113 protein-coding genes, 1 pseudogene and 1 riboswitch (1 of these 115 cut by a window edge) are annotated in these 108,073 nt (G+C 71.2%); of the genes and pseudogenes, 48 read left to right on the forward strand and 66 right to left on the reverse strand.

Annotation, left to right across the window (positions count from 1 at the left end; genetic code table 11):
• Positions 1-212: 212 nt before the first annotated feature.
• The 3 genes from AB0C75_RS17235 (at position 213) to AB0C75_RS17245 (ending at position 2,526) form a co-directional block, all read left to right on the forward strand.
• Positions 213-1,238, forward strand: a complete 1,026-nt coding sequence (locus AB0C75_RS17235) for a 6-phosphofructokinase (RefSeq protein WP_362891536.1) — start codon at positions 213-215, stop codon at positions 1,236-1,238.
• 111 nt (positions 1,239-1,349) lie between these two features.
• Positions 1,350-2,300 (forward strand): cytochrome c oxidase assembly protein, encoded by a 951-nt coding sequence (locus tag AB0C75_RS17240; protein ID WP_362891538.1) that lies wholly within the window; start codon positions 1,350-1,352, stop codon positions 2,298-2,300.
• A gap of 67 nt (positions 2,301-2,367) precedes the next feature.
• Entirely contained in the window at positions 2,368-2,526 is a 159-nt protein-coding gene (locus AB0C75_RS17245; RefSeq protein ID WP_362891540.1) for a hypothetical protein, read from the forward strand.
• 26 nt (positions 2,527-2,552) lie between these two features.
• Here AB0C75_RS17245 and AB0C75_RS17250 read toward each other — a convergent pair whose 3' ends face one another.
• The 4 genes and pseudogenes from AB0C75_RS17250 to AB0C75_RS17265 form a co-directional block, all read right to left on the reverse strand.
• Complete coding sequence (locus tag AB0C75_RS17250; protein WP_362891541.1) at positions 2,553-3,953, reverse strand: amidase family protein; 1,401 nt, start codon at positions 3,951-3,953, stop codon at positions 2,553-2,555.
• Positions 3,950-5,176 (reverse strand): NADH:flavin oxidoreductase, encoded by a 1,227-nt coding sequence (locus tag AB0C75_RS17255; protein ID WP_362891542.1) that lies wholly within the window; start codon positions 5,174-5,176, stop codon positions 3,950-3,952. The genes AB0C75_RS17250 and AB0C75_RS17255 overlap by 4 nt, the downstream gene beginning before the upstream one ends.
• Positions 5,173-5,313: pseudogene (locus AB0C75_RS17260) on the reverse strand (oligopeptide/dipeptide ABC transporter ATP-binding protein); the annotation flags it as partial. The pseudogene AB0C75_RS17260 and the gene AB0C75_RS17255, both read right to left, overlap by 4 nt.
• A gap of 24 nt (positions 5,314-5,337) precedes the next feature.
• On the reverse strand, positions 5,338-5,583 hold the full coding sequence (locus AB0C75_RS17265) for a hypothetical protein (protein ID WP_362891543.1): 246 nt from the start codon (positions 5,581-5,583) through the stop codon (positions 5,338-5,340).
• Positions 5,584-5,889: 306 nt separating this feature from the next.
• Here AB0C75_RS17265 and AB0C75_RS17270 point away from each other — a divergent pair, with 306 nt between their 5' ends.
• A complete protein-coding gene (locus AB0C75_RS17270) occupies positions 5,890-7,527 on the forward strand; it encodes a class I adenylate-forming enzyme family protein (RefSeq protein WP_362891545.1) in 1,638 nt (545 codons plus the stop codon).
• A gap of 115 nt (positions 7,528-7,642) precedes the next feature.
• Here AB0C75_RS17270 and AB0C75_RS17275 read toward each other — a convergent pair whose 3' ends face one another.
• The gene (locus AB0C75_RS17275) at positions 7,643-8,419 is read right to left on the reverse strand and encodes an SDR family oxidoreductase (RefSeq protein WP_362891547.1); all 777 of its coding nucleotides are present in this window, start codon (positions 8,417-8,419) and stop codon (positions 7,643-7,645) included.
• A 223-nt stretch (positions 8,420-8,642) separates the two neighbouring features.
• Between AB0C75_RS17275 and AB0C75_RS17280 the strand changes: the two genes are divergently transcribed.
• On the forward strand, positions 8,643-9,521 hold the full coding sequence (locus AB0C75_RS17280; protein ID WP_362891549.1) for an LLM class F420-dependent oxidoreductase: 879 nt from the start codon (positions 8,643-8,645) through the stop codon (positions 9,519-9,521).
• Complete coding sequence (locus AB0C75_RS17285) at positions 9,518-10,030, forward strand: nuclear transport factor 2 family protein (RefSeq protein WP_362891551.1); 513 nt, start codon at positions 9,518-9,520, stop codon at positions 10,028-10,030. Before AB0C75_RS17280 ends, AB0C75_RS17285 begins: the two co-directional genes overlap by 4 nt.
• A gap of 62 nt (positions 10,031-10,092) precedes the next feature.
• Here the strand turns inward: AB0C75_RS17285 and AB0C75_RS17290 are convergent, their stop codons facing one another.
• Positions 10,093-11,013, reverse strand: a complete 921-nt coding sequence (locus AB0C75_RS17290; RefSeq protein WP_362891553.1) for an SDR family oxidoreductase — start codon at positions 11,011-11,013, stop codon at positions 10,093-10,095.
• 180 nt (positions 11,014-11,193) lie between these two features.
• Here AB0C75_RS17290 and AB0C75_RS17295 point away from each other — a divergent pair, with 180 nt between their 5' ends.
• Genes AB0C75_RS17295 through AB0C75_RS17310 form a run of 4 tightly spaced genes read left to right on the forward strand, consistent with a single transcriptional unit; the run spans position 11,194 to position 14,649 of the window.
• A complete protein-coding gene (locus AB0C75_RS17295) occupies positions 11,194-11,946 on the forward strand; it encodes an enoyl-CoA hydratase family protein (protein ID WP_362891555.1) in 753 nt (250 codons plus the stop codon).
• Between the two features lie 14 nt (positions 11,947-11,960).
• Entirely contained in the window at positions 11,961-12,812 is an 852-nt protein-coding gene (locus tag AB0C75_RS17300) for a CoA-transferase (protein ID WP_362891892.1), read from the forward strand.
• Complete coding sequence (locus AB0C75_RS17305; protein ID WP_362891557.1) at positions 12,809-13,585, forward strand: CoA-transferase; 777 nt, start codon at positions 12,809-12,811, stop codon at positions 13,583-13,585. Before AB0C75_RS17300 ends, AB0C75_RS17305 begins: the two co-directional genes overlap by 4 nt.
• A complete protein-coding gene (locus AB0C75_RS17310) occupies positions 13,582-14,649 on the forward strand; it encodes a nitronate monooxygenase (protein ID WP_362891559.1) in 1,068 nt (355 codons plus the stop codon). The genes AB0C75_RS17305 and AB0C75_RS17310 overlap by 4 nt, the downstream gene beginning before the upstream one ends.
• Before the next feature lie 58 nt (positions 14,650-14,707).
• On the opposite strand, the gene AB0C75_RS17315 is transcribed toward AB0C75_RS17310, so the two are convergent.
• Complete coding sequence (locus AB0C75_RS17315) at positions 14,708-15,709, reverse strand: MerR family transcriptional regulator (RefSeq protein ID WP_362891561.1); 1,002 nt, start codon at positions 15,707-15,709, stop codon at positions 14,708-14,710.
• 9 nt (positions 15,710-15,718) lie between these two features.
• Complete coding sequence (locus AB0C75_RS17320; protein ID WP_362891563.1) at positions 15,719-16,387, reverse strand: HEAT repeat domain-containing protein; 669 nt, start codon at positions 16,385-16,387, stop codon at positions 15,719-15,721.
• A 228-nt stretch (positions 16,388-16,615) separates the two neighbouring features.
• Between AB0C75_RS17320 and AB0C75_RS17325 the strand changes: the two genes are divergently transcribed.
• The gene (locus AB0C75_RS17325; RefSeq protein ID WP_362891565.1) at positions 16,616-17,383 is read left to right on the forward strand and encodes an ATP nucleotide 3'-pyrophosphokinase; all 768 of its coding nucleotides are present in this window, start codon (positions 16,616-16,618) and stop codon (positions 17,381-17,383) included.
• A gap of 211 nt (positions 17,384-17,594) precedes the next feature.
• Here AB0C75_RS17325 and AB0C75_RS17330 read toward each other — a convergent pair whose 3' ends face one another.
• Positions 17,595-17,984, reverse strand: coding sequence for a hypothetical protein (locus tag AB0C75_RS17330; protein ID WP_362891567.1), 390 nt, complete (start codon positions 17,982-17,984; stop codon positions 17,595-17,597).
• 94 nt (positions 17,985-18,078) lie between these two features.
• Here AB0C75_RS17330 and AB0C75_RS17335 point away from each other — a divergent pair, with 94 nt between their 5' ends.
• Together AB0C75_RS17335 and AB0C75_RS17340 are read left to right on the forward strand one after the other, a co-directional pair.
• Positions 18,079-19,173 (forward strand): serine/threonine-protein kinase, encoded by a 1,095-nt coding sequence (locus tag AB0C75_RS17335; protein ID WP_362891894.1) that lies wholly within the window; start codon positions 18,079-18,081, stop codon positions 19,171-19,173.
• Between the two features lie 80 nt (positions 19,174-19,253).
• Complete coding sequence (locus AB0C75_RS17340; protein ID WP_362891569.1) at positions 19,254-19,769, forward strand: N-acetyltransferase; 516 nt, start codon at positions 19,254-19,256, stop codon at positions 19,767-19,769.
• A gap of 11 nt (positions 19,770-19,780) precedes the next feature.
• On the opposite strand, the gene AB0C75_RS17345 is transcribed toward AB0C75_RS17340, so the two are convergent.
• Together AB0C75_RS17345 and AB0C75_RS17350 are read right to left on the reverse strand one after the other, a co-directional pair.
• Positions 19,781-21,232 (reverse strand): amidase, encoded by a 1,452-nt coding sequence (locus AB0C75_RS17345; RefSeq protein WP_362891571.1) that lies wholly within the window; start codon positions 21,230-21,232, stop codon positions 19,781-19,783.
• A 67-nt stretch (positions 21,233-21,299) separates the two neighbouring features.
• Positions 21,300-21,884 carry a helix-turn-helix domain-containing protein gene (locus AB0C75_RS17350; protein ID WP_362891573.1) on the reverse strand — a complete coding sequence of 195 codons (585 nt, stop codon included), beginning with the start codon at positions 21,882-21,884 and terminating at the stop codon, positions 21,300-21,302.
• 83 nt (positions 21,885-21,967) lie between these two features.
• On the opposite strand from AB0C75_RS17350, the gene AB0C75_RS17355 reads away from it, so the two are divergent.
• Positions 21,968-22,897, forward strand: a complete 930-nt coding sequence (locus AB0C75_RS17355) for an NADP-dependent oxidoreductase (RefSeq protein WP_362891575.1) — start codon at positions 21,968-21,970, stop codon at positions 22,895-22,897.
• On the opposite strand, the gene AB0C75_RS17360 is transcribed toward AB0C75_RS17355, so the two are convergent.
• Positions 22,887-23,276: an ATP-binding protein gene (locus AB0C75_RS17360; protein ID WP_362891577.1), complete on the reverse strand. Its 390-nt coding sequence runs from the start codon at positions 23,274-23,276 to the stop codon at positions 22,887-22,889. The genes AB0C75_RS17355 and AB0C75_RS17360 overlap by 11 nt on opposite strands.
• Before the next feature lie 209 nt (positions 23,277-23,485).
• Here AB0C75_RS17360 and AB0C75_RS17365 point away from each other — a divergent pair, with 209 nt between their 5' ends.
• Entirely contained in the window at positions 23,486-24,337 is an 852-nt protein-coding gene (locus AB0C75_RS17365; protein WP_362891579.1) for a helix-turn-helix transcriptional regulator, read from the forward strand.
• Positions 24,334-24,540: a DUF397 domain-containing protein gene (locus AB0C75_RS17370; RefSeq protein ID WP_362891581.1), complete on the forward strand. Its 207-nt coding sequence runs from the start codon at positions 24,334-24,336 to the stop codon at positions 24,538-24,540. Before AB0C75_RS17365 ends, AB0C75_RS17370 begins: the two co-directional genes overlap by 4 nt.
• 27 nt (positions 24,541-24,567) lie before the next feature.
• On the opposite strand, the gene AB0C75_RS17375 is transcribed toward AB0C75_RS17370, so the two are convergent.
• Positions 24,568-25,209, reverse strand: a complete 642-nt coding sequence (locus AB0C75_RS17375; protein ID WP_362891583.1) for a histone-like nucleoid-structuring protein Lsr2 — start codon at positions 25,207-25,209, stop codon at positions 24,568-24,570.
• Positions 25,210-25,439: 230 nt separating this feature from the next.
• Here AB0C75_RS17375 and AB0C75_RS17380 point away from each other — a divergent pair, with 230 nt between their 5' ends.
• On the forward strand, positions 25,440-27,758 hold the full coding sequence (locus AB0C75_RS17380; RefSeq protein WP_362891585.1) for a sialidase family protein: 2,319 nt from the start codon (positions 25,440-25,442) through the stop codon (positions 27,756-27,758).
• 71 nt (positions 27,759-27,829) lie between these two features.
• Here the strand turns inward: AB0C75_RS17380 and AB0C75_RS17385 are convergent, their stop codons facing one another.
• The 6 genes from AB0C75_RS17385 to AB0C75_RS17410 all read right to left on the reverse strand — a co-directional run bounded on the left by AB0C75_RS17385 (position 27,830) and on the right by AB0C75_RS17410 (position 33,346).
• Positions 27,830-28,747, reverse strand: a complete 918-nt coding sequence (locus tag AB0C75_RS17385) for a DUF4862 family protein (protein ID WP_362891587.1) — start codon at positions 28,745-28,747, stop codon at positions 27,830-27,832.
• Positions 28,744-29,514: a GntR family transcriptional regulator gene (locus AB0C75_RS17390; protein ID WP_362891589.1), complete on the reverse strand. Its 771-nt coding sequence runs from the start codon at positions 29,512-29,514 to the stop codon at positions 28,744-28,746. Before AB0C75_RS17390 ends, AB0C75_RS17385 begins: the two co-directional genes overlap by 4 nt.
• Positions 29,515-29,593: 79 nt before the next feature.
• The gene (locus AB0C75_RS17395) at positions 29,594-30,751 is read right to left on the reverse strand and encodes an acetyl-CoA C-acetyltransferase (RefSeq protein WP_362891591.1); all 1,158 of its coding nucleotides are present in this window, start codon (positions 30,749-30,751) and stop codon (positions 29,594-29,596) included.
• Between the two features lie 36 nt (positions 30,752-30,787).
• Positions 30,788-31,381: a TetR/AcrR family transcriptional regulator gene (locus AB0C75_RS17400; RefSeq protein WP_362891593.1), complete on the reverse strand. Its 594-nt coding sequence runs from the start codon at positions 31,379-31,381 to the stop codon at positions 30,788-30,790.
• Between the two features lie 4 nt (positions 31,382-31,385).
• Positions 31,386-32,171, reverse strand: coding sequence for an SDR family oxidoreductase (locus AB0C75_RS17405; RefSeq protein ID WP_362891595.1), 786 nt, complete (start codon positions 32,169-32,171; stop codon positions 31,386-31,388).
• Positions 32,168-33,346, reverse strand: a complete 1,179-nt coding sequence (locus AB0C75_RS17410) for an acyl-CoA dehydrogenase family protein (RefSeq protein WP_362891597.1) — start codon at positions 33,344-33,346, stop codon at positions 32,168-32,170. Before AB0C75_RS17410 ends, AB0C75_RS17405 begins: the two co-directional genes overlap by 4 nt.
• Positions 33,347-33,392: 46 nt before the next feature.
• On the opposite strand from AB0C75_RS17410, the gene AB0C75_RS17415 reads away from it, so the two are divergent.
• From AB0C75_RS17415 to AB0C75_RS17450, 8 genes are all read left to right on the forward strand, one after another.
• Positions 33,393-34,241 carry an enoyl-CoA hydratase gene (locus AB0C75_RS17415; protein WP_362891599.1) on the forward strand — a complete coding sequence of 283 codons (849 nt, stop codon included), beginning with the start codon at positions 33,393-33,395 and terminating at the stop codon, positions 34,239-34,241.
• Complete coding sequence (locus AB0C75_RS17420; protein ID WP_362891601.1) at positions 34,241-35,416, forward strand: acyl-CoA dehydrogenase family protein; 1,176 nt, start codon at positions 34,241-34,243, stop codon at positions 35,414-35,416. The genes AB0C75_RS17415 and AB0C75_RS17420 overlap by 1 nt, the downstream gene beginning before the upstream one ends.
• A complete protein-coding gene (locus AB0C75_RS17425) occupies positions 35,416-36,402 on the forward strand; it encodes an acyl-CoA dehydrogenase family protein (RefSeq protein ID WP_362891603.1) in 987 nt (328 codons plus the stop codon). The genes AB0C75_RS17420 and AB0C75_RS17425 overlap by 1 nt, the downstream gene beginning before the upstream one ends.
• A gap of 38 nt (positions 36,403-36,440) precedes the next feature.
• Positions 36,441-37,514 carry an acyl-CoA dehydrogenase family protein gene (locus AB0C75_RS17430; RefSeq protein WP_362891605.1) on the forward strand — a complete coding sequence of 358 codons (1,074 nt, stop codon included), beginning with the start codon at positions 36,441-36,443 and terminating at the stop codon, positions 37,512-37,514.
• Between the two features lie 34 nt (positions 37,515-37,548).
• Entirely contained in the window at positions 37,549-38,337 is a 789-nt protein-coding gene (locus AB0C75_RS17435; RefSeq protein WP_362891607.1) for an SDR family oxidoreductase, read from the forward strand.
• Positions 38,338-38,412: 75 nt separating this feature from the next.
• Positions 38,413-39,294 carry an LLM class F420-dependent oxidoreductase gene (locus AB0C75_RS17440; RefSeq protein WP_362891609.1) on the forward strand — a complete coding sequence of 294 codons (882 nt, stop codon included), beginning with the start codon at positions 38,413-38,415 and terminating at the stop codon, positions 39,292-39,294.
• A complete protein-coding gene (locus tag AB0C75_RS17445) occupies positions 39,291-39,770 on the forward strand; it encodes a nuclear transport factor 2 family protein (protein WP_362891611.1) in 480 nt (159 codons plus the stop codon). The genes AB0C75_RS17440 and AB0C75_RS17445 overlap by 4 nt, the downstream gene beginning before the upstream one ends.
• Positions 39,767-40,591, forward strand: coding sequence for an SDR family NAD(P)-dependent oxidoreductase (locus AB0C75_RS17450; RefSeq protein ID WP_362891613.1), 825 nt, complete (start codon positions 39,767-39,769; stop codon positions 40,589-40,591). Before AB0C75_RS17445 ends, AB0C75_RS17450 begins: the two co-directional genes overlap by 4 nt.
• A gap of 134 nt (positions 40,592-40,725) precedes the next feature.
• On the opposite strand, the gene AB0C75_RS17455 is transcribed toward AB0C75_RS17450, so the two are convergent.
• The 5 genes from AB0C75_RS17455 to AB0C75_RS17475 form a co-directional block, all read right to left on the reverse strand.
• Positions 40,726-42,156, reverse strand: a complete 1,431-nt coding sequence (locus tag AB0C75_RS17455; RefSeq protein WP_362891896.1) for an MFS transporter — start codon at positions 42,154-42,156, stop codon at positions 40,726-40,728.
• 186 nt (positions 42,157-42,342) lie between these two features.
• Positions 42,343-43,509, reverse strand: a complete 1,167-nt coding sequence (gene hsaA / locus AB0C75_RS17460) for a 3-hydroxy-9,10-secoandrosta-1,3,5(10)-triene-9,17-dione monooxygenase oxygenase subunit (protein ID WP_362891615.1) — start codon at positions 43,507-43,509, stop codon at positions 42,343-42,345.
• A 29-nt stretch (positions 43,510-43,538) separates the two neighbouring features.
• Positions 43,539-45,122, reverse strand: a complete 1,584-nt coding sequence (locus AB0C75_RS17465; RefSeq protein WP_362891617.1) for a FadD3 family acyl-CoA ligase — start codon at positions 45,120-45,122, stop codon at positions 43,539-43,541.
• 55 nt (positions 45,123-45,177) lie between these two features.
• Complete coding sequence (locus tag AB0C75_RS17470; RefSeq protein ID WP_362891619.1) at positions 45,178-45,972, reverse strand: SDR family NAD(P)-dependent oxidoreductase; 795 nt, start codon at positions 45,970-45,972, stop codon at positions 45,178-45,180.
• Positions 45,973-46,077: 105 nt separating this feature from the next.
• On the reverse strand, positions 46,078-47,640 hold the full coding sequence (locus AB0C75_RS17475) for an FAD-dependent oxidoreductase (protein WP_362891620.1): 1,563 nt from the start codon (positions 47,638-47,640) through the stop codon (positions 46,078-46,080).
• 186 nt (positions 47,641-47,826) lie between these two features.
• Between AB0C75_RS17475 and AB0C75_RS17480 the strand changes: the two genes are divergently transcribed.
• Positions 47,827-48,438, forward strand: coding sequence for a TetR family transcriptional regulator (locus AB0C75_RS17480; RefSeq protein WP_362891622.1), 612 nt, complete (start codon positions 47,827-47,829; stop codon positions 48,436-48,438).
• Positions 48,439-48,483: 45 nt separating this feature from the next.
• Here the strand turns inward: AB0C75_RS17480 and AB0C75_RS17485 are convergent, their stop codons facing one another.
• The 15 genes from AB0C75_RS17485 to AB0C75_RS17555 form a co-directional block, all read right to left on the reverse strand.
• A complete protein-coding gene (locus tag AB0C75_RS17485; RefSeq protein ID WP_362891624.1) occupies positions 48,484-49,425 on the reverse strand; it encodes a 3-oxoacyl-ACP reductase in 942 nt (313 codons plus the stop codon).
• A gap of 95 nt (positions 49,426-49,520) precedes the next feature.
• Positions 49,521-50,336 carry a 2-keto-4-pentenoate hydratase gene (locus tag AB0C75_RS17490; protein WP_362891626.1) on the reverse strand — a complete coding sequence of 272 codons (816 nt, stop codon included), beginning with the start codon at positions 50,334-50,336 and terminating at the stop codon, positions 49,521-49,523.
• Positions 50,329-51,174 (reverse strand): MaoC/PaaZ C-terminal domain-containing protein, encoded by an 846-nt coding sequence (locus AB0C75_RS17495; RefSeq protein ID WP_362891628.1) that lies wholly within the window; start codon positions 51,172-51,174, stop codon positions 50,329-50,331. Before AB0C75_RS17495 ends, AB0C75_RS17490 begins: the two co-directional genes overlap by 8 nt.
• A complete protein-coding gene (locus tag AB0C75_RS17500) occupies positions 51,171-52,352 on the reverse strand; it encodes a lipid-transfer protein (protein ID WP_362891630.1) in 1,182 nt (393 codons plus the stop codon). The genes AB0C75_RS17495 and AB0C75_RS17500 overlap by 4 nt, the downstream gene beginning before the upstream one ends.
• Entirely contained in the window at positions 52,349-52,795 is a 447-nt protein-coding gene (locus AB0C75_RS17505; protein ID WP_362891632.1) for a MaoC family dehydratase, read from the reverse strand. Before AB0C75_RS17505 ends, AB0C75_RS17500 begins: the two co-directional genes overlap by 4 nt.
• Positions 52,792-53,910 carry an acyl-CoA dehydrogenase family protein gene (locus AB0C75_RS17510; protein ID WP_362891634.1) on the reverse strand — a complete coding sequence of 373 codons (1,119 nt, stop codon included), beginning with the start codon at positions 53,908-53,910 and terminating at the stop codon, positions 52,792-52,794. Before AB0C75_RS17510 ends, AB0C75_RS17505 begins: the two co-directional genes overlap by 4 nt.
• Positions 53,910-54,872: a bifunctional MaoC family dehydratase N-terminal/OB-fold nucleic acid binding domain-containing protein gene (locus AB0C75_RS17515; RefSeq protein WP_362891636.1), complete on the reverse strand. Its 963-nt coding sequence runs from the start codon at positions 54,870-54,872 to the stop codon at positions 53,910-53,912. Before AB0C75_RS17515 ends, AB0C75_RS17510 begins: the two co-directional genes overlap by 1 nt.
• Positions 54,869-56,035, reverse strand: a complete 1,167-nt coding sequence (locus AB0C75_RS17520; protein ID WP_362891638.1) for an acyl-CoA dehydrogenase family protein — start codon at positions 56,033-56,035, stop codon at positions 54,869-54,871. The genes AB0C75_RS17515 and AB0C75_RS17520 overlap by 4 nt, the downstream gene beginning before the upstream one ends.
• A 58-nt stretch (positions 56,036-56,093) precedes the next feature.
• Positions 56,094-57,749, reverse strand: coding sequence for an AMP-binding protein (locus AB0C75_RS17525; RefSeq protein ID WP_362891639.1), 1,656 nt, complete (start codon positions 57,747-57,749; stop codon positions 56,094-56,096).
• A gap of 300 nt (positions 57,750-58,049) precedes the next feature.
• Complete coding sequence (locus AB0C75_RS17530) at positions 58,050-58,811, reverse strand: SDR family oxidoreductase (RefSeq protein ID WP_362891641.1); 762 nt, start codon at positions 58,809-58,811, stop codon at positions 58,050-58,052.
• A 13-nt stretch (positions 58,812-58,824) separates the two neighbouring features.
• The gene (locus AB0C75_RS17535; RefSeq protein WP_362891643.1) at positions 58,825-59,469 is read right to left on the reverse strand and encodes a PaaI family thioesterase; all 645 of its coding nucleotides are present in this window, start codon (positions 59,467-59,469) and stop codon (positions 58,825-58,827) included.
• A complete protein-coding gene (locus tag AB0C75_RS17540) occupies positions 59,466-60,356 on the reverse strand; it encodes a MaoC/PaaZ C-terminal domain-containing protein (RefSeq protein ID WP_362891645.1) in 891 nt (296 codons plus the stop codon). Before AB0C75_RS17540 ends, AB0C75_RS17535 begins: the two co-directional genes overlap by 4 nt.
• Before the next feature lies 1 nt (position 60,357).
• Complete coding sequence (locus AB0C75_RS17545; protein ID WP_362891647.1) at positions 60,358-62,553, reverse strand: acyl-CoA dehydrogenase; 2,196 nt, start codon at positions 62,551-62,553, stop codon at positions 60,358-60,360.
• A gap of 10 nt (positions 62,554-62,563) precedes the next feature.
• A complete protein-coding gene (locus tag AB0C75_RS17550) occupies positions 62,564-63,724 on the reverse strand; it encodes a steroid 3-ketoacyl-CoA thiolase (protein WP_362891649.1) in 1,161 nt (386 codons plus the stop codon).
• Between the two features lie 132 nt (positions 63,725-63,856).
• Positions 63,857-64,606, reverse strand: coding sequence for an SDR family oxidoreductase (locus AB0C75_RS17555; protein ID WP_362891651.1), 750 nt, complete (start codon positions 64,604-64,606; stop codon positions 63,857-63,859).
• Positions 64,607-64,823: 217 nt separating this feature from the next.
• On the opposite strand from AB0C75_RS17555, the gene AB0C75_RS17560 reads away from it, so the two are divergent.
• Together AB0C75_RS17560 and AB0C75_RS17565 are read left to right on the forward strand one after the other, a co-directional pair.
• Positions 64,824-65,984, forward strand: a complete 1,161-nt coding sequence (locus AB0C75_RS17560) for a Rieske 2Fe-2S domain-containing protein (RefSeq protein ID WP_362891653.1) — start codon at positions 64,824-64,826, stop codon at positions 65,982-65,984.
• A complete protein-coding gene (locus AB0C75_RS17565; protein ID WP_362891655.1) occupies positions 65,984-66,250 on the forward strand; it encodes a ferredoxin in 267 nt (88 codons plus the stop codon). Before AB0C75_RS17560 ends, AB0C75_RS17565 begins: the two co-directional genes overlap by 1 nt.
• A 75-nt stretch (positions 66,251-66,325) precedes the next feature.
• Here the strand turns inward: AB0C75_RS17565 and AB0C75_RS17570 are convergent, their stop codons facing one another.
• From AB0C75_RS17570 to AB0C75_RS17605, 8 genes are all read right to left on the reverse strand, one after another.
• A complete protein-coding gene (locus AB0C75_RS17570) occupies positions 66,326-67,789 on the reverse strand; it encodes an FAD-dependent oxidoreductase (protein ID WP_362891657.1) in 1,464 nt (487 codons plus the stop codon).
• A 14-nt stretch (positions 67,790-67,803) separates the two neighbouring features.
• A complete protein-coding gene (locus AB0C75_RS17575) occupies positions 67,804-68,733 on the reverse strand; it encodes a VOC family protein (protein ID WP_362891659.1) in 930 nt (309 codons plus the stop codon).
• Between the two features lie 87 nt (positions 68,734-68,820).
• Entirely contained in the window at positions 68,821-70,005 is a 1,185-nt protein-coding gene (locus AB0C75_RS17580) for an acyl-CoA dehydrogenase family protein (RefSeq protein ID WP_362891661.1), read from the reverse strand.
• A gap of 8 nt (positions 70,006-70,013) precedes the next feature.
• Complete coding sequence (dmpG, locus tag AB0C75_RS17585; RefSeq protein WP_362891663.1) at positions 70,014-71,069, reverse strand: 4-hydroxy-2-oxovalerate aldolase; 1,056 nt, start codon at positions 71,067-71,069, stop codon at positions 70,014-70,016.
• Positions 71,070-71,097: 28 nt separating this feature from the next.
• Positions 71,098-72,006, reverse strand: a complete 909-nt coding sequence (locus AB0C75_RS17590) for an acetaldehyde dehydrogenase (acetylating) (protein ID WP_362891665.1) — start codon at positions 72,004-72,006, stop codon at positions 71,098-71,100.
• Positions 72,007-72,066: 60 nt separating this feature from the next.
• Positions 72,067-73,098, reverse strand: coding sequence for a ferredoxin--NADP reductase (locus AB0C75_RS17595; protein ID WP_362891667.1), 1,032 nt, complete (start codon positions 73,096-73,098; stop codon positions 72,067-72,069).
• Positions 73,095-74,789: an FAD-binding protein gene (locus AB0C75_RS17600; RefSeq protein WP_362891669.1), complete on the reverse strand. Its 1,695-nt coding sequence runs from the start codon at positions 74,787-74,789 to the stop codon at positions 73,095-73,097. Before AB0C75_RS17600 ends, AB0C75_RS17595 begins: the two co-directional genes overlap by 4 nt.
• Complete coding sequence (locus AB0C75_RS17605) at positions 74,786-75,652, reverse strand: alpha/beta fold hydrolase (protein ID WP_362891671.1); 867 nt, start codon at positions 75,650-75,652, stop codon at positions 74,786-74,788. The genes AB0C75_RS17600 and AB0C75_RS17605 overlap by 4 nt, the downstream gene beginning before the upstream one ends.
• A gap of 325 nt (positions 75,653-75,977) precedes the next feature.
• Here AB0C75_RS17605 and AB0C75_RS17610 point away from each other — a divergent pair, with 325 nt between their 5' ends.
• On the forward strand, positions 75,978-76,541 hold the full coding sequence (locus tag AB0C75_RS17610) for a flavin reductase family protein (protein ID WP_362891673.1): 564 nt from the start codon (positions 75,978-75,980) through the stop codon (positions 76,539-76,541).
• A 36-nt stretch (positions 76,542-76,577) separates the two neighbouring features.
• On the opposite strand, the gene AB0C75_RS17615 is transcribed toward AB0C75_RS17610, so the two are convergent.
• The gene (locus AB0C75_RS17615) at positions 76,578-77,408 is read right to left on the reverse strand and encodes an IclR family transcriptional regulator (RefSeq protein WP_362891898.1); all 831 of its coding nucleotides are present in this window, start codon (positions 77,406-77,408) and stop codon (positions 76,578-76,580) included.
• Between the two features lie 312 nt (positions 77,409-77,720).
• Here AB0C75_RS17615 and AB0C75_RS17620 point away from each other — a divergent pair, with 312 nt between their 5' ends.
• Positions 77,721-78,431: a lysophospholipid acyltransferase family protein gene (locus AB0C75_RS17620; RefSeq protein WP_362891675.1), complete on the forward strand. Its 711-nt coding sequence runs from the start codon at positions 77,721-77,723 to the stop codon at positions 78,429-78,431.
• A gap of 64 nt (positions 78,432-78,495) precedes the next feature.
• Positions 78,496-79,545, forward strand: coding sequence for an NAD(P)-dependent oxidoreductase (locus AB0C75_RS17625; RefSeq protein ID WP_362891677.1), 1,050 nt, complete (start codon positions 78,496-78,498; stop codon positions 79,543-79,545).
• A 99-nt stretch (positions 79,546-79,644) separates the two neighbouring features.
• On the opposite strand, the gene AB0C75_RS17630 is transcribed toward AB0C75_RS17625, so the two are convergent.
• The 8 genes from AB0C75_RS17630 to AB0C75_RS17665 form a co-directional block, all read right to left on the reverse strand.
• Positions 79,645-81,222: an alpha/beta hydrolase gene (locus tag AB0C75_RS17630; protein WP_362891679.1), complete on the reverse strand. Its 1,578-nt coding sequence runs from the start codon at positions 81,220-81,222 to the stop codon at positions 79,645-79,647.
• A gap of 151 nt (positions 81,223-81,373) precedes the next feature.
• Positions 81,374-82,162 (reverse strand): urease accessory protein UreD, encoded by a 789-nt coding sequence (locus tag AB0C75_RS17635; protein ID WP_362891681.1) that lies wholly within the window; start codon positions 82,160-82,162, stop codon positions 81,374-81,376.
• A complete protein-coding gene (gene ureG, locus AB0C75_RS17640; protein WP_362891683.1) occupies positions 82,159-82,836 on the reverse strand; it encodes an urease accessory protein UreG in 678 nt (225 codons plus the stop codon). Before ureG ends, AB0C75_RS17635 begins: the two co-directional genes overlap by 4 nt.
• 40 nt (positions 82,837-82,876) lie before the next feature.
• Positions 82,877-83,542, reverse strand: coding sequence for an urease accessory UreF family protein (locus tag AB0C75_RS17645; protein ID WP_362891685.1), 666 nt, complete (start codon positions 83,540-83,542; stop codon positions 82,877-82,879).
• An 18-nt stretch (positions 83,543-83,560) separates the two neighbouring features.
• Positions 83,561-85,282, reverse strand: coding sequence for an urease subunit alpha (locus AB0C75_RS17650; protein ID WP_362891687.1), 1,722 nt, complete (start codon positions 85,280-85,282; stop codon positions 83,561-83,563).
• A complete protein-coding gene (locus AB0C75_RS17655) occupies positions 85,275-85,586 on the reverse strand; it encodes an urease subunit beta (RefSeq protein WP_362891689.1) in 312 nt (103 codons plus the stop codon). The genes AB0C75_RS17650 and AB0C75_RS17655 overlap by 8 nt, the downstream gene beginning before the upstream one ends.
• A 15-nt stretch (positions 85,587-85,601) precedes the next feature.
• A complete protein-coding gene (locus AB0C75_RS17660) occupies positions 85,602-85,904 on the reverse strand; it encodes an urease subunit gamma (protein ID WP_362891691.1) in 303 nt (100 codons plus the stop codon).
• 137 nt (positions 85,905-86,041) lie between these two features.
• Complete coding sequence (locus AB0C75_RS17665; RefSeq protein WP_362891693.1) at positions 86,042-86,662, reverse strand: TetR/AcrR family transcriptional regulator; 621 nt, start codon at positions 86,660-86,662, stop codon at positions 86,042-86,044.
• Between the two features lie 110 nt (positions 86,663-86,772).
• On the opposite strand from AB0C75_RS17665, the gene AB0C75_RS17670 reads away from it, so the two are divergent.
• A complete protein-coding gene (locus tag AB0C75_RS17670; RefSeq protein ID WP_362891695.1) occupies positions 86,773-87,768 on the forward strand; it encodes an ABC transporter permease in 996 nt (331 codons plus the stop codon).
• Positions 87,769-87,892: 124 nt separating this feature from the next.
• Here AB0C75_RS17670 and AB0C75_RS17675 read toward each other — a convergent pair whose 3' ends face one another.
• Positions 87,893-88,222 (reverse strand): type II toxin-antitoxin system Phd/YefM family antitoxin, encoded by a 330-nt coding sequence (locus AB0C75_RS17675; protein ID WP_362891697.1) that lies wholly within the window; start codon positions 88,220-88,222, stop codon positions 87,893-87,895.
• A gap of 78 nt (positions 88,223-88,300) precedes the next feature.
• Here AB0C75_RS17675 and AB0C75_RS17680 point away from each other — a divergent pair, with 78 nt between their 5' ends.
• The 3 genes from AB0C75_RS17680 (at position 88,301) to AB0C75_RS17690 (ending at position 90,263) form a co-directional block, all read left to right on the forward strand.
• Positions 88,301-88,936 carry an ATP-dependent Clp protease proteolytic subunit gene (locus tag AB0C75_RS17680; RefSeq protein ID WP_362891699.1) on the forward strand — a complete coding sequence of 212 codons (636 nt, stop codon included), beginning with the start codon at positions 88,301-88,303 and terminating at the stop codon, positions 88,934-88,936.
• 7 nt (positions 88,937-88,943) lie between these two features.
• On the forward strand, positions 88,944-89,252 hold the full coding sequence (locus tag AB0C75_RS17685; RefSeq protein ID WP_362891701.1) for a hypothetical protein: 309 nt from the start codon (positions 88,944-88,946) through the stop codon (positions 89,250-89,252).
• A 364-nt stretch (positions 89,253-89,616) separates the two neighbouring features.
• Positions 89,617-89,789: riboswitch (cyclic di-AMP (ydaO/yuaA leader) on the forward strand.
• A 3-nt stretch (positions 89,790-89,792) separates the two neighbouring features.
• Positions 89,793-90,263, forward strand: coding sequence for a C40 family peptidase (locus AB0C75_RS17690; protein WP_362891703.1), 471 nt, complete (start codon positions 89,793-89,795; stop codon positions 90,261-90,263).
• Positions 90,264-90,281: 18 nt separating this feature from the next.
• On the opposite strand, the gene AB0C75_RS17695 is transcribed toward AB0C75_RS17690, so the two are convergent.
• Positions 90,282-90,932 carry a LysE family translocator gene (locus AB0C75_RS17695; protein WP_362891705.1) on the reverse strand — a complete coding sequence of 217 codons (651 nt, stop codon included), beginning with the start codon at positions 90,930-90,932 and terminating at the stop codon, positions 90,282-90,284.
• 72 nt (positions 90,933-91,004) lie between these two features.
• On the opposite strand from AB0C75_RS17695, the gene AB0C75_RS17700 reads away from it, so the two are divergent.
• Positions 91,005-91,919 carry a LysR family transcriptional regulator gene (locus tag AB0C75_RS17700; protein WP_362891707.1) on the forward strand — a complete coding sequence of 305 codons (915 nt, stop codon included), beginning with the start codon at positions 91,005-91,007 and terminating at the stop codon, positions 91,917-91,919.
• Between the two features lie 14 nt (positions 91,920-91,933).
• Here AB0C75_RS17700 and AB0C75_RS17705 read toward each other — a convergent pair whose 3' ends face one another.
• The gene (locus AB0C75_RS17705) at positions 91,934-92,365 is read right to left on the reverse strand and encodes an ATP-binding protein (protein ID WP_362891709.1); all 432 of its coding nucleotides are present in this window, start codon (positions 92,363-92,365) and stop codon (positions 91,934-91,936) included.
• Positions 92,366-92,595: 230 nt separating this feature from the next.
• Between AB0C75_RS17705 and AB0C75_RS17710 the strand changes: the two genes are divergently transcribed.
• Both AB0C75_RS17710 and AB0C75_RS17715 read left to right on the forward strand, forming a co-directional pair.
• Positions 92,596-93,453: a helix-turn-helix transcriptional regulator gene (locus tag AB0C75_RS17710; protein ID WP_362891711.1), complete on the forward strand. Its 858-nt coding sequence runs from the start codon at positions 92,596-92,598 to the stop codon at positions 93,451-93,453.
• A 31-nt stretch (positions 93,454-93,484) separates the two neighbouring features.
• Positions 93,485-93,691 carry a DUF397 domain-containing protein gene (locus AB0C75_RS17715; RefSeq protein WP_362891712.1) on the forward strand — a complete coding sequence of 69 codons (207 nt, stop codon included), beginning with the start codon at positions 93,485-93,487 and terminating at the stop codon, positions 93,689-93,691.
• On the opposite strand, the gene AB0C75_RS17720 is transcribed toward AB0C75_RS17715, so the two are convergent.
• Positions 93,684-94,832 (reverse strand): 8-amino-7-oxononanoate synthase, encoded by a 1,149-nt coding sequence (locus tag AB0C75_RS17720; protein ID WP_362891713.1) that lies wholly within the window; start codon positions 94,830-94,832, stop codon positions 93,684-93,686. The two genes, AB0C75_RS17715 and AB0C75_RS17720, sit on opposite strands and share 8 nt — an antisense overlap.
• Before the next feature lie 144 nt (positions 94,833-94,976).
• On the opposite strand from AB0C75_RS17720, the gene bioB reads away from it, so the two are divergent.
• The 3 genes from bioB to bioD are packed head-to-tail and all read left to right on the forward strand — an operon-like array spanning position 94,977 to position 98,143.
• Positions 94,977-96,155, forward strand: a complete 1,179-nt coding sequence (bioB, locus tag AB0C75_RS17725) for a biotin synthase BioB (RefSeq protein ID WP_362891715.1) — start codon at positions 94,977-94,979, stop codon at positions 96,153-96,155.
• Positions 96,148-97,452, forward strand: coding sequence for an adenosylmethionine--8-amino-7-oxononanoate transaminase (locus AB0C75_RS17730; protein ID WP_362891717.1), 1,305 nt, complete (start codon positions 96,148-96,150; stop codon positions 97,450-97,452). The genes bioB and AB0C75_RS17730 overlap by 8 nt, the downstream gene beginning before the upstream one ends.
• Position 97,453: 1 nt before the next feature.
• Complete coding sequence (bioD, locus tag AB0C75_RS17735) at positions 97,454-98,143, forward strand: dethiobiotin synthase (protein ID WP_362891719.1); 690 nt, start codon at positions 97,454-97,456, stop codon at positions 98,141-98,143.
• An 81-nt stretch (positions 98,144-98,224) separates the two neighbouring features.
• Here the strand turns inward: bioD and AB0C75_RS17740 are convergent, their stop codons facing one another.
• Both AB0C75_RS17740 and AB0C75_RS17745 read right to left on the reverse strand, forming a co-directional pair.
• On the reverse strand, positions 98,225-98,596 hold the full coding sequence (locus tag AB0C75_RS17740) for a fic family toxin-antitoxin system, toxin component (protein WP_362891721.1): 372 nt from the start codon (positions 98,594-98,596) through the stop codon (positions 98,225-98,227).
• The gene (locus AB0C75_RS17745; RefSeq protein ID WP_014157595.1) at positions 98,593-98,820 is read right to left on the reverse strand and encodes a hypothetical protein; all 228 of its coding nucleotides are present in this window, start codon (positions 98,818-98,820) and stop codon (positions 98,593-98,595) included. The genes AB0C75_RS17740 and AB0C75_RS17745 overlap by 4 nt, the downstream gene beginning before the upstream one ends.
• A gap of 112 nt (positions 98,821-98,932) precedes the next feature.
• Here AB0C75_RS17745 and AB0C75_RS17750 point away from each other — a divergent pair, with 112 nt between their 5' ends.
• The 4 genes from AB0C75_RS17750 (at position 98,933) to AB0C75_RS17765 (ending at position 102,819) form a co-directional block, all read left to right on the forward strand.
• Entirely contained in the window at positions 98,933-99,352 is a 420-nt protein-coding gene (locus AB0C75_RS17750; protein WP_362891723.1) for a GNAT family N-acetyltransferase, read from the forward strand.
• A 207-nt stretch (positions 99,353-99,559) separates the two neighbouring features.
• On the forward strand, positions 99,560-100,897 hold the full coding sequence (locus AB0C75_RS17755) for a hemolysin family protein (RefSeq protein ID WP_362891725.1): 1,338 nt from the start codon (positions 99,560-99,562) through the stop codon (positions 100,895-100,897).
• A complete protein-coding gene (locus tag AB0C75_RS17760) occupies positions 100,894-101,913 on the forward strand; it encodes a hemolysin family protein (protein WP_362891727.1) in 1,020 nt (339 codons plus the stop codon). The genes AB0C75_RS17755 and AB0C75_RS17760 overlap by 4 nt, the downstream gene beginning before the upstream one ends.
• 69 nt (positions 101,914-101,982) lie before the next feature.
• A complete protein-coding gene (locus tag AB0C75_RS17765; RefSeq protein WP_362891729.1) occupies positions 101,983-102,819 on the forward strand; it encodes an SGNH/GDSL hydrolase family protein in 837 nt (278 codons plus the stop codon).
• Positions 102,820-102,840: 21 nt separating this feature from the next.
• Here AB0C75_RS17765 and AB0C75_RS17770 read toward each other — a convergent pair whose 3' ends face one another.
• The gene (locus AB0C75_RS17770) at positions 102,841-103,686 is read right to left on the reverse strand and encodes an NAD(P)H-binding protein (protein WP_362891731.1); all 846 of its coding nucleotides are present in this window, start codon (positions 103,684-103,686) and stop codon (positions 102,841-102,843) included.
• 109 nt (positions 103,687-103,795) lie between these two features.
• Between AB0C75_RS17770 and AB0C75_RS17775 the strand changes: the two genes are divergently transcribed.
• From AB0C75_RS17775 to mug, 3 genes are all read left to right on the forward strand, one after another.
• On the forward strand, positions 103,796-104,161 hold the full coding sequence (locus AB0C75_RS17775) for a helix-turn-helix domain-containing protein (RefSeq protein ID WP_362891733.1): 366 nt from the start codon (positions 103,796-103,798) through the stop codon (positions 104,159-104,161).
• A gap of 80 nt (positions 104,162-104,241) precedes the next feature.
• Positions 104,242-105,684 carry an adenylosuccinate lyase gene (gene purB, locus AB0C75_RS17780; RefSeq protein ID WP_362891735.1) on the forward strand — a complete coding sequence of 481 codons (1,443 nt, stop codon included), beginning with the start codon at positions 104,242-104,244 and terminating at the stop codon, positions 105,682-105,684.
• Between the two features lie 19 nt (positions 105,685-105,703).
• Positions 105,704-106,339, forward strand: coding sequence for a G/U mismatch-specific DNA glycosylase (mug, locus tag AB0C75_RS17785; protein WP_362891737.1), 636 nt, complete (start codon positions 105,704-105,706; stop codon positions 106,337-106,339).
• On the opposite strand, the gene AB0C75_RS17790 is transcribed toward mug, so the two are convergent.
• From AB0C75_RS17790 to AB0C75_RS17800, 3 genes are all read right to left on the reverse strand, one after another.
• Positions 106,273-106,710: a hypothetical protein gene (locus AB0C75_RS17790; RefSeq protein WP_362891739.1), complete on the reverse strand. Its 438-nt coding sequence runs from the start codon at positions 106,708-106,710 to the stop codon at positions 106,273-106,275. The genes mug and AB0C75_RS17790 overlap by 67 nt on opposite strands.
• A gap of 122 nt (positions 106,711-106,832) precedes the next feature.
• Entirely contained in the window at positions 106,833-107,576 is a 744-nt protein-coding gene (locus AB0C75_RS17795) for an ABC transporter permease (RefSeq protein ID WP_362891741.1), read from the reverse strand.
• A 5-nt stretch (positions 107,577-107,581) separates the two neighbouring features.
• Positions 107,582-108,073, reverse strand: the 3' portion of a protein-coding gene (locus AB0C75_RS17800; protein ID WP_362891743.1) for an ATP-binding cassette domain-containing protein. 441 nt of this gene lie beyond the right edge of the window; the window shows 492 of its 933 coding nt (coding positions 442-933); the start codon falls outside the window, past its right edge — the gene reads right to left on this strand; its stop codon occupies positions 107,582-107,584.

The raw sequence follows: 108,073 nt of genomic DNA on the forward strand, positions 1-108,073 counted from the left end.
GCCTCTGACCGAGGCCGCCCGACAGGCTCTCCACCCGCGGACCGGCCCCTTCGGCGGGCCGGTCCGTTCGTGCGCGTCCCGTGTACATCCGGTGTACGTCCAGCAGTCGGACAATGGGTTCGGTCCGGGCACCTCGCGCCGGTAGGGTGGCGGGGATCCAAACCGGACGACGTGGTCCGGCGTCGGCCCACGTTGCAAAGGTTTCCCGGGCAATGCGAATTGGTGTGCTCACCTCCGGTGGCGACTGCCCCGGCCTCAACGCCGTCATCCGCTCCGTCGTGCACCGCGCGGTCGTCGACCACGGCGACGAGGTCATCGGCTTCCACGACGGCTGGAAGGGCCTCCTCGAGTGCGACTACCGCAAGCTCGACCTCGACGCGGTCGGCGGCATCCTCGCCCGTGGTGGCACGATCCTCGGCTCCTCCCGTGTCCAGCCCGCGCATCTGCGTGACGGCGTGGAGCGCGCGAAGGGCCATGTAGCCGATCTCGGGCTCGACGCGATCATCCCGATCGGCGGCGAGGGCACGCTGAAGGCGGCCAATCTGCTCTCCGAGTCGGGCCTGCCCATCGTCGGTGTGCCCAAGACCATCGACAACGACATCGCCTCCACCGATGTGACCTTCGGCTTCGACACGGCCGTCGGCGTGGCGACCGAGGCGCTGGACCGGCTGAAGACGACGGCCGAGTCGCACCAGCGGGTGCTGATCGTCGAGGTCATGGGCCGGCACACCGGCTGGATCGCGCTGCACTCGGGCATGGCGGCAGGCGCGCACGCCATCGTCGTACCCGAGCGGCCCTTCGACATCGACGAGTTGACCGCACTGGTCGGCAAGCGCTTCTCGGACGGCAAGAAGTTCGCGATCGTCGTCGTGGCCGAGGGCGCCAAGCCCCGGGAGGGCTCCATGGAGTTCAACCAGGGCAAGACGGACATCTACGGCCATGAGCGCTTCGCCGGTGTGGCGACGCAGCTCTCCGGTGAGCTGGAGCAGCGTCTCGGTAAGGAGGCCCGCCCGGTGATCCTCGGCCATGTGCAGCGTGGCGGGACCCCGACCGCGTACGACCGTGTGCTGGCCACCCGCTTCGGCTGGCACGCGGTGGAGGCCGCTCACCGCGGTGAGTTCGGCATGATGACGGCGCTGCGCGGCACGGACATCACGATGGTTCCGCTGGGGGCGGCCGTGGAGACCCTGAAGACGGTGCCCGCCGAGCGCTACGCCGAGGCGCAGGTCGTGCTCTGACCGTCTCGACACACCCTGGACCGCCCCCGGCCGCACCCGCGGCCGGGGGCGGTTCTAGTCTGGACCGGACAACCGGCACGAATCGGGGATGTCCCCGGCGGGAGTGAACAGATGGATCACGGCGGGCACGGCATGAACATGGATCTGCCGCCGTTCACACTGGGACGCGGGCTCGAGTTCTCCGCGGACCCGTTCTTCCTGATCGGCTGCGTCCTCGCGCTCCTCCTGTACGGCTACGGGGTCGCCCGGCTGCGCCGCAGGGGCGACGGCTGGCCGGTGAACCGGAGCGTGTTCTTCGTCATCGGTGTGCTGTCCATCGCCCTGGTGATGTGCACGGGACTCAACGACTACGGCATGGTCATGTTCAGCGTGCACATGGTGCAGCACATGATGATCAGCATGGTGTCGCCGATCCTGCTGCTGCTGGGCGCCCCGGTGACGCTGGCGCTGCGGGCGCTGCCCGTGGCGGGGCGCGGGCGTACGGGTCCGCGCGAGCTGCTGCTGAAGCTGCTCCAGAGCCGCTACATGAAGATCGTCACGCATCCCGTCTTCACGATCCCGCTCTTCATCGCGAGTCTGTACGGGCTCTACTTCACCCCGCTCTTCGACTTCCTCATGGGGTCGAAGACGGGCCACATCGTGATGATGGTGCACTTCCTGGCGGTCGGCCTGGTGTTCTTCTGGCCGATCATGGGGGTCGACCCAGGACCGCACCGGCCCGGTTACGTGATGCGGATGCTGGAGCTCTTCGCGGGGATGCCGTTCCACGCGTTCTTCGGGATCGCGCTGATGATGGCGAGCCAGCCGATGGTGAAGGCGTACGAGAACCCGTCGGCCTCGCTCGGTATCGATGCCCTGGGCGACCAGTCCGCGGCGGGCGGCATCGCCTGGGCCTTCAGCGAGATCCCCTCCGTGCTGGTCCTGATCGCGCTGGTCTTCCAGTGGTACAGCTCCGAGCAGCGGACGGCCAAGCGTTCCGACCGCGCCGCCGACCGGGACGGCGACCAGGAGCTGAAGGCGTACAACGCCTATCTCGCCTCATTGCAGGCGCGCGGGCGGTAGCGCTGGGCACCCCGAAGGGGTGACCATGGCTTCACCGGCCGTGCGGCCGGGTGAGGAGCGTGTGCTCATGCCTGGATCCACGAAGACCATGGGAGTGCTCACGGTCGGCGCGCTGGTCGCGGTGACGGCGTACACGGTGGCACTGGGGAGCAACGGCTGGCTCTGGTTCGGCTGGGTGGTGCTCGGGCTGGCCACCCTGGGGATGGTCGCCGCCCGAGACACCTGAGCCCGAGACACCCGAGCCGCCGTGCATCACGGCGCGGGCGGAGCCCCCCAGGGCGCCTCCCGCTCCAGCTGTGCCGCCAGGGCGAGCAGCACCCCTTCTCCGCCGAGGGGCGCGGCGAACTGGACACCGACCGGCAGACCCGCGCGGTCGCGGTCCAGGGGTACGGACATGGCCGGCATTCCGGTCACGTTGTGGACACTGGTGAAGGCGGAGTAGACCGATGCGTGCCGGTAGATCGACTCCGGGACCGTGGTGTCGAGGGTGCCCAGCAGCGGGGTGGGCCGGGCCAGCGTCGGGCAGAGCAGGACGTCGAAGCGGTCGAACGCCGCGCCGACCTCCCAGCCGATCTCCTGCGCGCGGCGCAGCGCGCGACTGACGTCGGGTGCGGGCAGCGCCCGGTAGAGGTCGTACACGACGCGGGTGAAGGGTTCGGTGTCGTCGTCTGCCAGTGGCCGTCCGAGCCGGTCGAGCCGGGCGTCGATCTGGGCGACGAGGTCGGCGCCCATCAGGACCGCCGAGGTACGGGCCACGTCGTCGGGCCGGTAGCGGGCGGTGGTCCTGGTGACCTCGTGACCGAGGCGCTCGCAGAGCAGACCGGCGGCGCGTACCGCCTCCTCGCAGTCGGGGTGCACCTCGGGGCCGTCCGGGAGTGCGGTGAACAGTCCGATCCGCAGCCGGCCCGGTTCACGGCCGACCAGTTCGGCGAAGGGCGCGGACGGCGTCGGTGCGGCGTACGCGTCGCCGGGCAGGGGGCCCGCTGCGACGTCGAGGAGCAGTGCGCTGTCCCGGACGGTCATGGTCAGGGCGTGGTGTCCGGAGACGAGCCCCGAGAGGGTCGTGGGGCGGGGCGCGGGCGAGACACGCCCACGGCTCGGTTTGAGGCCGAACAGTCCGCAGGCGGCCGCCGGGATACGGATCGAGCCGCCGCCGTCGCTGGCGTGCGCGACGGGGACCATCCCGGCGGCCACCGCGGCCGCCGAGCCGCCGCTGGAGCCGCCCGGTGAGTGGGCGGTGCTCCACGGGTTACGGGTGGGTCCGGTGAGAACCGGTTCGGTGGAGGCGTTGAGGCCCAGCTCGGGGGTGTTGGTGGTACCGAGCACGACGGCCCCCGCACGCCGGTAGCGGGCCACGAGTTCGCTGTCACGGCGGGGGATCACTTCGGCGAAGAGGCGGCTGCCGCCCGCCGCCGGCAGGCCCGCGACCTCGGTCCCGAGATCCTTGACGAGCATGGGGACGCCCCGCAGCGGGCCGTCGGGCAGGCCCGCCGCGACTTCGGCCCGGGCGGCTTCGAACCGGGTGTGGATCACCGCTCCGAGGCCGGGGTCGAGCTTCTCGATGCGGGCTATCGCCTGCTCGGTGACGGTGTGCGCGTCGCTCGTGCCTTCCCTGACGGCCTGGGCGGTGGCGACGGCGTCGGGGCCCCTCATCCGACGTACCCGGCGGGCGTGCCCCAGGTCTCGCGGCGGGTGGTGCCGCTGTCGACCAGCACACAACGGGTGCCGGTGAAGTTGGTCGGCATGCACTTGTTGCAGTGGATGCACAGGGACGGGGTGGCGGTGTCGTCCCGCACGCGGTTGATCAGATCGGGCTCGCGCAGCAGGGCGCGGGCCATCGCCACGTACTCGAAGCCCTCCCGCATCGCGAGGTCCATGGCCGGCCTGTCCGTGATGCCGCCGAGCAGGATCATCGGGAGCTTCACGGCGGCCCGTATCTGCCGGGCGTCCTCCAGGAGATAGGCGTCCCGGTAGGGGTAGCTGTGCAGGAGGCGCTTGCCGACCAGCTTCACACCGAGCTTGATCGGCTGCGGCATGATCGCGGCGAATTCCTGGAGCGGGGCGTCGCCCTTGAAGAGGTACATCGGGTTGAGCAGGGAGCTGCCCGCGGTCATCTCCAGCGCGTCGACGGTGCCGTCCTGTTCGAGCCACTGCGCCACCGGGATGGCCTCGTCGAGCCAGAAGCCGCCGGGCACACCGTCGTCCATGTTCATCTTGGCGAGGACGGCGATCTTGCCGCCGACCGCGTCGTGGACGGCCCGCATGATCTCTCTGGCGAACCTCGCGCGGTTCTGGAGGCTGCCGCCGTACGCGTCGGTGCGGTGGTTGATCTTCGGGCTGAGGAACGAACTGGCCAGGTAGTTGTGGCCCAGGTGGACCTCGACGGCGTCGAAGCCCGCGTCGACGGCACGGCGTGCGGCCTCCGCGTGGGCCTCGGTGATGCGCCGGATGTCCGCGATCGTCGCCTTCTGGGCCCAGCTGGTGGTGGTGGCGTGGAAGTGCCTGGACGGGGAGAGGGCCGGGGCTCCGTTGCCCTTGGGGTTGGCGACGGGTCCGCCGTGGCCGATCTGCGCGGAGATCGCCGCGCCCTCCGCGTGCACGGCCTCGGTGAGTACGCGCAGGCCCGGCATGGCCTCGTCGGTCCAGTGGATCTGGTGCCGGTCGGTCCTGCCCTCCTTGGCGACGGCGCAGTAGGCGACGGTCGTCATGCCGACGCCGCCCCGTGCGTAGCCGACATGGAAGTCGACCAGGTCCTTGGTCACCAGCGAGTTGTGGCTGAGCCCCTCGTACGTCGCGGCCTTGATGACGCGGTTGCGGAGCTTGACCGGGCCCAGCTGGGCGGGGGCCAGGACATCAGGGGTCTGGACGGTGGTCACGAGTGGTTACTCCTCGGTTCGGGATGGTGGCAGGTGACCCGGTGCCCGGGGCGGAGCTCCCTGAACAGGGGCTCCTCCTCGGAACACCGGGCGGTGGCCGGCGGGCAGCGGGTGCGGAAGCGGCAGCCCGACGGCGGTTCAGGGGGGAGGCGAGTTCGGCGTCAGGTCCGGTGGGCGGGGCTGAGGCTCCGGGCCTCGGCGTGGTCCGCGATGTTCAGGGTGCCGCCGCGGACCGGTTTGCCGGCCTTGGGCTGATCGCCGATGAGGCCGAATTCGTCGTGTGTACGTTCGCCCTTGCCCTGATTGCCGCCGGCCTCGTCATCGGCTGAGGCGCATGCCGAGGAGAGCAGCGCCGCGGCGGCCAGGACTGCCGCCGGGCGGGCTCTCCCGCGTTGTGCTCGCTTCACTTCTTCCTCCAGTTGTCCGGCGCGGGAAGCGGAGTCGTCCGGTGCGGGAAGCGGCGAGGACATGGGTGCCGGATCAGATGGGGGGACGCTACGGCCGGCGAAATCGGGCCCACGTGACGCATCCCACTCACCGGGAGCCGTGGGGGCGCGGCCCGAGCCCGTGGGACGGCGGCTCCGGCTCCGTCTCGGCCCTGCCCGCCCAGTCCCGGTGACCGGAACCGGCGGGGAGGCGGACCCCCGGTGCTGTCCGAGACTGGCGCCGACCGCGATGCCCAGTGGAGTTCACGACGCCCAGGAGAAACCCTGATGCCCAGCGAAACGGATGACCGCACCACCCCCACGGCGACCGGGCTCACCGGCCCTGGCGGCCGGTTCGAGCTTTCCGACGACGACGTGCTGGGCACCCGGCTGCCGGTGTTCACCCACCGGCAGCGGGCTCTGCACGAGGTGCTGCACGCATCCGTCGCACACGCCGACCGCGACTTCATCGTCACCGAGGACCGCCGGATCACCTTCGCCGAGCACGCGGCGCAGGTCGCTTCACTGGCCAAGGTGCTGCGCGAGGAGTACGGCATCGCCAAGGGTGACCGGGTCGCCATCGCAGCGGCGAACTCCCCCGAGTGGATCTTGACGTTCTGGGCCACCGTGTCGATCGGCGCGGTGACGGTCGGCTTCAACGCCTGGTGGTCGGCACGCGAGATGGCCCATGGTCTGAGCAACGCGGAGCCGACCCTCGTGGTGGCCGACGCCCGGCAGTCGGCGAAGCTGGCCGGCTGTACGGTTCCCGTGCTGTCCATGGAGGGCGACATCGGCCGCTGCGTCACGGCCCATGCCGACGCGCCGCTGCCGTCCGCCGACGTCGACGAGGACGACCCGGCCGTCATCCTCTACACCTCGGGTACCTCGGGCCGCCCCAAGGGAGCCGTACACACGCATCGCAACCTGCTGGCGGTCGTCGAGTACCACCGCATGAACGACGCCCTGTTCGAGGAGTTCGGCGACCCGCTGGCCTCTCAGGACCGGGTCTATCTGCTGACGCTGCCGCTGTTCCACATCGCGAGCCTGCACAACCTGGCCGTGCCACGGCTCGCCACGGGCAGCCGGATCGCCCTGCACCAGGGCTCGTTCGACGTGGACAAGATCCTGGGCATGATCGAGCGGGAGCGTGTCACCAACTGGGGTGCGGTGCCGACCATGGCCCACCGGATGCTCGAACACGGCGGCGCCGACCGGTACGACACCTCCTCGCTCACGGCGTTCGCGCTGGCCTCCGCCCCCTCGTCGACCGAGTTCAAGGAGCGGCTGCGGCAGAGCCTGCCGTTCGCCAAGGACTCGCTGGTGGACAGCTACGGTCTGACGGAGACCTGCACCGGGGTGGCCGCGGCGAGCCCGCAGGAGCTGGCGGCCGCTCCCGGTACCCTCGGCCGGCCCGTGGCCGGCGTGGAGATGGAGATCCGCGACCCCGCGGGCGAGGTGCTCGGCGAGGGCGAGGACGGCGATGTCTGGGTCCGCAGCCAGTACAACATGCTGGGTTACTGGCGCGATCCCGAGGCCACCGCAGGCGCCATCGGCCCGGACCGCTGGCTGCGCACCGGGGACCTGGGGCAGCTGCGTGAGGGCCGTCTGTATCTCAGCAGCCGCCGCTCGGACCTGATCATCCGGGGCGGCGAGAACATCTATCCCGCCGAGGTCGAGACCGTACTCGCCGCGCACCCGGACGTCCGCGAGTGTCTGGTGCTCGGGGTGCCGCACGCCGACCTCGGTCAGGAGGTCGCCGCCGTCGTGGTGCTCGCGGCGGGCTCGACGGCCACCGAGGAGACGCTGCGGGAGTACATGAAGGACGAGCTGGCCTACTTCAAGGTGCCCAAGCGGTGGCGGCTGACCACGGACGAGCTGCCGCGCAATGCGACCGGCAAGGTGATCCGGCACGGGGTGCGCGTCTGAGGCGGGGTCTCCGGCCCAGGCTTCACGCGAACCCAGGCTTCACGTGAACTCGTGCTTCAGGTGGAAGTGCCCCGGTCGCGTGCGGGAAGCGGCAGCCGGGGCACTCCGGTGCGTCTCAGAAGTCCGCGGGTCCGCGCAGGGTCGCCTCGGCGCCCCCGTCGACGTACACCACCTGCCCGGTGATGTGACTGTTCCCCGGGGAGGCGAGGAACAGCACGGCCCGTGCGATGTCCTCGGGCTGTGCGTAGCCGTTCAGCGGCATCGGAACCGCCCGGTCCATGATCTTCTTCATCTCCGGGTCGTCGAAGATCTCCGTGGTCATCGGGGTGAGGACGACTCCGGGCGCGACCACGTTCAGGGGGATTCCCGCGTCCGCCCAGCCCTCGGCGACCGCGGTGCGCCGCGCCCACTGGGCGAGCGCCGCCTTGGACGAGGGGTACAACTGCCGTGCGCGGCCCTCGGCGACGGCCCGTTCGGCGTGCTCCAGGGCCGTGGTCTCGTCGTCGGCCAGGCAGGCCGTGATGACGTCCGGGTCGCTGGTCTGGGTGCCGGATATGGAGCCGATGACCACTACGCGGGGCTGCTCGGCCTTGGCGAGGGCGGGCCGCAGCGCGGTCAGGAACTCGGTGGTGCCGAAGTAGTTGACGGTCACCATCGCGGTTCCCGGCACGGAGGTACCGGCGCAGGTGACGACCACGTCCACCACTCCGCCGGCCACCTCACCGGCCGCCGCCGCGGCGGCGGTGCGGCCCTCGGGGGTCGACAGGTCGGCGTCGATCTCGCCCCCGCGCAGATCCACCCCGATGACCCGGTCGCCCTGGGCGCGGAGAAGAGCGGTGAGTGCGGCACCGATCCCTGAACCGGAACCGGTGATCACAACAGTGCGGGGCATGGCTACTCCTCAGTTCGGCCGATGGGTCCAGGACGCACCGTAGGGATTTCGCCCCGGGCGGGCGGGCGCGGTCCCGGTGACCGGGCAGTCGCCCATGGGCTGTCCCGCACGCCGCTTCCCCACCCGGTTCCCGCCCACCGGGACGGGGCCTGTGCGGGAGCGTCGGGGGAACTTTGATGGCCACTTCGCCTCGTGTTCCTTCCTGACCGAGAGAGGTCCTCCCATGCGGCTCGGCATCAACAGTCCCGTCGTCACGGCCGTTCCCGGCGTGCACTCCCCCTGGGAGCGCACCGCCGGAATCGAGGAGCTGGGGGCGGTCGCCGAGGCCGCGGACCGGCTCGGCTTCGACCATCTGACCTGTTCGGAACATGTCGCGGTGCCGGTGGACATCGCGGAGCAGCGCGGCGGAACCTACTGGGATCCGCTCGCCACCTTCGGCTATCTGGCCGCCCGTACCCGTCGTATCCGCCTCGCCACCCAGGTCCTGGTGCTGGGCTACCACCATCCACTGGCGCTCGCCAAGAGGTACGGCACGCTCGACCGCGTCTCGGGCGGGCGCCTCGTCCTGGGGCTCGGTGTCGGCAGCCTGGAGGAGGAGTTCCGGCTGCTGGGTGCCGAGTTCGAGGGCCGGGGCGCGCTCGCCGACGACGCGATAGCGGCGCTGCGGGCCTCTCTGTCGACGCCTGAACCCGCCTACCACGGTGCGCACTTCGACTACGAGGGGCTGGTGGTGCGACCGTACGCGGCGCAGGACAGGGTGCCGCTGTGGATCGGTGGCCGTACCCCGCGTTCGCTGCGCCGGGCGGTGGCGCACGGGGACGGCTGGGTGCCGTTCGGGCTGCCGCTCGACCGGCTGGCCGAGATGATCGGCGCCGCCGCCCCGCTCCCGGAGGGCTTCGAGGTGGTGCTGAGCGCGGGCCGCCCACTGGATCCCTCCGGTGACGCGGAGGGGGCGGGGTCGGCGCTGAAAAAGGTGTCCGAGGCGGGCGCGACACTGGTCAGTGCCTCGCTGCGGGCGGAGTCGATGAGCCACTACCTCGAACAGCTGGAGGCGCTCGCCACGCTCGCGGGCATCACGGCGGCTCCGGGGGCTGGCGCATGAGCGAGGACCGGCCGGTGGCGGTCGAGACACGGCTGGCGGCGGTCGAGGCACGGCTCCGACTGCTGGAGGACGAGCGCGACATCGCCCGCACGATGGCCGCGTACGGGCCCCTGGTGGACGGCGGCGAGGCGGACAGCGTCGCGGCGCTCTGGGCCCCTGACGGGGTGTACGACATCGACGAGATCTTCCTCGCGGGCAGGGAACAGATCCGCGGGATGGTGCGCTCCCCCGCGCATCAGGGCTGGATCCGGCAGGGCTGCGCGCATGTCGTGGGCCCCCCGCACATCACGGTCGAGGGCGACGAGGCGGTGGCCGTATGTCACTCGCTGATGGTGGTGCAGGAGGCGGGCCGGTACGTGGTGCGCCGGGCCACCGCCAACCACTGGCGGCTGGTGCGTACGGAGTCGGGCTGGCAGGTCGTCACCCGGACCAACCGGATCCTGGACGGCCGCCCGGAGTCCCCCGCGCTGCTGGTAGCAGGGGTGCGGGGTGAGCCGGCCGACTCCTGAAGGCTCGTACGCGCACGGCGTGGTGACGTGGCGTCATCACGCCGTGCGCGTGCGGTGCCGTGTCAGCGCGCCCCGTACACCGGCTGGGGCGTCTCGGCCGCGGCGAGCAGCCCGGACACCGCGGCCCCGGCCTCGGCCGGGCTCCAGCGGGCACCCTTGTCGGTGGTCGGGCCCGGCCGCCAGCCCTCCATCACGGTGATCCGTCCGGCCTCGGCCTCGAAGACCCGGCCGCTGACCCCGGCGGACGCGGCGGAACCCAGCCATACGACGAGCGGTGAGACGTTCTCCGGGGCCATCGCGTCGAACGCGCCCTCCGCAGGCGCGGCCATCGTCCCGGCGAAGGTCTCCTCGGTCATCCGGGTGCGGGCGGCCGGGGCGATCGCGTTGACCTGTACCCCGTAGCGGCCCGCCTCGGCGGCGGCCACCAGGGTCAGGCCGACGATCCCGGCCTTGGCGGCGGCGTAGTTGCCCTGGCCCACGCTGCCCAGAAGTCCGGCGCCCGAGCTGGTGTTGACCACGCGCGCCTCCGGCGTACGGCCGGCCTTCGCCTCGGCCCGCCAGTGCGCCAGCGCGTGCTTGAGCGGCAGGAAGTGCCCCTTGAGGTGGACGCGCATCACCGCGTCCCAGTCGTCCTCCTCCAGGTTCACGAGCATCCGGTCGCGGAGAAATCCGGCGTTGTTGACGAGGGTGTCGAGCCGGCCGAAGGAGTCGAGCGCGGTCGCGACGAGGGAGGCCGCGCCTTCGGCGGTGGCGATGTCCGCGTTGTGCGCGACGGCCTCACCGCCGACCGCGCGGATCTCCTCGACGACCTGCTGCGCGGGTCCGTCGGCGGCACCGGAGCCGTCGAGGCCCACGCCGAGGTCGTTGACGACGACCTTCGCGCCCTCGGCGGCGAAGGCCAGGGCGTGGGCACGGCCGAGTCCCCGGCCCGCGCCGGTGACGACGGCGACGCGTCCGGCGCACAGGGCGATCGGTGAGGTCATGACGAGTGTCCTTTCGATGGGCGGTGGACTGCGGGCGATGAGCGGCGGGCGACGAGCGGCGGGCCACCCGGGGGACGGGGCGCCGGTACCACTGAGTGGCACGACGCTCTCCCACGGCGTCCGCATCGCTGCTACCTTCATGCCAAACAAACGTTTGGTGGAAAGGTAGCTGATCTGCTCATGGGTGTCTCCACCTCCGCCCCGGAAAAGGGTGTCGCCGTCGTCACCGTGGACTTTCCCCCGGTCAACGCCCTGCCCGTGCAGGGCTGGTACGACCTTGCCGCCGCCGTGCGAGCCGCCGGGGCCGACCCGGACGTGCGGTGCGTGGTGCTCACCGCCGAAGGCCGCGGGTTCAACGCGGGCGTGGACATCAAGGAGATGCAGCGCGCGGACGGGCCCGAGGCGCTGATCGGTGCCAACCGGGGCTGCTTCGAGGCGTTCGCCGCGGTCTACGAGTGCGAGGTCCCGGTGGTCGCCGCGGTGCAGGGCTTCTGCCTGGGCGGCGGCATCGGCCTGGTGGGCAACGCGGACGTGATCGTCGCGGCCGGCGACGCGACCTTCGGCCTGCCCGAGCTGGACCGGGGCGCGCTCGGCGCGGCCACCCATCTGGCCAGGCTGGTCCCCCAGCACCTGATGCGGGCCCTGTACTACACCTCGCGCACCGTGTCGGCCGAGGAGCTGCACCGGCACGGCTCGGTGTTCAGCGTCGTCCCGCGCGAGCAGCTTGCGGGGGCGGCCCTCGATGTGGCCGGGGAGATCGCCGCCAAGGACGGATATCTGATCCGGCTGGCCAAGGCCGCCATCAACGGCATCGACCCCGTCGACGTACGCCGTAGTTACCGCTTCGAGCAGGGCTTCACCTTCGAGGCCAACCTCAGTGGAGTCGCCGACCGAGTGCGCGACACCTTCGGCACGGACAAGGAGCAGGCGTGACCCAGGACAAGACGATGACGCCCGAGGACGTCGTCGGCCGGCTGGAGAGCGGTATGACGATCGGCATCGGCGGCTGGGGCTCGCGCCGTAAGCCGATGGCCCTGGTCCGGGCGCTGCTGCGCTCGGATGTCACGGATCTGACGGTGGTGTCGTACGGCGGTCCTGATGTCGGGCTGCTCGCCGCGGCGGGCAGGATCCGCAAGCTGGTCACGGCGTTCGGGACGCTCGACTCGATACCGCTGGAACCGCACTTCACGGCCGCCCGGCAGCGCGGCGCGTTCGAGATGGCCGAGCTCGACGAGTCGATGATGATGTGGGGTCTGACGGCGGGCGCGCAGCGGCTGCCGTTCATGCCGGTGCGCGCGGGCCTGGGATCGGACCTGATGGAGGTCAACCCGGCGCTGCGTACGGTCACTTCGCCGTACGAGGACGCGGAGGAGCTGGTCGCGGTCCCGGCACTGCGCATGGACGCGGCCCTGGTCCACCTGAACCGGGCGGACGCCCAGGGCAACGGCCAGTACCTGGGCCCCGACCCGTACTTCGACGACCTCTTCTGCGAGGCCGCGGACCAGGCGTACGTCTCCTGCGAGCGGATCGTGGAGACGGCGGACCTGCTGAAGGAGCACGGTCCGGGGACCCTCCTGGTGAAGCGGCTGTTCGTGGACGGGGTCGTGGAGACACCGAACGGCGCGCACTTCACGTCCTGCGTGCCCGACCACGACCGGGACGAGGCCTTCCAGCGCGCCTATGTCCGGGCCGCGCGCGACCCCGAGGCCTGGCCCGCCTTCGTCGAACGGTTCCTGACCGGGGACGAAGCCGCCTACCAGGCCGCCGTCACCGCGTTCCACCAGGAGGAGCAAGCATGAGCGGCACCGAGACCAGCGGCATCACCACCAGTCGCGCCGAGTACTGCGTGGTGGCCTGCGCCGACGCCTGGCGGGACGCCGGCGAGATCCTCGCCAGCCCCATGGGCAACGTCCCGACGATCGGGGCGCGCCTCGCGAAGCTGACGTTCTCGCCGGAGCTGCTGCTGACCGACGGGGAGGCGCTGCTGATGGGCGACACCCCACCGGTGGGGTCGCGGCCGGGAAGCGTGGAGGGGTGGCTGCCGTTCCGCCAGCATCTGACGCTCACCGCCACCGGCCGCCGGCACGTGATGATGGGCGCCAGCCAGATCGACCGGCACGGCAACCAGAACATCTCCTGCATCGGCGACTGGGCCCGGCCCACGCGGCAGTTGCTCGGGGTGCGCGGCGCGCCCGTCAACACCCTCAACAACCCCACGAGTTACTGGATCCCCAAGCACTCGGCGCGGGTGTTCGTGGAGCACGTCGACATGGTCAGCGGGGTCGGGTACGAGCGGGCCGCGGCCGCAGGTCCTTCCGCGACCCGCTACCACCGCATCCCCGAAGTCGTCAGCAACCTGGGTGTCTTCGACTTCGAGACACCCGGCCGCACGATGCGGCTGCGGTCCGTGCACCCCGGTGTGAGCATCGAGCAGGTCACCGAGGCCACCGGGTTCACTCTCGCGATTCCGGACGAGGTGCCGTACACCCGTGAGCCCACGGAGTCCGAACTCCGGCTGATCCGCGAGGTCATCGACCCGAAGGGACTGCGCGAGCGGGAGGTCCCGGCATGACGGGGCCCGCTCCGTTCTCCACCGCGCTCACCGAACTGACCGGGGTCCGCCACCCGATCGTGCAGACCGGGATGGGGTGGGTGGCCGGCCCGCGGCTGGTGTCCGCCTCCGCGAACGCGGGCGCGCTCGGCATCCTGGCCTCCGCGACGATGACCGTCGAGCAGCTACGGGCGGCGGTCCGCGAGGTCAGGTCCCGTACGGACGCACCGTTCGGTGTCAACCTCCGGGCCGACGCGGGCGACGCGGGCGAGCGAGTGCGGATCATCATCGACGAGGGAGTGCGGGTGGCGTCCTTCGCGCTCGCCCCCTCCAAGGACCTGATCGCCCGGCTCAAGGACGCCGGAGTCGTCGTCATCCCCTCCATCGGGGCCCGCCGGCACGCGGAGAAGGTCGCCGCATGGGGTGCGGACGCGGTGATGGTGCAGGGCGGCGAGGGCGGCGGACACACGGGGGACGTGGCCACCACGGTGCTCCTCCCCCAGGTCGTGGACGCCGTGGACATCCCGGTGATCGCGGCCGGCGGCTTCCACGACGGCCGCGGACTGGTCGCAGCGCTGGCCTACGGGGCGGCCGGCATCGGGATGGGGACGCGCTTCCTGCTCACCTCGGACAGCACCGTCCCCGACGCGGTGAAGGCGAAGTACCTGGCCGCCGGCGTCAAGGACGTCACGGTCACCCACCAGGTGGACGGACTGCCGCACCGCATGCTGCGTACGGCGATGGTCGACTCGCTGGAGCGCTCAGGCCGTGTGACCTCGACGCTACGGGCGCTGCGGCACGCCTCGGCCTTCCGGAAGGAGTCCGGGGCGAGCTGGCCCCAACTCGTCCGGGACGGACTGGCGATGAAGCACGGCAAGGAACTGACCTGGAGCCAGGTGCTGCTGGCCGCCAACACCCCGATGCTGCTCAAAGCCTCACTGGTCGAGGGCCGTACGGACATCGGGGTCATGGCCTCCGGCCAGGTGGCGGGCCTGATCGACGATCTGCCGTCCTGCGCGGAACTGGTGGAGCGGATCATGACCGAGGCGGCAGCGGCACTGAAGGCACTGCCGGGGGCGAGCTGATCCGCACGGGGTGGCCCGTCACTTCGGACCACCCCGGCGGGGCGCAGGACAGCGGCCGTCATTCCGTGGCGCGCCTGCCGAGCAGGTACTCCGCGGTGACCGCGACCCCTCGGTCCTCGTCCTGCGACAGCTCCTCCAGAGCGCGAGCCGTCGTGGCGCCCGGGATGTCAGCGAGGGCCTGGGTCAGCCGTCGGCGTACGGCCGACCCCGCGCCCGGGCGGGCGAGGCGGCTGACCAGGCCGTCCGTGATCCGGTCCGCCAGCTCCGGGCAGTCGGCCAGCGCGCTCAGCGCGTCGGCGGCGTCGACGTCCCTCATCTCCTCGACGATCATGTCGAGGAGCGTCGGCACCACCTCGGCCACCCCGCGCGCCCCGAGCTCCAGGGCCGCGTAACCACGGACAGCGGGGTCGTCGCCGGCCAGAGCCCTCCGCAGCAGCGGGGTCACCTCGTCCCCCGGCATCTCGACGAGGCTCTGCACCGCGCGCTTGCGTACCTCGGCGACGGGTGAGGCGAGCCCTTCCGCCAGCAGCTCAGGGCCACCGGCGCCCGCCTGCGCCAGGGCCCATCGAAAGGCACCGGCCACATGCGGGTCCGCCTCGCTCAACGCCCCTTCGACCAGTGCTTCCACCGGCACCCCTTCGTCGACCGCCGACAGGGCCGCCCGCTGACGCTTCCCGGCACTCTCCGAGGTCAGGCCCTGGAGGAGCGCCACGGTCCGCAGGACGTCCTCCCAGTCGCCGGGCCGCGCGGCACCGATCCTGCCCAGCCGTGTGAGCAGCTCCGTCTCCCGTGCGATGCGCTCCCGGGTCTCCTGGATCAGGCCGTCGACGAGCGCGGATGGCCTGAAGCCGGGATCGTCCAGGGCGCGGCCGACGTCCCTGAGGGACAGCCCGAGCGAGCGCAGGCTCTCGATATGGAAGATCCGCCGGATGTCGCCCTCCGCGTACTCCCGGTAGCCGCCCCCGGTACGCTCCGTCGGCCGCACCAGGCCGAGCGACTCGTAATGCCGGAGCATGCGGGCGCTCACCCCCGACCGCCGCGCCACCTCACCGATCAACACGGCCTGCCGTCACTCCTGTCCATCCGTACCGCCGAGGGCGACCACGCGCTTCGCCTCCTCGATCGCGAACTCGAACCCGGCCTCGGGGTCCTGCAACAGCCGTTCCGTGGCCAGCGCGTGCGCACGTACGCCGGGGTCCGGGTCCGCTGTCGCCGTATGCAGGGCCGGCAGGATCACCTCACCGAGCGCGACCAGCGCCCGGCTGAGGCTCAGCTGCGTCTCCCGTACTCCCCGCCCGAGTTGCGTCGTCAGAGCGGCTGCCAGCTCTGGTTCCTCCCCGGACGGCACCAGGACGACCGCCGCCCTCCAGGCACTCCGCGCCACCTCGTCGTCGGCATCGGACAGCAGATCCCGCGTGACCACCGGCCAAGCGCCCCGGTCCCCGATCTTGGACAGCGTGTGCAGGGCCTGGCTTCGCGCCTGGGCACGCTCCGAGCGGACCTCACCGAGAAGCCCGGGGACCGTCACCGAAGCCGAGTGGCGGGTCAGCGCCCAGGTGAGCATCTCACGCACCTGGAAGTCGGGTTCGACCGCGCAGCGTTCGAGCAACCTCGCGACGAACCTGGCATCGGGCGTCGTGCCGACCGCCATCGCCGCCCGCAGCCGCACCGCCGAGCGGTCGGCCTCCAGCCCTCGAAGGGCACGGGTCACATCGGTGTCCTGTATCGGCAGGGTCATCGGTACCACCTCCTCGGCCCCACTGAAGACCTTGCCACGGTGACAGGGTCAAGCCGGGGGCCGACGCGTGCACCCGGCCCCGTAGGCCGCCCCGGTCGAGGGAGCACTCAGGGGGCAGCGGGGTTCTCCGAGTACGAGGGGAGACGGCACAGCCAGGATGCCGTTACCGAATGCGCATCGGCCGGTTATGCCTTTCGCAAGATCAATCCCCCGCGTGAAGGCGATCCCATGACCATCAATATGACCCCTGCTACCGCCGCCGGCCGGAGTCTTCTGACGGTGGTGTTCGCCACCGCGCTCGCCCTCGGTGCCGGGCCCTCCGCGGCCGGCGCGCCCGACGACGGCTGGAAGGGGGAGGGCGGCCTCACGCTGAGTTCCGCCGACAACGCCAAGGTCGACGGCTACGCCGAACGGGTGGAGCGGGCCGAGCCGTCGATCAGCGTGGACGTGCGTGCCGCCGCGCTCGCGTCAGGTGCGGAGATGGTCGGCTTCGACCACCGTCTGAAGACTCCTGACTCTCTCAAGCGGAAGGTCGCCACCTCTCTCAAGGAGCACCCCGGGCAGAACGTGGACACCGTCCTGCGGGGCGTGGGCGACGCCGTTCGCTACACCCTCCAATGGCCGGACGGTGCCTACACGGACGGAGTGTCCACGGCTTCCACGCAGCTGTCCGCCTGGGCCAACGACAGCACGAAGTGGTCCAACACCTGGGGCCGGGACAGTGGTTACAAGGGCCTCAACACCGGGTGGCGGGCCCCCGGCTACGGACAGCTCTTCGAAGTTCAGTTCCACACCCCCGCCAGCAAGCACGCCCAGGAGGTGACGCACCTCCTGTACGAGGAGCAGCGCCTGCCCTCCACCACCCCCGCCCGGAAGGCTGAGCTCCAAGCCCAGCAGAATGCCGCATTCGCCGCCGTTCCCGTACCGCCCGGTGCCGACCGGCTGGCCGGGCCCGTCCCGCTTCCGGTCCCGGTCCCGGTCCCGGCGAAGAACTGAGGACCGAGCCCGCAATCCGCAGCCGCGAAGATCGTTTGCCCCCACCGAGCGTGAGTCCGGCGGGCGGATACCGCACCGTGGCCTCGGCCCGGGGCCTCACTCTGCCCGCCGGCGGCACGATGCTGCTGCACCGCCACCTGGGCCGCGCATAGGCACCGCCACACCAGCAGATGACAACACCCGGCGCGGCTTCGAGCACTGTTGAGGGCGGTCAGGCGTGTGCGCCCTGCCAGCCGCTGCATTTGACCCGGGTGTAGGACCCACCGCTGTGCTTCTTGGTGTAGCACGCCCTGATGTACACCGGTGCACCCTCGTTGATGAAACTCAGGCTCCGGTAGTGGTAGGTGTTGTACCCGCAGGACGAGACGGTCCAGTAGTCGGGCTGATTGGTGATCATCAGCTCGGCCGTCATGCAGTAGCCGTCCTTCCGCAGGTCGTAGGCGTCGATGTAATCACCGTCGGCGGTGAAGGTCACCTCTCCCCCGGCGACGTCGATGCGCTCGTCCGTCCCGGCGTACGCAGCGGTGGCGCCCACGAGGGTCATCGTGGCGGCGAGCGCGACCACTCCTGCACCGGTGGCGAATTTCCGCTTGTTGAACATGTCGTTCCTTTCTGCTGAGAGATGACGGAAGTCGGCGATGATCGTCGAAGTCGCACGCGGCGTCAACCGCCTTTTCCCCACTCAGGAGTTGCCGATGGACCGGACCGAGCCACCACCCGCCGCGCGTGTGTCCGCGTCGGCGGCCGTGGGAGCGCAGCTCTCCCTGCTCAGCGACCGGCGGCTCGGCGATGCGGTGGCTGCCGGGCCGGCACTCGGCTCGGGCATCGGCGGCAGACGGGCCGAGATGGAGGTCGCGGGGGTACCGGTCTTCGTCAAGCGGGTCCCGCTGACGGACGTCGAGTTACGGCCGGAGCATGTGCGCTCGACCGCCAACCTGTTCGAGCTCCCCCTCTTCTACCAGTACGGAGTGGGGTCGGCGGGGTTCGGGGCCTGGCGTGAACTGGCCGCGCACCTCATGACCACGGCATGGGTTCTGCGGAACGAGTACACGGGTTTCCCGCTGCTGTACCACTGGCGGGTCCTGCCGGACCGGCCCCCGGTCGACTTCGCCGATGAGTTCGGAGGCATCGCGGGAGCCGTCGCGCACTGGGAGGGATCGCCTGCCGTGCGTCGGCGGCTGGAGGCCGTCGGCAGGTCCTCCTTCAGCCTGGTGCTCTTCCTGGAGCACGTACCTCAGACACTCGGGGCCTGGCTCGCCCGTACCCGTGATGCGGCCTGGACGGAGCCAGGAGGCGACTCCCCCTACCTGTGGGCGGAGGACGCGCTGCTGAGGGGGACGGAGTTCATGAGCTCACGCGGGCTGGTCCACTTCGACACCCACTTCGACAATCTGCTCACGGACGGTCAACTGGTGTACTTCGCGGACTTCGGGCTCGCCTCCAGCCGCGACTTCGAACTCTCCCCGCCGGAGGCCGCCTTCCTCACCGACCACCTCCTGTACGACCGCTGCTACGCACCCGGACACCTGCTGCGCCACCACCTGCCCGAGGCCGTGCGCGGTGGCACGGAACACGAAGCGTTCCTGCGCGAGTGGCTGGCAGGGCGCCGCCCCGACGGCGTTCCTCCCGGGATCGAGGCGATCATTGATCGCCATGCCCCGCACGCCGTCGTCCTGGACCGCTTTCACGATCGGCTGATCAGGGAAAGCAAACGAACTCCCTTCCCCACGGTCGAGGTGCGGCAGGCCCTGGCCCGCACGTCCACGTCCACGTCCATGTCGGAGTGCTGAGCCGGGCACACCCGAGGCCCCTCCGCGGCGCCGCGGCAAAATCCGTTGCGGTGCCGCGGCGCGGGGCCGAAACTGTGCCGGTGCTGATCCGACGCGAAACGCCCTCCGATGTCCCCGCCGTACGCGCCGTCACCGCGGCGGCCTTCTCCAGACCGGAGACTCCGCTTCCGGTGGAGGTGACCCTCCTGGACGAGCTGCGCCACTGCGAGGGCTGGCTGCCGGAACTTTCGCTCGTGGCGCTCGGCGACAAGGACGAGGTGGTCGGCCACGTGATCTGCACCCGGGGCCATGTCGGCACGGTCCCCGCCCTGGGCCTCGGCCCGCTCAGTGTGCACCCCGACCATCAGCACCGCGGCGTCGGCCTCGCCCTGGTCCACACCGCGCTCGGCGCGGCGGACGCCCTGGGCGAGCCCTTCGTCGCTCTCCTCGGCAGCCCCGCGTACTACGGCCGCTACGGCTTCCGCACCAGCACGGAGTACGGCATCACCGCGCCGGATCCCTCGTGGGGCGAGTACTTCCAGGTCCGCACCCTGGCCGCCCACGACCCGGCGCTGCGGGGCGTCTTCACGTACGCGGAGCCGTTCGAGCGGGTCTGAGCCGGCCGGGCCTACTTCGGTGGCTGGAAGCCGCCCATGCTCTCCTCCAGCAGTTCGGCCAGTTTCAGCGGGGTGCGGTCCTCGTACATCGGGCCGATGAGCTGCACCCCCACCGGAAGGCCATCGGGGGTCCGGCCGGCGGGTACGGCGGTGGCGGGCAGGCCGGGCATGGTGGCCAGACCGGCCCAGACGAGCTGGTCGAAGAACGGGTACTCGACGCCGTCGATGTCGATCCGGCGTTCCAGCAGATCAGGGTTGTGGTCGTGCGGGAACGCGGGAGTGGGCGTGATGGGACACACCACGGCGTCGAACTCCGCGAACAGCCGCCGCCAGCCCTGGCGGTGGAGCTCGCGGCGGTTGTTCGCCTCGACCCAGTCGCGGTGGCTGAACACCATGCCGCGCAGCCGGGTCGCGGAGAGGCTCCGGTCCTCCGCGCCCAGCCCGGCGGCGGTGGTCCGCAACTGCTCGTACGCCTCCACGGGGAAGCGTGCGGTGGAGCCCGAGAACATCAACTCCGTGTAGAGCAGCCCGGCTTCGGTCAGGTCAGGCAGCAGGGCGCTGTGCCGTACGACGCGGGCGCCGCCGTCGTCGAGCGCGTCTGCCACCCGGTTCACGCCCGCCCGCACCTCGGAACCGGTCGGAATCAGCGGATGCTCTTCGAGGACCAGGACCCGGAAGTCGCCGAGACGCTCATAACGCGCGGGCGGCAGCCTCACGTCGTACGCCACACCGTGCGTCAGCGGGTCAGGTCCCGCCATCACGTCGAGCAGCAGCGTGAGGTCCCGGGCGGTACGCGCCATCGGACCGACGACGGCCAGGTCGAGGTCGACCGGCAGTGCCGGGTCGGACGGCGGGACCATGCCGCGGTTCGCGGCCAGCCCCAGTGTCGGCTTGTGCGCGTAGACACCGCAGAAGTGCGCGGGGGTGCGCAGCGAACCGCCGATGTCGGAGCCGATGGACAGCGCGCCGAACCCGGACGCCAGGGCCGCCGCCGATCCACCGGAGGATCCGCCCGAGGTACGACCGTGATCCCACGGGTTGTTGGTGGTGCCGTGGATCTCGTTGAAGCTCTGGAGATCTTGCAGCCCCAGGGGCACATTGGTCTTGCCGAGGATCACGCCGCCCGCGTTCTTGAGACGTGACACCTGCACCGCGTCCTCGGCAGGCATGTAGTCCCGGTGGAGCGGCATGCCCCAGTTCGTGGGCAGCCCGGCGATGTTGTAACTCTCCTTGACCGTGACCGGGATTCCGAGCAGCGGCCGGTCCTCACCACGGGCGCGTGCCAGGTCGGCCTCGTGCGCGGAGACCCGCGCACGATCGAAGTCCGGCACACAGATCGCGTTGATCTCCTTGTCGTCGTGCTCGATACGGGTGATCGCCTCGTCGGTCAGCTCCGCCGAAGTCACTTCACCGGCACGCAGAGCAGCCACGAGTCTTTCGGCCGACTGAAGATTCCATTCCATGAAATCGGACCGTAGTGGCCTCAGGGTTGAGTCATAAAATGTTATTTCGCGCAACGAGATGGCGGCCTCAGGTGTTGTCACCCAGGGTTGAGGCGCCGGCTGCTCGCACCTCGCCGAGTGTGCGCCGTGCCACCTCGGTGAACTCCTCGGTGCCGGCCGCGTCGCTCCAGCGCTCGTACGTGATCTTCATGACGAGCGCGCCCACCTCGGCGGCCACGCGTGAGGTCAGCTCGGGAACGCCGCGCTGCCTGAGCGCTTCGGCCATCGAGGCGGTGAGGCGCAGCCCCTTCAGCGCCTCGCGTTCCCGCAGCTCCGGATTGGCGGTGATCACCGCCTGTCTCCGGGCGGTGAACGCACGGCGCGAGGGCACGAAGACATCCCTCCCGACCTCGTCCAGGGCATGAGCCACTGCTTCGAGCGGCGTGGCCGCCGCCGGCGCCGCAGCGATCCCCTCGGCGAGCAGTCCGGACATCCCGTCCCCGCCGAAGAGGACTTCCCGCTTGTCAGGGAAGTGCCGGAAGAAGGTGCTCTTCGTGAGCCCCGCGCGCTCCGCGATGTCGATCACCGTCGTGTTCTCGTAGCCCCGCTCCGAGAACAGGTCGAGGGCGGCGACCACGAGTCGCTCGGGTGCATTGGGTTGCCAGCGGGCCATGGGACCAGCTTACGGCACTTGGTCCCGTCACTCATGTACGGTGATAGGACCAAGTCCCATCACTTGTCTGCTGGAGGTCTGTCATGAGCCGAGCCGTCATCTACGAAGCGTTCGGAGGCCCCGAGGTCCTGGAGCTGCGAGAGGTCCCGGAGCCGCACGCCGGTCCCGGTGAGGTCCGCGTCCGGGTGACGGCCGCCGGGCTGAATCCCATGGACTGGATCCTCGCCTCGATGCCCGAGGCGGCCGAGCAGTTCGGCGTCACCCTGCCCTCCGGCTTCGGACACGACTTCGCCGGCGTGGTGGACGAGGTCGGCGCGGGCGCCCAGGGTTTCACCGTGGGTGACCGGGTGCTGGGAGGCGCACTGGGCAGGGCCGCCGCCGATTTCCTGGTGGCCGAGGTGCCCACACAGGCACCCGACCTGCTCGCCCACACGCCGGACGGCATCAGCGACGAGGTGGCGAGCACCCTTCCGGTGGCCGGCATGACCGCCGCCGCCGCTCTGGCCGCGATCGGTCTGCGCTCCGGTGACACCGTCCTGATCGGCGGCGCCGCCGGCGGCGTGGGCGTGTTCGCCGTACAGCTCGCGAAGCTCGCCGGCGCCCGGGTGATCGGGACCGCCTCGGAGCGCACCTTCGACTTCCTGCGAGAGCTGGGCGCCGAGCCCGTGGCATACGGCCCCGGGCTCGCCGGCCGGGTGAAGGCCCTGGTCCCCGAGGGTGTGACCGCGGCGACCGACCTGTTCGGCACCGAGACCGCCGAGACCGCGCTCACGCTCGGCGTACCGCCCGAGCGGATCTCCACGATCGCCGCAGGACCCAACCCTCCCGGCGGAGTGCGGGCGACAGGCGGCAGCGAGGCGGAGCCGGACGCCCTGCGGCGGATCACCGACGCGATCCTGGCCGGCACCCTCACCGTGCCGGTCGCCGCGACCTTCCCGGTCGAGCAGACCCGCGACGCCGTGGCACTACAGGCCGGACGCCACGTCCACGGCAAGGTCGTCATCACTTTCTGAGCCGCACCTCCGCCCAGACGCACTTGGTGTACGCGTCGCGGACGCCGCTCCCCCAGCGGGCCGCATAGGCCTCGACGAGGAGCAGGCCCCTGCCGGAGGCGGTGGCGGGCAGAGTGCGTTCGGGACGGGTGTCGGTGACCTCGATGCGGACCGCCTCCGCCAGGAGCCGCATGGTCAGCCGGAAGTCGCGGCCCGGCAGGCGTCCGTGCGTGATCGCGTTCGAGGCGAGTTCAGCCGTGACGTGCGCGACCGCACGGGCGCCGTCGGAGTCGTACGACCGCCCGGACCACTCGGTGAACTGCTGCACGGCCAGGGTCCGCGCCAGGCGCGCACCGCGCGGCGTGCTGCTGAACCGAAGGTGCAATTCCTGTGGTTTCACGACGCCATGGTCGACCACCGAAACCTGCCCCGACCAGGGGAAACGGCCGTACGAGGCGGGGCAGTACGGGACTCGCCCGACCCACCGAACCGCGGTTGTACGGGTCTTGTACGGGCTCTGTACGCGTAGGCGGCCGTGCCCTGGGTGATGTCACTCCCGTTGATGTATGGAGGGGCGTACGCACCGGTGGCCGAGGGGACGTGAGAGCTGTGCGGGAGACCAGGAAGGACCGCGCGACGAGCGCGAAGGCGGAGGCCGACAACGACCTGCCGGGCGCCTGGGTGGCCTACGGGACACTCCTGCAACATCTGCGCAAGCGGGCCGAGTTGAATCAGCAGGCCCTGGGCGAGGCCATCGGCTACTCGCTGGAGCAGGTCGCCTCGGTCGAGCAGGGCCGTCGCCCGGCGAAGGAAGCGTTCACCGAAGCCGCGGACAGGGTGCTGGACGCGCGGGGAGTACTGGAGGTACTCCAACCCGGCGTGGACCGGGCGAAGCTGCCCCGGTTCTTCCGCAACTTCGCGACCATCGAGGCGGAGGTGCTGAGCCGGTTCTCGTACGATCCGCTGCTGGTACCGGGCCTGTTGCAGACCGAGGCGTACGCGCGCGCGGTGTTCGCGGGCCACTGCCCGCCGTTCAGCGAGGAGATCGTGGACCGGCACACGGAAGCGCGGTTGGGCCGGCAGAAGTTGCTGACACGGGACCCGATGGCAGAGCTGTCGTTCATCATCGGCGAGGAGGCGTTGCGGAACCCCACAGGTGGGGCGGCAGTGATGCGGGAGCAGTGGCAACACCTTTTGGAGGTCGGCACCTTGCGCAATGTGGAGGTGCAGGTGATGCCCGACCGAAGCGGCTTCCACACCGGCCTGGACGGCCCGTACGTCCTGATCGAGACGAAGGAGCTCCGGCGCCTCGGATACATCGAGTCCCAGGAGATCGGCTGCATCGTCAGTGATCCGGCAGACGTCAGCGGCTTCGCGCTGCGATATGGCAAGCTGCGATCGCAGGCCCTCAACGCCCGGGAGTCTGCGCGGCTCATCGAACGGCTGGTGGGAGAGACATGAGCGTGGAGCAGGTAACCGAGAGCGTGGACGAGCTGCGCTGGTTCAAGAGCAGTTACAGCGGATCGGGCGGCGGTGACTGCGTCGAGGTCGCCGTGGGCCGCGGCTCGGTCCACGTACGGGACTCCAAGGCCGCAGGCGACGGCCCGGCCCTGCGCATCGGCCGCGACGGATGGGCGGCGTTCGTCTCGCACGCGGGCGCGTAGCGCGGCGGTTCGGGCAGCCGGTGGACGTCAGCCCTTCGGCTTCCGGTGCTTTTCCCAGGCGTCCCGGACCTCCAGAGGGATCCGCCCCCGGGGCCGCACGTCGTAGCCGCGGGCCCGTGCCCAGGAGCGGATCGACCCCGTGTCGGCGGGGCTCGCGGGAGTGAAGCGGGCGGACTTCTCGCCGAGGTCGTCCGGGAACAGAGGAACCTCGGTGCTGCCGTCGAGGACGGCGGCGAGGAAGGCCGTCAGGGTTCCGTCGTAGGTGAACCAGCCCGGTCCGCGGGCCTCGTTGACCGCGATGCGCCAGCGGTCGGGGTCCCCTGCGGGGTCCGTGATCCAGAAGAGGTTCTCCCCGTTGTCGGTCACGGCGCACGCGAGGAGCGTCTCCGGGGCGTACGGGACGGGGTGCGTCCCCTGTTCGTGGTCCTTGCTCAGCTGCGCACGGAGTCTGCCGGGCATGGGGCCCGTGAGGTCGACGTACTCCGTCGCGCCGTGCGGGTGGTAGACGTGGACGTAGTCGTTGAACGCTCCGGGCCCGTATCGCTCGGCCAGCTGTTTGTAGTCCTGCGGCAGCGGCGTGCCGAGGTTCGCCTCGATGGTCTCCCAGCGAGGTTTCGTGGCGCGGCCCGGAGGCGGGCAGAGCTTGGTGAGAGCGGTCATTCCAGCCATCGGCCCAGTGTGGCGGACGAACGGGAGTGGTCGCACGAAATATGGGGCTATGGAGCCCGAATGAGAGTTTAGGCACGTGGCGGGACCCCGCACAGCTCGTGAACCCGCACTTCATTGACGGACATCTGACGTCTTATGTACGGTCACGCGTGGGCCCGTGGGGGTTCCGGGCGCCGCACGCCGGATCCGGCAGGTTCCGGAGACCGGCGCCGGCCAACCGAGAGGAACGTATGCGCACCGACGCTGCCGCACCCCAGATCCGACTCGACGCCCGTGGTGGCGCGGCCGAACTCGTCGCCGACGCCCGGACCCTCGCCCTCGCGGCGGGCGACGCGACGGGAACGCTCCAGGTCGATGTGGCGACGACGATCGACGGTCCGCTGCTCTCGATCCGGGGTGAGCACGGGTCCATCACGCTCACGGTGACCGAGGGCCGCGTGGACGGATGGATCAGGTGCCAGGGGGAGGTGCGCCACCTGGACGCCGAGGACACCGTCGGGATGGACGACGGACGGGTGCACAGCGTCGCACTCACGGTCGACGCGACCGGTACCCACCTGTTCGTGGACGGCTACGAGGCATTTTCGGCCACCACGACAGCATGGTTCGCCGCCCTCGGGCTGACCTCGATCGAGGTCGACACCCAGCGCATCATGACGCCGTCGCGCCTGACCGTCTGGGACGCGCCCCTCACGGCGAACGCCGTGGTCGCACAGTCCGTCGCCGAGAAGCCACTCGTGGAGTTCGCGGCGGCCGAGCTGTCGCCCCGCGACGCCCGGCGTCTCGGCTCCCTCGGCGAGGGCTCGATCCGCGCGCGCTGCCGCACCCGTGGCCTGGGCCAGGGAGGCGTCATCCTCCAGGGCGGCGGTACGACCGGCACCCTGACCCTCGCCATCGACGACGGAGACCTCACCTTCGCCGTGACCGCCGACGGTGCCGAGGTCGCGGCCATCCGCGCCCCTGGGCACTGGGACGACGGCAACTGGCACGACGTCGTGCTGGTCAGCGGCCACGGCGCCCTCGACCTGTACGTCGACGGCTTCCAGGTGCTGCACGCGGCCGGCACCGCCTTCTTCCAGGACATCGGCCAGGTGGAGCGCGTGGTCGTGGGGGCCGATCTCGCGGGCACCCGTCTGTTCGGTGAGGCCCGGACCGCGGCGATCCATGAGGCGGTGCTCTCCGACCACCAGGTCAAGCGGCTCGCCTCGGTCGAGCCGCTGGAGACCCGGGCCTTGTTCGACACGGGCATGGAGGGCTCGATCAGCTACCGCATTCCGGCGCTGCTGACGCTCGGATCGGGTGTGGTCCTCGCCTGCGCCGACCAGCGTGTCAGCATCGCGAACGACTGTCCCAACGACATCAACCTCGTCGTGCGGCGCAGCCTCGACGGCGGGCGGAGCTGGGAGCCCGTCCGCACCGTCCTCCGTTATCCCGGCAGCGGTCGTCTCGGAACGTCCGTGAGCGACCCCGTGATCGTCCAGGACCGCGAGAGCGGCCGGGTGACCGTGCTGATCGACCAGTTCCCCGGTGGGTACGGGCAGCCCAACGCGGAGGTGGGCACCGGCTACGACGAGCGCGGACGGATGATCCTGACCGACCGGGACGGCGCCGTCCACCTGCGCGAGGCGGACGGCGGTGTCGTCACGGCGGACGGGGAGGAGTCGCCGTACCGGGTCGCGGACGACGGGACGGTCACCCGGGCGGGGAAGGCCGCGGGCAACATCCATCTCGCGGCGGGTGTGGACCCCGATGAATCTCTGCTGAGTGTGCGCACCGCGTACTTCCAGATGATCTGGAGCGACGACGACGGAGCGACCTGGAGCGGCCCGGAAGACGTCACGCCGCAGGTGAAGGAGAGCTGGATGCGGTTCTTCGGGACCTCCCCGGGCAACGGGATCCAGCTGGCGCGCGGCGAGCACCGGGGCCGCGTCCTCATGCCCGTCTACTACAACCACGAGGAGGGCCGGACGTTCTCCTGTGCCGCCGTGCTGAGCGATGACGGGGGCAGGACCTGGCGGCGTGGCTCCTCACCGAACGACGGTCGGGTGCTGGACGGCGTCGAGCTGTCGTCCCGTGACCTTCCGGACGGCCGGGCTTCGCTGTACGAGTCCGTCCTCGTCGAGGGCGCCGACGGCTCGGTGCACCTCTACGCGCGCAACCAGCATCCTTCGGGACGGGTCGCGCACGCGTCGAGCACGGACGGTGGTGAGAGCTGGGGCGAGGTCGGGTTCGAGTCGCAGATTCCCGAGATCTTCTCGCAGCCCAACGCGATCGCTGTGACCCTCGACGACGGGCGCGAGGCGACGGTGTTCGCCAACGCCTCCCAGCTGTTGCCGTTCCGGGGGCGGGGTGTGCTGCGGATGTCCTTCGACGACGGCCGGACATGGCCGCACAACCGGGTGCTCAATCCCCGTCACCATGTCTACCAGTCGATGGCGCAGCTTCCCGACGGACGGCTGGCCGTGCTGTGGGAGCGTGAGTGGCAGGGCCTGTTCCTGACGGTCCTGCCACTCTCGTGGCTCACGGCGTCCCGGAGCACCGACAGCTGAGACCGTCGGCCTCGGAGTCGTACGGTGGCCCCGGCGGACCGGGAGCCGGGGCCACCGGGCGCGAAAGGGCCTTAGGGCAGGAGTCCCATGACGTGGCCCACGGCGGTGAGCCTCTCGTCGACCGTGGCGTCGCCCGGCACCTGGATCTTCGCCCCCGCGTAGGAGTACGCCCCTTCGGCCGCCCGGAGACAGCGGCGCACCTCGTCGGCGTCCATGAGGGAGGCGGGCTCGTCCTCGGTGAGGGGAAGGTGCGCGTCCGCCCACGGACCCCCGTACCTGTTCGCTGTCGGGCCCGCGCCGGAGAACATGACGCCCTCCAACAGGCCCTCGGACACGAGGCGTTCGATCTGGGCGAGCGGCCGGGCCCGGTCCTGCGCCTCGATCGCGGAGCGACCCCAGTTGACGGTGATACCGATCCCCGCGTCACGCGCGAGGGGGATTTCGTCCTCCAGTGACAGGAACCGCTTCTCGCCGGGGACGTCCGGCGCGTACGCGTCGCAGTGCTCCAGGACGAGCCGGGTGGACCAGGCGCCGTCGGCGGGTGCGCTCGCCGCGATCTCGTCGAGAGAAAGAGCGAACATCTCCCCCACGGCGGTCGTCGAAGGCGCGGTGTGGATGTGGATGGCGGAGACCGACTGCTCGCCGGTGAGCTGGTTCAACTCCTCGGCGGCGACGCGGGCTTCGCGGAGGAAGGCGAGCGCCGCCTGGCGGCCGTCGTGGTCGCCCGATGCGAGCCCGAAAGTGCCCGAGGCACCCACCCGCGCCATCGTGCCGGGGATCAGGGTGATCACCGAGCGGGTGAAACGGCCGCGTGTCCGTGCTGCGAGCCACGGTATGTCGTCCCCGAGCCCGTCGCGGAGGAACGGGATCTCAAGGCCGTCGGCGATCCCCCGGCCGGCGAGCTCCTCGTAGAAGCACTCCTGGTCGGCGCGCGGGGAGGGCAGTGCCGCGTACGCGCCCACCAGGGCGGCGGGCCGTGCTGTGGTCATGGTGCCGAGTCTCCGGTGGTCGTGGGGTCCGTCACGCCGAGTGCCTTGCCGATGGGGTCGTAGTGAGACGTGAGCGCCGTGTGGAAGGCGAGGACGTCGCCCGCCTCGGCCGCGTCGAGCATGAGCCCGTGCGCCCGCGCCGTCTGAACCATGTCGGCCGCGACGGAGAGCCCCAGGGTGGGCACCACGACGGTGTGCACCTCCCAGAACGCGCTGACGAGCTGTCCGATCAGGGCGTTGTCCAGCCGTGCCAGCAGTCCGGTGTGGAACGCGCGGTCCTGCTGGGGGAAGGTGTGCCCTTCCCCGGCCACGGCGACCATCTCGTCCACCAGCGCGTGCAGGTCCGGGTTGGAGGTGCCCGCCAGACTCGCCACGATGCGGTCGGCCATGCCGTGGTCGAGTGCCTGGCGGATCTCGACCACGTCACGCAGTGCGCGCAGGTCGTCGCCCGGGCTCAGCACACCGCGGAAGACGAGCATCTCGACCAGGGCGTCGAGCGACATGGCGCCCACATACGTGCCGTGGCCGTGGCGGACGTCGACGATGCCGAGCGTCGACAGCGTACGAACCGCTTCCCGCACACTGGAGCGGGAGACGTTGAGACGCTCGCAGAGCTCGGCCTCCGTGGGCAGCAGGTCACCGGGGCGCAGGCCCTCGACCAGGATGAAGTCCTTGATCTGGCCGGTGGTGGTAGCCCGCCGCGAGGCGCTCGCCCCCCGCGGCGCCTCGGGCGCGAGCTCCCTGAAGCTCCGCTGTGCTGCGGCCATCGTTCCCCCTCGGTTCGCCGTCCTGAGGGGGATCCTACCTAAGATCAGACGTCAGATGTTCTGATCGGCGCCACCACGGTCAGAGGCGCTCGATGATGGTGACGTTGGCCTGGCCGCCGCCCTCGCACATCGTCTGGAGGCCGTAACGGCCGCCGGTGCGCTCCAGCTCGTGCAGCAGGGTCGTCATCAGCTTGGTGCCGGTGGCGCCCAGCGGGTGGCCGAGCGCGATGGCGCCTCCGTTGACGTTGACCTTGGCCGGGTCGGCGCCGGTCTCCTTCAGCCAGGCCAGCACGACCGGTGCGAACGCCTCGTTGATCTCGACCAGGTCGATGTCGTCGATGGACATCCCGGCCTTCTTCAGCGCGTGGGCGGTCGCCGGGATGGGCGCCGACAGCATGCGGATCGGGTCCTCACCGCGCACCGAGAGGTGGTGGATACGGGCCCTGGGCGTGAGGTTGTGTTCGGCGACCGCGCGCTCGGATGCGATGAGCAGCGCGGAGGCGCCGTCGGAGACCTGAGAGGAGACGCCCGCGGTCAGCCTGCCGCCCTCGACGACGGGCTTGAGGCCGGCCATCTTCTCCAGGGAGGTGTCGGGGCGCGGGCCCTCGTCCACGGTGACGTCCCCGTAGGCGACGGTCTCGCGGGCGAAGCGGCCCTCGCCGATCGCGTGCAGGGCCCGCTGGTGCGAGCGCAGGGCGAACTCCTCCATGTCCCGCCGGCTGATGTCCCACTTCTGTGCGATGAGTTCCGCGCCGTGGAACTGGTTGACGGGCGCGTCGCCGTAGCGGGCGCGCCATCCCTCGGAGCCGGCGTACGGGCCGTCGGTGAGCCCGAGGGGTTCGGCGGCCTGACGGCTGGCGAAGGCGATCGGGATCATCGACATGTTCTGGGTGCCGCCGGCGACGACGAGGTCCTGGGTGCCTGACATGACTCCCTGGGCGGCGAAGTGGACGGCCTGCTGGGAGGAGCCGCACTGCCGGTCGACGGTCGTGCCGGGCACCTCCTCGGGGAGGCCCGCGGCGAGCCACGCGGTGCGGGCGATGTCCCCGGCCTGCGGGCCGACGGTGTCGAGGCAGCCGAAGACGACGTCGTCGACGGCGGCGGGGTCGATCCCGGTGCGCTCGACCAGCGCCTTGATGACGTGTGCCCCGAGGTCGGCGGGGTGGACGGCGGAGAGTCCGCCCTTGCGCCGGCCGACCGGGGTGCGGACCGCTTCGACTATGTAGGCCTCGGCCATGACTGCTCCTTGGTGAGAGGGTGCGATCGGAGGGGGTCAGGTCCTCGGGGTGATGCCTTCGAGAACCATGGACAGGTACTGGCGGGCGATCTCCTCCGGGCTGTGGGTACCGCCGGGGCGGTACCAGGAGGCGGCCACCCAGACGGTGTCGCGGACGAACCGGTAGACGAGACGGACGTCGAGGTCGCTGCGGAAGACCTGCTCGGCGACGCCGCGTTCCAGGGTGCGCAGCCAGGCGTTCTCGAACTTCGCCTGGGAGTCGGCGAGGTAGCCGAAGCGCGGCTGGACGGAGAGGTGCTTGGACTCCTTCTGGTAGATCGCGACCGCGGGACCGTGCCGGTCGATCTGCCGGAAGGACTCGGTGACGAGCGCCTCGATGGTCTCCCGGGGGTCGTACCCGGCCGCGAGTACGGTGTCGTACCCCGCCCACAGCTCGTCCAGGAAGGCCGAGAGGATCTCGTCCAGCATCGACTCCTTGGAGTCGAAGTGGTAGTAGAGGCTGCCCGCGAGCAGCCCGGCGGCGTCCGCGATACGGCGGACGGTGGTGGCGTTGTAGCCCTGGTCGGCGAAGACTCCGGCGGCGGTGGCCAGGAGTTCGGCGCGTCGTTCGGCGTTGGCGTTTCCGGTCATGTGCTCATGCTCTCTGGCTGCTGACGGAGACGGTCTCCCCGGTCATGTACGAGGAGTATCCGCTGGCCAGGAAGACGATGACATTGGCGATCTCCCAGGGTTCGGCGTAGCGGCCGAACGCCTCGCGTTCGGTGAGGTCGGCCAGCAGTTCGGGGGTGGTGACCTTCACCAGGTGCGGATGCATGGCGAGGCTGGGGGCGACGGCGTTGACGCGTACGCCGAAGTCGGCGGCCTCCAGGGCGGCGCACCGGGTCAGGGCCATGACGCCGGCCTTCGCGGCGGCGTAGTGGGCCTGGCCGCGCTGGGCGCGCCAGCCGATGACGGAGGCGTTGTTGACGACGACGCCTCCGGTGTTCTGCTCCTGGAGGCGGCGCATGGCGGCGCGAGTGCAGCGGAAGGTGCCGTTCAGGGTGACGTCGATGACCTTCGACCAGGCCTCGTCGGTCATGTCGACGAGGTCGGCGGTGCCGCCGAGGCCGGCGTTGTTGACGACGACGTCGAGGCCGGCGTGGCGTTCCGCGGCGAGCGCGAACAGGGCCTCGACCTGTTGTTGGTCGGTGACGTCACAGGGCAGCGCGGCGACGTTGTCCGCGCCGAACTCGTCGGCGAGGGCGGCGGCGCTCTCCTTCAAGCGGCGTTCATGGGCGTCGCCGATGACGATCCGGGCACCCTCCTCCAGGAATTTCCGGGCGGTCGCTCCGCCGATCCCGGCGCCTGCCGCGGCGGTGATCACCGCGGTGCGTCCGTCCAGCAGGGAATGCCCGGGCACATAGGACGGCTGTCGGTTCACGGGCGGACCTCCTTGGGCAGGCCGAGGACGCGCTCGGCGATGATGTTGCGCTGGATCTCGTTGGATCCGGCGTAGATGGTGTCGGAGCGGGAGAAGAGGAACAGCCGCTGCCAGTCGTCGAGGTCGTACGGCTCCCCCGGCTCCCCCGCGGCGACCGTGCCGCCGGCGCCCAGGACGCTCATGGCCAGCTCGCCGAGTTCCCGGTGCCAGGTGGCCCAGAAGATCTTCCCGATGGACGCCTCGGGCCCTGGTGCGCCGGCCGCCACCCCGTCGAGCATGCGCAGGGCGTTGCACCGGATGGTCTCGAGTCCCGTCCAGGCCCTGGCCAGGCGGTCGCGGATCAGCGGGTCGTCCGCCGCGCCGTTGCGCCGTGCCAGGCCGATGAGGGCTTCCAGTTCGCGCCGGAAGCCGACCTGCTGGCCGAGGGTGGAGACGCCGCGCTCGAAGCCGAGGGTGGCCATGGCGATCCGCCAGCCGTCGCCGGGGGCTCCGACGATGTGTTCGGCCTCGGTGCGGGCGCCGTCGAAGAAGACCTCGTTGAATTCGCAGGTGCCGGTCAGTTGCTGGATCGGCCGGATCTCCACGCCGGGCTGGTCGAGCGGGACCAGCAGGTAGGAGAGCCCGGCGTGTCGGGTGGAGCCCGCCTCCGTGCGGGCGACGACGAAGCACCACTGGGCGTCATGGGCGAGTGAGGTCCAGGTCTTCTGCCCGGTGATCACCCAGTCTCCCCCGTCGTCCCGCTCGGCCCTGGTGCGTACGTTCGCCAGGTCGGAGCCCGCGTCGGGCTCGCTGTAGCCCTGGCACCAGAGCTCCTCGGCCGCGACGATCGGCGGCAGGAACCTGGCCCGCTGTCCGGGTGTGCCGAAGGCCACCAGGGTCGGGCCGAGCAGCTGCTCCCCGATGTGGTTGACGCGGGCCGGCGCGTCGGCCAGGGCGTACTCCTCGTGGAAGGCGACCTGCTGCTCGATGGTCGCGCCCCGGCCCCCGTGCTCCTCGGGCCAGCCCACACAGGTCCAGCCTTCGGCTGCCATATGGCGTTCCCAGGCGAGCCGTTCGGCGAAGGCCTCGTGCTCGCGTCCGGGGCCGCCACGGCCTCTCAGGTCCGCGAAGGCACCGGTGAGGTTCGCCGCCAGCCAGCCACGGATCTCGGTGCGGAACTCCTCGACGCTGCTCATGGGGGTACGTTAATCTACCAAACACTTGTTAGGGAAGGAGGGCACCATGTCCGATGCCCACGACGAACCGGTCCGCTACGAGAAGCAGGGCCCGGTGGCGACGGTGACGATGAACCGGCCCGACTACCGCAACGCGCAGAACTCCGCGATGACCTACGCCCTGGACCGGGCGTTCTACCGCGCGGCCGACGACAGTGAGGTGAAGACCGTCGTCCTGGCCGGGGCGGGCAAGCACTTCTCCGCCGGCCATGACATCGGCACACCGGAGCGGGACTCCCATCTGCCGTTCGAGCGCAGGGCGGGGCTCTGGTGGGACCACTCGGACAAGGAGGGCGCGGAGAGCCGCTTCGCCCGTGAGTCCGAGGTGTATCTGGGGATGTGCCGCCGGTGGCGGGAACTGCCCAAGCCGGTCGTCGCCTCCGTGCAGGGCGCGTGTGTGGCGGGCGGTCTGATGCTGGCCTGGGTGTGCGACCTGATCGTGGCATCGGATGACGCCTTCTTCGCCGATCCCGTGGTCCGGATGGGCATACCCGGCGTCGAGTACTTCGCCCACCCGTGGGTGATGCCGCCGCGGATCGCCAAGGAGTTCCTCTACACGGGTGACCGCATGAGCGCCGCCAGGGCGTACGAGGTCGGCATGGTCAACCGGGTCGTGCCGCGTGAGGAGCTGGCCGACCGCACCCGTGAACTGGCCCTGCGCATCGCCGAGATGCCGCGCCTGGGCCTCGCCCTGACCAAGCGTGCCGTCAACCAGGCCGAGGACCTCCAGGGTCTGCACACCGGCCTGGACTCGGTGTTCGGCCTGCACCACCTGGCGCACGCCCACAACGCCGAGACCGCACCGGACGCGCTCGGCGGCATGGACATCCGGGCGATGAAGAAGGCGGGCGGCTGATGGACATCGAATTCGACGCGGCCGACGAGGAGTTCCGCACCGAGGTACACGCTTGGCTGGCCGCTCACGTCCCGGCCTCTCCCCTGCCGTCCCTGGAGACCGCCGAGGGCTTCGCCGCCCACCGGGAGTGGGAGGCCACACTGGCCGCCGACCGCCTCTCGGCGGTCTCCTGGCCCGAGGAGTACGGCGGGCGCGGGAGCTCCCTGCTGCGCTGGCTGGTCTTCGAGGAGGAGTACTACGCCGCCGGGGCTCCCGGCCGGGTCAGCCAGAACGGCGTCAACCTGCTGGCCCCCACCCTCTTCGAGCACGGGACCCCCGGGCAGCGGGCCCGGATCCTGCCCGCGATGGCACGCGGCGAGGTCATCTGGGCGCAGGCCTGGTCCGAGCCCGAGGCAGGATCCGACCTGGCCTCGCTGCGTTCGACGGCCGCGCGGACCGAGGGCGGCTGGCTGCTGAGCGGCCAGAAGACCTGGTCCTCCAGGGCCGCCTTCGCCGACCGGGCCTTCGGGCTCTTCCGCAGCGACCCGGACGCGGACCGGCCGCACCGGGGGCTGACCTATCTGATGTTCCCGCTGGACGCCGAGGGGGTCACGGTGCGACCCATCGGGCGGCTCGACGGGAAGCCCGCCTTCGCCGAAATCTTCCTGGACGAGGTGTTCGTCCCTGACGAGGACGTCATCGGCGAACCGGGGCAGGGCTGGCGGGTCGCGATGAGCACCACGGGCAACGAGCGCGGACTCACCCTGCGCAGCCCGGGCCGCTTCACGGCCGCCGCCGACCGGCTGACCGCCCTGTGGCGCGAACACGGCGACCCGGCGGACACGGCCCTGCGCGACCGGGTCGCCGACGCGGTGATCGGGGCCCGCGCCTACCGGCTGTTCTCCTACGCGGGCGCCTCACACGTGCTGCACGACGAGGGCGGACCCGCGGGGGCCGCGTCCAGCCTCAACAAGATCTACTGGTCCGAGCTGGACATCGCCCTGCACGAGACGGCGCTCGATCTCCTCGGCCCGCACGCCGAACTCGCCGACCACGCACCCGAATCGCCCGCCCACGGGAGCTGGGCCGATGGCTACACCTTCGCCCTGGCAGGCCCCGTCTACGCGGGCACCAACGAGATCCAGCGCGACATCATCGCCGAGCGGCTGCTCGGCCTTCCGAAGGGACGCCGGTGATGCGCTTCTTCCTGGACACCGAGCAGCGGGACTTCGCCCGTTCGCTCGACGGTCTGCTCACCTCGTGCGACGTCCCGGCCGCGGTACGGGCCTGGGCGCGCGGCGACCATGGACCGGGGCAGGCGGTCTGGAAACGGCTGGCCGGGGCCGGGGTGTTCGCGCTCGCCGTGCCGCAGCGGCACGATGGATCCGGCGTACTTCCCGTCGAACTTGCCGTGTCCTTCAAGGAGTTGGGCCGTCACGCGGTGCCCGGCCCGCTGGTCGAGACGGTGGCAGCGGCGGCGCTTGTCGACCGGCTCGGCGATGACGAGGTGGCCGCAGCCCGGCTGCCGGGAATCGCCTCGGGCACGACCGTCACCACTCTCTGTCTCACCTCCCTCAGCCCGTACGCCCTGGACGCCGACGCCGCCGATCCGGTGTTCGTGGTGGACGGCGACACCCTGTCCGTGGCCGCGGCCCAGGGGCCCGTACAACCGTCGGCCGATCCGGGGCGGCGGCTGTCGCGGCCATCCGGCGGGACGGTCCTGGCCCGGGGTCCTGCCGTGACCGCGGCCGCCGCGTACGCCGCCGATGTGGCGGCGCTGGTCACCGCGGCGCAGGCGCTGGGGGTCGGCCGGGCGCTGCTGGACCGTACCGTCGAATACGTCACCGGGCGCACCCAGTTCGGGGTCCCCATCGGCTCCTTCCAGGCGGTCAAGCACCGGCTTGCGGACACCCTGGTGGCCCTGGAGTTCGCCGAACCGCTGGTGCGAGGCGCGGCGCTGGCGCTCGCCGTCGGTGACGAAGGAGCGGGCCGCGACATCGCCGCGGCCAAGGTCGCGGCTGGTGAGGCCGCCTACGGGGCGGCGCGTACGGCTCTCCAGCTGCACGGGGCCGTGGGCTACACGGACGAGCTCGACCTGTCCCTGTGGATCCGCAAGGCCCGCCCGTTGCGGGAGGCCTGGGGCACCCCTGCGGCCTGCCGGGCCCGCGTACTGACCGTCTGACATCCACCCGAGTCCGCACAGCGAGGGGAGCAGCCCGGATGAGGCTGACCGAGGAGCAGGAAGAGTTGCGGTCGGCCGTACGGTCGCTGCTGACACATCATCAGGGTGAGGCAGCCTGGGGGCCGTTGGCCACACAGATGGGCGCGGCCGCACTCGCCGTTCCGGAGGAGTACGGCGGGGTGGGCGGCGGCGCCCGGGACGTCCATGTGCTGATGGAGGAGCTGGGGCGGAGCCTGAGCCCGCTGCCGTGTCTGGGCTCGGCGGTCCTCACGGCCGGGGCGCTGCTCGCCTCAGGCGACAAGGAGGCCTGCGGGCGGCTGCTCCCGGGGCTCGCCGACGGCACATCCGTGGGCACGCTGGCCTGGGCCGAGGAGGGTTCCTGGGAGCCGGCCGCCCTCCGCACCGAGGCGGTACGCGGCGCGGAGGGCGGCTGGCTGCTCACCGGGGCCAAGGAGCATGTGCTGGACTGGCCGGGCATCGGCGTGCTGCTCGTCGCCGCCCGTACGGCCGCCGGTGTCACGCTCTTCGAGGTGGACCCGGGCGCCGCCGGGGTACGCCGGACACCCCTGCCCACCATGGACGGGACCAGGGGCCAGGCCCGTTGGGTCCTGGACGGTGCCGCCGGGCGCCTGCTGGGCGCGGACGGCGACGGCGCGCGGGTCCTGGAGCACGTGAGGGACCTGGCGTGCGCGGCGCTCGCGGCCGAGCAGGTGGGCGCCGCCGCCCGGTGTCTGGAGCTCACCGTCGCATACGCCAGGGACCGGGTGCAGTTCGGCCGGCCCATCGGCTCCTTCCAGGCCGTCAAGCACCGCCTGGCGGACGCCTACGTACTGGTGGAGTCGGCGCGCTCGGCGGCCCTCGGTGCCGCGTTCGCCGCGGACGAGGATCCGGGCGCGCTGCCGAGGGCCGCCGCCGTCGCGAAGTCCGTCTGCTCCGAGGCGTTCTCGGCGGTGGCCGGCGAGATGATCCAGCTGCACGGCGGCATCGGGATCACCTGGGAGCACGACGCGCACCGCTACTTCAAGCGGGCGCACGGGTCCGGCGAGCTGTTCGGCGCGCCCGCGCACCACCGGGCGCGGCTCGCAGCCGGGCTCGGACTGACCACCCACTGAGTACATCCCGGCAGACAGAGAAGGGGCGCAACGCATGGACATCGGCAACCCGTTGGACTTCACCTCACGCGTGGTGCTGGTCACCGGCGGCACCAAGGGAATCGGTGCCGCCATCGCCGGGGCGTTTCTCGGTGCCGGGGCGGACGTGGTGATCTGCGGCCGCAACACCCCGGACACCCTGCCCGCGGCCGGGGGCCGGGAGGCGGTCTTCGTCCCGGCCGATGTGCGCGATCCGGCGGCGGCGTCCTCGCTGGTGGACGCCGCGGTGGAACGCTTCGGCCGGCTCGACGTACTCGTCAACAACGCGGGCGGCTCGCCGGACGCCGACGCGGCGACCGTCTCGCCCCGCTTCGTCGAGAAGATCGTCGCACTCAACCTCCTCGCGCCGTTCTACGTGGCGCAGGCGGCCCACCGCGTCATGCGGGCCCAGGACGGTGGTGGGTCGGTCATCAACATCGGCAGTGTCTCCGGCCAGGACCCGCAGCCGGGCACCGCGGCCTACACGGCCGCCAAGGCCGGACTGCTGGCCCTCACCAAGGCGCTGGCCCTGGAGTGGGCGCCGGCGGTCCGGGTCAACCACATCACCACGGGGCTGATCCGCACCGAGAGCGCGGCGTCGGTCTACGGCCCGGACGGCGGTGCGGCGGTGGCGGGCGTCATCCCGATGGCGCGCATGGCGGTCCCCGGCGATGTCGCCCGCGCCTGCCTGTTCCTCGCGGGCGGTCTGTCCGGATACGTCAACGGGGCGGATCTGGCGGTGCACGGGGGCGGGGAGTTCCCCGCGCGCTATCTGGCGGCGAAGGCGCCCACCGGGCCGGGGTGAGCACCGCGGGGACCGGCTCCCGGTGACCGGGAATCCGGCCGTGCCCCGTGCGGTGTCGCGGATACGGTCGCTGCCATGAAGTTTGCTGTGATAGCCCCCGTCGGAGCAGGTACCACCGCGAGTCCGGAGTGGATCTCCGAGTTTGCCCGGCATGTGGAGGCCTGCGGCTTCGAATCGATCGTGGCCGTGGAACACGCCGTGGTCATCAGCCGCTACTCCAGCGTCTACCCCTATGACACCTCCGGGAAGATGGAGCTGGCGGACACCTGCGACATCCCCGACCCCCTCGATCTCCTGGCCTTCCTGGCCGGGCGGACCACCACCCTCGGCCTGGCCACCGGCGTGCTGGTGCTGCCCAACCACCACCCCGTCGTGCTGGCCAAGCGCCTCGCGAGCATTGACGCGCTCTCCGGCGGCCGGCTGCGGGTCTGCGCCGGCATGGGCTGGATGAAGGAGGAGATCGAGGCCTGCGGCACCCGCTTCGAGACCCGCGGCAGGCGCGCCGACGAACAGCTCGCGGTCCTCCGTGAGCTGTGGTCGGACACCTCGGAGAACGGCGTCGACCACCACGGCGAGTTCTTCGACTTCGACGGCGCCATGAGCTACCCCAAGCCCGTACGGCCCGGCGGGGTGCCGATCCACATCGGCGGGCACAGCCGGGCGGCGGCCCGGCGGGCCGGACGCCACGGCGACGGGCTCCAGCCGTTGGGTGTGGTCGGCGACGAACTCGCCGCCCTGGTGGCGCTGATGCGTGAGGAGGCCGAACGCGCGGGCCGGGACCCGGACGCGCTGGAGCTTTCCCTCGGTCACCTGGTCACCCGGATCAACCCCGAGCGCGCGGAGAAGCTGGCCGGGCAGGGCGCCGACCGGATCGTGCTGGCCATGCCGCCGACCACGGATCTGGCCGAGGCGAAGGACGCGCTGTCCGACTGCGCGCAACGGCTCGGCCTGTCGTGACGCTCTCCGCCGCGGACCGGATGGAGTTGCACGACCTGGTCTGCCGGTACGCCGCCCAGGTCGACGACCGCCGATTCGACGCAGTAGCAGGCCTGTTCACCGACGATGCGGTACTGGCCATGCCCGCGCCGCCCCGCGAGCTCGATCCCGTCGTCGAACACACCGGGCGCCTCGCCATCGAAGCCGCACTCGCGGCGCTCGACGAGGTCCCGCTGACGTGCCACGCCGTGCTCGGCGCGGTGTTCGATCCGGGCGCGACGCCGGACACCGCGGCCGGCCGGGTCACCGGCGTCGCCCATCACCTGACCCGGCGCGGGGAGCGCACCGCCGACCTGGTCTGGCACCTGCGCTACCACGACCGCTATGCCAGAGCCGGCGGGCGGTGGCGGCTTGCCCGCCGGGAACTGCACATCGACTTCATCCACACGCAGGACGTACGCCGGTCCCGCACCGACGACAACGGAGGTTCCTCATGAGCGCGGCCGGCCCCACCGTCCCCCGGGTCAGCGTCGTCACCGGAGGCGCGCTGGGAATCGGCGGTGCCGTGAGCCGCCGCCTGGCCGGCCTCGGTGACCTGGTCATCCTCAATGACATCGATGCAGCCGCCGCCGAGAAGACGGCGGCCGAGATCACCGAGTCCGGTGGCCGGGTGATCACGGTGATCGGCGACGTGGTCGAGGACCGGACCGTGGCCGCGCTCACCGAGGCTGTCGCCGTGCGGGGCCGCGTCGACGTGCTCGTCAACAACGTCGGCGACTTCCGTCCCGCCAGCCGGGACTTCCTGCACAGCAGGCCGGACCAGTGGCAGCGGCTCTACGAGTTGAACCTGCTGCACGTGCTCAAGGTGACCCACGCCCTGCTGCCCACGATGGTCGAGCAGCGCTCCGGCAGCATCGTGAACAACTCCACCGTGGAAGCCTTCCGCGGCATCCCCGCCAACGCGGCGTACTCGGGCTACAACGCCGGAGTCTCGGCGTTCACCAAGAGCCTCGCCGTCGAGACCGGGCAGTACGGGGTCCGCGTCAACGCGATCGCCCCGGACCTCGCCGACACCCCGCAGACCCCGCACGACGCGATGCTCCGCGGACGCGATCCCGAACTGCTGCGCAGCTGGATCCCGTTGGGCCGCTTCGGCCACGTCAACGACTACGCCTCGGTGGTCGCCTTCCTCGCCTCGGACGAGGCCCGGTTCGTCACGGGGCACACGGTCCCCGTCGACGGCGGCACCCTCGCCGCATCCGGCTGGTACGCCCGTGAGGACCGCAAGGGCTGGACCAATATGCCCAACCACCCCTGAGCGTCGGGGCGACGAGCACCGGAACGGGCCCCTGCCGGCTCCTGGGAGCCGGTCAGGGGCCCGTCCTCGTGGTGCGCCGGGGCGTCCCGTCCGCCGGACGGCAGCCTCGCCGTACCGAGGGACGCCCACCCGCCTCAGACGGCTGATCCCTTCGCCGGGACGTCCGACCCGTCGCGGGCGGCCTCGGCCGACCCGTCCTCGACGAGCCCTCCCATGGCGGGCTCGCGGCCGTGCTTCATGCGCAGGGTGATCAGCAGACCGACCACGCCGACGATCGCGGCGACCACGTAGGCCTGGCTGTACGCGGCATCGCCGAAGACGCCCGCCGGCGAGCCGGACGGCGTCTCCCGGACGTTCCCGGCCATGATCTCGCCGGTGATGGTGACGCTCAGTCCCGCGGCCAGCATCCCGATCATGCCGGCGACACTGTTGCCCGCGCCGCCCAGCCGTTCGGGCAGGGCGTCCTGCACCAGGTTGGAATTGGAGGAGTGGAGGAACCCGACCGCGCAGCCGGCGGCGCAGCTCAGGAGGCCCACCTGCCACTGCACGGTGAGCAGCGTCGACGCGACGAGCATGACGCCCACGTACAGGGCTCCGGACGTCATCATGACCCGTCGGGCCCCGACCCGCTTCGCCAGGTAGCCGCCGAGAGGGCCCATGATCATGCCCGTCAGCCCCATCGGTGCGGTCCACGCCGCGAGCTCCAGCGCCGAGAGTCCGGAGCCGTAGGTGTTGCCCGGGACGTGCTCCGCCCTGAGCAGAATCGGGTTCATGTACGAGTGGGCGGTCATCATGTACGAGATCAGCCCGAACGCGAGCACCGTGCACACGAACGGCGCGCCGGTCAGCACGCGTATGTCGACGAGCGGTTCACTCACCCGGAGTTCCCGGATCGCGAAGGCCACCAGCAGTGCGACGCCGAGAGCCAGGAGTCCGAGCGTGGCACCCGAGGTCCAGCCCCAGTCGCTGCCCTCCCCGATGACGTAGATGATGACGGTGAGGGAGATGCCGAACAGCGCCGCGCCGGGGAGGTCCATCGAGGACTTCGCCCGCACAGCGCTCTCCGGCACCAGCGAGGCATTCAGCGGCAGCAGCACACCGACGTAGATGATCATGAACCAGAACACACTGCGGAAGCCGAAGGCGTCGATCAGCCAGCCGGCCGCGAAGGGGCCCACGACCGCACCCATCCCGACCCCGGTGGCGAGCGAGCCGAGCGCGATCGGGACGTACCTGCGCGGGATGACGTCGCGCACCAGGGCGTAGGAGATGCTCACCACGCCGACCAGGCCGCCCTGCAGGATCCGGCCGAGGATCAGCAGTGCGTAGACATCCGTCGTCGCGCAGATGATGCCGCCCACGATGAAGAGGCCACCGAGGACCAGGATCGCCCTCTTCTTCCCGTACCGGTCGGCCACCTTGCCGGCCACCGGCAGGACCACCGCACCGGCGAGCGAGACCGCCGACACCACCGCGGCGACGTTCGCCGTGCCGAAGTGCGTCGCGATCGCGGGCAACGCCGGGTACACCATGAGGATCTCGAACGTGGCGATCTCGGACAGCATGATGATCAACGCGCACACCACGATGATGCGCCTTACAGGAAACACGCCATCGGAAGGCGTCAAATCGAGTGCCATGCCAACCCCTGTCTTGACGGAAGCAGACGGCCGGGTGGGCCGCCGGGGACTGTCGGCGCGCTGTTCCTCGTACACCGGGCGGGACACGACATCGAGTTCCCCGCCGGCGCCTCAGACCAGGTTGTCCTCGACCGTCAGGCCGAAGGCACCGCGCCCGTACATGGCGAGGGCGCGTTCCACGTCGTTGGCGACGTGGACACTCCCCGCGTGGGCGTCGCGCCAGGCGCGTTCGACGGGGTTGCCGCGCCGCAGCGCGTTGCCGCCGGCGGTCTTGAAGAGCAGGTCGATCGCGGCGACGGCCCGTTCGGTGCCCCGGACCTGGTCGCGCCGGGCGCGCAGCCTCAGCTCCATGGGGATCTTCTGGCCCGCGGTGGCGAGTTCGGTCAGTTCTCTCATGTTCCGGTCCATCTGGAGGACCGTCGCGTCGATGTCGGAGGCGGCGCGCGCGATGGCGACCTGGGCGAACGGGTCCTCGGCGAAGCTGCCTCCGCCCAGACTGAGCCGCACCCGCTCCTTCATCCGCGACACGTACGACGCGTAGCCGCCGGAGACGGCCCCGAGCACCGGCGCGGTGACAGCACTGGTGAAGATCGCGCCGAACGGCAGCCGGTACAACGGTCCCGGGTTGACCCGCTGTCCCGGCACCTTCAGCTGCGCCTGCTCGTAGTTGCGGAGCACCCGGTGGGCCGGCACGAACGCGGACTCGATGACGATGTCGTTGCTGGCGGTTCCGCGCAGCCCGACCACGTCCCACATGTCCTCGATGCGGTAGTCGGTCCGGGGCACCAGGACGGTGAGGAAGTCCACCGGCCGTCCCTGCGCACCGACGACGAGTGCGCCGAGCAGTGCCCATGAGGCGTGCTCGCAGCCCGAGGAGAAGCTCCACCGGCCGGTGAGCTCGTAGCCCCCGTCGACGGGGGTGAGCCGGCCCACCGGGGCGTACGACGAGGAGATGCGTGTGTCCGGGTCCTCGCCCCACGCGTCCTGCTGTGCCTGTTCGGGGAACAGGCCCAACTGCCAGGGGTGGACGCCCAGCACGGACGCCACCCAGCCCGTGGAGCAGCACACCGCGGAGATTTCCCGCACGACCCTGTAGAAGTCGACCGGGTCGCCCTCCAGGCCCCCGAACCTGGCCGGTTGGAGCATCCGGAAGACACCGGCCACCGCCAGCTCACGCACCGTGGCATCCGGGATGCGCCGCGCCTCGTCGGTGGCGGCCGCCCGCTTCCCGATGGCCGGCAGCAGACCGCGTACCGACTCCAGAACCTCGTTGTCCATCTGTCCGTACCTCCATGCCCCGGTCGGGCTCAGATCGTTCGCAGGGCGGACTTGTCCACCTTGCCGGTGGCGTTGCGCGGCAGTGTCCCGAGGACGACGACCTCGCGCGGGACCTTGAAGTTGGCCAGCCGCTCACGGCAGTGTCCGATGAGCTCCCCGGGGTCGGGCTCGGCGCCCGGGCGCGGGGTGACGTAGGCACGTCCGACCTCTCCCATCCGTGCGTCGGGAATGCCCACCACGACGGACTCGGCGACGGCTTCGTGTCCGGCGAGCACCTGCTCGACCTCGGCCGGGTAGACGTTGAATCCGCCGACCACGAACATGTCCTTGAGCCGGCCGGTGATGACCAGGTTGCCGTGGGGGTCGAGATGGCCGACGTCCCCGGTGGCCAGCCACCCGTCCGCGTCGACGGCCTCGGAGTTCGCCGCCGGGTCGTCCATGTAGCCGAGCATCACGTTGTAGCCGCGTACCAGGATCTCGCCGTCCTGACCGGTCGGCAGCGGGGATCTGTCGGTCCCTGCCACCCGTACCTCGACGCCGTCGATGGGGCGGCCCGCGGTCAGGGCTACGGTCTGGTCGTCGTCGTCGGTGGAGCACGCGGAGACGGTGCCGCAGCTTTCGGTCAGTCCGTAGGCGGTGAGCACCTCGGGAAAGAGCTCGGCACGCATCCGTCGGACCAGGGCGACCGGCACGACGGCCGATCCGGTGACCGCGAGCCGTAGGGAAGCCAGGTCGAAGCGGTCCCGGCCGGGTGCGTCCAGCAGTTCGGTGTAGATCGTGGGCGGGCCGGGCAGGACGGTGATCCTTTCGGCCTCGACCGTGTGAAGCACCCGCTGTACGTCGAAGACCGGGTGCAGGATCATGGCCGCGCCCCGCAGCAGGCAGGCGAGTACCCCCGCCTTGTAGCCGAAGCAGTGGAACAGCGGGTTGATGATCAGATAGCGGTCGTCGCCGGTCACACCGGTCCGGCTGCTCCAGGCCCGGTAGGTGGTGAGGTTTTGCCGGTGCGTGCTCAGAGCACCCTTGGGGCGGCCGGTGGTGCCCGAGGTGAAGAGCAGGTCCGAGGGGTCGTCGGGACGCACGGCGGCAGCGCGGGCGGTGGCTTCCGCGTCGGGCACGTGAGCACCGTGCTGGAGGAATTCCTCCCAGGGCAGGCTCCCGGAGGACGCGGTGGCGTCGAAGGTCACCACTCGTTCCAAAGTGGCCGGGGGGAGCGCCGGCCCTCCCTCGTCCCCGGTGGCCAGCATGGCCAGGTAGTCCTTGCCCAGGAAGCCGTTCTCGACGAACAACAGCCGTGCGCCGCTGCGTTCCAGGAGCCAGCGCGCTTCGGCGCCCTTGTAGCGGGTGTTGACGGGAACGAGCACCGCACCTGCCGAGGTGGCGGCGAGCGCGGCGACCACCCAGTGGTGACTGTTGGGCGCCCACAGGGCGATCCGGTCGCCGGGCCGTGTGCCGAGGGCGATCAACGACTTCACGGCCGACCCGACCCGGTCGCGCAGCCGCGCCCACGTCAGCCGTACCTCACCGTCCACGACCGCCTCGCGGTCGGGATGCAGGGCAGCGGCGTGGCCGAGGGCGCCGGGGATCGTGAGGGGGTGCTCGGTCTCGCTCATCTGCTCTCCGGAAAAGGATGGAACATGCGGGCGTCGACGGGAGGCTGACGGGACATCAGGACGAGGGCGGCAGCATCTTCCTGGAGGCTTCGTGGGCTGCCAGAGCAAGGTCGGCGCGGGGGAACCCGCTGCGCTTCTCGGCGGCTGCCGCGTTGCCGCCCGCGACCAGGACGGGGCCGTCGGCGAGGTGCTCCAGCCCCTCCCGGGCGACGTCGTCCGGCTCCGCGACGCGCAGTCCGGGCAGGTCCATGCGCAGTCCGGCGCGCACCATGGCGGGGGTCCGGGTCACGCCTAGGACGAGTTCCAGGACGTGCACACCGTGCGGACGCAGTTCCAGCCACAGGCCCTCGGCGAAGACCCGGCTGAAGGCCTTGGCCGCCGAGTAGACGCTGATCTGCGCCTGTCCGAGGTAGCCGGAGAGCGAGCCGACGAGCATGATGCCGCCCCGCCCCCGCTCCTTCATGAGCGCCCCGAAGTGGTGGGTGAGGGCGAGTTGCGCGGTGATGTTCAGGTCCAGGACGCCCTGGACACGGGCCAGGTCGCCGGAGACGAACTCGTGTCCGTAACTGTTGGCTCCCGCGTTGAAGATCAGCAGGCCGACCTCGAGACCGTCCGTGACCGCACGGACCGAACCCAGGGCGCCGGGGTCGAGCAGGTCGAGTGCGAGGGTGCGGACCTCCACGCCCTTGGCGCGCACCTTGCCGGCGGTCTCTTCCAGAGGGCCGGGCTTGCGGGCGATCAGGACCAGGTTGATCCCGGCGTCCGCGAGCTGGTGGGCGAACGAGGCGCCGACGCCCTCGGACCCTCCGGCGACGACCGCCCACGGCCCGTACACGTTCTTGTCGATCATCAAGTACCTCTCTTGTACTGGCCGGGAGTGCCGCGACCGTAGAACGCCGTTCCGGGGCCGCGCCCCGGACATCCCACTGGCCGGGATGCCCTGGGGCTCACCGGGTCAGGGGGTTTCGGTGGACTCCCCGGTCATGTGCCGGACGGCCAGCGAGGCGAAGACCATGGCCGTTCCGATGGGGACGCCGGGGCCCGGATACACGCGGCCCGTGAAGGACGCGCTGGTGTTTCCGGCCGCGTACAGACCGGGGAGCGGGCGGCCCTCGGTGTCGAGGACGCGGGCGTGGACGTCCGTGCGGAGTCCCCCCTTGGTGCCGAGGTCCGAGAGGACCAGCCGGGCCGCGTAGTACGGCGGGCGGTCGAGCGGCACCAGGCACGGGTTGGGCCCAGGGGCGTTCGCGGTGTCGGCGAAGAACCGGTCGTAGGGGTCCTCCCCACGGTGGTGGTCCTCGTCTGTGCCGCGGGCGGCGAAGCCGTTGAAGCGGCCGACGGTGTCCGTCAGGGTCCCCGCCGGTACGCCGATGAGCTCGGCGAGCTCCGGCAGCGAGTCCGCCCGTACCCAGGTGCCTGCCGCCAGGTGGTCCTCGGGGCGGACGGACGGCACGGTGATGGCGGGCAGCGCGCCGCCCTCGCGGGAGTCGAAGACAAGGTAGGTGGGCGACCGCGCTCCCCCGGCGGCGGCTATGGCGCGGCCCATGCGGTCGTACGGCAGTGACTCGTTGGCGAAACGCCGTCCCGAACCGTCCACGACCAGTCCGCCGCGCAGGCCGAGGGTGAACGCGGCTGATCCGTCGGGGAGCTCGGTCCCCGGGCACCACCAGGCCTCGTCCATCAGGCCGGTGGCCGCACCCGCCTCGACGGCGGCGCGCAGCACCTCTCCTGTGTTGGTCCCCCGGGGTGCCATGCTCCACGCGGCACCGCCCGGCACCTTGTGTTCGGCGCGCAGGGTCTCGTCACCCTCGAAGCCGCCTGCGGCCAGCAGGACCCCGCGCCGGGCCCGCATCCGGACGGTGCCGTCCGGCGTCCGCGCCTCGACGCCGGTGACCCGGCCGTCCTCGGTGACCAGCCCGGTGACGTGATGCTCCGTGCGGAACTGTGCGTTCGTGGTGCGGACGGCGGCGAGCAGGAGGCGGCCGATCAGGGCGCGGCCCGCGGTCAGCGGTGCGTCGGGGTGTCCCTGGCCCGCGCGGTCCCGGTCGATCGCCGGGCGTACGAGGGGCAGCAGATCGCCGAGAAGGTCCGGCGGGAGGTCGAGCGGGACGAAGGAGCGGCCGGCGTCCATCCGTCCGGGGGCGGCGACGTAGTCGGGGAAGGGACGCCATTCGAACTCGATGGCCGGGTCGTCCTCCAGCCGGGCGACCACTTCGGGGGCGTGCCGCAGGAAGGCGTCCCGGCGTTCGCCCTCGGCGTCACCGGTCAGGGCCCGCAGATAGTCTCCGGCCGCCTCGGTGGAGTCTCCCAGGCCGGCCCGTTCCTGCACCTGGGATCCGGGCAGCCAGCAGGCCGCCCCGGAGTAGGCGGAGGTGCCGCCGAGCAGCGCCGTCCGTTCCAGTACGACGGTGTCGAGGCCGTCCCTGGCAGCCACCAGGGCTCCGGTCATCGCTCCGGCACCGGACCCTACGACGATCACATCGTGGGTGGCGTCCCATTCCTGCCGGCCGTCCCGCATGGGGTGCTCCTCCTGCCGCTCGGTGGTGTGAAGTTTCAGCAGACCGTTTCCGGGGCTGCGGGGTGGGTCCTGTCCCGCTGACCGGTACGGCTGGTGCCTCGGCGCCAGGTGGGCGGCGGCTGACGCCGGGCCGGGCCCGGCGTAAGGTCGGAGGAGCTGTTGAAGGAATCACGGGGAGGGAAAAGGGTGCCCAGAATCGCCGAGGCCAGGGCGGGGGCCGAGCCCAGTTCGCCACGACAGCGCGAACGTCGTCAGAGCATCCTGCGGGTGGCGGCGGACCGCGCCGCCGCCACGGGTCTGGAGCAGGTGCAGATGCACGACGTGGCCAAGTCCGCGGGGGTGGCGATCGGTACCCTGTACCGCTATTTCCCGTCGAAGACCCATCTGTTCACCGCGTTGATGGCCGACCAGATCGAGGGCCTCGCGGCGCGGGTGCCGGAGCGCGACGCGGACACCTCGCCCGAGGACGCCGTCTTCGAGACGCTGCGCACCGCCACCCGCCGGCTCCTGCGCAGGCCGGCTCTCGCCACCGCGATGATCCAGTCGTCGAACGCCGCCCGTGCCACGTCCGTCCCGGACCTCGCACGGATCGACTCGGGATTCCTCGATCTGCTGCTGCGGGCCTGGGGCGTGGAGCAGCCGACGGAACACCACATCACCCGCCTGCGGCTGCTGATCCTGCTCTGGTACGGGGTGCTGCAGTCCCGGCTCAACGAGCGTCTCACTCCGGAGAAGGCCTACGCCGACCTGCGGATGGGGTGCCACCTCCTGCTCGCTCCCGGACCGGACGGCGGCTGACCCGGCCGACGACGACGGGTGTGCCGGCCGGGTGCGCCTGTCGGTTCACGGGGTCTGCTGCGTGCCCGTCGTGTCGAGTCCGGCGACGCTGTACGCGGCGTAGTTCCGGTGCGGCTCACGGCCGCTGAAGTACGGCGTCAGCTGGGCGTCGAGCTCCTCCGGGCCGAAGGTGCCGTCCGCGGCGGTGAACTTCTGTTCCACGGTGGGCGGGGCGAGCAGGGCGACCATGTCGCCGTAGACGACGAAGACCTGCCCGTTGATCTCGTCGGAGGCCGGTGAGGCCAGGTGCCCGACGAGGGTGGCGACCCGCTCGGGAGCCATGATGTCGAGGCCGCCCGGGGATTCCACGCCCGCGCCGAAGGATTCGGCGGTCATGGCGGTGCGGGCCCTCGGGCAGATCGCGTTGGCGCGCACACCGTAGCGGGCCAGGCCCTGCGCGGTGGCCAGGGTCAGCGCGGTGATGCCGGCTTTGGCGGCGGAGTAGTTCGGCTGGCCCGGGGAGCCGAACAGGAACGCCTCGGACGAGGTGTTGACCACGCGGCCGTAGACAGGGGCGCCGGACGACTTGCTCGCCGCGCGCCAGTGGACCGCCGCCGCGCGGGACACACCGGCGTGCCCCTTGAGGTGGATCCGGATGACGTCGTCCCAGTCGGACTCGGAGAGGTTGAACAGCATCTTGTCGCGGAGCACGCCCGCGTTGTTGACGACGATGTCCAGCCTGCCGAAGCTCTCCACGGCGGCCTGCACCAGGCGGTCGCCCATGGACCAGTCGCCCACGTCACCGGTCACCGCCACCGCCCCGGTGCCGAGGGCCTTGATCTCGGCGACCACGTCGTCGGCAGACGGACCGACGTCGTTCACCACCACATCGGCGCCGAGCCTCGCCAGCGCCAGTGCCTCCGCACGGCCGAGCCCTGCTCCGGCACCGGTGACGACGGCGGTGCGTCCTTCAAGGGTGTACGCCGGGGGGGTGTTCGTCGCGCTCATGCTGCCTCTTTCCGTGTTCCGTCGAGCCGATGGATACGCCGGCGCACCTCAGGGTTGGTGCGGGTGCGCCTCAGCTCGCAAAACTAGTATTGATTTCAGTTTTCGGGCGGGTGCTGTCCCGTTGAGTGGTCGAAGGCGACCGATACGGAGCCGAGCCCCTCGAACTCGGCGCGGAACTCGTCCCCCGGCCGTACGTCCACCGCCCTCGTGCACGACCCCGGCAGGACGACGTGTCCGGCCTCCAGCCGCACCCCGTACGACGCCACCTTGCGGGCCAGCCAGGCAACTGCCTCGGTCGGGTTTCCGAGCACCGCGCTGGTGTTGCCGCGCGCGATCTCCTCCTTCCCCCGGTACAGCACGGCGGCGATGTCGGCCGGATTCACGTCGGACGGCCGGACACGGGCGGAGCCGAGGATCACACCGGCGGAGGACGCGTTGTCGGCGATGGTGTCGGCGAGCCCGATCTTCCAGTCCGTGATGCGGCTGTCGATGAGTTCGATGCTGGGGACGATGTATTCGGTGGCCGCGAGGACGTCCTCCGTGGTGCACCCTTCCCCGGGAAGGCTCCGGCCGAGCACGTACCCGATCTCGACCTCGATCCGGGGGTAGCAGTAGCGGCCGGCCCCGACGGGGGTCTCCTCGGCCAGCACCATGTCCGAGAGCAGGTGCCCGTAGTCGGGTTCGTCCACGCCCATCATCTGCTGCATGACCTTCGAGGACAGCCCGACCTTGTGTCCTCGGACGGTGCGGCCCTCCGCCAGCTGCCTGCGGATGTTGATGAGCTGGATCTCATAGGCGTCGGTCGCGTCGATGGCCGGGTAGGTGGTGGTCAGCGGGTCGACCGGGATCCGGTCACGCTGGGCCGACCACAGCACGTCGGCGGCCTCGGTACGCTGTGCGGGCTCAAGCATCGAAGGTCTCCTTCCGGGGCGGTGGGTCCGGGGCGAACAGTGCGTGGCCGCCGGTGAGCACCGGGCGGCCGTCGTCGCCCGACGCCTCGAAGAGCGCGGCACCACCACCGCGGGGGCCGTCGTCCCAGCCGCGCAGGGTGAGCCGGTCGCCCGGGAACACAGGGGCGGCGAACCGGGCGTCCAGTTCCACCAGACCGGCCGGGTGGACACCGAGTTCCTCGGCCAGCGGCAGCAGACTCGCGGCGAGCGTGCACAGTCCGTGCAGGAAGGGCCGGGGCATCCCCGCGGCCTTGGCCGCCGCGGGATCGATGTGCATGGCGTGCCGGTCGCCGAGCAGCCGGTAGAGCGCCGCCTGCCGGGAGTGGGTGGCCACGGTCCGGGTGTGCTCGGCCGGCCGGTCGGGGCGGCGCGGGGCGGCCGGACCACGTTCGCCGCCGAAGCCGCCGCAGCCGGGGGCGAAGATCGACCAGGTCGCCGTGAAGCGCTCGCAGGTCACCTCCACATCGAAGACGGCGGCCGATCCCTTGTCCCGGACACGGGAGACGTGCGCCGATGTGGTCAGCTCGCCGGACGTCTCCAACGGGCCGTGCACCAGGAGGCGTTGGCTGCCGTGCACGGCGGTGGTGATGTCGAAGGCCCCCAGTGCGCCGAGCGCGTCGGGGGCCCACTGGGCCAGGGTCAGCGCGAAGGTGGGCAGCACCCGCAGGCGCTCCTCGTGGACCAGGTCCAGCCTGTCCGCCGGGGCGCCGACCGCGAGCGCGTACAGAATCGCGTCGCGCGCGGTGTACGAGGCCGTACGGGTGCCGAGTTCACGCCCCTGCCACGGGGATACGCTCATCGGTCCGCTCCCAGGATCAGGCCGCTGGTGGGGACTCCGGTGCCGGCGGTGACCATGACGTGGTCGGCCTTGCCGGGCTGGTTCACCGAAGTGCCGCGGATCAGCCGGACGCCCTCCGCGATGCCGTTCATGCCGTGCAGGTACGCCTCTCCGAGCTGCCCTCCGTGGGTGTTGAAGGGCAGCCTGCCGCCGACTTCGAGGTGGCCGTCGGCGATGAAGTCCTTCGCCTCGCCGGGCTTGCAGAAGCCGAGTTCCTCCAGCTGGGGAAGGACCAGCGGGGTGAAGTGGTCGTAGAGGACCGCCGCGTCGATGTCCTCGGGCCCCAGGCCGCTCTTTTCGTACAACTGCCGCCCGACCAGGCCCATTTCGGGGATGCCGGTGATGGTGGGCCGGTAGTAGCTGGTCATCATGTGCTGGTCGGCGCCGAGCCCCTGGGCGGCCGAGCGGATCAGCGCGGGTGCATGGGCGAGGTCCCTGGCCCGTTCGGCGGAGACGATCACGAGGGCCTGTCCGCCGTCGGTCTCCTGACAGCAGTCCAGCAGCCGCAGGGGTTCGGCGATCCACCGGGAGTCGCGGTGGTCCTGCAAGGTGATGGGACGCCCGTGGAACCACGCGGCCGGATTGTTCGCGGCGTGCTTGCGGTCCACCACGGCGACGCGACCGAAGTCGTCGGTGGTGGCGCCGTATTCGTGCATGTAGCGGCGGGCGAACATGGCCACCCACTGGGCGGGGGTGCTCAGCCCGAACGGGGTCATCCAGGCGTACGCGGCCCGGTCCGCGGTGGTGTCCAGGGGCCGGGACGACTGCCCCAGCCCGTACCGCTCGCCTGACCGTTCGTTGAACGCGCGGTAGCAGACGACCACATCGGCGGCCCCGGTGGCCACGGCCATGGCTGCCTGCTGCACCGTGCCGCAGCCGGCTCCGCCTCCGTACCCGATGCGGGAGAAGAACGTCAGATCGCCCATTCCGGTGTTGCGGGCCACATGGATCTCGGAGTTGGTCTCCGCGGTGAAGGTGACCAGCCCGTCGACGTCGGAGGGTTTCAGCCCCGCGTCGGCGAGGGCGGCCAGCACGGCCTCGCAGGCGAGCTGGAGTTCGCTGCGCCCCGAGTTCTTGGAGAACTCCGTGGCGCCGATACCGACGACGGCGGCTGCCTGCGCCGGCGGGACGATGCTCATCGGTCCTCCCCAGGAAGCCGCACCGAGACGCTTCCGGTGACATGGGCGCCGAGACTGTTCGTGCCCGTGACCGCGATCTCGACGCTGCGGTCCTCGTCGGACCTCGCGGTCACCGTGCCGGTGAGCACCATGGTGTCGCCCGGGTGGTTGGGGGCCCCGAGCCGGATCCGGATCGCCTTGACGACCGCGGCGGGGCCGGCCCAGCCGGTGACGTACCGGTCGACCAGGCCGTTGCTGGTCAGGATGTTCATGAAGATGTCCTTGGAGCCGCGTTCCCTGGCGAGTTCGGGATCGTGGTGCACGTCCTGGTAGTCGCGGCTCGCGAGTGCGGTGGCGACGATCAGGGTGCGGGTGACCGGGATCGGCAGCTCGGGGAGTACGTCGCCGACAGCCACCTCGTCGTAGGTGCGGGAAGGCGGGAGGGTGTCCGGACGCGCGGTCATGAGGTCACCGCCCCGCCGGCCACCAGGGCGCCGAGACGTTCGAGGTCGGCGCCCGCTCCGCCCAGCGTGGTGGAGATCTGCTTGCCCCACAGGAAGTGGCGGTGCACCGGGTAGTCGGTGTCGACACCGATGCCGCCGTGCACGTGCTGGACCCGGTGAACGGTGTTCAGGCCCCCTTCGGTGGCCCACCACTTGGCGACCGTTGCCGCGCGGTCGGCTGCCTCGGCGTCGAACGGGTCCGCCAGTGCGTCCACCGCGTGCCAGAGCGTGACCCGCATCGCCTCGATGTCGATGTAGCAGTCGGCGAGCTGGTGCTGCACCGCCTGGAAGGTGGCGAGAGGCCGGCCGAACTGCTCGCGCTCGCGCAGATGGCGGGCGGCGTGGCCCAGCGCCCCGTCGGCCACGCCCGCCTGGACCGCGGCCAGGGCCAGCCAAGCGCCGCGGACGAGGTGCGCGACGGCACCGTCACCCGGCGTGCCGACGGCCTCGGCGGGGGCGTTGTCGAGGACGAGGTGGGCGCTCATGTCGTGGGTGGTGGTCTCGGCATACTCCCAGCTCACCCCGGTGGCGTCCCGGGCGACCAGGAAGACACCGGGCCCGGCGCTCGTGGCGGCGGTCACCAGCACGTGCCGCGCACCGGCCGGTGCGGGCACCACCGCCTTCACGCCGCTGAGTCGCCAGCCAGGACCGTCCTCGACGGCTGCCGTCGAGGGCATGAGCGCGTCGGCGGGGCCGAACTCCTCCAGGGCGAGGGTCGGCCGGCCGGTGCCCTCCACCAGCGCCGGCAGCAGCTCGGAGCGCTGCGCTTCGGTGCCGTACGCGGCGACGATGAGCGCTCCGGTCAGCGCGGGCCAGAGCGGTACGGGAGCGACCTGTCTGCCCTGCTCCTGGAGGAGGACGCAGAGGCCGGCCATGCCGAGTCCGGCGCCGCCGTCCTTCTCGGGCAGCACGGCCGCTACCAGTCCGGCCGTGGCGAGGTCCACCCACAGCCGTTCGTCGACACGCGTCGGTGAGTTCTCCACCTCACGCAGCCTCTCGGGCGTGGCGCGGTCGGTGAAGATCTCGCGTGCCAGGTCACGCACCGCTTCGAGCTCTTCTCCCAGGGAGAAATCCATCAGGGCGCCTCCGTCGGGGCGGGCCGGAACACCGGCAGGGTCAGATCGGGGTCGGCGTCGAGCCAGTCGAGGACCACCGGCATACCGATGGTGACGTCCTCGGGGGCGACGCCGGTCAGGTTGGTGACGAGCCGGGTGCCTTCGGCGAGTTCCACGACGGCGACCAGATACGGGGAGTCGAAGGCGGGGTGCCGCGGATGGTGGTTCACGACGAAGCTGTAGACGTGGCCGCGGCCCGCGGCCTCGACGGTGTCCCACTCCAGTGAGTTGCACGCGGGGCAGCACGGCCCCGGGGGGTGGCGCAACAGGGAGCAGGACGCGCAGCGCTGGATGAGCAGCCGGTGCTGCGTCGCGCCCTCGAAGAAGAAGGCGTTGTCCCGGTTGACCGCCGGCCGGGGGCGCAGTGCGGGAGCGGGCGCGGCGTCAGCGGGTGCGGGCGCCGGGCGGAACCGCAGTGTCCTCCAGCGTTGCGTGGCGACGGTCGTGCCGTGCTGGTCGGTGTACGTCTTGAGGGTGGTGACGAACCGTCCGGTGCCGAGCCCGGTCTTCTTCTCCGCGGACACCGACTCGACCGTCTCCCGGACGGCGACATGGTCCCCCGGTGTCAGCTCCCGCAGGAACGTGAGCTCCGAGTCGGTCGCCACGACGGAGGTGTAGCCGCCCTCGTCGAGCAGGGCGACGAGCTCGTCGAAGCCGCTCGTGCCGCCGTCCGGCGCGACGGTGGCCGCGTATCCGCGCATCGTCCATGCCTGGACCATCGACGCGGGTGCCACCACCCCGTCCCGTCCGGTGGAGCGGGCCGCCCCGGCGTCGGTGTACACCGGATTGGTGTCACCCATCGCCTCCGCCCAGTGCCGGATCATCGGCTGGTTGACCGGGTCCTGGCCCGGTGCGAGGGCGCGCAGTTCGCGCCCGGTGAAGGCCTGCAGGCGCTCCTCGTACCCCGGCTGCCGCCCGGTCATGCGCCACGCCCCTTGCGCGGCAGCCCGAGTCCCTGGGTCGCGACCATATCGCGCAGGATCTCGTTGACGCCGCCGCCGAAGGTGTTCACGATGCCCTGCCGGGAGAGCTGTTCCACCTGGCCCGCCAGGACCGCACCCGGCGATTCGGGCCTGATGCGTCCGGCCGCGCCGAGGATCTGGGTCAGTCCGCGCTGGACGTCGATGTGGGTCTCGGTGCCGTACGCCTTGGCGGCGCCCGCGTCGGCGCCGGTCAGAGCGTCACAGGCGACGGCGGAGGTCATCTTCCAGTTCATCAGCCGCATCGCCTCCAGCCGGGCGTACGTACGGGCGAACTCCTGGCGCACCCAGGGGATGCCGGCGGTGCCGTTGTCCCGGGCCCAGTCCAGGACCCGTTCCCAGAGCTGGATCATGCGGCCGCCGAGGGCGGCGAGGCCGATGCGTTCGTGGTTGAGCTGGGCGGTGATCAGCCGCCAGCCGCCGTCCACGTCGCCGACCACATCGGCGGCCGGGACGCGGATTTCGCTGTAGTAGGTCGCGGTGACGACCAGCCCTCCGACGGTGTGGATGGGGCTCCAGGAGAAGCCGTCGTCGGCGGTGGGCACGATCAGGATCGAGATGCCCTTGTGCTTGGGGGCGTCCGGGTCGGTGCGGGCGGCGAGCCACACGTAGTCGGCGGTGTTGGCGCCGCTGGTGAAGATCTTGCTGCCGTCGACGACGTAGTGGTCCCCGTCCCGGACGGCACGGGTGCTCAGCGAGGCGAGGTCGGTGCCGGCCTCGGGCTCGGTGTAGCCGATCGCGAAGACGATGTCGCCGGAGAGCATGCCGGGCAGGAACCGTTCCCTGTGTTCCTGGGACCCGTGGGCCATGAGGGTCGGTCCTACGGTGTTCACGGTGACGAACGGGAAGGGCAGGCCCGCCCGTTGGACCTCGTCGAAGAAGACGTACTGGTCCTCGACCGAGCGGCCCTGGCCGCCGTACTCCGTGGGCCAGCCGATGCCGAGCCAGCCGTCGGAGCCGAGCCGTTTGACGACCTCGCGGAAGCGGGGCCCGCCCACGCCCTCCTCGCCGACGCGACGGCGTTCGTCCTCGGGCATCAGGCCCGCGAAGTACGCCCGCAGTTCCCGCCGCAGCTCCTGGTGCGCGGCGCTCTCGCGCAGTTGCATGTGGTTCTCCTTGGTTGTCGCCGCGGTGTTCCGTCACAGCCGGCGAACCGGCGGCGTGTCAGGGCAGGAACCGGCCACGCCCGTTGGCCAGGAACTCGCTGCGCAGTGCGGCCTTGTCGTCGTCCGTCATCGGCGCGTACGCGGGCCGGCCCCGGCCCTCCCAGCGGTACACGGAGTCGTCGGTGCGCCAGCCGTCCAGCTGCATCTCCTTCTTCCGTAGCTTGTTGGAGCCGGTGGTGGGAAGCATGTGCGAGACGCGCACGAAGCGGGGGGCGCCTTTACTCCCCAGGTCCTCCTGGCGGGCCAGGAAGCCTGGCAGGTCCAGGTCCTCGAAGCGGGTGCCGTCGGCGATCTCGACCGCGGCCATGACCTGGTCGCCGGAGCGCGGGTCGGGCACGCCGAAGGCGCCTGCGGCGACAACGCCCGGATGCCTGCGCAGGATGCGTTCCGTGAGCAGGGCGGAGATGTTCTCGCCGTCGACACGGATCCAGTCGCCGGAGCGTCCGGCGAAGTAGAAGTAGCCGGCTTCGTCGACGTAACCGAGGTCGCCGGTCCAGTACCAGCCGTGGCGGACGCGCTCGGCGTTCGCGGCGTCGTTGTTGTAGTAGCCCTCGAAGCGTGCGGCGCCCTCGGTGTCGACGATCTCACCGATGGCCTCCTCCGGGTTGCGTACCCGGCCGTAGGAGTCGAGCGAGGCGGGCGGGCAGGTGGCCCGGGTCGTCGGGTGCACGATGCGGACGCCGTCCCTGGCCGGCGTGCCGAGCGCGCCCGTGGGCGCGTCGGGGACCCGCTTGAGCATGCCGGCGCCCTCACTGGAGCCGTAGCCCTCGACGAGGCGGCAGCCGAAGCGGTCCAGGAAGCGGGTCATGTCCTCGGGGGACGCCTCGGTTCCGAAGCCGTGGGTGAGCCGGTTGTCGGCGTCCTGGCCGGTCTCGGGGCGGGCCAGGATGTAGCCGATGGCCTTGCCGACGTACGTGAAGAAGGTGGCCCCGAAGTGGCGTACGTCGGGGAGGAACCCGGACGCGGAGAACTTGGGGGTGAGGGCGATCGTGGCCCCCACGGTGAGGGCGGGTGCCCACAGCGCCATCAGCGCGTTGCCGTGGAAGAGCGGCATCGGGCAGTAACAGGTGTCCTCGCGGGCGATGTCGTACTTGACGCTGTTGGAGGCGCCGAGCCCGGCGAGCCGGCCCTGGGAGCAGATCGCCGCCTTCGACGTGCCGGTGGTGCCCGAGGTCAGGAGCAGCAGCATCCGGGTGGCGGCGGTGACGTCAGGAGCGCGTGGGGGCAGCCCGGCGTGGGCCGCGAGACCCGTGCCGTACTCCGGTGCGTCGACGACGAGGAACCGGTCGTGGTCCACACCGACGTCCAGACCGTCCAGCAGTGCGGCGCCCGCCCGGTCGGTCACGATCACCTGGCAGTCGGTGTGCCGCACCTCGCGTTCGAGTTCGGGGCCGGTACGGGTGGGGTTGATGCCGACGACGGCCGCGCCGGCGAGGGCGGCGGCCCCCAGCCAGAAGACGTACTCGGGCTCGTTGTCCAGGAGCACACCGATGTGGAACGGTCCGTCGGTGCGCAGCTTCTCGGCCCAGGCGGCACGGGCCGAGCTCTCCTCGACCACCTCGCCCCAGGTCCAGGACCGTTCACGGGTCAGCAGGCCCGGGTGGTCGTCCCCGGCCCGGGCGAGCAGCAGGTCGGCAATCGTCTCGTGTGGCAACGTCGGTCCCTCTCACCCGGTGGCCGGGTCTGCCGGAGTCGGTACGGAGACGGTCCGCGCGGGTGCGAGGTCCGTCGTCGCGTGGTGGTCGTGGCGCCCGGAGTCCGGCACACACGCGGGCCGGCAGCCGGCGTGCGTGCGGCTCGGTGCGGCGGAGCGGCCGGGATTCCCTGGTCCGCGCCGCGCCGGTGGCGACGCTATCCACGGTCGGTGGCGCGGGCGGGACGGATCCCGCTGACCGGGAGGGCGGGGAGGACCGGACGGGGGCGGGGCAGGCGGGTTCCGCCCTGCCCCGCCCGGTCAGTCGAAGTTGGCCTGGCCGCCGTCGAGCGGAACGGTGGCGCCCGTCAGATACCGTGCGTCCGGGCCGCACAGCATCGCGACGGCGCGCCCGATGTCCTGCTCGCAGTCGCCGACGTACCCCAGCGGAATGGACGCGCAGAACTCGGCCGCCTCCTCGGGGTTCGCGTCCTGCCATCCGGCGTAGGCGGGTGACACCGCGTGCGGGGCGATGGCGTTGACCCGGATCCCGTCGCGTCCCCATTCGTCGGCGGCGGTCCGGGTGAGGGAGCGCAGCGCGGACTTGGCGGCCGCGTACGCGCCGTAGGTGCTCAGATCCCAGCGGACCATCGCCGAGGTGACCAGGTTGACGATGGCACCCCCGCCGTTCTGCTTCAGGTACGGATGCGCGGCCTTCATGAAGGCGAACGCGGCGAACGGGCCGCTCTCGAAGCCTTTGTGGAACTGCTCGTCGCTCAGTGACAGGAGCGTGCCGTAGCAGCCGGAGTAGGCGTTGTTGACCAGGATGTCGATGCCGCCGAAGCGTTCGGCGACCTCCTCGACGACGGCCGGGATCCGGTCCGTGTCGAGTACGTCGAAGACGTACGGTTCGGCCTTCGCCCCCCGCTCGCGCAGCATCTCGCACGTGACTTCGAGCTTCGCCGCGGTCCGCCCGAGGACGGCGACGGAGGCTCCGTCGGAGGCGAGGGCCAGGGCGATGCCCTGGCCGACGCCCTGACCGGCTCCGGTGATGACCGCGACCTTGCCTTCGAGGTTCGGCATGAATCCCACCCCCTCAACTCGGCCTGGGAAGGTGCTTGTTGATGAAAAGACCCTCTGCGGTGACACAGGCGCGGCCACTGACGGAGATCTCTCCGACCGTGCGGATCCGCGAACCGTCCACCGACACCTGGCGTCCGGTGACGGTCAGGGGCTCGAATAGCGGGGTGGGCCGCAGATAGCGCAGGGTCAGTTCCGCTGTCATGCCGGACGTCCCGCCCCAGTGGTTGGCGACCCCCAGCGTGTGATCGAGGAGCAGCGCCGAGATCCCCCCGTGCACATGGCCGGGCGGCCCTTGGTAGGGCAGGCCGAGCGTGACGACGCCTTCGATGGAGCCGTCGTCCTTGCCCTGCAGGGACAGCGGCGGCGCGAGGCCGTTCTCCGGGCCGGTGACGGGGTCGTGCCGGTTGATGCCCTCGGCGCGCCACATCCGGGAGAGGCGTTCCTCCACGGTGGGAGCCTTCTCGGTGAGCCGGTCGGCGACCTCGTCGAGCCGGTCGGCGATCGCGTCCATGTCGACGCCGCTCCCGTCGCCGGTGAGCAGCAGGGCGGCGATGACCCGGCGGGCTGCCGCCACGGCGGCGTCGGCACCGTCCTTGTTCGGTTCGGCGGACAGGCGGGGGTCGATGGCCGGTGCGGTGTTCTCGTCGGGGGTGTTCACTTCGCCGTCACCGTCGCCGTCGCGTGGGTCAGCACGGGTGCGCCGTCGCGTTCCGGACAGGCCACGTGCAGCAGGAGCCGCTCGGTGCCGTCGTCGGCGGGGCCCTCTCGCCACACGGAGGTGGTGAGGGACTCACCGGGGACGAGAGGGCCGGCGAAGCGCACGGCCAGGCCGGTGAGCCGGGTGACGTCACCGCCGAGGACGCCGTCGACGACGGCCTTGCAGACCAGCCCGTACGACGCGAGGCCGTGCAGGATCGGCCGGTCCAGCCCGGCGGCGCGGGCGAACTCCGGGTCGGCGTGCAGCGGGTTGAGGTCGCCGTTGAGCCGGTACCACAGGGCCTGCTGGGGTGTGGTGGTGGAGGTGAGGACGTGGTCCGCGGGACGGTCCGGCGGTGTCACCTTCTCCTCCGCGGGGCCGGCGTCCTGGCTGAAGCCGCCCTCACCGCGCGCCCACACGCGGGTGGTGCTGGTCCACAGCGGCTCGCCGGCCGGGCCGGTGGCGGCGGACTCCAGGACGATGAGCGCCGCCTTGCCCTTGTCCCAGACCTCGGCGACGCGTGAACGGAGGGTCGCGGTGCCGGACACGGGGAGGGGCCGGTGGACCTCGAGCCCCTGTCCGGCGTGGAGGACGGCGCGCAGGTCGATGTCGATGCCGGGCAGGTGGAAGCCCGGTGCGTCCGCCTCGCCCGAGGAGATGCCGGAGCCTGCCACCAGGGCGAAGGTCGGCAGCACGGTGAGGCCGTTCTCGAAGGTCAGGTGCAGCTCTGGGTCGTCGGCGGATCCGGCGCCCAGGCTCAGGTGGTAGAGGAGCACGTCGCGTGTGGTCCAGGCGATCTCCCGGACGGACGGGTCCGAGGTCAACGCCTTCTCGCGGTCGATGGGCATGTCAGCCTTTCTCGGTGGGCCGGGGGTCACGGGGCAGGCCGAGGATGCGCTCGCCGATGATGTTCAGCTGGACCTCCGTCGTGCCGCCCGCGATGGAGAGGCAGCGGCCGTTGAGGAACTGCCAGGTGGCGTCGAGGCGTTCACCCTCGCCGGTGAGCGCGGCGGAACCCTGCCAGTCCACGCAGGTCTCCCAGACCCGCTGCTGGTATTCGACGCCGAGCAGTTTGGCGACGGACGCCTCGGCCCCGGGCTGCTGCCCGGAGACGGTGCGCAGGGTGGTGCGCAGGGCGAGGACCCCGCCGGTCTGGGCGGCGCAGAGGTGGCCGCCGAGAGTGGTGAGCTGTTCGTCGTCGAGGCCGTCCGAGGCGGCGGCGATCTCCAGCAGTGCCTCGGCGCCGGAGCCGATCGAGTCGTGGGACAGGGCGACGCGCTCGTTGGCGAGGGTCGTGCGGGCGAGCTTCCAGCCGTCGCCGGGTGAGGCGACGAGCAGTTCGTCGGGGATGAACACCTCGTCGAGGAAGACCTCGTTGAACTCGGCGTCCCCGGTGATCTGCCGTAGCGGACGGATGTCGATTCCGGGGCTCGTCATGTCGAGGAGGAAGTAGGAGATGCCCTTGTGCTTGGGCACTTCGGTGTCGGTGCGGGCCAGCAGGACACCCCAGTGGGCGTCGTGGGCCATGGACGACCACACCTTCTGCCCGGTGATCCGCCAGCCGCCCTCCACCTTCTCGGCCCGGGTGGTGAGCCCCGCGAGGTCGGACCCGGCGCCCGGTTCGCTGAAGAGCTGGCACCAGACGATGTCGCCGCGCAGGCTCGGGGTGAGGAACCGCTCCTGCTGGGCCGTGTCGCCGTGGGCGATGAGCGTGGGCACCACCCAGCCGCCGATGATCATGTCGACAGGCGTGAGGCCCGCGGCCTGGAGCTCCTCCGCGATGACGAGCTGGGTCACCGGGCCCGCGCCCTTGCCCCAGGGGGCCGGCAGATGAGGGGCGGTGTAGCCGTGGTCGGCGAGATGGGTGAGGCGCTCCTTGCCGTCCAGCGCCGCCGCCGCACGCAGTTCGGCGCGTACGCCCTCACGCTCGGCCTCGGCCTCCGGCGGGAGTTCCACGCCCAGCTCGCGGCGGGCGCCCTCCATGGTGAGGCGGGCGACACGACGGCGCCAGGCGGCGGACGGACCGAGGGCGATCCGGAGGGTCTGCGCGCGGCGCAGTGCGAGGTGCGCGTCGTGCTCCCAGGTGAACCCGATGCCGCCGAGCACCTGGATGCAGTCCTTCGCGACGGAGAACGCGGCGTCGACGCCGACCGCCCCGGCGACAGCCGCTGCCAACGAGGCCTCGACCGCGTCGGCCACACCGCCGGGGCTGACCGCGCGGGCGGCGTCCCAGGCGCAGGCGCGGGCCTGTTCGGCCTGCGCGAGCATGCGGGCGCAGCGGTGCTTGACGCCCTGGAACTGGCCGATGCGGCGGCCGAACTGCTCCCGTACCCGGGCGTGTTCCGCGGCGGTGTTCACGCAGCGGTCGGCGAGGCCGGAGGCTTCGGCGGCGAAGAGCGTCGCGGCGATGTCGTGGGGCGTCTGCGCATCGAGGTCCAGCAGATCGGCGGCCGGGACCGGCACCGACCGTGCGGTCACCCGGGACGAGCGGCGGGTGAGGTCGTGGCTGCGGACGTCGGTGGTGTCCACGGCGGTCCGGGGCAGCACCAGCCAGGTGGTACGGCCGCCGTCGGTGGCGGGCAGCACGAACACGTCGGCGAGGTGTCCGCCGATGACGAGTTCGGACGTTCCGGTGACCGTGACCGTGCCGTCCGCGGCGCGGGCCAGGGCGAGGGTGCCTGGGGCGAGCCCCACCGCGCCGAGGGTGGTGCCGGTGGCGAGCGCTTCGAGGTGGGTCCGGTGTCCGGCGGCGTGCAGGACGGCCGAGGCGAGTGTCGTCGGCAGGAACGGCCCGGGGGCCGTGGCCCGCCCCAGTTCCTCGGTGACGACGGCGAGTTCGACGAGTCCGTACCCGGCGCCGCCGTCCTCCTCGGGCAGGTGCAGGCCGAGCAGCCCCTGTCCGGCGAGTCCGCTCCAGTGTGCGGGGAGGGTCTCCTTGTCGGCGTCCGCCGCAGACCGGAGGGTGTCCTCGGTGATGTGCCGGTTCGCGAAGGCGCGAACGGCGTCCCGCAGGTCGAGGTGCTCCTGGGTGAGTCCGATGGTCATGGCAGCGCCCTCAGATACGTTCGATGATGGTGGCGGTCGCGTGCGCTCCGCCGGCGCACATGGTGATCAGCGCGGTGGACTTGCCGGTGCGCTCCAGTTCGTGCAGTGCCTGGGTGATGAGCCGGGCACCGGTGGAGCCGACGGCATGACCGAGCGCGATGGCCCCGCCGTTGACGTTGACCTTGTCGAGGTCGGCCTTGTGGACCTGCGCCCAGGACAGGACGACGGAGGCGAACGCCTCGTTGATCTCGACGAGGTCGATGTCGGCGAGGTTCATCCCGGCGGCGCGCAGGACCCGCTCGGTCGCGGCGATGGGTCCGTCTAGGTGGTAGTACGGGTCGGAGCCGACCATGGCGGACGCCACGATCCGGGCGCGGGGGCGCAGCCCTTCCCGGGCGGCGCGCTCACGGCTCATGAGCAGGACTCCAGCGGCGCCGTCGCTGATCTGGGAGGAGTTCCCCGCGGTGTGGATGCCGTCGGGAACGACCGCCCTGAGACCGGCCAGCGCCTCGGCCGTGGTGTCGCGCAGTCCCTGGTCGCGGTCGACGAGCGTGGTTGCGCCGGTGGGTCCCTCCGGGCCGGTGACGGGAGCCTCGATCTGGATGATCTGCCGGTCGAAGCGTCCTTCGGCCCAGGCGCGGGCGGCCTTCTGCTGGGAACCGAGGCCGAAGGCGTCGACATCCGCCCTCGTGAGGCCCCGGTTGCGGGCGATGCGTTCGGCGGCCGTGAACTGGTCGGGCATGTCCAGGGACCAGCTCTCCGGCACCGGGGAGCCCTTGCCCGGGATGAGCGCGTCTCCGAGGAAGACACGGCTCATGCTCTCGACGCCGCAGCCGATGCCGGTCTCGATGGCGCCCGAGGCGATCAGACCCGCGACCAGGTGCACGGCCTGCTGGGACGATCCGCAGGCACAGTCGATGCTGGTGCACGCTGTGGTCTGCGGGAGCCCGGCGTGCAGCCAGGCGGTGCGGGCGACGTTGTTGGACTGTTCGCCGGCCTGGGTGACGCAGCCCCCGATGACCTGCTCCACGGTGTCGGCGGCGATGCCGGCACGCTCCACCAGGCCCTTCTGGGCGAGCCCGAGAAGTTCGGCCGGGTGGAGCCCGGCCAGGGCGCCGCGGCGCCGGCCGACCGGGGTCCGCGCGGCTTCGACGATGACGGCCTCGGTCATGACTCTCCGTAAGGGTGTGAGGGGCCCGTTGGGGCCGGGACACTGTCCGTGAAAACGAAAACTAGAATTCATTCTCGAAACAATCAAGGGTCCGTCCCGCTCAGTGGCCCGGCGCGCCCGTGGGGACGTGGCTCAGATGTGGGATCCGCCGTCGGCCCGGATCTCCGCCCCGGTGAGGTGGGCCGCGTCCCGTGACGCCGCGAAGGCGATCACCCCGGCGATCTGCTCGGGCCGCGCGGCGCCGAACGGTGCCCGGATCCGCGCGTAGTACGACGCGTCGAGGTCCGGCGGCAGCACGTGCGGCCCGACCAGGGGTGTCGCGACGGAGCCGGGCGACACGGGCACGACCCGGATGCCTCGGTGCGCGACCTCGGCGGCCAGGGACAGCGTGAAGCCGAGGACCGCCCCCTTGGAGGCGGCGTACGCGGTCATGTACGGGTTCCCGTGCCCGGCCGCCGACGACGCCACGTTGACGATGACACCGGTTCCGTCCGGCAGATGGGGCAGTGCCTCCCGGCAGAACAGGGCAGTCCCCACGGTGTTGACCGCGAAGAGCCGCTCCATGTCCGCCACCGTCAGCCGGTCGATCGGCGTCGTCCGGTGGATCCCCGCCACGTTGACCAGGACGTCGATGCCACCGAGGCCTCCGGCCGCGGCCCGTACGCACCCGACCACCGCGTCCTCGTCGGCGACATCGGCGACCCGGGTCACGAGCCGCCCCGGCCCGCCCGCCGCCGCAGCAGCGGTGTCCGCCAGGCCGTCGTGCGACAGGTCGACGGCGAACACGGCCGCCCCCTCGGACACCAGGCGGAGCGCGGTCGCCCGTCCGATCCCCGATCCTGCCCCGGTGAGCAGGACTTTCACGCCGTCGAATCGGTTCATCACGGGCTCCTTCACCAGGTCTTGCGGTGGACGGGCCGGGGGACGGTACTCGCGGCCCGCGCCTTCGGGACGCCCCGGTCCCACCGACCGGGACCGGCCCTCGGCCTGCCCCGGAGGACCGGTTTCCGGTCAGTGGGACTCCCAGGGCCCGGCACCGGCCGACGGGCCTACCGTCCGGGAACCTGGAAACCATGCGTCCTTAAGGGGATGAGAGAACGTGAGCGCAGTCGAGTCAGCACCCGACGACGTCAGGGCCATCGAAGCCGCAGCGGCACCCACGCGTTTCGCGCGCGGCTGGCACTGCCTGGGTCTCGCGGAGAAGTTCAGGGACGGAAAGCCCCACTCGGTCCTGGCGTTCGGCCAGAAGCTCGTGGTGTTCCAGGCGGGCGACGGCACGCTGAACGTGCTGGACGCCTACTGCCGGCACATGGGCGGCGATCTCTCGCAGGGCACCGTCAAGGGCGACGAGGTCGCCTGCCCGTTCCACGACTGGCGCTGGGGCGGCGACGGCCGCTGCAAGCAGATCCCGTACTCCAAGCGCGTGCCTCTGCGGGCCCGCACGGCATCCTGGCCGACCCTGGACCAGGACGGCATGCTCTTCGTCTGGAACGACCCCGAGGGCAACCCCCCGCCCGCCGACGTGACGATCCCCCGGATCGAGGGCGCGACGAGCGGCGAGTGGACCGACTGGCTCTGGTACGAGACGACCATCGACGCCAACTGCCGCGAAGTCGTGGACAACGTGGTGGACATGGCCCACTTCTTCTACGTGCACTACTCCTTCCCGACGTTCTTCAAGAACGTCTTCGAGGGTCACACCGCGACCCAGCACATGCGCGCGACCGGCCGCCCCGACGCCCGCCCCCAGGAACAGGGCGACAAGCCCAGGACGACCGGCTCCGACTCGCTGGCCTCGTACCACGGCCCGTCGTTCATGATCGACGACCTGACGTACCAGTACGACACCGGCGACCAGCAGGTTGTCCTGATCAACTGTCACTATCCGGTCGACGCGAACCGGTTCGTGCTGCAGTACGGCATCGTCGTGAAGCGCTCGTCGTCGATGGAGGGCAGCCAGGCAGACGACCTCGCGGCGGGCATGGCCCAGTTCATCAAGCTCGGCTTCGAGCAGGATGTCGAGATCTGGCAGAACAAGGCAAGGATCGACAACCCCCTGCTCTGCGAGGAGGACGGCCCCGTTTACCAACTGCGCCGCTGGTACGAGCAGTTCTACGTGGACGTGGCCGATGTGAAGCCGGAGATGACCGACCGCTTCGAGTTCGAGCTGGACACCACGCGCCCCGTCGAGGCATGGCAGAAGGAGGTCGAGGCGAACCTCGCCCTCAAAGCTGCCGCCGCCGAGGGCCGGCCGGTCTGATGCGGGTCGACAACCGGCTCACCGACGGCGGACCGATGCGGCCCCTGGCGTGCGGCCGGTGCGCGGCCCTGGTCCTCGTACGCAAGAGCAGCTGGCAGCAGACGAGTGTGCAGTGGAACGGCGGCGCGATGGCCCTCTGCGCGGAGCGCGAGGGGGCCGGTGCGGCCTTCGAGGGCTGCGGGTCGCTGCGCGACACGATCCGCGAGGCCGCGCTGCGGGGCACGATCGAGCTCGTGGACGACGGCGGGCGCAGGCCCGCACCCTGACGCCTCGAAGGCGGACAGCACCGAAGAGGCCGGGTAAGCGCCTGAGGCGGCGCGTACCCGGCCCTTTCCCGCTGCTCAGGCGCCGCCTGCCGCGGCGACACCCGCGCGGCGTCCGAAGAACGTCCCGTCCCCCAGCGAAGTGCCGCTGATGTAGCCCTCGCCGTGGATGCCGGAGGATGCCCGGCCGGCGGCGAAGAGACCACGTACGGGTTCGCCCGACACGTCGAGGACCGCGCCGTCGACCGTGGTGTGCAGCCCGCCGAGGGTGAACCCGGCTGCCCCGGTGCCCGCCCCGGCGCTCGGCCGTCCGCCCTGGTGGAAGCCGGCCCTCGGGTCGATCGCCGCGAACGGCCCCGTCAGCGGCCTCAGCCAGCGGGGGTCCTTGTGGAAGTACGGATCCTGCCCACGTGCCGCGTGCGTGTTGTAGGTGCCGACCGTGGACTCCAGGGCGCCCTGCGGCATGCCGAGTTCCGTCTCCAGCTCCGCCAGGGTCTCCGCGACGAACCGGGGGACCACGCCCCAGCGTTCCGCCTCGGGGACCGACTCGTAGCCCTCCTCGTCGATGATCACCCAGTAGGGGGCGGGCTGGGTCAGTACGGCGGCCACGCTGAACAGGCCGGGGTAGACGTCCTCGTTGATGAAGCGCTGCCCGTGGCCGTTGACCAGCATGCCCCTGGTGGCCATGGGGGGCAGCGCCGTCAGCGCCAGTTCGACCACGCCCATCCGCCGGGTGGCGGCGCCGATCGCGGCGGCCATGCGGATACCGCTGCCGTCGTCGAGTCCGTCGCTGACCTTGCCGTGGCCGATGAGGCTCGGGGCGTGATCGGCGAGCATCTCCTCGTTGTCGGCGAACCCGCCGGTGGTCAGGACCACGCCCCTCCGGGCGCGGTACGTCAGCTCCTGGCCGTGCCGACGCGCGCTGACACCGACGACCCGTCCGCTGTCGTCCACGACGAGTGCCGTGGCCAGGGTGTCGGCGTGCACGTCGGCCCCCGCTCCCTGCGCGGCGGCGACCAGCTTCTCCATGACCAGCCAGCCGCCGAACGAGTCGGTCGCGCAGCGGTGGCCGCGCGGCGCCGGGCGGGCGATCTCGTTGTACGGCCAGGCGTTCTCACCCAGCCACATCAGTCCGTCCTTGGTGGTCGGCATCCAGGTCGGCGCGTCCCACAGGGTCGGCTCGAAGGTCAGCCCACAGTCCACGAACCACTGGAAGTGCGCGGCGCTGCCGTCGCAGTACAGGCGCAGCTTCTCCTCGTCGGCGTGCGGCCCGAGCGCGGCGGCGAGGTAGCCGAACATTTCGGCCGCGCTGTCCTCGAAGCCGCACGCGTGCTGCACGGGCGTTCCGCCGCCGAGATAGAGCTCGCCGCCGGACAGGGCCGACGACCCGCCAGGCCCGCCGGCCCGTTCCATGACGAGGACGTCCGCGCCCGCCGAGGCGGCCTCGTACGCCGCGGCGGCCCCCGCGCAGCCGAAACCGACGATCAGCACATCGGTCTCCACGTCGTAACGTTCGACGGTCGCGGCGCGCACCGGTGTCACCGGCCGGGTGCCTCTCATGTGGCCGTGCCGGGAGGGGTGAAGGCGGCCAGTGGCTCGGACCCCGACCAGTCGTGGCCCCAGTAGCTGTCGGCGGTGATCTCTTCGGCGGTGTAGGCCGCCTCGTCGACACGCATCCCGTCGAAGCCGTACTCGATGTCCCAGCCGCCGGGTGCGCGCACGTAGAACGACACCATCTTGTCGTTGGTGTGCCGGCCCAGGGTGGAGGAGAGCGAGAAGCCCTCCTTGCCCACGTTGTCGAGGGCGATGCCGACCGCGTCCAGGGTGTCCACCTCGACCATCAGATGCACGAGGCCGGGCTCCTCGCCGTGCGGTGCGGGGCAGACGGCGAGGCTGTGGTGGCGTTCGTTGACGCCCATGAACCGCACCCGACGGGGCGGGGCGTCGGGCGACCGGCCGCTGAGCCGGATCCCGCCGCGCGGCAGGAAACCGAGCACCTCGGTGTAGAAGGCGACCGTCTCGTCCGGGGCGGTGGTGGGCAGCACGACGTGGCCCATGCCCTGGCCGCCGGTGACGAACCGCTGACCGAATCCGGTCAGTACGGGGCTGTGGTCGAGGATCGGGGCGAAGAACACCTCGACGGGCACCCCGGACGGATCGTCGAAGGTGATGGCCTGCTCGACGCCCCGGTCGTCGGCCTCCTGCTGGTCGAGCGGCTTCACCACCGCGCCGGACGCCTCGACGGCGCGGCCGACCGCGGCGAGCGCGAACTGGTCCCGCACCTCCCAGCCGATCGACAGCACCCGGTCGCTGTCACCGGGCAGGACGACGAGCCGGGCACGGCGCTCGTCCATGCGCAGGTACAGGCCGTCCGGGTCGGGCCCCGAGCCCTCGGCGAAGCCGAGGGCGTCCACGGTGAGTTCACGCCAGCGAGCGATGTCACGGGTCTGGACCCGGAGATATCCGAGTCCGCGGATCTGCGTCATGGGTGTTCCTCTCTGAACCAACCTGCTTCTGAACCGACCTGCTTCTGAACCGACCGGTTCCGAACCGACCTGGTGCGGGCGAAGGCCTCAGATCATCGAACGCATCGGGCCGTTCGGCGGCTCGACGCCGATCTCGGTCAGGGCCGAGGCGTGGAAGACGGATCCCGGCACATGAATGGCGTGCGCGAGGCCCATGTGGGCGTCACGCCAGAAGCGCTGGATCGGGTTGTCCAGCCGCATGGCGTTGCCCCCGGAGCGGGCGACGACCTCGTCGACCGCGCGGACCGCCCGCCAGGCGGCGGCGGCCTGGGTGCGCCGGCCGACGGCCCGGCGCTCGAAACTGATCTTCTCGCCGGCCGCGACCGCGTCGTACACCTGGCTGATGTTGTCCAGCAGCGCCGAACGTGAGGCCGCGATCTCGGCCGCCGCATCGCTGATCGCGTACAGGACGTACGGGTCGTCCCGCACGGCCTGGCCGGTGATCTGCACCCGGTTGCGCTGGTGGTCGAGGTGGTGGGCGAGCGCGCCCTCGCAGATTCCGATCACGGCGGCGGTGATGCCGAGCGGGAAGGCGGCGGAGAAGGGCAGCCGGTACGCGGGGTTGGTCAGCCCCGCCTCGACGGCCAGGGAACCGTCCACGACCTTGTTGTACTCGATGACACGGTGGGCCGGCACGAAGGCGTCCCGCACGATGACGTCCTTGCTGCCCGTGCCGCGCAGCCCCACCACGTCCCAGGAGTCGTCGACGATCTCGTAGTCGGCGCGCGGCAGAACGACGTGCACGGACTGCGGGGGGTTGATCCGGTTCCCTTCGCTGTCGGCGAGGAACCCGCCGAGGAAGATCCACCGACAGTGGTCGGTCCCGGAGGAGAACTGCCAGCGGCCGTTGAAGACATATCCGCCGTCGACGGGCCTGAGCAGGCCCATCGGTGCGTACGGCGAAGCGATCCAGGTGTCGGGGTCCTCGCCCCAGATCTCCTCCTGGACGCGGGGGTCGGCCATCGCCATCTCCCACGGGTGGACACCGACGACGCCGGTGACCCAGCCGGCGGCCCCGTCGAGGGAGGCGATCCTCATGACGGTCTCGGCGAACTCACGCGGATGCAGTTCGAGGCCGCCGCGGCTCTTCGGCTGGAGCATGCGGATCGCGCCGACCTCGCGCAGGATCTTGGCCGCCTGGTCGTCGAGCCGGCCGAGTGCTTCGTTGACCGGGCCGAGTGCGCGGATCTCGTCGGCGCGTGCCTCGACGGCCTCGAGTACGGGATTGGACATGGCTGTTCTCACTTCCCCGAGGAGTGCTGGACGGTGCCCGACCGGTTCTTCGCCGCGAGGGCGACGGCGATCTCGATGAGCTGGTCCTCCTGGCCGCCGACGAGCTTGCGCCGCCCCGCCTCCAGGAGGATCTCCGCGCCGGACACCTGGTACGTGTCGGCCTGGCGGGCGGCGTGTTTCAGGAAGCTGGAGTAGACACCGGCGTACCCCATCGTCAGGGAGAGCCGGTCGAGCAGGCACTCGCCGTCCATGACGGGCCGCACGACGTCCTCGGCCGCGTCGATGATCTTGAGTACGTCGATGCCGGTGCGGATGCCGAGCTTCTCGGCGACAGCGGCGAACCCCTCGACGGGCGTGTTGCCGGCTCCCGCCCCGAACCGGCGGGTCGACCCGTCGATCTGCTGGGCCCCCGCGCGCACCGCGAGCACCGAGTTGGCCACGCCGAGGCCGAGGTTCTCGTGGCCGTGGAAGCCGACCTGCGCGTCGTCGCCGAGTTCGGCGACCAGGGCGGCGACACGGTCGCTGGTGTCCTCCATGACGAGGGCGCCCGCGGAGTCGACCACATAGACGCACTGGCAGCCGGCGTCGGCCATGACGCGCGCCTGCCGGGCCAGCTCCTCGGGAGGCTGACTGTGCGACATCATCAGGAACCCGACGGTCTCCAGGCCGAGTTCGCGCGCGAGTCCGAAGTGCTGGACGGCGATGTCGGCCTCGGTGCAGTGGGTGGCGATCCGGCAGATCGCGGCGCCGTTGTCGGCGGCCTCACGGATGTCGTCCTGGAGGCCGAGTCCCGGCAGCATCAGGAAGGCGATCTTCGCCTGCCTGGCGGTCTTCACCGCGGCCTTGATGAGCTCCTGCTCGGGGGTGTGGCTGAAGCCGTAGTTGAAGGAGGACCCGCCGAGGCCGTCGCCGTGCGTGACCTCGATGACGGGCACACCCGCGTCGTCGAGCGCGGCGACGATCGAGGTGACGTGGTCGACGGTGAACTGGTGCTGCTTGGCGTGCGAGCCGTCCCTGAGGGACGAGTCGGTGACCCGGATGTCCAGGTCGGAGCTGTAGGGCATGGCTCGTGAACTCCTCGGTGAGCGGCGGTCAGGCGCCGGCGCGGCTGGCGGTGATCCGCTGGGCGAAGCCCTCGCCGACCCTGGTGGCGGCGGCGGTCATGATGTCGAGGTTTCCGGAGTACGGCGGCAGGAAGTCACCTGCGCCCTCCACCTCGACGAAGACCGCGACCCTGGCGAACCCGCCGCTGACGGCGGTCGGCTCGTCGAACTGGGGCTCCGCGCGCAGCCGGTAGCCGGGCACATAGCCGGCGACCCGGGCGACGGTCTCGTGCACCGACGCGGTGACGGCGCCCCGGTCGGCGTCGGCGGGTACGGCGCAGAAGACGGTGTCCTGCATCAGCATCGGGGGCTCGGCCGGGTTGAGGATGATGATGGCCTTGCCCTTGGCCGCGCCGCCGATGGTCTCGATGCCCCGGCTGGTGGTGAGCGTGAACTCGTCGATGTTGGCGCGGGTGCCGGGCCCGGCGGACGGCGACGCGACGCTCGCGACGATCTCCGCGTAGGCGACCTCGGTGACCCGGGAGACCGCGTGCACGATCGGGATGGTGGCCTGGCCGCCACAGGTGATGAGGGAGACGTTCGGTGCGTCGAGGTGCTCGCCGAGGTTGACGGCGGGCACCACGGCAGGGCCGATCGCGGCGGGTGTCAGGTCGATGGCCTGGATGCCGAGTTCGGCGTACTTGGGAGCGTTGACACGGTGGACGTAGGCCGACGTGGCCTCGAAGACGAGGTCGGGCCGCTCCTCGCCCGCCAGCAGGGAGTCGACACCGTCGGCGCTCGTGAGCAGGCCGTGGTCGGCGGCGCGCTTGAGGCCGGGGCTCTGCTCGTCGATGCCGGTCATCCAGCGTGGCTCGATGTGTTCCGAGCGCAGGAGTTTGTACATCAGGTCGGTGCCGATGTTGCCGGATCCGACGATCGCGGCGGTCGCCTTGGTCACTGTTGAACCTCATCCGGGTCGGGTCGGGTCGTGCGGAGAGCGGATACGGACGGGGGCGGGTCAGCCGTCGTAGGAGACCCGCAGCCGGTCACTGACCGGGCGCGCCTGGCAGCCGAGGATCAGTCCGTCGGCGAGGTCCCGGGCGTCGAGGACCTCGTTGCGTTCCATGGCCACCTCGCCCTCGACCAGGACACAGGCGCAGGCGCTGCAGTTGCCCTCGCGGCAGGAGTACGGCGCGTCGAGGCCGGCGGCGAGCAACACGTCGAGCAGGGGTGCGTCTTGGGGCCAGTCGACCGTGCGGCGCACCCCGTCCAGCTCCACCTCCACCGTGCTGACGGGTCCCTCGGCGTCCGGGGCGGGCTCGCGCTCCGCGAACGGGTCGCCGGTCAGCGAGGTGAAGCGCTCGACCGTGATCCGCTCGGGCGGCACACCGAGAGTGGTGAGCGCGCCGGTGGCCAGCTCCATGAAGGGGCCGGGTCCGCAGACGAAGGCCGGACGCTCGGCGTAGGGGCCGGCGAGGGCCCGCAGGGCGGACTCGGTGGGCCGGCCCTGGACGGACTCCAGCCAGTGCAGGACGGTGAGGCGCTCGTCGTACTCCCTTGCCAGGGCGGCCAGTTCGTCGCGGAAGATGACGGACTGTTCGTCGCGGTTGGCGTAGACGAGGGTGACCGTGCCGGTTCCGGCGTGCAGGGCGGACGTGAGGATCGACATCACCGGGGTGACGCCGCTTCCCGCGGCCAGCAGCAGGAAGTCACCGTCGAGCGAATCGGGCGTGAAGGTGCCTGCGGGCCGCAGCACTTCGAGAGTGTCGCCCTCGGTGACGTGGTCGCAGATCCAGTGTGAGGCGTACCCTCCGGCGGTGCGCTTGACGGTGACCTTCAGATGCTGGTCGCGCACGGGTGAGCTGCACAGCGAGTAGCAGCGGGCGGCTCCGCCGGGGCGCTCGGACGGCACCCTGACGGTGAGGAACTGGCCGGGTTCGTAGGCGAACGTGTCCCGGTCCTCGTCGGCGGGTTCCAGGACCAGCGAGTGTGCGTCGGCCGTCTCGCGGATCACCTTGACGACACGCACGGTCAGCGGTGCGGGGCTCATGGCGCGCCTCCGGCGGTCCCGGCCCCCGCGCGGGCGGCGGCTGCGTGCCGGGCCGCGATGTAGCCGAACACGATGGCGGGGCCGATCGTGGCGCCCGGCCCCGCGTACTCGTTGCCCATCACGGATGCCGAGGTGTTTCCGGTGGCGTACAGCCCGGCGATGGGCGAACCGTCCTCGCGCAGCACCCGGCTGTCCTCGTCGCAGACGAGGCCGCCCTTGGTGCCGAGGTCGCCCACCTCGATGCGGACCGCGTAGTAGGGGGCCTTGTCGATCACGTCGAGGTTGGGGTTTCTCAGCGTCGGGTCGCCGTAGTAGCGGTCGTAGGCGCTGTCACCCCGCCCGAAGTCGGTGTCCTTGCCGGACCTCGCGAAGCCGTTGAACCGTTCGACGGTCTCGGTGAGCGCCTCCTCGGGGACGCCGGTCTTCCGCGCGAGTCCGCCGATGCTGTCGGCCCGGTGCACGCTGCCGTTCTCGTAGAACGCCTTGGGGAAGGGCAGGCCGGGCAGGATCTGGGCGAACGGGTAGCGGGCGCGGGCCTTGGAGTCCATCACGAACCACGCGGTGGTGTGCCCGCCGTCGAGCTGGTCGTGGACGAAGTTCACATACGGCGAGGACTCGTTGGTGAAGCGCCGGCCGTTCGCCGAGACGATCACCGACGGCGGGATGCAGCGCTCGGAGACCAGCGGGATCGTCGCCCCGGACGGGTGGTGCACCGACGGCATCCACCAGGCGTCGTCCATGAAGCCGAGGCCGGCGCCGAGTGCCTGGCCGGCGACGATGCCGTCGCCCACGTTCTCGACGGCGCCGGCGCTGTGGTTGTCCCGGGCGCCCTCGGGCAGATACTTCTGGCGCATCTCCTGGTTGTGGTCGAAGCCTCCGGTCGCGAGCAGCACACCGTGCCGGGCGCCGACCCGCACGGCCCTGCCGTCCCGTTCGACGACGACGCCGGTGACCTTGCCGCCTTCGTCGGTGACGAGCTCGGTCATCGGGCTGCGCAGCCACACGGGGACGCCGGCGTCCTTGAGCGCCATGCGCATCCGGGCGACCAGGGCCCGTCCGCCGGTGGCCATGTGACGGCGGCGGATCATGTTGGACGAGACCCGCCAGGCGGCGGTCAGCGAGGCTCGGCGGCCGCGCCAGGTCCGCTTGACCATGGCGAGGTCCCGGTAGTCCTTCGCGGTGATCCACAGTCCGAGCGGGCCCTTGAGGCTGTTGGGCCGCTGGTACTTCTCGTCCTCACCGAGCTTGCGGGTGTCGAAGGGCAGCGCCTCGATCGACCGGCCGAGCGGGCGCCCGCCGTCGTACTCGGGGTGGTAGTCGGCGTAGCCCTTGACCCAGAAGAAGCGCATCCAGCGGCTCCGCCCGAGGAGTTCCATCGCGGCCGGGCCCCGGTCGACGTACGCGTCGAGGCGGGCTGCCGGCACACGGTCCTCGGTGAGCCGGTCCAGGTAGCGGCGTACGGACGCGCGGCTGTCGTCGTGCCCCTTGGCCCGCAGGGTGGGGTTGTTGGGGATCCAGATGCCGCCGCCGGAGATGCCGGTCGTGCCGCCGTACATCGCGCCCTTCTCGACCACGACGGTGCTCAGACCGCTGTCGGACGCGGTCAGCGCGGCGCTCATGCCGCCTCCGCCGCTGCCGACCACGACGAAGTCGAACTCCTCGTCCCAGGCCTCCTGGGCCCCGGCGCTCATGCCGCGTCCTCACGGGTGAGGAAGGCGAGGACCGCGCTCTCCCAGGCCGCCTTCTGCTCGATCATCACCCAGTGGCCGCAGTCGGGAAAGACATGCAGTTCCGCGTCGGGAATGGTGCGCATCGGCAGGAGCGCCATGTCGACGGGGCTGACCCGGTCGTCGCGCCCCCAGGTGAGCAGGGTCTTCGCCCGGAGGCGGTGCAGCATCGCCCAGTACGGTGCGGCGTCGGACTCGGCGGCCGCGGCGGTACGCGCGGCGAACGCCTCACTGCCGTACATCCGGCGGGCACCGGCCAGCGTGTCCGGGTCGGTGGCCTGGGCCCAGCGTTCCTCGATGAGTTCCTCGGTCACCAGGGACGGGTCGTACACCATGGAGTTCAGCCAGCGGACCAGGCCCTCGCGGGACGGGGCGTCGGTGAACTCGGTGAGCAGCTTGATGCCTTCGCCCGGCCCCGGGCTGAACAGGTTCCTGCCGATGCCGCCGATCGTCACCAGGCGGCGCACCCGGTCCGGGTGGGCGAGCGCGAACCGGGTGCCGATGATGCCGCCCATCGAGTTGCCGACGACATCGACCTGGCGCAGTCCGAGCCCGTCCAGGAAGCGCGTCACGGCCGATGCCGCCGTCGCCATGGGATGGCCGTCGGCCGGGTCGCTGACCCCGAATCCGGGAAACTCCAGGACCAGGCAGCGGAAGTGTTCGGCGAACGTACCCAGGTTGTCCCGGTAGTTGCGCCAGCCGGTGACGCCGGGGCCGGATCCGTGCAGCATGAGCAGGGGCGGTCCGTCGCCGGCCTCGTGGTAGCGCAACACGCCTTGATCGGTGGCGAGTTCACGCAATGTGGAGTCGTGACTGAGCTCCGTCATCATCCCTGCCTCGGTTGACCTCGGTGTTCGGTGGCCCTGATGGCCCGGCCCGGTGGACCCGGGCGGCGGCCGGCCCTGGGCTCCCCCAGGGGTGCCGTGTGACCGGTTCCTGGACGGTAGCCACGGTCCACCGGGCCCCGCCGCGGGCGTCTCGGTCAGCGGGATGTGCCCGGACACCTGGGTGCGGGCGGAGCCGGGCGGCCGGCGCCCGGGGGCCGTTCCACTGATCGGGAACGCCTTCCCGGCGGATCGGGCCGCTGTCCTAGCTTCGGCCCCCTGCCCGGTCCCGGGCAGCTCACCGCACCGTTCCCCCGAGGTGAATGACATGACCGCAGAGCCACTGTCCGCGCCCCAGGCGTGCGAGGAGACCGAGCCGACGCCTCAGCGGATGCGCGGCGTCATGGGCAGCTTCGCTTCCGGGGTCACCGTGGTGACGGGGATGAGCAGGGAGGGGGATCCGGTCGGCTTCGCCTGCCAGTCGTTCGCGTCGGTCTCGCTCGAACCGGCGCTGGTGCTGTTCTGCGCCGATCACCGGGGGCGTGCCTGGCCGAGGATCAGGGAGTCGGGGCGGTTCGCGGTGAACATCCTGGCCGAGGAACAGACCGATCTCTGCGGCCGGTTCGGGTCGGGCAAGGGACGGAAGTACGAGGGTCTCGACTGGGAGGTCTCCCGCTGGGGCACACCGTCGCTGCCCGGCGTCCTGACCCGGGTGCACGCCGATGTGTACGAGGTGCACGGCGCGGGCGACCACGATGTGGTGGTGGGCCGGGTCGTCGCGCTGGAGACCGTGACCGACCGGCGGCCGATGCTCTTCTTCCGCGGCGGTTTCGGCGTCGGAAGCCCGGCGGTCGCCCCCGACCCGTGGGGCTGGGGCGACCACTGGGGGTGAGGCGGCCGGCGGGGCCACGAGGGCCCGGGTGCGGGCCTACTGCCAGTCGCCGTACCGTCCCGCGGCGAGCAGTCGGTCCATGGCCTGCGGGGACCAGGTCTCCTCCGGCACGGCCGCCGCGCGGCGGGCCCGGCCGGCCGGCTTCGCCTGTTCGGGGAACAGCTCGCGGGACACCTGCCGGGCCGCGTCACCGACCAGCGGTGCGACCTTCTCCAGCGGGGACGCGCTGTCTCCCGCCAGGGAGATCGCCGCGACCGGCCCCTCGGGGCCACGGACCGCTGCGGCGACACAGGCGATCCCGGGGAAGCACTCGCCGCGCTCGAAGGCGAGACCGTGGCGCCGCCGGATGCGGTTGAGCTCCTGGTGCAGGGTGCCCACGTCGCAGATGGTCCGCTGGGTCAGGCGGCCGATGAAACCGGCTGCCCTGACCTCGACGTCCTCCGGTTCGAGCCAGGCCAGCATGGCCTTGCCCAGGGCCGTCGAGTGGGCGGGTGCCCGGCCGCCGACACGGGAGGGAACCGCCGCGGCGAAGCGGCCACCGACCTTGTCGAGGTAGTGCACCTCAGCCCCGTCCAGGACCGCCAGATGCACGACCAGCCCCGTCTTGATCTGCAGATGGTGAAGCCGGGCGGCGGACGCCTCACGGATCCTGCTGTGCCCGCCGTCGCCTCCCCCGAAACCGAGAGCGCGGCGCCCGAGCCCGTATCCGAAGTCGGTGTGCTCCAGCCAGCTCAGCCGCACCAGCTGGTCGAGTATCCGGTGCGCCGTCGACCTGGGCAGCTGGGTGGATCCGGCCACCTCCTCCAGGGACAGCCGGTCCGTCCGCCCCTCGAACACATCCATGATGAGCGTCACCCGCTCGACCATCGACGGTGGCGACTCCCGACGGACCGGCCCTTGCACGGAGGGAGCGTCGTGTACAGCCGTCATGGAAGCCTCCAGCCATAGACTGAAATGAATTCTTGTTTTCTGGAATGTAACAGCGCCCCGCAGCCGCGTGAAGAGATGCGCAGGACCTCTCTGGTCATCGAGCGGAACGCACTGCCGCGCGCGGCCTCCCGAAGGTGCGCGTAACACAGCTACGATCGGTCGCCACAAGGGGACAACGAGTTCGTAACACTGTGTGTGACCTGGCAGAACGCGGCCAACAGCCCGGTCCGGAAGACTAGGAGAGAAGCTGTGTTCTATTACGTTCTGAAATATGCGGTACTGGGCCCCCTGCTCCGGCTGACGTTCCGGCCCCGCATCGAGGGGCTCGAGCACATCCCCGACGACGGCGCCGCGATCGTCGCGGGCAACCACCTCTCCTTCTCGGACCACTTCCTGATGCCGGCGATCCTCAAGCGCCGCATCACCTTCCTCGCGAAGGCCGAGTACTTCACCGGCCCCGGCATCAAGGGCAGACTGACCGCGGCCTTCTTCCACAGCATCGGGCAGATCCCCGTGGACCGTTCGGGCAAGGAGGCGGGGCAGGCGGCGATCCGTGAGGGACTGGGCGTCCTGAGCAAGGGTGAGCTGCTGGGCATCTACCCGGAGGGCACCCGTTCGCACGACGGACGGCTGTACAAGGGCAAGGTCGGTGTCGCGGTGATGGCGATCAAGGCGGGGGTCCCGGTCATCCCCTGCGCGATGGTCGGCACGTTCGAGATCCAGCCGCCCGGACAGAAGGTGCCCAGCGTCAAGCGGGTCACGATCCGCTTCGGGGAGCCGCTGGACTTCTCCCGGTACGCCGGTCTGGAGGACCAGAAGGCGGCGATCCGCGCGGTCACGGACGAGATCATGTACGCCATCCTCGGGCTCTCCGGACAGGAGTACGTCGACGAGTACGCGGCCAAGGCGAAGGCGGCGCAGCCGGCGGACTCCAAGAAGGTCCCACGCCGGTCGCTCTGAGCGGGGAATCTGCTGTGGGCCGATTGTGCTGGTCCTGCCGCGGAGCCCGCCGTAGCGTTACCGCATGAGCAGAGGACGAGCGTTCGTACTGGGAGCCACGGGGCAGATCGGCCGGCCCGCGGTGCGGGCCCTGGCCGAGGACGGCTGGGAGGTGACCGCCGCCTCGCGCGGCGGTGGCCGGGACGACGGCTGGGACGACGCGGTCCGTGCCGTCGCCCTCGACCGCGAGGAGGAAGGGGCTCTGGAGGCCGCGTTGGGCGACGGCTGTGACGTCCTCGTCGATGTGGTCGCCTTCGGCCCAGGCCACGCCGCACAGCTCGCGGGGCTCGCGGGCCGTGCGGGTTCCGCCGTCGTCCTGTCCAGCGGCGCGGTGTACGAGGACGACAAGGGCCGCGGTTTCGACACACAGGACGAGCCCGACGGCTTCCCGGAATATCCGGTACCGGTCCGGGAGACCCAGCCCACGGTCGCGCCGGGGGACGCGACCTACGGCACGCGGAAGGTCGCGCTGGAGCAGGAGCTGCTGGCGCTGGGCGACGCGCTGCCGGCGACGCTGCTCCGGGCGGGGGCGGTGCACGGACCGCACTGCCGGACGCCCCGCGAGCTGTACTTCGTCAAGCGCCTGCTGGACGGACGCGGACGACGGGTCCTCGCGTACGACGGGGAGAGCCGCTTCCACCCGGTCCATGTGTCCAACATCGCGGAGTTGATCCGTCTCGCCGCCCTGCGCCCGGCCTCTCGGGTGCTCAACGCCGGCGACCCGGGGGCCCCGACCGTCGCCGAGATCGGCGCGGCCGTCGACGGCGTGCTGGGCCGGAAGACCGAGACGGTGCTGGTGGCGGGCGCGCCGCCCGAAGGCGGTGTCGGGGAGAGCCCGTGGAGCGTCGCCCACCCCGTCGTCTACGACATGTCGGCCGCCGAACGGGAGTTGGGCTACCGCCCGGTGACCGGGTATGTCGAGTCGCTGCCGCGGACCGTCGAATGGCTCGTCGCGCGGCTCGACGGGCGCGACTGGAGGCAGGCCTTCCCGAAGATGCTGAGCAGCTACGGCGAGGGGCTCTTCGACTACGCGGCGGAGGACGCCTGGCTGGAGCGGTACCACAGGAAGGCGTGAGCGCGCCGCGCGGGGCGAAGGGGACCGCCTGCACCGGCCCCGGGGGGTGAACGGGCGGCCGCCCGACATCATCGGCCGCCCGCTCACGTCAGGGGGTGATCATGGCGTCGGTGTGGCGTGCGGGGCGCACGTCACATCGCGCCGGTCGGTCCTCCCCGTGAGCAGGTAGGTGTCCACCCGCTCGTTGACACAGGGGTTGACCAGGCCGGTGACGCCGTGCGACCCAGCCCCCTCCTCGGTGATGAGGCGGGAGCCCTTGAACCGCTTGTGCAGCTCGACGGCGCCCGCGTACGGGGTGGCGGCGTCGCGCGTGGACTGCACGAGCAGCACCGGGGGCAGGCCCTTGCCGGTGTGGACGTCCAGCGGGGTCCGCTGCTCGGACGGCCAGGTCGCGCACGGCAGGTTCATCCACGTGTTGGCCCACGTCATGAACGGGTTGTCCTGGTGCAGCCGGGTGCTGTCGCGGTCCCACTTCTTCCAGCTGGTGGGCCACTTGGCGTCCGCGCACTCGACGGCCGTGTACACGGCGTTGCCGTTCTCCGCGCTGATGTTGCCCGCGGTGTCCGACGGATCGGGTGCCGCGGCGTCGATCAGCGCCTGGGTGTCGCCGCCCAGGTAGTCGCTCCAGACCTGGGCGGTGGGCGCCCAGGAGGAGTCGTAGTACGGCGCGCTCTGGAAGAATCCGATGAGTTCGGCGGGGCCGAGGACGCCACCGATCGGGCTCTTCGCGGACGCTGCCCGCAGGTTCTGCCACGCCTGCTCGACCTTCTCGGGCGTGTCACCGATGTGGTAGGCCGCGTCGTTCTCGGCCACCCACTCCTTCCAGTCGTTCCAGCGCGTCTGGAAGGCGATGTCCTGGTTGAGGTTGGCCTCGTACCAGATGTTCTCCTTCGCGGGGTTGACCACGCTGTCGACGACCATGCGGCGTACGTGCGTCGGGAAGAGCGTGCCGTAGACCGCGCCCAGGTAGGTGCCGTAGGAGACGCCCAGGAAGTTGAGCTTCTTCTCACCGAGCGCGGCGCGGATGACGTCCAGGTCGCGTGCGGTGTCGGGCGTGGTCAGGTGCGCCAGCATGTCGCCGCTGCGCTCGGCGCAGCCCTCGGCGTACTCGGCCGCCAGCTTGCGCTGGGCCCGCTTGTCGGCCTCGCTGCCGGGCACCGGATCGGCCTTCGGGGCCTTCACGAACTCCTGGGGGTCGACGCAGGAGATCGGCGCGGAGTGGCCGACCCCGCGCGGGTCGAAGCCCACGAAGTCGTACGCCTTCGCGGTCTTCGTCCAGAGGGGGTTCTCAGTGACGACGCGGTTCGGGAACGCCATGCCCGAGCCGCCGGGGCCGCCGGGGTTGTAGACGAGCGCGCCCTGACGTTCCTTCTTCGTGCCCGTGCTGACGTGCCGGTCGACCGCGAGCTTGATCTGCTTGCCGTTCGGCTCGGTGTAGTCGACCGGAACACTCACCCAGCCGCACTGGATGGGCGCCGATATCGCCCAGTCGTCAGGACAGTCCGCCCAGTCGATGCCCGCCTTCGCGGCCCTCGCGGCGGCGATCTGGACCCCGCGCGCCTCCTGGCCGCCGTGGTGCCTGCTGTCGGCGCCTGCGGCGGGCACGGCTATCGCCCCCGCTATGAGCGTGCCCGCGATCACTGTGCCGGCCGAACCGAGCACCGCAGTGCGTCTCACGTGGAACCTCCCCCTGTGTGTCGCGCCGCCGGTGGCGGCGCGTTGGTCATGTCCAGGCCGATCCTTTCGTCTGCGAGGTCACAGGGAACAGGGCGTACGCATGTTTCTTTACCGAACCAATAACCGGTGCACCCTGTCCCGCTGAGCGAACTCAGGCGCCTCGAAGCGCGTTCATCTCCTTCAGCAGACCCTCCAGCGCCTCGTCCAGCACCGCGCGCAGCAGCCTCGCGTCCGCCGCGAGCGCCGTCACCAGAACCGCGGGCCCGGCCAGCGGGGTGAGCACCGCGCTGGGACCGAGCAGTCGCGGTGCGGGCGGCGCGTGACCCAACGCGGGGTCGACGAAGAGTAGTTGCCCGACGGCGCGATGGCCGCCCAGGACAGCGGCGCCGTCCCAGCCGCCGGGCGCCCCCGGACCGTACGCCAACCGCTGGTCGAGGAGAGGTCGCCCGGCTCTGCGGACGGTCAGGCGCGTGGAGAGCCGTCCTGTGCGTTCGCCGTGCCGGCCCAGCACCTGTTCCTCGCGCAGTACCAGGCGTGCGGTTCCGGCGAGTTCGGCCCGGGTGGTCATGTCGAGCGCGCTGCCGCGCGCGGAGACGACCTGCTCGGGGAGCCAGTGGAGTTCGGCCCGCTCCCCCACGCTCAGCCGCACGTCGTACGAGGCGGGGCGGCCCGCGTCCAAGCCTGCCCCCGGCAGCGCCACGGTCGCGGCGGCGGAGTCCACCGTCACCCTCGCGCCGTCACCGGCCAGGGCCTCGACGGCGAGCCGGTCGCCGCCGAGCGGTGCGCTCATCGCGCCGACCACGGTGACACGCGCGTACGCGGGATCCGGCGACCTGGTCCGGCGCAGGGCGAGCGGTCCGTCGCTCTCCAGCACGGGAAGTGCGGTGGATCCACGGCCGTCTGCGGCGGCCGTGATCCGGGCGGTGGCCGTGACGCTCATGCGGTCCAGTCCGCGAGCCGCGCCCGCACCCAGTCGGCGACGGGTGCGACACCGTCGGCCCCGGTCAGGGAGGTGAACACCACCGGCAGGTCACCGCGTTGCGCCGCGGCGTCGCGGGCCATCCGGTCCAGGTCGGAGCCGACGTAGGGGGCGAGGTCGGTCTTGTTGACGACGAGCAGGTCGGCGGTGGTGACACCGGGACCGCCCTTACGGGGGATGTCGTCGCCGCCCGCGACGTCGATGACGAAGACCTGTGCGTCGACGAGCCCCCTGGAGAAGGTCGCGGTGAGGTTGTCGCCGCCCGATTCGACGAGGATCAGGTCGAGGGGACCCACGGCGTCCTCCAGGTCCTCGACGGCTTCGAGGTTGGCTGAGATGTCGTCCCGGATCGCGGTGTGCGGGCAGGCGCCGGTCTCGACGGCCTGGATGCGCTCGGGCGGCAGCACCGCGTTGCGGAGCAGGAAGGCGGCGTCCTCACGGGTGTAGATGTCGTTGGTGACGACGGCGATGGACACCCGGTCGCGCAGCGCGCGGCAGAGGGCGGCGACGGTCGCCGTCTTGCCCGATCCGACCGGTCCTCCCAGGCCGATCCGCAGCGCTCGACGGGCGCCGTCGGGGCGCGTCGAGTCGGCGCTGACGGCGGCCGGGGCGTGGTGCGCGTGGTCGAGGTGCATGGGTGCGGCTCCTGGGTGAGGGCGGGGGTGGTGCGCGGCTTCAGGACGCGAACAGGCGGACGGGCCAGGCCGCGTGGGCCTCGGCCGAGATGTCGAGCAGCGGGGCGGAGGCGGCCGGCAGTGCCTCGATGCCCTGGTGTGCGGCCTCGGCGGCCTGCTCGGCGACCCGGTCGAGGGCTGGCGCGAGCCGGGCGAGGACCGCGGTGGCCTCGAAGGGGTCGAGTGACAGCAGGCGCACCACCGCCGTGGCGGGCCCGCTGACCGTTTCGTAGGCCACGCAGTGTGCGGCGTCGGCGGCTCCCAGGCCGGCGGCGCGTGCGGTGAGCCCGAGGACGACGGGCTGGTGGGCGCCGCGCGGCCTGGCTTCGGCGAGCGCGGCCAGTTCGGGGCTCGGCCAGGTGGCCCGCGCCGCCCTCATGAGCTGCCTGCCGAGTTTGCGGGCGACGTTCCTGAGCGCGGGCGACGGCGTCCGGGCGTCGGCTGCCTCGTCGAGGGCGAGCGGGTCGATGCCGTGGGCCGCCGCGGCGGCCAGGGCGGCGGAGGTCAGTCCGATGGTGTGGAGGCGTCCCAGACAGAATGCCTCCAGGTCCTGGGCGTCTCGCAGGTGTCCCGCCCTGACGGCCGGTTCGGCGCCACCGGAGTGTGCGTGCCCGCCGGCGGGGAACCGGCCGTCGGCGAGGACGAGCAGGGCGGCGCGGTGGGTCATCACGTAACCGTCCCGCCCTCAGAAGAGGAAGTAACGCTGGGCCATGGGGAGTTCGACGGCGGGAGCGGGTTCGACCGGGTCACCGTCGATGGTGACGGCGAAGCTGTCGGGGTCGACCTGGACCCGGGGCAGGGCGTCGTTCTCCCGCATGTCCGCCTTGGTGACGCCGCGCGTGCTGGTGATCGGCACGAACTCCTTGCCGAGCCCCAGCCGCTCCGCGAGTCCGGCCTCGACGGCGGCCGAGGAGACGAAGTTGCGGGAGTTGGCCGCGGGAGCCCGGCCCATGGCGCCGAACATCGGCCGTGGCATGACCGGTTGGGGCGTGGGGATCGAGGCGTTGGCGTCGCCCATCTGCGCGTAGGCGATCTGGCCGCCCTTGATGACGGTCTGCGGCTTGACGCCGAAGAACGCCGGATCCCACAGCACGAGATCGGCGAGCTTGCCGGTCTCGACGGAGCCGATCTCCTGGTCGAGGCCCTGGGCCACCGCCGGGTTGATGGTGTATTTGGCGACATAGCGACGTGCCCGGTGGTTGTCGGCGGGACCATCGCCCGGCAGGGCGCCGCGCCGCCGCTTCATCACATCGGCGGTCTGCCAGGTGCGCAGGATCACCTCGCCGATACGGCCCATGGCCTGGGAGTCCGAGGAGATGATCGAGATGGCTCCGAGGTCATGGAGGATGTCCTCGGCCGCGATGGTCGAGGGCCGGATCCGGGACTCGGCGAAGGCCAGGTCCTCCGGCACTGCGGGGTTGAGGTGATGACACACCATCAGCATGTCGAGGTGTTCCTCGATGGTGTTGACGGTGTGCGGCCGCGTCGGATTGGTGGAGCTGGGCAGGACGTGGAGCTCCGAGACCACGCTGATGATGTCGGGAGCGTGCCCGCCGCCCGCGCCTTCGGTGTGGTATGCGTGGATGGTGCGCCCCGCGACGGCGGCCAGCGTGTCCGCGACGAACCCGGCCTCGTTGAGCGTGTCCGTGTGGATGGCCAGCTGGGCACCGGTCTCCTCGCACACGCTCAGGCAGGCGTCGATGACGGCGGGGGTCGCACCCCAGTCCTCATGGATCTTGAACCCGAGTGCTCCGGCCCGCAGTTGGGAGTGCATGGCGTCCCGGGACATCGTGTTGCCCTTGCCGAGCAGACCGATGTTGACGGGACTGCCGTCGAGGGCCTCGAACATCCGGGCCAGGTGCCAGGGGCCCGGGGTGATCGTCGTGGCCTTGGTCCCCTCGGCCGGGCCCGTGCCCCCGCCGACCAGCGTGGTGATCCCGGAGGAGAGCGCCTGGTCCACGAGGGTCGGCGAGATGAAGTGGACGTGTGCGTCGATGGCCCCCGCGGTGATGAACTTGCCGTTGCCCGCGATGATCTCGGTCTCGGGTCCGATGACCAGTTCGGGGTGGACACCGTCCATCGTGTCCGGGTTCCCGGCCTTGCCGATCCCGGTGATCCGGCCGTCGCGGATGCCGATGTCGGCCTTGACGACGCCCCAGTGGTCGATGATGACGGCGCCGGTGACGACGGTGTCCGGGGCGCCTTCGGCGCGCGTGGTCCGCGCCTGGCCCATCGATTCACGGATCACCTTGCCGCCGCCGAACACGGCTTCGTCCCCCGCGTGTCCGGGGCCGCCCGAGCGGTCCTCCTCGATCTCGACGAGGAGACAGGTGTCGGCGAGCCGGATGCGGTCGCCCGCGGTGGGCCCGAACAGATCGGCGTACACGGGGCGGCTGAGCTCAGGCATCGAGGGGACCTCCGGTGTCGCCGCGCAGTCCTGGGACGGTGCGCAGACCTGCGAGCGGGACAAGTTCGACGTCGACGGGGATGCCGGGCTCGAAGCGCACGGCGGTTCCGGCGGCGATGTTCAGCCGCAGCCCGTGGGCAGCCTGACGGTCGAAGTCCAGACCGGGGTTGGCCTCGGCGAAGTGGTAGTGCGAGCCGACCTGGACGGGCCGGTCCGCCGCGTTGAGGACGGTGAGACGGGTGACGGGGCGCCCCGCGTTGAGCGCGACCCGGCCCTCCGCGAACAGGATCTCTCCGGGAATCATCGGTCCCTCCCCCCGTCAGACGATCGGTTCGTGGACGGTGACCAGCTTGGTGCCGTCCGGGAAGGTGGCCTCGACCTGGACGTCGTGGATCATCTCCGGGATGCCGTCCATGACGTCGTCGCGGGTGAGGATCTTCCTGCCGGAGGCCATCAGTTCGGCCACGGTCCGTCCGTCGCGGGCACCTTCGAGAAGGTGCGAGGTGATCAGCGCGATCGCCTCGGGGTGATTCAGCCGCAGTCCGCGCGTCCTGCGCTTCTCGGCGACATCGGCAGCCACATGGATGAGCAGGCGCTCCTGTTCGTGCGGAGTCAGTTGCACGCTTCCACCCTCTTCGTCTCCCGCCCGGTACGCGCCCGGGCGCAGCGGGCCCCTTCCCCGCCTTCAACATCCTGTTGAATGAGAAGAGGATTCCGCGACCAGGTAGGGCACGTTAAGGCGGAAGTTTTTCCGGCGCGTTAACTGCTCTTGGCCGGACCCATGGACATCAGCCCCCGCAGCCCGTTCTCCAGGACCTCCGGCTCGACCCCGCCGAACAGCGCCTCCTGTGCGATGAATCCCTGGGCGGCGGCGATCAGGGTGCGTGCGACATCGTCGGCCGGCACATCGGCACGCATCAGACCGGCCGCCCGGTAGGCGTCCACCAGCTTCCCCCAGGCCGCGCGCATGCCGGTGTATCCGTCGTCGAGCGTCTTCGCGAGGCGCTCGTTACCCATGGTCTCGGCCCACACCTGGAGGATGAGCGCGGCACACACCCGGCGCTCCATCCCGTACACCTGCCGGTCGAAGACCCCGCGCAGCACCCTGCCGAGCAGTCGGTCCGGGGTGGGTGGCGGGGTGAGCTCAGCGGCCTCCTCGAAGGCGCGCCGGATGCTGCCGAACGCCTCGTCGGCGATGGCCGCGATCAGATCGTCCTTGCCCGAGAAATAGCGGTAGACGGCGCCCGCGGACAGCCCGACCTCCTTCAGCACGTCCTGCATCGAGGTGCCGTGGAAGCCGTTGCGGGCGAAGCAGCGCGCGGCGCCGGCGAGGATCTGCCGGCGGCGGGCGTCGAGGTGCTCCTGGGATACACGTGCCATGACCTCAATCTAAAACGAACGTTCTTTCTTGACAAGCTTCCGGGGCGGAAGGGACAGTGGCCGGGCGCCGTAAAACGAACGATCCTTCTCTTTGAATTGAGGCAGCCACCATGTCTGCTGCGCCGAACCGCCGTGCGGTAGCGGTCATCCTCCTGGTCCCGCTGATCGTGACGCTCAGCCTCTGGGCCTTCGCCTGGCCCGCCGCCCGGATCGCCCCACGCGACCTGCCGGTGGGCGTCGCGGGTGCCGCCCCGGCGGCCGACCAGCTCCAGCGGCAGTTCGAACAGCGAGAGGGCGCCTTCGAGGTCCACCGTTACGCCGACGAGGCCACGGCCCGCGACGCGATCGAGGACCGCACCGTATACGGCGCCCTGGTCATCACCGAGAAGGGTCCGCGACTGCTCACCGCGTCGGCGGCGAGCCCCGTCGTCTCCCAGCTGCTGACCGCTGCGGCCGAGGGAGCGGCCCCCGAGGGGACCGCCATACCGGTCACCGACGTCGTCGCGGCACCTGGAGCGGATCCGCGCGGCGCCGCGCTCGGCGCGAGCCTCCTCCCGCTGGCCCTCGCGGGCGTCGCCGCCGGGGCACTGGTGACCGTCATGGGGCTGCGGGGCACCCGGGCGGTCGTGGCACTCGCCGGTGCGGCGGCCCTGGTGGGCGTAGCCGCCACGGCGGTGGCCCACAGCTGGCTGGGCGTGGTGACGGGTGCCTGGTGGACGGAAGCGGGCGCCATCGGACTCACCGTGCTGGCCATCGCCTCGGGCGTCGCGGGCCTCGCGGCACTGCTCGGCACGAAGGGCATCGGGGTGGGCGCGATGCTGATGGTGCTGCTCGGCAATTCCTTCTCGGGCGTCACGAGCGCCCCCGAGCTGCTTCCCGAGCCGGTCGGCACGATCGGCCAGTGGCTCCCGCCGGGCGCGGGCGGCTCGTTGCTGCGGTCGGTCGCGTTCTTCGACGGTGCCGCCGCGGGCGGGCCCGTGCTGACCCTCGTCGTGTGGGCGGCACTGGGCCTGGCCGCCGTGCTGTTCGGCGGCCGCCGGCCAGGGGCGGCAGAGGCCGGCCCCGCGGAGTCCACCGAACGCCGCGAACCGGCCCTCGCCGGCTGACGGGACACCTCCAGGACGAGCCGCGCCCCCGCCAGGACAGGCGGGAGCGCGGCTCTTCGCGTTCCCGCACCGCCGCACTCCCGCACGCCGCGCTCCCGGATGGCGTCAGCGGTCCCGGACGGCGTCAGCGGTCCCGCCCCTCCGAGCCGCGGTGCTCGGGGCCGCGGTGCTCGGGGCCGCGGTGCTCGGCGGCGATCCCGAAGCGGTGCTGTTCGCCCGGAGCGGACGACACGGAGCGGAAGGAGGACACCGAACTGATCACCTGCTCCTCGGCTGCCGCCTCCCGCGCCGCCGACTCCTCACCTTCGAGTCGTTGCAGGTCAGCGGCAGATACCAGGGCAACCAAAGGCTTTCCGTGCCGTGTCACCACCACACGTTCCCCCCCGTAGACGACACGGTTGATCAGTTCGGCGAGCTCGGCCCGGGCCTGCGTCACCGGAATCTCGTAAGCCATGGAGCCATCTTAACCCCCTGTACGTCCTGTACATTTTTTACGTAGGTCGATTCGCCGTGACCCGAGGAGAGCATCGCCATGTTCCGTCCCGCCGCCCGCTACGTCCTGCCCGAGTTCACCGAGCGCACCTCCTACGGGTCCCGGAGCATGGATCCGTATTCGAAGCTGCTGTCCGAGCGGATCGTCTTTCTCGGCACGCCCGTCGACGACACGGCGGCGAGCGACCTGATCGCGCAGTTCATGTACCTGGAGCACGCGGACCCCGACCGGTCCCTGTCCCTCTACATCAACTCACCGGGCGGCACCTTCAACGCCATGACGGCGGTCCACGACACGATGCAGTACCTCACCTGCGACGTGGAGACCTTCTGCCTCGGCCAGGCGTCCGCAAGTGCGGCGGTGCTGCTCGCCGCAGGCGCGCCCGGACGCCGACATGCCCTGCCGGGCGCCCGGGTAGTCATCCAGCAACCCGCCCTGGACGAGCCGGTACAGGGCCAGCCCTCCGATCTCGACATCCGGGCACGTGAGTTGGAGCGGGAGCGGGAGCTGCTCATCACCTTGCTGGCCCGCCACACGGGGCGTTCCACACAGGAGATCGGCGCAGCCATCGAACGGGACACCATCCTCGACGCCCCGGCCGCCCTGGCGTTCGGAATGGTGGACCACGTCATGGAGAACCGCACGCTGTCCCAGCCGCCGCATCCCGCGAGGTGAACGCCCTATGCTCTCACCCCAGTTCCCGCCGCTCCCCGCACTGACCCGCGCCGAGGCCGAGTTCATCGACTGCTATCTGGAGGTGCTCGACCAGCTCGGTCGCATCAACCCGGCCCGTGGCAGCGACACCTACGGGGCGCTCCGGGCGGCGCAGGCCCTCGCGTCCCGGGCCACCGCCCTGCGGGAGGCACTCGCGTTGATGCATGAGCGGGGTGAGTCGCAGATCCACGCGGACACACTGGCAAGGGCGCTGCGGGTGCTGGACGGCGAGCGTCGCGCCGGGCGGGTCGCCGTGCCTCCCACTCCGTCGAGTTGAGCGCTTCGCCGACCGAATCGGCCGCCGGGCCCGCATTTCGGCGTCCTTTCTCGACACGCCCGGTCGGCCGACGAGTTTCCCTCGCTCGATCGGCGTAGGTGCTCCCCCGGCCGAGGGACGGCCCAACTTGCGCGACCGGTGCGGACACTGAACGGAATCTGTTGCTCCGCTGCTGGTGCGCGGCCGGTCAGGCATGCCCGTCACGGAGCGGGACCGGCCGCGTCCACCCGATCGGATCAGTCGTGACGACTCTCACATATGGCCAGTTCAGCGAGGAAAACTGACAGTTCATGCGTAAAGATCCCTGGGACGACAAGCCCCCGCCACCGCGGCGGGGCGGTCCGGGCGGACGCCGAGTCCTGCCGCTGTCCGGATGCCTGGTCGACAGAAGTGGATCGGCAGGAGTGGAGGACCCGAGCACATCGGGCCGCCCGGACATCCGGACGGTCCTCGGGGTGAAGCCGCACCGCGCGGCCGGGCAACTTCGCCAGCCCGAACCCGACAGGTCATCCTTCACAGGCGGCTGACGAAGGGTTGCGCATGACTGCGCAGGTTCATGTCCCGTCTCTGTTCGCCCGGGTGGGTACGGCCTCGGTTCTGACACTCGCCGTAGGCACCACCATGATGACCCCCGGCTTCGTGAACGACGCCGAGGCCGCCACCCATTCGACGAAGGCCCTCAAGATCGCCGCCTCGAAGAAGGGCGCGCCCTACAGATGGGGCGCCACAGGCCCCAGTCGTTTCGACTGCTCCGGACTCACGCTCTACGCGTTCAAGAAGGCCGGCAAACAACTGCCCCGCACCGCACAGCAGCAGTACAACAAGACCCGCCATATCTCCAGGTCGCAGCGGAAACGCGGCGACCTGGTCTTTTTCCACGCGGGCAGCGGTGTGTACCACGTCGGTATCTACGCCGGCAGCGGGAAGATCTGGCACTCGCCGAAGACCGGCGCCGTGGTGCGGCTGGAGAAGATCTGGTCCAGCAGCGTCCTGTACGGGAGAGTCGCCTGACGCCCCTCTTCGTCCGGTTCAGTGCAGCAGGGGGCCCGTGACCAGCACGAGCCCCAACGCGGTGAGCGCCGTGCCGCTGCCACCCTCGATCGCACGGGTGGTACGCGGCCGACGCAGCCACCGGCCCAGACGGTCCACCAGCAGGGCCACGGCCGGGAACCAGAGGAGCCCGAGCAGGACGACCACCGAGGCCAGCAGCACGGTCCTGGGCAGGGGTGGCTCTCCGGCAGGGACGAACTGGGGCAGCAGGCTGAGGAAGAGCACCGGCGCCTTCGGATTGAGGGCGTTGGTCAGAAAGCCCTGGCGCAGCGAACGTCCGAGCCCCGGCAGTGCCCTGATCGCGGCCTGCTCCTCGGCGCCGGCGCCTGCGGTTGCCCGTCGCGCCCGTCGCCGCATGGCGTACAGGCCGCTGAGCCCGAGGTAGAGCACGTACGCGCCACCGAGCAGCTGGAGGGAGCGGAACAGGACGGGCACCGCCACGAGCACGGCGGCGAGGCCGGCGGCGGCCAGCGCGGTGTGCACCACGAGTCCACCGACGACTCCCAGCGCGGTGGCGAGCCCGGACCGTCGGGATGTGAGCGCGTTGCGTACGACCACGGTGAAGTCGGCGCCCGGAAGCGCCACCATCCCCGCGGCCACGGCGACAAAGGCGAGCAGCTGTGCGTCCATGCGTCCACCCTGCCTGCCCCGGCCCCCTAGCATGTACTTGCAATCTTGAGGGTCTGCCAAAAGGGATGCTTAATGTATGACCCGACACGGCTGGCCGCGCTGGTGGCGGTGTCCGAGGCCGGCTCGATCACCCGCGCGGCGGCGCGGCTGGGTTACACCGCGCCCGCGCTCTCCCAGCAGCTGGCCAAGCTGGAGAAGGAGGCCGGAGCCGCGCTCCTGGTGCGACACCACCGCGGGGCACGGCTGACGGCGGCCGGCGAACTGCTGGCGGGCAGGGCCAGACGTGTGCTGGACGAGATGGACCGGGCGCGGCACGAGCTGGCCGGGCTGGCGGGCCTCTCGGGCGGCCGGCTGCGGGTCGGCACGTTCGTGACGGCCGGGATCCATCTGCTGCCACCGGTACTCACCGCGTTCCGGCGCGCCCACCCCGATGTGGAGCTGGCCGTCACGGACCACGAACCGCCGGCCGGGGTCGCCGCCGTGGCGGCGGGCGACGCGGACCTGGCGCTGACCCATGCGTACGAACCCGCGGCCACCGAGCCGATGCCCGCGGGCGTGTTCGCCGAGCCACTGCTCGTCGAGGAGCTGGTGCTGGTCACCGCGCCCGGGCAGATGCTGTCCGAGGAAAGCTGGCCGCTGCCCGTGGCCGAACTCGCGGGCCGCCCGCTGATCAGCAGCGCGCCCGGGCATCCGCCACGGCGCGGGGTGGAGCGTGCGCTGGCCGAGGCGGGGGCCACCCCCGCCGTGGTGTGCGAGTCGCCCGGCTACGCACTGGTGTGCGCCCTGGTCAGCGCCGGGATCGGCATGGCGGTGGTGCCCGAGATGGTGGCCGCAATGTCCCCGGCGCCGCTCGCCGTCCGGCGCCTGGAGCCGGCCTCTTTCCGGCGGACGATCTCCATGGCGCACCGGGGCGAGCAGAACACCCCTGCGGCGACGACGCTGATGGCACTGCTGCGCAGTGGCTTCGGCCGGGCCGCCGCCCCCTGAGAGCCCGCCGGGTGTCAGGTCTGCGCGGGAACAGGCCAGGGCAGGGCGATCGAGACGGTCTTGCCGCCGTCCGGGGTCGAACAGACGTCGAGCCTGCCGCCGTGTTCCTTGGCCAGGGCCCGGATGATCACCATGCCGCGGCCGTTGTCCTGCCGGACCGCGGCGGGCAGCCGTTGGGGCCAGCGCGGGTGGCTGTCCGTCACACCGAGATAGAACTCCACGTCCCGGTCGAGGCGGAGGTCCACCGTGAAGGTGGGTGACTGCCCGAAGGTGTGCTGAACGACGTTGGTCGCGAGTTCCGAGACGACCAGCCGGATGGTGTCGGCCGTGTCGCCGTCCTCGGCGAGGCCCCATTCGGCGAGCACCCGGGCCACATATCTGCGGGCCGCGGAGACCGATGCCGGATCGCTCGGCAGAGTGACGGTTGCTTCCTGATGGTCTGCCATGGCGACGCCGTCCCTTTCCCGATCCGACCGCCCCGTGGCCGGCCTGGGTTGTGCTTCGCGCCAGACTGCCACCCGCGCCACCCTCCATGACGGCGATCCACCAAGATGTGCATATATCTGTCGCTCATTACGGTGAACTATGCCCCCCGAGCCCTTAACGGACGTAACACTGGCCCCTTTCCGAGCCGTGCCCGCGCGGGCGGCTCTTCGTACAACGAGAGGACGCCGTCATGCGAAACGGCCCCGCGGTACGCCGTCGCAAGCTCGGGGAGGAACTGCGCGGCCTGCGCCACACCTCCGGACTCACGAGCCGCGACGCCGCCGGAATGCTGGGCTGGCACCAGTCGAAGGTGAGCCGGATCGAGACGGGCGCGAGCGGGGTGACACCGGGTGATGTGACCCGGCTGCTCGACGCATACGGCGTGGACGACCGGCAGTTGCGCTCACTGCTCCAGTCGCTCGCCGGCTCGGCCGGTGGAGGCGGAAGCGGCTGGTGGCACGCCTATCGCGGCCTCATCCCGCCCCAGTACCGCGACTTCATCAGCCTGGAGTCCCAGGCCGACGCCGCCCGCACACTCGAAACCTCGGTGGTCCCCGGCCTCCTGCAGACCGCCGACTACGCGCGCGCCGTGACCCGGTCCACGCTGGACGGCCTGCCGCCCGCACAGCTCGACTCCCTGGTGGAGGTCAGACTCGCCCGCCAGAGCGTCCTGCACGCACCCCGGCCGCTGCGGCTCAGCGCCGTACTCGACGAGGCGGTGTTACGGCGGGGAGTCGGCGGACCCCGGGTGATGGGGGAACAATTGCGCCATCTGGCTCGGGCGGCGGAACTTCCGCATGTGACGCTGCAATTACTCCCGTTCGAGGCCGGGAGCTATATCGGCCTCACGGGGCCTTTCGTAATCTTCTCCTTTCCGAACACTTCTGATCTAGATGTGGTCGTTCTTGACCATTTGACGAGTAGCCTCTATCTGGAGCGGGGAGAAGACCTCGAGGCGTACAGCTCGGCCTTCCGCACGATGCAGGCCCACGCGCTGTCGCCGGAGCGATCGCTGGACCTCATCGCCGCGGCAGGACGCGGTGGTTGACGGAACCTTCAGACTGCCCGAGGGGGGCACGATGTCCGACCGTCTCTTACACCCCGCACACCGGTGGCGGCGCAGCAGCCGCAGCACCGGGATGAACAACTGCGTGGAAACCGCGCCGCTCGGACAGGATCAGCTCGCCGTACGGGACTCCAAGGACGTAGGCCTGCCACCCCTACGCTTCTCGGCGACGGCGTGGACGTCCTTCGTCTCCGGGCTGCACGGCCGACCGGTCAGCTGACCGCACCCGGCGCCGTCGCCACGACCGTGTCCACGGCCCTCTCGACCTGATCCGGAGTGAGGTCGGCCCGGGCCGTCAGCCTCAGCCGCGAGATCCCGTCCGGCACCGACGGCGGCCGGAAGCATCCCACCGAGAGACCCGCCGTGCGGCAGTCGGCGGCCCAGCGCACGGCCGAGTCCGGCGAGGGCGCGCGGACCGACACCACGGCGGCGTCGGGGCGTACGGCGGTCAGCCCGGCCGCGGTGAGCCTGCCGTACAGCTCGGTGGCGACCGCGCCGGCCCTCGCCGCGCGTCCGGGTTCGCGGCGCAGCAGACGCAGGGCGCCGAGCGCCGCGCCGGCCGCCGCCGGTGCGAGGCCGGTGTCGAAGATGAACGTACGGGCCGTGTTGACCAGATGACGGATGACCCGGGCGGGGCCGAGCACCGCTCCGCCCTGGCTGCCGAGCGACTTGGAGAGGGTGAGCGTGGTGACGATCCCCTCGCCGCCGGCGAGCCCGGCGGCCGCGAGCGCGCCCCGGCCTCCCTCACCCAGGACGCCCAGGCCGTGCGCGTCGTCCACCAGGAGGGCAGCGCCCGCTTCGCGGCAGACCTCGGCGAGTGGGGCCAGCGGGGCCGCGTCGCCGTCCACCGAGAAGACGGAGTCGGTCACGGCAAGGGCCCGTCCGTCGTGCGTCCTGAGCACCTTGCGCACGGCCTCGGGGTCCACGTGCGGGACCACGGCGGTGGCGGCCCGGGCCAGCCGGCAGCCGTCGACGATCGAGGCGTGGTTGCCCGCGTCGGACACGATCAGCCCGTCGTGTCCGGTGAGCGCCGTGAGGGCGGCGAGGTTGGCCGCGTAGCCGGAGGAGAACACCAGGGCCGCCTCGAATCCGCAGAAGTCGGCGAGCTCGCGCTCCAGTTCGGCGTGCAGTGCGGTGGAACCGGTGACGAGCCGCGAGCCGGTGGCACCCGCGCCCCAGATCCGTGCGGCGTCGGCGGCGGCCGAGATGACCTCGGGGTTCCGGCTCAGCCCCAGGTAGTCGTTGCTCGCGAGGTCCAGCAGCTCCGTCTCGGCGGGCCGGGGGCGCAGCGCCCGTACGAGCCCCGCGTCGGCGCGGCGCCGGGCCTCGTCGTCGATCCAGTCGAACGGGGCGTAGGACATGAGCGGGTCCTTTTTTGTAGGCAGCTCACAGACCCTAACCGGGTGCGCAACAGGCCAGGGTGTGGCAATACACACAGCATCGGCCGCCCCTACTGTCCGGTTCCTCCTTGGCCGATCGTGGTGCCGTACGTAAGGATCTACGCCATGGACCTGCTGAATACGCTGGTGGACAAGGGGCTGCGGCGCGAACTGCCGACCCGTGACGAAGCGCTCGCCGTGCTGGCGACCTCGGACGACGACCTGCTCGACGTGGTGGCCGCGGCCGGCAAGGTGCGCCGCCAGTGGTTCGGCCGGCGCGTCAAGCTCAACTATCTGGTGAATCTGAAGTCCGGGCTCTGCCCCGAGGACTGCTCGTACTGCTCGCAGCGGCTCGGCTCCAAGGCCGGGATCCTCAAGTACACCTGGCTGAAACCGGACGAGGCGACGCAGGCCGCCGCCGCCGGGGTGGCCGGTGGCGCGAAGCGCGTCTGTCTCGTGGCGAGCGGCCGGGGGCCGACGGACCGGGACGTCGACCGGGTGTCGCAGACGATCGAGGCGATCAAGGGGCAGCACGAGGACGTCGAGGTGTGTGCGTGCCTCGGCCTGCTGTCGCAAGGCCAGGCCGACCGGCTGAGGTCAGCGGGCGCCGACGCGTACAACCACAACCTCAACACGTCCGAGGGGACGTACGGGGAGATCACGACCACCCACACGTACGCCGACCGGGTGGACACCGTGCAGCAGGCCCAGGCGGCCGGACTCTCCGCGTGCTCGGGGCTGATCGCGGGCATGGGCGAGACCGACGCCGATCTCGTGGACGTCGTGTTCTCGCTGCGCGAGCTGGACCCGGACTCGGTGCCGGTGAACTTCCTGATCCCGATCGAGGGGACCCCGCTCGCCAAGGAGTGGCACCTCACACCTCAGCGCTGCCTGCGCATCCTGGCGATGGTCAGGTTCGTCTGCCCGGACGTCGAGGTGCGGCTCGCGGGCGGGCGCGAGGTCCATCTGCGCTCGATGCAGCCACTCGCCCTGAACCTGGCCAACTCGATCTTCCTGGGTGACTACCTCACCACCGAGGGCCAGTCGGGACAGTCCGACCTCGACATGATCGCTGACGCCGGTTTCGAGGTGGAGGGCACGGACACGACGACGCTGCCCGAGCACCGGGCGCCCGCGGGCAGCTGCGGTTCCCACGAGGGCGGCTGCGCTCCGTGCGGGGAGCCCGCCGAGGCCGCTCCGGAGCTGTCCGAGGTCCTGGCGGAGAGTACGGAGCAGGCGGCGCGCACCGATCTGGTGGCGGTCCGCCGTCGCGGAGCGGGGACGGACCTCACGCCCAATGCCTGATCCGCTCCGCCCCGCCGAACTCCTCGCCCTGGACCGGGCCCACGTCTGGCATCCCTACGGTCCGATGCCGGGCCGGCAGGAGCCCCTGGTCGTGGAGTCCGCGTCGGGGGTGCGCCTCCGGCTCGCCGAACCCGCCCACGGTCATCGTGAGTTGGTGGACGGCATGTCGTCCTGGTGGTCGGCGGTCCATGGCTACAGCCATCCGGTGCTCGACGAGGCCGCCCGTGGCCAGCTGGACCGGATGAGCCATGTGATGTTCGGCGGGCTCACGCACGAGCCCGCCGTACGGCTGGCGACCCGGTTGGTGGAGATCACTCCGGAGCCGCTGCGGCACGTCTTCCTCGCCGACTCGGGTTCCGTCTCCGTCGAGGTCGCGGTCAAGATGTGTCTGCAGTACTGGCGTTCGGCGGGGCGGCCCGCCAAGCACCGGCTGATGACCTGGCGCGGCGGGTATCACGGGGACACCTGGCAGCCGATGTCGGTGTGCGATCCCGAGGGCGGGATGCACGAGCTGTGGTCGGGTTCCCTCCCCCGGCAGATCTTCGCGGACGCCCCGCCGGACGGCTTCGACGCCGAGCCGGACGACGCGTACGTGGCGCATCTGCGCGAGCTGGTGGCCGCCCACGCCCACGAGCTGGCAGCGGTGATCGTGGAACCCGTGGTCCAGGGGGCGGGCGGCATGCGCTTCCACTCCCCCGCGTATCTGCGGGTGCTTCGCGAGGCCTGCGACGCGAACGACGTGCTGCTGGTGTTCGACGAGATCGCCACGGGGTTCGGCCGTACCGGGCAGCTGTTCGCGGCGGGCCACGCCGGGGTGTCACCCGATGTCATGTGTGTCGGCAAGGCCCTGACCGGCGGCTATCTGACACTGGCGGCCACCTTGTGCACCTCCGAGGTGGCCGAGGGCATTTCGAGCGGCGATGTGCCGGTGCTGGCGCACGGGCCTACGTTCATGGGCAATCCGCTCGCCTCTGCGGTGGCCTGCGCCTCCGTGGATCTCCTGCTGAGCCAGGACTGGGAGCTGGAGGTGAAGCGGATCGGCGACGGTCTGCGCCGGGGTCTCGAGGAGGCCGCCGGTGTACCGGGCGTACGGGACGTCCGGGTGCTGGGCGCGATCGGCGTCGTACAGCTGGATCACGAGGTGGACATGGAGGCCGCGACACGGGCCGCGGTCCGCGAGGGCGTGTGGCTGCGCCCGTTCCGCGACCTCGTGTACACGATGCCGCCGTATGTGACGGGCGACGACGATGTGGCACGGATCTGCCGGGCCGTGTGCGCCGCGGCGAGGGAGGGCTGAGATGACGGTCCTCGTGGTGACCGGGACGGGCACCGAGATCGGCAAGACGATCGTGACCGCGGCGGTGGCGGCCGCGTTCCGTGACCGTCGGGTCGCGGTACTCAAGCCCGCACAGACCGGTCTCGCGCCGGGGGAGGCCGGAGACGCCGCCGAGGTGGCACGGCTGGCCGGCGCCCATGTGACCGCCGTCGAACTGGCCCGCTTCCCGGAGCCGTTGGCACCGGAGACGGCGGCACGCCGAGCAGGTCTCGACCCCGTACGCCCGTACGAGATCGCCGAGGCCGCCCAGAAGCTGGCGACCGAGCACGACCTGGTGCTGGTCGAGGGCGCGGGCGGGCTGCTGGTCCGCTACGACGGGCAGGGGGCCACGCTCGCGGACGCCGCGCGGCTGATGGCGGCTCCCGTGCTGGTGGTGGCCCCTGCGGGTCTTGGCACCCTGAACGCCACCGCGCTGACGACGGAGGCGCTGCGTACCCGCGGCCTCACGTGTCCGGGGGTGGTGGTGGGGAGTATGCCGGCCGATCCGGATCTGGCCTCACGGTGCAACGTCGAGGACCTGCCGGTCGCCGCGGGCGTCCCGCTGCTCGGGGCGGTGCCGGCCGACGCGGGTGCGTTGGATCCCGCCGTCTTCCGGACGCGGGCGGCGGGCTGGCTGGCACCGGAACTCGGCGGGAACCTCAGGAGCGGCTGAGCCTAGCTCCCCGTGTGTGCCCGGTGGCCCGGCGGTCCGTCGTGGTGGACCGCGCGGCTGAGGCCGCCCGAGGGACTCAGGTCACAGGCTCCAACGGCGCAGCTCGTCGGCGATGATCCGGACGTCGGCTTTGCCCTCCTTCACCAGCCGGGCGAGGTCGCGCACCTGCTCGGGAGAGGTGACGACCTTCAGTCCTGAGGCGACGAGATAGCCGTAGGCGACGGCGGAGGCGAACATCGCGTTGGAGTGTTCGAGCGCGGGCACATGGAGAAGCAGCTGCAGCAGGGCGGCCGCCCTGGAGTGGGGGTCGCTGTAGACGGGGCTGCCGAAGATCTCCGCCTCATGCCGGCTGACGGCGGCGACGAGCGCGCCCCAGTCGACGACCTGCGGGTCACCGGGCGTCTTGTGTTCGGCGACCATGAGCAGCCACGAAAGGTCGATCTGCAGGTTCAACGGGTGCCTTCGCGCTCCGGGCCGAACTCTTCGGCGAACACCGACTCGTACTGCTTCATGAAGTCGGCCGCGGCCTCGACGAAGGTGTGTCCCACCTCGCCCGCATCCTGTTTGACCAGCTCCTCTATGTAGCGGTTCACGCTCATCCCCCGCTGCAGCGCGCGCTGTCGCGCCGCCTCGGCGGTGGCCTCGTCCACACGAACGTTCAGCTGAGTCTTGGGCACGCCCTCACGCTAGCGCGCGTGCGCTAGCACCCGCAAGGGGGGCGGGACGACGCAGCAGCAGCGGGGCGAAAGAGGTTCGCTGTTTCCCCGTGCGCTCTGATTGGCTCGTGTCATGACCGATCTTGACATCCGCTGCGCCACCCCGTCCGACATCGACAGCGTGCTGCGCTTCTGGGCCGAGGCCGCGGAGGGCACCAGCATCACCGACGACCACGACGGAGTGGCCAGACTGATCGCGCGGGACCCCGAGGCCCTGATCCTCGCGGAACGCGACGGCCGGATCACCGGCACCGTCATAGCCGGCTTCGACGGCTGGCGGTGCTCCGCCTACCGGCTCGCCGTGCATCCCTCCTGCCGCAGGCAGGGCATCGCGACCACACTGCTGGACGCGGCGGAGCAACGGTTCGCCGCCCTGGGCGGGCGACGGGTGGACGCCATGGTCCTGGAGTCCAACGAGCGCGCCCATCACGCCTGGGGCGCGGCCGGCTACCTGCGGGAGAATCACTGGCGGCGCTGGATCAAGTCCCTGTGACCGCGCCCGGCACGGCCGCGTGCCCGCCGTCCGCCACATCCGCCCACCACACCCCGAATTTTGCCGATCCTTTACTATGGATCCTCGACCGTCCGACCCTTTCGAAAGGTGTGAGCGTCCGCCCATGGGCGAGCCCCCCAGTAGTAGATACCGCCGACATCGAGCGAACCTTCTGCCCCTGCCCGATCATGGGACGGAGGTGAACCGATGACCGAAGTGCTCCTGCTGCTCGTGGCGCTGTTGCTCGCCCTCGCCTGCGGCGCTTTCGTGGCGGCCGAGTTCTCCCTGACCACCGTGGAGCGCGGCGATCTCGAACGGGCCGTCGAGCGAGGTGACCGTGGTGCGGCAGGAGCGCTCAAGGCCGTACGCAGCCTCACCTATCAGCTCTCCGGCGCACAGCTCGGCATCACCGTCACCAACCTGGTCGTGGGCATGCTCTCCGAGCCGTCCATCTCCAAGCTCATCCGGGGACCTGTGGAGGCGACCGGGCTCTCGCCCGGTGTGTCCTCCTCGCTGGCCCTGGTGATCGGCACCGCGCTGTCCACCGTGGTGCTGATGGTGGTCGGTGAACTCGTCCCGAAGAACTGGGCGATCTCCTCCCCGCTCGCCGTCGCCCGGAGGGTCGCGACGCCGCAGCGCGCGTTCACGGCGGTCTTCCGGCCCTTCATCAGCCACCTCAACAACACCGCCAACCGGATCGTGCGCCGCTTCGGCCTCGAACCGGCCGAGGAGCTCGCCTCGGCACGCAGTCCGCAGGAGCTGGTCGCGCTCGCGCGCCACTCCGCGAAGGAGGGCGCACTGGAGGCGGACACCGCCGAACTCTTCGTACGCACCCTCAACCTGTCCGAACTGACCGCGGAGAACGTCATGACCCCCCGGGTCCAGGTCACCGCCCTCGACGTGCTGGCGACGGCGGAGGACGTCGCGAACGCCACCCGGGCGACCGGCCTCTCCCGCTTCCCCGTCTACCGGGGCAGCCTGGACACGGTCGTCGGCGTCGCACACATCAAGGACGTACTGGCCGTTCCCGCGGACCAGCGGCCCCGAAAGCGGGTGTCGGACATGCTGCGTGAACCGCTGCTCGTGCCCGAGACGCTCACCGTGGACCGCCTGCTGGACCGGCTCTCCGGAAAGCTGGCCATGGCCGTCGTCATCGACGAGTACGGCGGCACGGCGGGAGTCGTGACGCTGGAGGACATCGTGGAGGAAGTCGTCGGCGAGGTGCGGGACGAGCACGACCCGCACGAGACCCCCGACCTGGCGGCCGCCGGCGAGGACGCGGACGGACGCACCCTGTGGTCGGCCGACGGGGCGGCCCGCACGGACCAGCTCCGCACGATCGGACTGCGGGTACCGGACGGGCCGTACGAGACGCTGGCCGGCCTGATCGCCACGGAGGTCGGCCGTATCCCGGTCGTCGGTGACTCCGTCGAGCTCACGGGGTGGCGCATCGACGTGGTCGACGCCTCGGGACACCGCGCCGCGCGTGCGCTGCTGCACGCGCCGCTGCCGGGTGCCGACGACCCGGCGGAGGACGGCCGATGATCGCCGTCCAGCTCTTCATCGGTCTGCTGACCCTGGTCGTCAACGCCTTCTTCGTCGGCGCGGAGTTCGCTCTGATCTCCGTACGCCGCAGTCAGATCGAGCCCGCGGCCGAGGCCGGTGACCGAAGGGCACGCAGCGTCATCTGGGGCCTGGAGCATGTGTCCGCGCTGCTCGCGGCGGCGCAGCTGGGCATCACGCTCTGCACACTGGTGCTGGGTATCGTCGCCGAGCCCGCCATCGCCCATCTGCTGGAGCCCGTCTTCGACGGAGTGGGCGTGCCGCACGGACTCGTGCACCCGATCTCGTTCGTCCTCGCGCTGACGGCGGCGACGTATCTGCACATGCTGCTGGGCGAGATGGTGCCGAAGAACATCGCGCTGGCCGAGCCGGCCCGCACCGCTCTGCTGCTCGGACCGCCCCTGGTGACGCTCGCCAGGGCCCTGAAGCCGGTGATCTTCACGATCAACGCCTTCGCGAACACGCTGCTCAAGCTGCTGCGGGTGGAGACCAAGGACGAGGTCTCCGCGACCTTCTCCGACGACGAACTGGCACGCCTCGTCAAGGACGCCGAGGACTCCGGGCTCGTCGACGACCGCTCGGCGGATCGTCTGCGCCACGCGCTGGAACTGGGCCGCCGTCCGGTGAAGGACGTGCTCCTTCCGGTCGACCGGGTGCTGTACACCCGGGTCGGCACGACCCCCGAGGAGCTGGAGCGGCTGTCGCACGAGTCCGGCTTCTCGCGCTTCCCGGTGACAGACAGCGAGCAGCGCATCATCGGGTACCTCCATGTGAAGGACGCCCTGGACGCCATGCCGCGCGATGTGCCCTTCCCCGTGTCGGCGCTGCGGCCGATCGCCCGGGTGCGTGCGGCGACACCGCTGGACGACGTGCTGACGGCGCTGCGCCGCAGCCGTACGCACCTGGCGGCCGTGCTGGACGAGGACGGCCGGCTGGCCGGCATGGTCACGATGGAGGACGTGCTGCGCGAACTGGTGGGCAGGCCCAGGACCCGCTGACGCCCGGTCCTCCGACAGGTCCCGCCGCCCCCGGGCAGCGGGACCTGTCACGGTACGATCGGCAGCGCCATGGAACTGAATGCCTCCTACACCAGTCTTGTCGCGGTCGGCGACTCCTTCACCGAGGGCATGTCGGACCTGCTGCCCGACGGTTCCTACCGCGGCTGGGCCGACGTCCTCGCCTCCCGGCTCGCGGCCCGCACGCCCGGCTTCCGGTACGCCAATCTCGCCGTACGGGGAAAGCTCATCGGCCAGATCGTGGACGAGCAGGTCGCGGTAGCCGCCGCACTGCAACCGGATGTGATCACGCTCGTCGGCGGACTCAACGACACCCTGCGGCCGAAGTGCGACATGGGCATGGTCCGCGGTCGGCTTGAAGAGGCGGTGGAGCTTCTCGCGCCATCGTGCAAGACCCTGGTGCTGATGCGCAGCCCCGGCCGGAACGGCCCCGTGATGGAACGCTTCCGTCCGCGGATGGAGGAGCTGTTCTCGCTGGTCGGTGACCTGGCCGAGCGCCACGGCGCACGGGTGACCGACCTGTACGGCGCGGCGTCGCTGGGAGACCCGCGGATGTGGGACGTGGACCGGCTTCACCTGACGGCCGAGGGCCATCGCCGGGTAGCGGAGGCGGTCTGGCAGACGCTGGGTCTGCCGGCCGAGAGCGACTGGCGGACCCCGCTGCCGGAGTCCGCGCCCGCGCGGTGGACGCGGCGACGGATCGACGACGTCCGGTTCGCCAGGCAGCATCTGATGCCCTGGATAGGACGGCGGCTGACCGGTCGCTCGTCCGGCGACGGCCGGGCCGGCGCGCACTTCGACACGGAGCTGGGCAAGGCGTTCTGGATCACTCCGGCGGACGGGGCGGCGCCAGGTCCGGTGACCGGCTGGCGCCGCCTGGACGGCTGACCGCCCCGCCACAGCCACGTCTCAGCCCCGGCGGAACGCGGCCGCGTTGCGGACGGCCCAGTCGGCGAAGGTCCGCGGGGCGTGGCCGGTGACCCGCTGGACGTCCTGGCTGATGTGCAGTTCGGCCGGGGTCGGCGAACCGATGATGTCCAGGGTGTCATCGGCGAGCTCCGCCGGCATGCTCCGGGCCATGGCGGCCTTGGCCTCGTCGCGGGTGAGCTCGTGGAACGTCACCGGCGAGCCCAGCGCGGCGGCGATGGCCTCGGTCTGCTGGCGCGGAGTGATCACCTCGGGGCCCGTCAGCTCGTACACACCGCCGTTGTGCTGGTCGTCCAGCAGGCAGGCCGCCGCGACCGCCGCGATGTCCGCCGGGTCGATGATCGGCACCCCGATGTCGCCGAAGGGCGCGTGCACGACCTGCTGCCCGCGGACCGAATCGGCCCACCACAGGGCGTTGGAGGCGAAGCCGCCAGGCCGCAGGATGGACCATTCGAGGCCGGACTCCCGCAGCGTGTCCTCCAGTGCGCGCATCGCGACCCGCGTGGTACCGAAGGGCCTGGTCACCACGCCGAGCGTGGAGAGCAGGACGACCCGGCGGACCCCGGCGGACGCGGCTTCAGCGATGATGTCGGCGGGGTTGGCTCCAATGGCGTGCAGGTCGCCCGACAGCAGCAGGAACAACGCGTCCGCCCCGTCCAGCGCGGGCTTGAGACCGGCGGGCTCGGCCAGGTCGGCCACCACGTGGCGGGCCCCGTTCGGCACCGTCGCGGTGTGCCGCGACACGGCAGTCACCTGCCGTCCCGCCTCGGTCAGCGCCTGCGTCAAGGGTCGGCCGATGTTTCCGGTAGCTCCGGTCACCACGATCATGTTCTGCTCCTGTCGGAATGTGAATGACGTCCGTATGTCTTCCGTGGCCACCACGCTAGGAGCGCTGACTTACTTTTGGTAAGGACGTACCTCGGGGTAAGTTCATGACATGACAGAAGGTGTGCAGGACAGAGCGGTCGTGACAGGCAAGCGGTATGACGTGTTTCACACCGACTGCCCCGCACGCAACGTGGTCGACCATGTGACCAGCAGGTGGGGCATCTGGGTGCTGATCTCCTTGCGCGGCGGCGACCTGCGGTTCTACGAGCTGCGCGAGAGCATCCATGGCATCAGCGAGAAGATGCTCGCCCAGACCCTGCGCGCACTGGTCGAGGACGGTCTGGTCCGGCGGGAGGTCGCGCCGACGACGCCGCCCCAGGTCACCTACGGACTGACCGAGTTCGGGCGGGACATCGGTGAGCCGCTGACCGAGCTGTTCGACCGGATCACCCTGCGGCTGTCGCTGCGGGACTGACGCATCACGTCTGACCTGGAGCTTCCTACATCAGGCCGACGGTTCGGAACTCGTAGGGACGGCCGGTAAACTCCGGACACGTGACTGCTGTGTCTGCGAAGCCTCGCATCCCCAATGTCCTGGCCGGCCGCTATGCCTCCACGGAGCTGGCCGTCCTCTGGTCCCCCGAGCAGAAGGTGAAGCTGGAACGTCAGCTGTGGCTGGCGGTGCTGCGCGCTCAGAAGGACCTCGGGATCGAGGTACCCGACGCTGCCCCGGCCGACTACGAGCGCGTGATCGACCAGGTCGACCTCGCCTCGATCGCCGAGCGCGAGAAGGTGACCCGGCACGATGTGAAGGCGCGGATCGAGGAGTTCAACGCGCTTGCCGGCCATGAGCAGGTCCACAAGGGCATGACCTCCCGGGACCTCACCGAGAACGTCGAGCAGTTGCAGATCCGGCTCTCGCTCGAGCTGATGCGCGACCGCACGGTGGCGGTCCTGGCGCGGCTGGGCCGACAGGCGGCGGAGTACGGCGAGCTGGTCATGGCGGGCCGTTCGCACAACGTCGCCGCGCAGGCGACGACGCTCGGCAAGCGCTTCGCCACCGCAGCGGACGAGCTGCTCGTGGCGTACGGGCGGCTGGAGGACCTGCTGGGCCGCTATCCGCTGCGCGGCATCAAGGGACCGGTCGGCACAGCGCAGGACATGCTGGACCTGCTCGGCGGTGACGCGGGCAAGCTCGCCGACCTGGAGCAGCGCGTCGCCGAGCACCTGGGCTTCGGACACGCCTTCACCTCCGTCGGCCAGGTCTACCCCCGCTCCCTCGACTACGACGTGGTCACCGCGCTGGTGCAGCTGGCCGCCGCGCCCTCGTCGGTCGCCAAGACCATCCGGCTGATGGCCGGACACGAGCTGGTGACCGAGGGCTTCAAGCCGGGCCAGGTCGGCTCGTCGGCGATGCCGCACAAGATGAACACGCGCTCCTGCGAGCGGGTCAACGGCCTGATGGTGATCCTTCGCGGCTACGCGTCGATGACGGGCGAGCTGGCGGGCGACCAGTGGAACGAGGGCGACGTGTCCTGCTCCGTGGTCCGCCGGGTCGCGCTGCCGGACGCCTTCTTCGCGTTCGACGGTCTGCTGGAGACCTTCCTCACCGTGCTCGACGAGTTCGGCGCCTTCCCGGCAGTCGTTGCACGTGAGCTGGACCGTTACCTCCCCTTCCTCGCCACGACCAAGGTGCTGATGGGCGCGGTGCGGGCCGGTGTGGGCCGCGAGGTCGCGCACGAGGCCATCAAGGAGAACGCGGTCGCCTCGGCCCTCGCCATGCGGGAACAGGGCGCCGAGCGCAACGAGCTGCTGGACAAGCTGGCCGCCGACGACCGGATCCCGCTCGACCGCGGTGAGCTGGACGCCCTGATGGCCGACAAGCTCTCCTTCACCGGCGCGGCCGGCGACCAGATCGCCGTCCTGGTGTCCCGGATCGAGGAGATCACCAAGCAGCACCCGGAAGCCGCCGCGTACACCCCCGGCTCCATTCTCTGACGGCCCTCTCCACCGCCGGATGACACCCGAAGAGCTCCTCGCTGCCCGCGATCGCGTCGTACCCGACGTGGTCGCGGGCGGTCTGCGTGTGCTGTTCTGCGGAATCAACCCGAGCCTCATGACTGCCGCCACGGGCCACCATTTCGCCCATCCCGGCAACCGCTTCTGGCCGGTGCTCCACCGGTCGGGCTTCACACCCCGGCAGCTGAAGCCCTCGGAACAGGATCAGCTTCCGGGCTACGGACTGGGCATCACCAACGTGGTGGCCAGAGCCACGGCCCGGGCCGACGAGCTGGACCCGGAGGAATTCCGTGCGGGCGGACGGGTCCTGTCGGCCAAGGTGGAAGAGCTGGGCCCGTTGTGGCTGGCCGTCGTCGGAGTCACCGCCTATCGCACGGCCTTCGGCGAGCGCCATGCCCGGATCGGCCCGCAGGAGCGGACCATCGGCGGTGCCCACGTCTGGGCGCTGCCCAACCCGAGTGGCCTGAACGCCCATTGGACCGTGAGCACCATGGCGGACGAGTACGCCCGTCTGCTGGCGGCGGCCGACCAGGACAGCGCCCCGGAGACTCGGCAGACCCGCCAGGCTCAGGGCGGGTCGACCACGGTGACCAGTACGCCCAACTCGCAGCCGGGCCCACCCTCCTCCAGGTAGAGCACAACGGCGATCCACCGGTCTTCCGCCCACCAGAGCGGGAGATGTTCGCAACTCGCGACGGGGTCGGCCCAGGGTTCGGCTATCACCTCCCCCGCCATCATCCGCTCCTGTGCGCTCCAGAGGCTGACCCTCTGCGGTTCACCCCAGCGCAGCGTGAGCAGCGAGAGCAAGGCGTCATGCTCCGCCAGGCACTGCGCCCGGACTTCGAGCCGATCCGCCTCGTCCCCCTCCCCGTGGTCGTCCTCGCCGAGGAGGAGCGCTGTGTGGTAGCCAGGCCCGCTGCTTCCCGAGCCCGTCGGAACCCGCTCCGAGGGAAAGTCCTCGGTGCGCATCCCGTCGATGAGGCGGAGGTGATGTGCGGTGGTCATACCGTCAGTAAACCGTCTCCCACTGACATATGAAGGCCGCCGGGTCTCCCTGCCCGCCTCGGATGCCGGAAACCGGCCCCTTCCGCCTCGGCTCCCGAGCCGCGGCGCGCCCTCACTCTCCTTCAGGCGTCTCTCGTCCGCAGGGTCCACCAGCCGGCGACCAGCGCGGCACCGGCCCATGCGGCGGTGACCGCCAGGCCTGCCCAGGGACCGAGACTTCCCTCCGGATTCTGGTGGAGCACCAGCTGCCCTGCCTGATCGGGCAGATACCGGCCGATGTCCCCGGCGACGTCTCCGAGGACGAAGGAAACGATCAGCAGGAAGGGAATGAGCGTACTGAGCACGGCGACGGCGCTGCGCAGCACCGTCGTAAGACCTGCGGCGAGCAGGGCGATCAGCGCGAGATAGACTCCGCCGCCGAACGAGGCGCGCAGCGCACCAGGGTCCCCCAGACCGATCGCGTACTCACCCATGAACAGCTGCCCCACCAGAAACGCGGCGAAGCTGGTGACCATCCCGATGGCGAGGGCAAGTCCACCGATCACCGATATCTTCGCGGCGTAGAGAAGGCCTCGTCGAGGGACGGCCGAGAGGGACAGACGCAGAGCTCCGTTCAGGAATTCCGAGGACAGGGCCGTCGCCCCGAAGCTGATCGCCGCGATCTGCCCGAAGTTCAGCGCGTAGAAGGCGGAGAACAGCAGGTCGTGGTCGGCGTTGTCCGCCTCCGCCCGGCCCACGGTGGCGAACACGAGCACCGTAACGGCAAGCGTCCCGGCGAACACCGCTATGAGTGAGAACAGAGTGGACCGCACTGATCTGATCTTGATCCATTCGGAGTGCAGCACGGCCTTCGTCGAGGTGGTCACGATGGTCAGGCCTCCTGTGCCGTGAGCGATGCGGCCGCTGCGAACTCTGACGCGTCGGCAGTGAGATGGAGATAGGCCTCCTCCAGGGTGGTCTGCAGGTCGGTGAGTTCGAGCAGGGGGATCCCTTCGGCTGCGGCTGCCGCGCCGATCTCCTCCGCTTTGGCTCCGTCGACTGTCCAGCGCCCGTCGTCCTCCCGCACCGGCAGGTACCCCTTGCGGATCAAGGCCTCGCGGAGCCGGGGGTCTTCGGAAGTACGCAGCCGGACGCCGGGCCGACCGCGGGAGTCGAGGAACTCCCGCATCGGCAGATCGGCGAGGAGCCGTCCTCGGCCGAGGACGATCAGGTGGTCGGCGAATGACGAGGTCTCGTTCATCAGATGGCTGGAGACCAGGACGGTACGCCCCTCCCGTGCCATGCCTCGCATGAGCTCACGGATCCAGATGATGCCTTCCGGATCCAGCCCGTTCGACGGTTCGTCGAGCATCACCACATCCGG

This window comes from Streptomyces sp. NPDC048565 (assembly GCF_040650935.1).
Classification (GTDB): domain Bacteria; phylum Actinomycetota; class Actinomycetes; order Streptomycetales; family Streptomycetaceae; genus Streptomyces.

What these genes read in the sequence shown, in the direction of transcription:
- AB0C75_RS17235 (WP_362891536.1), top strand. Translation starts at nt 213, where the DNA reads ATGCGAATTGGTGTGCTCACCTCCGGTGGCGACTGCCCCGGCCTCAAC.
- AB0C75_RS17240 (WP_362891538.1), top strand. Translation starts at nt 1,350, where the DNA reads ATGGATCACGGCGGGCACGGCATGAACATGGATCTGCCGCCGTTCACA.
- AB0C75_RS17245 (WP_362891540.1), top strand. Translation starts at nt 2,368, where the DNA reads ATGCCTGGATCCACGAAGACCATGGGAGTGCTCACGGTCGGCGCGCTG.
- AB0C75_RS17250 (WP_362891541.1), bottom strand. Translation starts at nt 3,953, where the DNA reads ATGAGGGGCCCCGACGCCGTCGCCACCGCCCAGGCCGTCAGGGAAGGC.
- AB0C75_RS17270 (WP_362891545.1), top strand. Translation starts at nt 5,890, where the DNA reads ATGCCCAGCGAAACGGATGACCGCACCACCCCCACGGCGACCGGGCTC.
- AB0C75_RS17275 (WP_362891547.1), bottom strand. Translation starts at nt 8,419, where the DNA reads ATGCCCCGCACTGTTGTGATCACCGGTTCCGGTTCAGGGATCGGTGCC.
- AB0C75_RS17280 (WP_362891549.1), top strand. Translation starts at nt 8,643, where the DNA reads ATGCGGCTCGGCATCAACAGTCCCGTCGTCACGGCCGTTCCCGGCGTG.
- AB0C75_RS17285 (WP_362891551.1), top strand. Translation starts at nt 9,518, where the DNA reads ATGAGCGAGGACCGGCCGGTGGCGGTCGAGACACGGCTGGCGGCGGTC.
- AB0C75_RS17290 (WP_362891553.1), bottom strand. Translation starts at nt 11,013, where the DNA reads ATGACCTCACCGATCGCCCTGTGCGCCGGACGCGTCGCCGTCGTCACC.
- AB0C75_RS17295 (WP_362891555.1), top strand. Translation starts at nt 11,194, where the DNA reads ATGGGTGTCTCCACCTCCGCCCCGGAAAAGGGTGTCGCCGTCGTCACC.
- AB0C75_RS17300 (WP_362891892.1), top strand. Translation starts at nt 11,961, where the DNA reads ATGACGCCCGAGGACGTCGTCGGCCGGCTGGAGAGCGGTATGACGATC.
- AB0C75_RS17305 (WP_362891557.1), top strand. Translation starts at nt 12,809, where the DNA reads ATGAGCGGCACCGAGACCAGCGGCATCACCACCAGTCGCGCCGAGTAC.
- AB0C75_RS17310 (WP_362891559.1), top strand. Translation starts at nt 13,582, where the DNA reads ATGACGGGGCCCGCTCCGTTCTCCACCGCGCTCACCGAACTGACCGGG.
- AB0C75_RS17320 (WP_362891563.1), bottom strand. Translation starts at nt 16,387, where the DNA reads ATGACCCTGCCGATACAGGACACCGATGTGACCCGTGCCCTTCGAGGG.
- AB0C75_RS17325 (WP_362891565.1), top strand. Translation starts at nt 16,616, where the DNA reads ATGACCATCAATATGACCCCTGCTACCGCCGCCGGCCGGAGTCTTCTG.
- AB0C75_RS17330 (WP_362891567.1), bottom strand. Translation starts at nt 17,984, where the DNA reads ATGTTCAACAAGCGGAAATTCGCCACCGGTGCAGGAGTGGTCGCGCTC.
- AB0C75_RS17335 (WP_362891894.1), top strand. Translation starts at nt 18,079, where the DNA reads ATGGACCGGACCGAGCCACCACCCGCCGCGCGTGTGTCCGCGTCGGCG.
- AB0C75_RS17345 (WP_362891571.1), bottom strand. Translation starts at nt 21,232, where the DNA reads ATGGAATGGAATCTTCAGTCGGCCGAAAGACTCGTGGCTGCTCTGCGT.
- AB0C75_RS17350 (WP_362891573.1), bottom strand. Translation starts at nt 21,884, where the DNA reads ATGGCCCGCTGGCAACCCAATGCACCCGAGCGACTCGTGGTCGCCGCC.
- AB0C75_RS17355 (WP_362891575.1), top strand. Translation starts at nt 21,968, where the DNA reads ATGAGCCGAGCCGTCATCTACGAAGCGTTCGGAGGCCCCGAGGTCCTG.
- AB0C75_RS17370 (WP_362891581.1), top strand. Translation starts at nt 24,334, where the DNA reads ATGAGCGTGGAGCAGGTAACCGAGAGCGTGGACGAGCTGCGCTGGTTC.
- AB0C75_RS17375 (WP_362891583.1), bottom strand. Translation starts at nt 25,209, where the DNA reads ATGGCTGGAATGACCGCTCTCACCAAGCTCTGCCCGCCTCCGGGCCGC.
- AB0C75_RS17380 (WP_362891585.1), top strand. Translation starts at nt 25,440, where the DNA reads ATGCGCACCGACGCTGCCGCACCCCAGATCCGACTCGACGCCCGTGGT.
- AB0C75_RS17385 (WP_362891587.1), bottom strand. Translation starts at nt 28,747, where the DNA reads ATGACCACAGCACGGCCCGCCGCCCTGGTGGGCGCGTACGCGGCACTG.
- AB0C75_RS17390 (WP_362891589.1), bottom strand. Translation starts at nt 29,514, where the DNA reads ATGGCCGCAGCACAGCGGAGCTTCAGGGAGCTCGCGCCCGAGGCGCCG.
- AB0C75_RS17395 (WP_362891591.1), bottom strand. Translation starts at nt 30,751, where the DNA reads ATGGCCGAGGCCTACATAGTCGAAGCGGTCCGCACCCCGGTCGGCCGG.
- AB0C75_RS17400 (WP_362891593.1), bottom strand. Translation starts at nt 31,381, where the DNA reads ATGACCGGAAACGCCAACGCCGAACGACGCGCCGAACTCCTGGCCACC.
- AB0C75_RS17410 (WP_362891597.1), bottom strand. Translation starts at nt 33,346, where the DNA reads ATGAGCAGCGTCGAGGAGTTCCGCACCGAGATCCGTGGCTGGCTGGCG.
- AB0C75_RS17415 (WP_362891599.1), top strand. Translation starts at nt 33,393, where the DNA reads ATGTCCGATGCCCACGACGAACCGGTCCGCTACGAGAAGCAGGGCCCG.
- AB0C75_RS17420 (WP_362891601.1), top strand. Translation starts at nt 34,241, where the DNA reads ATGGACATCGAATTCGACGCGGCCGACGAGGAGTTCCGCACCGAGGTA.
- AB0C75_RS17425 (WP_362891603.1), top strand. Translation starts at nt 35,416, where the DNA reads ATGCGCTTCTTCCTGGACACCGAGCAGCGGGACTTCGCCCGTTCGCTC.
- AB0C75_RS17430 (WP_362891605.1), top strand. Translation starts at nt 36,441, where the DNA reads ATGAGGCTGACCGAGGAGCAGGAAGAGTTGCGGTCGGCCGTACGGTCG.
- AB0C75_RS17435 (WP_362891607.1), top strand. Translation starts at nt 37,549, where the DNA reads ATGGACATCGGCAACCCGTTGGACTTCACCTCACGCGTGGTGCTGGTC.
- AB0C75_RS17440 (WP_362891609.1), top strand. Translation starts at nt 38,413, where the DNA reads ATGAAGTTTGCTGTGATAGCCCCCGTCGGAGCAGGTACCACCGCGAGT.
- AB0C75_RS17450 (WP_362891613.1), top strand. Translation starts at nt 39,767, where the DNA reads ATGAGCGCGGCCGGCCCCACCGTCCCCCGGGTCAGCGTCGTCACCGGA.
- AB0C75_RS17455 (WP_362891896.1), bottom strand. Translation starts at nt 42,156, where the DNA reads ATGCTGTCCGAGATCGCCACGTTCGAGATCCTCATGGTGTACCCGGCG.
- hsaA (WP_362891615.1), bottom strand. Translation starts at nt 43,509, where the DNA reads ATGGACAACGAGGTTCTGGAGTCGGTACGCGGTCTGCTGCCGGCCATC.
- AB0C75_RS17465 (WP_362891617.1), bottom strand. Translation starts at nt 45,122, where the DNA reads ATGAGCGAGACCGAGCACCCCCTCACGATCCCCGGCGCCCTCGGCCAC.
- AB0C75_RS17470 (WP_362891619.1), bottom strand. Translation starts at nt 45,972, where the DNA reads ATGATCGACAAGAACGTGTACGGGCCGTGGGCGGTCGTCGCCGGAGGG.
- AB0C75_RS17475 (WP_362891620.1), bottom strand. Translation starts at nt 47,640, where the DNA reads ATGCGGGACGGCCGGCAGGAATGGGACGCCACCCACGATGTGATCGTC.
- AB0C75_RS17485 (WP_362891624.1), bottom strand. Translation starts at nt 49,425, where the DNA reads ATGAGCGCGACGAACACCCCCCCGGCGTACACCCTTGAAGGACGCACC.
- AB0C75_RS17490 (WP_362891626.1), bottom strand. Translation starts at nt 50,336, where the DNA reads ATGCTTGAGCCCGCACAGCGTACCGAGGCCGCCGACGTGCTGTGGTCG.
- AB0C75_RS17495 (WP_362891628.1), bottom strand. Translation starts at nt 51,174, where the DNA reads ATGAGCGTATCCCCGTGGCAGGGGCGTGAACTCGGCACCCGTACGGCC.
- AB0C75_RS17500 (WP_362891630.1), bottom strand. Translation starts at nt 52,352, where the DNA reads ATGAGCATCGTCCCGCCGGCGCAGGCAGCCGCCGTCGTCGGTATCGGC.
- AB0C75_RS17505 (WP_362891632.1), bottom strand. Translation starts at nt 52,795, where the DNA reads ATGACCGCGCGTCCGGACACCCTCCCGCCTTCCCGCACCTACGACGAG.
- AB0C75_RS17510 (WP_362891634.1), bottom strand. Translation starts at nt 53,910, where the DNA reads ATGGATTTCTCCCTGGGAGAAGAGCTCGAAGCGGTGCGTGACCTGGCA.
- AB0C75_RS17515 (WP_362891636.1), bottom strand. Translation starts at nt 54,872, where the DNA reads ATGACCGGGCGGCAGCCGGGGTACGAGGAGCGCCTGCAGGCCTTCACC.
- AB0C75_RS17520 (WP_362891638.1), bottom strand. Translation starts at nt 56,035, where the DNA reads ATGCAACTGCGCGAGAGCGCCGCGCACCAGGAGCTGCGGCGGGAACTG.
- AB0C75_RS17530 (WP_362891641.1), bottom strand. Translation starts at nt 58,811, where the DNA reads ATGCCGAACCTCGAAGGCAAGGTCGCGGTCATCACCGGAGCCGGTCAG.
- AB0C75_RS17540 (WP_362891645.1), bottom strand. Translation starts at nt 60,356, where the DNA reads ATGCCCATCGACCGCGAGAAGGCGTTGACCTCGGACCCGTCCGTCCGG.
- AB0C75_RS17545 (WP_362891647.1), bottom strand. Translation starts at nt 62,553, where the DNA reads ATGACCATCGGACTCACCCAGGAGCACCTCGACCTGCGGGACGCCGTT.
- AB0C75_RS17550 (WP_362891649.1), bottom strand. Translation starts at nt 63,724, where the DNA reads ATGACCGAGGCCGTCATCGTCGAAGCCGCGCGGACCCCGGTCGGCCGG.
- AB0C75_RS17555 (WP_362891651.1), bottom strand. Translation starts at nt 64,606, where the DNA reads ATGAACCGATTCGACGGCGTGAAAGTCCTGCTCACCGGGGCAGGATCG.
- AB0C75_RS17565 (WP_362891655.1), top strand. Translation starts at nt 65,984, where the DNA reads ATGCGGGTCGACAACCGGCTCACCGACGGCGGACCGATGCGGCCCCTG.
- AB0C75_RS17575 (WP_362891659.1), bottom strand. Translation starts at nt 68,733, where the DNA reads ATGACGCAGATCCGCGGACTCGGATATCTCCGGGTCCAGACCCGTGAC.
- AB0C75_RS17580 (WP_362891661.1), bottom strand. Translation starts at nt 70,005, where the DNA reads ATGTCCAATCCCGTACTCGAGGCCGTCGAGGCACGCGCCGACGAGATC.
- dmpG (WP_362891663.1), bottom strand. Translation starts at nt 71,069, where the DNA reads ATGCCCTACAGCTCCGACCTGGACATCCGGGTCACCGACTCGTCCCTC.
- AB0C75_RS17595 (WP_362891667.1), bottom strand. Translation starts at nt 73,098, where the DNA reads ATGAGCCCCGCACCGCTGACCGTGCGTGTCGTCAAGGTGATCCGCGAG.
- AB0C75_RS17600 (WP_362891669.1), bottom strand. Translation starts at nt 74,789, where the DNA reads ATGAGCGCCGGGGCCCAGGAGGCCTGGGACGAGGAGTTCGACTTCGTC.
- AB0C75_RS17605 (WP_362891671.1), bottom strand. Translation starts at nt 75,652, where the DNA reads ATGACGGAGCTCAGTCACGACTCCACATTGCGTGAACTCGCCACCGAT.
- AB0C75_RS17610 (WP_362891673.1), top strand. Translation starts at nt 75,978, where the DNA reads ATGACCGCAGAGCCACTGTCCGCGCCCCAGGCGTGCGAGGAGACCGAG.
- AB0C75_RS17615 (WP_362891898.1), bottom strand. Translation starts at nt 77,408, where the DNA reads ATGGTCGAGCGGGTGACGCTCATCATGGATGTGTTCGAGGGGCGGACG.
- AB0C75_RS17625 (WP_362891677.1), top strand. Translation starts at nt 78,496, where the DNA reads ATGAGCAGAGGACGAGCGTTCGTACTGGGAGCCACGGGGCAGATCGGC.
- AB0C75_RS17635 (WP_362891681.1), bottom strand. Translation starts at nt 82,162, where the DNA reads ATGAGCGTCACGGCCACCGCCCGGATCACGGCCGCCGCAGACGGCCGT.
- ureG (WP_362891683.1), bottom strand. Translation starts at nt 82,836, where the DNA reads ATGCACCTCGACCACGCGCACCACGCCCCGGCCGCCGTCAGCGCCGAC.
- AB0C75_RS17645 (WP_362891685.1), bottom strand. Translation starts at nt 83,542, where the DNA reads ATGACCCACCGCGCCGCCCTGCTCGTCCTCGCCGACGGCCGGTTCCCC.
- AB0C75_RS17650 (WP_362891687.1), bottom strand. Translation starts at nt 85,282, where the DNA reads ATGCCTGAGCTCAGCCGCCCCGTGTACGCCGATCTGTTCGGGCCCACC.
- AB0C75_RS17655 (WP_362891689.1), bottom strand. Translation starts at nt 85,586, where the DNA reads ATGATTCCCGGAGAGATCCTGTTCGCGGAGGGCCGGGTCGCGCTCAAC.
- AB0C75_RS17665 (WP_362891693.1), bottom strand. Translation starts at nt 86,662, where the DNA reads ATGGCACGTGTATCCCAGGAGCACCTCGACGCCCGCCGCCGGCAGATC.
- AB0C75_RS17670 (WP_362891695.1), top strand. Translation starts at nt 86,773, where the DNA reads ATGTCTGCTGCGCCGAACCGCCGTGCGGTAGCGGTCATCCTCCTGGTC.
- AB0C75_RS17675 (WP_362891697.1), bottom strand. Translation starts at nt 88,222, where the DNA reads ATGGCTTACGAGATTCCGGTGACGCAGGCCCGGGCCGAGCTCGCCGAA.
- AB0C75_RS17680 (WP_362891699.1), top strand. Translation starts at nt 88,301, where the DNA reads ATGTTCCGTCCCGCCGCCCGCTACGTCCTGCCCGAGTTCACCGAGCGC.
- AB0C75_RS17685 (WP_362891701.1), top strand. Translation starts at nt 88,944, where the DNA reads ATGCTCTCACCCCAGTTCCCGCCGCTCCCCGCACTGACCCGCGCCGAG.
- AB0C75_RS17690 (WP_362891703.1), top strand. Translation starts at nt 89,793, where the DNA reads ATGACTGCGCAGGTTCATGTCCCGTCTCTGTTCGCCCGGGTGGGTACG.
- AB0C75_RS17695 (WP_362891705.1), bottom strand. Translation starts at nt 90,932, where the DNA reads ATGGACGCACAGCTGCTCGCCTTTGTCGCCGTGGCCGCGGGGATGGTG.
- AB0C75_RS17700 (WP_362891707.1), top strand. Translation starts at nt 91,005, where the DNA reads ATGTATGACCCGACACGGCTGGCCGCGCTGGTGGCGGTGTCCGAGGCC.
- AB0C75_RS17705 (WP_362891709.1), bottom strand. Translation starts at nt 92,365, where the DNA reads ATGGCAGACCATCAGGAAGCAACCGTCACTCTGCCGAGCGATCCGGCA.
- AB0C75_RS17710 (WP_362891711.1), top strand. Translation starts at nt 92,596, where the DNA reads ATGCGAAACGGCCCCGCGGTACGCCGTCGCAAGCTCGGGGAGGAACTG.
- AB0C75_RS17715 (WP_362891712.1), top strand. Translation starts at nt 93,485, where the DNA reads ATGTCCGACCGTCTCTTACACCCCGCACACCGGTGGCGGCGCAGCAGC.
- AB0C75_RS17720 (WP_362891713.1), bottom strand. Translation starts at nt 94,832, where the DNA reads ATGTCCTACGCCCCGTTCGACTGGATCGACGACGAGGCCCGGCGCCGC.
- bioB (WP_362891715.1), top strand. Translation starts at nt 94,977, where the DNA reads ATGGACCTGCTGAATACGCTGGTGGACAAGGGGCTGCGGCGCGAACTG.
- AB0C75_RS17730 (WP_362891717.1), top strand. Translation starts at nt 96,148, where the DNA reads ATGCCTGATCCGCTCCGCCCCGCCGAACTCCTCGCCCTGGACCGGGCC.
- bioD (WP_362891719.1), top strand. Translation starts at nt 97,454, where the DNA reads ATGACGGTCCTCGTGGTGACCGGGACGGGCACCGAGATCGGCAAGACG.
- AB0C75_RS17750 (WP_362891723.1), top strand. Translation starts at nt 98,933, where the DNA reads ATGACCGATCTTGACATCCGCTGCGCCACCCCGTCCGACATCGACAGC.
- AB0C75_RS17755 (WP_362891725.1), top strand. Translation starts at nt 99,560, where the DNA reads ATGACCGAAGTGCTCCTGCTGCTCGTGGCGCTGTTGCTCGCCCTCGCC.
- AB0C75_RS17760 (WP_362891727.1), top strand. Translation starts at nt 100,894, where the DNA reads ATGATCGCCGTCCAGCTCTTCATCGGTCTGCTGACCCTGGTCGTCAAC.
- AB0C75_RS17765 (WP_362891729.1), top strand. Translation starts at nt 101,983, where the DNA reads ATGGAACTGAATGCCTCCTACACCAGTCTTGTCGCGGTCGGCGACTCC.
- AB0C75_RS17770 (WP_362891731.1), bottom strand. Translation starts at nt 103,686, where the DNA reads ATGATCGTGGTGACCGGAGCTACCGGAAACATCGGCCGACCCTTGACG.
- AB0C75_RS17775 (WP_362891733.1), top strand. Translation starts at nt 103,796, where the DNA reads ATGACAGAAGGTGTGCAGGACAGAGCGGTCGTGACAGGCAAGCGGTAT.
- mug (WP_362891737.1), top strand. Translation starts at nt 105,704, where the DNA reads ATGACACCCGAAGAGCTCCTCGCTGCCCGCGATCGCGTCGTACCCGAC.
- AB0C75_RS17790 (WP_362891739.1), bottom strand. Translation starts at nt 106,710, where the DNA reads ATGACCACCGCACATCACCTCCGCCTCATCGACGGGATGCGCACCGAG.